Origin of the sequence: Nocardioides sp. Leaf307 (assembly GCF_001423135.1) — a bacterium.
Classification (GTDB): Bacteria; Actinomycetota; Actinomycetes; order Propionibacteriales; family Nocardioidaceae; genus Nocardioides; species Nocardioides kribbensis.
Genome location: NZ_LMNY01000003.1, coordinates 1 through 115343, shown reverse-complemented (window position 1 = coordinate 115343; position 115343 = coordinate 1). Strand labels below are relative to the sequence as shown.

The 115343-nt window shown below is 75.1% G+C and carries 98 protein-coding genes, 3 tRNA genes and 1 pseudogene; 61 read left to right on the top strand and 41 right to left on the bottom strand.

What is annotated here, in order from left to right:
- Positions 1–34: 34 nt before the first annotated feature.
- On the bottom strand, positions 35–1693 hold the full coding sequence (locus tag ASF50_RS15460; RefSeq protein ID WP_056905100.1) for an alpha/beta hydrolase: 1659 nt from the start codon (positions 1691–1693) through the stop codon (positions 35–37).
- Between the two features lie 139 nt (positions 1694–1832).
- On the bottom strand, positions 1833–2234 hold the full coding sequence (locus ASF50_RS15455) for a MarR family winged helix-turn-helix transcriptional regulator (protein ID WP_228941968.1): 402 nt from the start codon (positions 2232–2234) through the stop codon (positions 1833–1835).
- A 146-nt stretch (positions 2235–2380) separates the two neighbouring features.
- Here ASF50_RS15455 and ASF50_RS15450 point away from each other — a divergent pair, with 146 nt between their 5' ends.
- Genes ASF50_RS15450 through ASF50_RS15440 form a run of 3 tightly spaced genes read left to right on the top strand, consistent with a single transcriptional unit; the run spans position 2381 to position 7140 of the window.
- Positions 2381–4465, top strand: coding sequence for an MMPL family transporter (locus tag ASF50_RS15450; RefSeq protein WP_056905099.1), 2085 nt, complete (start codon positions 2381–2383; stop codon positions 4463–4465).
- 57 nt (positions 4466–4522) lie between these two features.
- Complete coding sequence (locus tag ASF50_RS15445) at positions 4523–5863, top strand: AI-2E family transporter (RefSeq protein ID WP_200920216.1); 1341 nt, start codon at positions 4523–4525, stop codon at positions 5861–5863.
- 5 nt (positions 5864–5868) lie between these two features.
- Positions 5869–7140: an MFS transporter gene (locus tag ASF50_RS15440; protein ID WP_200920214.1), complete on the top strand. Its 1272-nt coding sequence runs from the start codon at positions 5869–5871 to the stop codon at positions 7138–7140.
- On the opposite strand, the gene tpx is transcribed toward ASF50_RS15440, so the two are convergent.
- On the bottom strand, positions 7110–7604 hold the full coding sequence (gene tpx, locus ASF50_RS15435; protein WP_200920212.1) for a thiol peroxidase: 495 nt from the start codon (positions 7602–7604) through the stop codon (positions 7110–7112). The two genes, ASF50_RS15440 and tpx, sit on opposite strands and share 31 nt — an antisense overlap.
- A gap of 160 nt (positions 7605–7764) precedes the next feature.
- Between tpx and ASF50_RS15430 the strand changes: the two genes are divergently transcribed.
- Positions 7765–8664, top strand: a complete 900-nt coding sequence (locus tag ASF50_RS15430) for a pyruvate, water dikinase regulatory protein (RefSeq protein ID WP_056865134.1) — start codon at positions 7765–7767, stop codon at positions 8662–8664.
- Positions 8661–11135 carry a phosphoenolpyruvate synthase gene (gene ppsA, locus ASF50_RS15425; protein WP_056905098.1) on the top strand — a complete coding sequence of 825 codons (2475 nt, stop codon included), beginning with the start codon at positions 8661–8663 and terminating at the stop codon, positions 11133–11135. Before ASF50_RS15430 ends, ppsA begins: the two co-directional genes overlap by 4 nt.
- A gap of 51 nt (positions 11136–11186) precedes the next feature.
- Here the strand turns inward: ppsA and ASF50_RS15420 are convergent, their stop codons facing one another.
- Entirely contained in the window at positions 11187–12497 is a 1311-nt protein-coding gene (locus ASF50_RS15420; protein ID WP_235557700.1) for an ROK family transcriptional regulator, read from the bottom strand.
- An 83-nt stretch (positions 12498–12580) separates the two neighbouring features.
- Between ASF50_RS15420 and zwf the strand changes: the two genes are divergently transcribed.
- Genes zwf through eda form a run of 3 tightly spaced genes read left to right on the top strand, consistent with a single transcriptional unit; the run spans position 12581 to position 16801 of the window.
- Entirely contained in the window at positions 12581–14155 is a 1575-nt protein-coding gene (zwf, locus tag ASF50_RS15415) for a glucose-6-phosphate dehydrogenase (protein ID WP_082503270.1), read from the top strand.
- A 50-nt stretch (positions 14156–14205) separates the two neighbouring features.
- Positions 14206–16137 (top strand): phosphogluconate dehydratase, encoded by a 1932-nt coding sequence (gene edd / locus ASF50_RS15410; protein WP_056905403.1) that lies wholly within the window; start codon positions 14206–14208, stop codon positions 16135–16137.
- A complete protein-coding gene (gene eda / locus ASF50_RS15405; RefSeq protein WP_082503269.1) occupies positions 16121–16801 on the top strand; it encodes a bifunctional 4-hydroxy-2-oxoglutarate aldolase/2-dehydro-3-deoxy-phosphogluconate aldolase in 681 nt (226 codons plus the stop codon). Before edd ends, eda begins: the two co-directional genes overlap by 17 nt.
- Here eda and ASF50_RS15400 read toward each other — a convergent pair.
- Positions 16758–17666 carry a hypothetical protein gene (locus ASF50_RS15400; protein WP_056865136.1) on the bottom strand — a complete coding sequence of 303 codons (909 nt, stop codon included), beginning with the start codon at positions 17664–17666 and terminating at the stop codon, positions 16758–16760. The two genes, eda and ASF50_RS15400, sit on opposite strands and share 44 nt — an antisense overlap.
- Positions 17667–18327: 661 nt before the next feature.
- Between ASF50_RS15400 and ASF50_RS15395 the strand changes: the two genes are divergently transcribed.
- From ASF50_RS15395 to ASF50_RS15385, 3 genes are all read left to right on the top strand, one after another.
- Positions 18328–19302 carry an SDR family NAD(P)-dependent oxidoreductase gene (locus ASF50_RS15395; protein ID WP_056905097.1) on the top strand — a complete coding sequence of 325 codons (975 nt, stop codon included), beginning with the start codon at positions 18328–18330 and terminating at the stop codon, positions 19300–19302.
- 85 nt (positions 19303–19387) lie between these two features.
- Complete coding sequence (locus ASF50_RS15390; protein WP_056865138.1) at positions 19388–19870, top strand: glutathione peroxidase; 483 nt, start codon at positions 19388–19390, stop codon at positions 19868–19870.
- The gene (locus ASF50_RS15385; protein WP_056905096.1) at positions 19867–20346 is read left to right on the top strand and encodes a CoxG family protein; all 480 of its coding nucleotides are present in this window, start codon (positions 19867–19869) and stop codon (positions 20344–20346) included. Before ASF50_RS15390 ends, ASF50_RS15385 begins: the two co-directional genes overlap by 4 nt.
- Before the next feature lie 98 nt (positions 20347–20444).
- Here the strand turns inward: ASF50_RS15385 and ASF50_RS15380 are convergent, their stop codons facing one another.
- Positions 20445–22886, bottom strand: coding sequence for an MMPL family transporter (locus ASF50_RS15380; RefSeq protein ID WP_082503267.1), 2442 nt, complete (start codon positions 22884–22886; stop codon positions 20445–20447).
- Positions 22887–22977: 91 nt separating this feature from the next.
- Positions 22978–23622: a TetR/AcrR family transcriptional regulator gene (locus tag ASF50_RS19510; protein WP_056905095.1), complete on the bottom strand. Its 645-nt coding sequence runs from the start codon at positions 23620–23622 to the stop codon at positions 22978–22980.
- Between the two features lie 158 nt (positions 23623–23780).
- Between ASF50_RS19510 and ASF50_RS15370 the strand changes: the two genes are divergently transcribed.
- On the top strand, positions 23781–25118 hold the full coding sequence (locus ASF50_RS15370) for an NAD-dependent malic enzyme (protein ID WP_056865314.1): 1338 nt from the start codon (positions 23781–23783) through the stop codon (positions 25116–25118).
- 52 nt (positions 25119–25170) lie between these two features.
- Here the strand turns inward: ASF50_RS15370 and ASF50_RS15365 are convergent, their stop codons facing one another.
- Positions 25171–26040 (bottom strand): hypothetical protein, encoded by an 870-nt coding sequence (locus ASF50_RS15365; RefSeq protein ID WP_056905094.1) that lies wholly within the window; start codon positions 26038–26040, stop codon positions 25171–25173.
- 143 nt (positions 26041–26183) lie between these two features.
- Here ASF50_RS15365 and ASF50_RS15360 point away from each other — a divergent pair, with 143 nt between their 5' ends.
- On the top strand, positions 26184–27314 hold the full coding sequence (locus ASF50_RS15360) for an alkaline phosphatase family protein (protein ID WP_056905093.1): 1131 nt from the start codon (positions 26184–26186) through the stop codon (positions 27312–27314).
- A 24-nt stretch (positions 27315–27338) separates the two neighbouring features.
- Here the strand turns inward: ASF50_RS15360 and ppgK are convergent, their stop codons facing one another.
- The gene (gene ppgK, locus ASF50_RS15355; RefSeq protein ID WP_414855744.1) at positions 27339–28091 is read right to left on the bottom strand and encodes a polyphosphate--glucose phosphotransferase; all 753 of its coding nucleotides are present in this window, start codon (positions 28089–28091) and stop codon (positions 27339–27341) included.
- A gap of 145 nt (positions 28092–28236) precedes the next feature.
- Between ppgK and ASF50_RS15350 the strand changes: the two genes are divergently transcribed.
- The 4 genes from ASF50_RS15350 to ASF50_RS15335 all read left to right on the top strand — a co-directional run bounded on the left by ASF50_RS15350 (position 28237) and on the right by ASF50_RS15335 (position 33896).
- A complete protein-coding gene (locus ASF50_RS15350) occupies positions 28237–29736 on the top strand; it encodes a fatty acid desaturase (protein WP_082503265.1) in 1500 nt (499 codons plus the stop codon).
- A gap of 190 nt (positions 29737–29926) precedes the next feature.
- Positions 29927–30547, top strand: a complete 621-nt coding sequence (locus tag ASF50_RS15345) for a TetR/AcrR family transcriptional regulator (protein WP_082503348.1) — start codon at positions 29927–29929, stop codon at positions 30545–30547.
- 258 nt (positions 30548–30805) lie between these two features.
- Positions 30806–32209 (top strand): MFS transporter, encoded by a 1404-nt coding sequence (locus tag ASF50_RS15340; protein ID WP_056905092.1) that lies wholly within the window; start codon positions 30806–30808, stop codon positions 32207–32209.
- A 355-nt stretch (positions 32210–32564) separates the two neighbouring features.
- A complete protein-coding gene (locus ASF50_RS15335; RefSeq protein ID WP_235557698.1) occupies positions 32565–33896 on the top strand; it encodes a M15 family metallopeptidase in 1332 nt (443 codons plus the stop codon).
- Positions 33897–33929: 33 nt separating this feature from the next.
- Here ASF50_RS15335 and ASF50_RS15330 read toward each other — a convergent pair whose 3' ends face one another.
- Complete coding sequence (locus ASF50_RS15330; protein WP_082503264.1) at positions 33930–34787, bottom strand: alpha/beta fold hydrolase; 858 nt, start codon at positions 34785–34787, stop codon at positions 33930–33932.
- A 92-nt stretch (positions 34788–34879) separates the two neighbouring features.
- Between ASF50_RS15330 and ASF50_RS15325 the strand changes: the two genes are divergently transcribed.
- Positions 34880–35845, top strand: a complete 966-nt coding sequence (locus ASF50_RS15325) for an NADPH:quinone oxidoreductase family protein (protein WP_056905397.1) — start codon at positions 34880–34882, stop codon at positions 35843–35845.
- A 64-nt stretch (positions 35846–35909) separates the two neighbouring features.
- Here the strand turns inward: ASF50_RS15325 and ASF50_RS15320 are convergent, their stop codons facing one another.
- On the bottom strand, positions 35910–36206 hold the full coding sequence (locus ASF50_RS15320) for a putative quinol monooxygenase (protein WP_056865145.1): 297 nt from the start codon (positions 36204–36206) through the stop codon (positions 35910–35912).
- Positions 36207–36779: 573 nt separating this feature from the next.
- Here ASF50_RS15320 and ASF50_RS15315 point away from each other — a divergent pair.
- From ASF50_RS15315 to ASF50_RS15305, 3 genes are all read left to right on the top strand, one after another.
- Complete coding sequence (locus ASF50_RS15315) at positions 36780–37184, top strand: hypothetical protein (RefSeq protein WP_056905091.1); 405 nt, start codon at positions 36780–36782, stop codon at positions 37182–37184.
- 100 nt (positions 37185–37284) lie between these two features.
- Entirely contained in the window at positions 37285–39234 is a 1950-nt protein-coding gene (locus ASF50_RS15310) for a M13 family metallopeptidase (RefSeq protein ID WP_056865147.1), read from the top strand.
- 7 nt (positions 39235–39241) lie between these two features.
- The gene (locus tag ASF50_RS15305; RefSeq protein ID WP_235557697.1) at positions 39242–39550 is read left to right on the top strand and encodes a DUF2470 domain-containing protein; all 309 of its coding nucleotides are present in this window, start codon (positions 39242–39244) and stop codon (positions 39548–39550) included.
- Between the two features lie 58 nt (positions 39551–39608).
- Here ASF50_RS15305 and ASF50_RS15300 read toward each other — a convergent pair whose 3' ends face one another.
- A complete protein-coding gene (locus ASF50_RS15300) occupies positions 39609–40118 on the bottom strand; it encodes a hypothetical protein (RefSeq protein ID WP_056905090.1) in 510 nt (169 codons plus the stop codon).
- Between the two features lie 44 nt (positions 40119–40162).
- On the opposite strand from ASF50_RS15300, the gene ASF50_RS15295 reads away from it, so the two are divergent.
- From ASF50_RS15295 to ASF50_RS15270, 6 genes are all read left to right on the top strand, one after another.
- Positions 40163–40351, top strand: a complete 189-nt coding sequence (locus ASF50_RS15295) for a hypothetical protein (RefSeq protein ID WP_056865149.1) — start codon at positions 40163–40165, stop codon at positions 40349–40351.
- Between the two features lie 91 nt (positions 40352–40442).
- Positions 40443–42548: a RecQ family ATP-dependent DNA helicase gene (locus ASF50_RS15290; RefSeq protein ID WP_056905089.1), complete on the top strand. Its 2106-nt coding sequence runs from the start codon at positions 40443–40445 to the stop codon at positions 42546–42548.
- Between the two features lie 329 nt (positions 42549–42877).
- Positions 42878–43528 carry a hypothetical protein gene (locus ASF50_RS15285; protein ID WP_156718339.1) on the top strand — a complete coding sequence of 217 codons (651 nt, stop codon included), beginning with the start codon at positions 42878–42880 and terminating at the stop codon, positions 43526–43528.
- 130 nt (positions 43529–43658) lie between these two features.
- Positions 43659–44207, top strand: coding sequence for a hypothetical protein (locus ASF50_RS15280; RefSeq protein WP_056865152.1), 549 nt, complete (start codon positions 43659–43661; stop codon positions 44205–44207).
- Positions 44208–44259: 52 nt separating this feature from the next.
- Positions 44260–45126 (top strand): LLM class flavin-dependent oxidoreductase, encoded by an 867-nt coding sequence (locus tag ASF50_RS15275; protein ID WP_056905087.1) that lies wholly within the window; start codon positions 44260–44262, stop codon positions 45124–45126.
- A gap of 862 nt (positions 45127–45988) precedes the next feature.
- Positions 45989–47449: a hypothetical protein gene (locus ASF50_RS15270; RefSeq protein WP_056905086.1), complete on the top strand. Its 1461-nt coding sequence runs from the start codon at positions 45989–45991 to the stop codon at positions 47447–47449.
- A gap of 66 nt (positions 47450–47515) precedes the next feature.
- On the opposite strand, the gene ASF50_RS15265 is transcribed toward ASF50_RS15270, so the two are convergent.
- The 3 genes from ASF50_RS15265 to ASF50_RS15255 form a co-directional block, all read right to left on the bottom strand.
- The gene (locus ASF50_RS15265; RefSeq protein WP_056905085.1) at positions 47516–48832 is read right to left on the bottom strand and encodes an acyltransferase family protein; all 1317 of its coding nucleotides are present in this window, start codon (positions 48830–48832) and stop codon (positions 47516–47518) included.
- Complete coding sequence (locus tag ASF50_RS15260) at positions 48829–50820, bottom strand: glycosyltransferase (RefSeq protein WP_056905084.1); 1992 nt, start codon at positions 50818–50820, stop codon at positions 48829–48831. Before ASF50_RS15260 ends, ASF50_RS15265 begins: the two co-directional genes overlap by 4 nt.
- Before the next feature lie 428 nt (positions 50821–51248).
- A complete protein-coding gene (locus ASF50_RS15255; protein WP_056865157.1) occupies positions 51249–51737 on the bottom strand; it encodes a glutathione peroxidase in 489 nt (162 codons plus the stop codon).
- A 169-nt stretch (positions 51738–51906) separates the two neighbouring features.
- Here ASF50_RS15255 and ASF50_RS15250 point away from each other — a divergent pair, with 169 nt between their 5' ends.
- From ASF50_RS15250 to ASF50_RS15240, 3 genes are all read left to right on the top strand, one after another.
- Entirely contained in the window at positions 51907–54813 is a 2907-nt protein-coding gene (locus ASF50_RS15250) for a DEAD/DEAH box helicase (protein WP_056905083.1), read from the top strand.
- Positions 54810–55571, top strand: coding sequence for an SWIM zinc finger family protein (locus ASF50_RS15245; RefSeq protein ID WP_082503262.1), 762 nt, complete (start codon positions 54810–54812; stop codon positions 55569–55571). Before ASF50_RS15250 ends, ASF50_RS15245 begins: the two co-directional genes overlap by 4 nt.
- Before the next feature lie 159 nt (positions 55572–55730).
- On the top strand, positions 55731–56981 hold the full coding sequence (locus ASF50_RS15240) for an MFS transporter (RefSeq protein ID WP_056865159.1): 1251 nt from the start codon (positions 55731–55733) through the stop codon (positions 56979–56981).
- Positions 56982–57015: 34 nt separating this feature from the next.
- Here the strand turns inward: ASF50_RS15240 and ASF50_RS15235 are convergent, their stop codons facing one another.
- Positions 57016–57591 (bottom strand): TetR/AcrR family transcriptional regulator, encoded by a 576-nt coding sequence (locus ASF50_RS15235; RefSeq protein ID WP_056905395.1) that lies wholly within the window; start codon positions 57589–57591, stop codon positions 57016–57018.
- A gap of 111 nt (positions 57592–57702) precedes the next feature.
- On the opposite strand from ASF50_RS15235, the gene ASF50_RS15230 reads away from it, so the two are divergent.
- The 6 genes from ASF50_RS15230 (at position 57703) to ASF50_RS15205 (ending at position 66048) form a co-directional block, all read left to right on the top strand.
- A complete protein-coding gene (locus ASF50_RS15230; protein WP_056905082.1) occupies positions 57703–59307 on the top strand; it encodes a carboxyl transferase domain-containing protein in 1605 nt (534 codons plus the stop codon).
- A gap of 5 nt (positions 59308–59312) precedes the next feature.
- Positions 59313–61376, top strand: coding sequence for a biotin carboxylase N-terminal domain-containing protein (locus tag ASF50_RS15225; RefSeq protein ID WP_082503261.1), 2064 nt, complete (start codon positions 59313–59315; stop codon positions 61374–61376).
- Positions 61377–61519: 143 nt separating this feature from the next.
- Positions 61520–62452 carry a hydroxymethylglutaryl-CoA lyase gene (locus tag ASF50_RS15220; RefSeq protein WP_056905394.1) on the top strand — a complete coding sequence of 311 codons (933 nt, stop codon included), beginning with the start codon at positions 61520–61522 and terminating at the stop codon, positions 62450–62452.
- Complete coding sequence (locus tag ASF50_RS15215; protein WP_056905081.1) at positions 62449–63591, top strand: hypothetical protein; 1143 nt, start codon at positions 62449–62451, stop codon at positions 63589–63591. Before ASF50_RS15220 ends, ASF50_RS15215 begins: the two co-directional genes overlap by 4 nt.
- Positions 63588–64769: a hypothetical protein gene (locus tag ASF50_RS15210; protein WP_056905080.1), complete on the top strand. Its 1182-nt coding sequence runs from the start codon at positions 63588–63590 to the stop codon at positions 64767–64769. Before ASF50_RS15215 ends, ASF50_RS15210 begins: the two co-directional genes overlap by 4 nt.
- Positions 64770–64824: 55 nt before the next feature.
- Entirely contained in the window at positions 64825–66048 is a 1224-nt protein-coding gene (locus ASF50_RS15205) for a hypothetical protein (protein WP_056905079.1), read from the top strand.
- Here ASF50_RS15205 and ASF50_RS15200 read toward each other — a convergent pair.
- Positions 66009–66701, bottom strand: a complete 693-nt coding sequence (locus ASF50_RS15200) for an EcsC family protein (RefSeq protein ID WP_082500454.1) — start codon at positions 66699–66701, stop codon at positions 66009–66011. The genes ASF50_RS15205 and ASF50_RS15200 overlap by 40 nt on opposite strands.
- A 32-nt stretch (positions 66702–66733) precedes the next feature.
- On the opposite strand from ASF50_RS15200, the gene aat reads away from it, so the two are divergent.
- From aat to ASF50_RS15185, 3 genes are all read left to right on the top strand, one after another.
- Complete coding sequence (aat, locus tag ASF50_RS15195; RefSeq protein WP_056865164.1) at positions 66734–67438, top strand: leucyl/phenylalanyl-tRNA--protein transferase; 705 nt, start codon at positions 66734–66736, stop codon at positions 67436–67438.
- Positions 67439–67590: 152 nt separating this feature from the next.
- Entirely contained in the window at positions 67591–68070 is a 480-nt protein-coding gene (locus ASF50_RS15190) for a hypothetical protein (RefSeq protein WP_056865165.1), read from the top strand.
- 157 nt (positions 68071–68227) lie between these two features.
- Entirely contained in the window at positions 68228–68773 is a 546-nt protein-coding gene (locus tag ASF50_RS15185; RefSeq protein ID WP_056905078.1) for a hypothetical protein, read from the top strand.
- A 57-nt stretch (positions 68774–68830) separates the two neighbouring features.
- Here the strand turns inward: ASF50_RS15185 and ASF50_RS15180 are convergent, their stop codons facing one another.
- Positions 68831–69166 (bottom strand): rhodanese-like domain-containing protein, encoded by a 336-nt coding sequence (locus tag ASF50_RS15180; RefSeq protein WP_056865167.1) that lies wholly within the window; start codon positions 69164–69166, stop codon positions 68831–68833.
- Between the two features lie 81 nt (positions 69167–69247).
- Positions 69248–70114 carry an Fpg/Nei family DNA glycosylase gene (locus ASF50_RS15175; protein WP_056865178.1) on the bottom strand — a complete coding sequence of 289 codons (867 nt, stop codon included), beginning with the start codon at positions 70112–70114 and terminating at the stop codon, positions 69248–69250.
- A 198-nt stretch (positions 70115–70312) separates the two neighbouring features.
- On the opposite strand from ASF50_RS15175, the gene ASF50_RS15170 reads away from it, so the two are divergent.
- On the top strand, positions 70313–70573 hold the full coding sequence (locus tag ASF50_RS15170; RefSeq protein WP_056905077.1) for a hypothetical protein: 261 nt from the start codon (positions 70313–70315) through the stop codon (positions 70571–70573).
- A 75-nt stretch (positions 70574–70648) separates the two neighbouring features.
- Here ASF50_RS15170 and ASF50_RS15165 read toward each other — a convergent pair whose 3' ends face one another.
- Entirely contained in the window at positions 70649–73030 is a 2382-nt protein-coding gene (locus tag ASF50_RS15165) for a SulP family inorganic anion transporter (RefSeq protein WP_082503260.1), read from the bottom strand.
- A 387-nt stretch (positions 73031–73417) separates the two neighbouring features.
- Between ASF50_RS15165 and ASF50_RS15160 the strand changes: the two genes are divergently transcribed.
- Positions 73418–74671, top strand: a complete 1254-nt coding sequence (locus ASF50_RS15160) for an ATP-binding protein (RefSeq protein WP_056905076.1) — start codon at positions 73418–73420, stop codon at positions 74669–74671.
- A gap of 74 nt (positions 74672–74745) precedes the next feature.
- Here ASF50_RS15160 and ASF50_RS19945 read toward each other — a convergent pair whose 3' ends face one another.
- Complete coding sequence (locus ASF50_RS19945; RefSeq protein WP_082503259.1) at positions 74746–75354, bottom strand: OsmC family protein; 609 nt, start codon at positions 75352–75354, stop codon at positions 74746–74748.
- 113 nt (positions 75355–75467) lie between these two features.
- Between ASF50_RS19945 and ASF50_RS15150 the strand changes: the two genes are divergently transcribed.
- Positions 75468–76358 carry a glycerophosphodiester phosphodiesterase family protein gene (locus ASF50_RS15150; protein WP_082503258.1) on the top strand — a complete coding sequence of 297 codons (891 nt, stop codon included), beginning with the start codon at positions 75468–75470 and terminating at the stop codon, positions 76356–76358.
- A 10-nt stretch (positions 76359–76368) separates the two neighbouring features.
- Positions 76369–77319, top strand: coding sequence for a DUF5926 family protein (locus ASF50_RS15145; protein ID WP_056865182.1), 951 nt, complete (start codon positions 76369–76371; stop codon positions 77317–77319).
- A gap of 246 nt (positions 77320–77565) precedes the next feature.
- On the opposite strand, the gene ASF50_RS15140 is transcribed toward ASF50_RS15145, so the two are convergent.
- From ASF50_RS15140 to ASF50_RS15115, 6 genes are all read right to left on the bottom strand, one after another.
- Positions 77566–78975, bottom strand: a complete 1410-nt coding sequence (locus tag ASF50_RS15140) for an adenylate/guanylate cyclase domain-containing protein (RefSeq protein WP_235557694.1) — start codon at positions 78973–78975, stop codon at positions 77566–77568.
- A gap of 13 nt (positions 78976–78988) precedes the next feature.
- Entirely contained in the window at positions 78989–79366 is a 378-nt protein-coding gene (locus ASF50_RS15135; protein WP_056865183.1) for a Crp/Fnr family transcriptional regulator, read from the bottom strand.
- A gap of 319 nt (positions 79367–79685) precedes the next feature.
- Positions 79686–80924: an arginine deiminase gene (locus tag ASF50_RS15130; RefSeq protein WP_056865184.1), complete on the bottom strand. Its 1239-nt coding sequence runs from the start codon at positions 80922–80924 to the stop codon at positions 79686–79688.
- Positions 80925–81114: 190 nt separating this feature from the next.
- Complete coding sequence (larC, locus tag ASF50_RS15125) at positions 81115–82497, bottom strand: nickel pincer cofactor biosynthesis protein LarC (protein WP_268778360.1); 1383 nt, start codon at positions 82495–82497, stop codon at positions 81115–81117.
- Positions 82494–83234 (bottom strand): nickel pincer cofactor biosynthesis protein LarB, encoded by a 741-nt coding sequence (larB, locus tag ASF50_RS15120; protein ID WP_082503257.1) that lies wholly within the window; start codon positions 83232–83234, stop codon positions 82494–82496. Before larB ends, larC begins: the two co-directional genes overlap by 4 nt.
- Complete coding sequence (locus ASF50_RS15115; RefSeq protein WP_056865186.1) at positions 83231–84070, bottom strand: prephenate dehydratase; 840 nt, start codon at positions 84068–84070, stop codon at positions 83231–83233. Before ASF50_RS15115 ends, larB begins: the two co-directional genes overlap by 4 nt.
- A gap of 23 nt (positions 84071–84093) precedes the next feature.
- Here ASF50_RS15115 and ASF50_RS15110 point away from each other — a divergent pair, with 23 nt between their 5' ends.
- Both ASF50_RS15110 and ASF50_RS15105 read left to right on the top strand, forming a co-directional pair.
- On the top strand, positions 84094–84498 hold the full coding sequence (locus tag ASF50_RS15110; RefSeq protein WP_082500459.1) for a DUF4446 family protein: 405 nt from the start codon (positions 84094–84096) through the stop codon (positions 84496–84498).
- Positions 84499–84827: 329 nt separating this feature from the next.
- The gene (locus ASF50_RS15105) at positions 84828–86462 is read left to right on the top strand and encodes an MFS transporter (RefSeq protein WP_056905075.1); all 1635 of its coding nucleotides are present in this window, start codon (positions 84828–84830) and stop codon (positions 86460–86462) included.
- Here the strand turns inward: ASF50_RS15105 and ASF50_RS15100 are convergent.
- From ASF50_RS15100 to ASF50_RS15090, 3 genes are all read right to left on the bottom strand, one after another.
- Positions 86444–87115 carry a response regulator gene (locus tag ASF50_RS15100; protein ID WP_056865327.1) on the bottom strand — a complete coding sequence of 224 codons (672 nt, stop codon included), beginning with the start codon at positions 87113–87115 and terminating at the stop codon, positions 86444–86446. The two genes, ASF50_RS15105 and ASF50_RS15100, sit on opposite strands and share 19 nt — an antisense overlap.
- Positions 87116–87189: 74 nt before the next feature.
- A complete protein-coding gene (locus ASF50_RS15095) occupies positions 87190–89973 on the bottom strand; it encodes a DUF4118 domain-containing protein (RefSeq protein ID WP_082503256.1) in 2784 nt (927 codons plus the stop codon).
- A 137-nt stretch (positions 89974–90110) separates the two neighbouring features.
- A complete protein-coding gene (locus ASF50_RS15090) occupies positions 90111–91685 on the bottom strand; it encodes a diacylglycerol kinase family protein (protein WP_056865189.1) in 1575 nt (524 codons plus the stop codon).
- 78 nt (positions 91686–91763) lie between these two features.
- On the opposite strand from ASF50_RS15090, the gene serS reads away from it, so the two are divergent.
- From serS to ASF50_RS15060, 6 genes are all read left to right on the top strand, one after another.
- Positions 91764–93098 carry a serine--tRNA ligase gene (serS, locus tag ASF50_RS15085; protein WP_056905074.1) on the top strand — a complete coding sequence of 445 codons (1335 nt, stop codon included), beginning with the start codon at positions 91764–91766 and terminating at the stop codon, positions 93096–93098.
- A complete protein-coding gene (locus tag ASF50_RS15080; protein ID WP_321163142.1) occupies positions 93091–93975 on the top strand; it encodes an HAD family hydrolase in 885 nt (294 codons plus the stop codon). The genes serS and ASF50_RS15080 overlap by 8 nt, the downstream gene beginning before the upstream one ends.
- Positions 93972–94676: a GNAT family N-acetyltransferase gene (locus ASF50_RS15075; protein WP_235557693.1), complete on the top strand. Its 705-nt coding sequence runs from the start codon at positions 93972–93974 to the stop codon at positions 94674–94676. The genes ASF50_RS15080 and ASF50_RS15075 overlap by 4 nt, the downstream gene beginning before the upstream one ends.
- Positions 94673–95467 carry an HAD-IIB family hydrolase gene (locus tag ASF50_RS15070; protein WP_056905073.1) on the top strand — a complete coding sequence of 265 codons (795 nt, stop codon included), beginning with the start codon at positions 94673–94675 and terminating at the stop codon, positions 95465–95467. The genes ASF50_RS15075 and ASF50_RS15070 overlap by 4 nt, the downstream gene beginning before the upstream one ends.
- A gap of 17 nt (positions 95468–95484) precedes the next feature.
- Positions 95485–96189, top strand: a complete 705-nt coding sequence (locus ASF50_RS15065) for a hypothetical protein (RefSeq protein ID WP_056905072.1) — start codon at positions 95485–95487, stop codon at positions 96187–96189.
- Between the two features lie 349 nt (positions 96190–96538).
- The gene (locus ASF50_RS15060) at positions 96539–96997 is read left to right on the top strand and encodes a YkvA family protein (protein WP_056905071.1); all 459 of its coding nucleotides are present in this window, start codon (positions 96539–96541) and stop codon (positions 96995–96997) included.
- 766 nt (positions 96998–97763) lie between these two features.
- On the opposite strand, the gene ASF50_RS15055 is transcribed toward ASF50_RS15060, so the two are convergent.
- From ASF50_RS15055 to ASF50_RS15040, 4 genes are all read right to left on the bottom strand, one after another.
- On the bottom strand, positions 97764–98399 hold the full coding sequence (locus ASF50_RS15055) for a bacterial proteasome activator family protein (RefSeq protein WP_056905070.1): 636 nt from the start codon (positions 98397–98399) through the stop codon (positions 97764–97766).
- Between the two features lie 116 nt (positions 98400–98515).
- The gene (locus ASF50_RS15050; RefSeq protein WP_056905069.1) at positions 98516–99493 is read right to left on the bottom strand and encodes an NAD(P)H-quinone oxidoreductase; all 978 of its coding nucleotides are present in this window, start codon (positions 99491–99493) and stop codon (positions 98516–98518) included.
- Positions 99494–99654: 161 nt separating this feature from the next.
- Positions 99655–99951: a DUF6457 domain-containing protein gene (locus ASF50_RS15045; RefSeq protein ID WP_056905068.1), complete on the bottom strand. Its 297-nt coding sequence runs from the start codon at positions 99949–99951 to the stop codon at positions 99655–99657.
- Between the two features lie 617 nt (positions 99952–100568).
- Positions 100569–101198, bottom strand: a complete 630-nt coding sequence (locus ASF50_RS15040) for a molybdenum cofactor guanylyltransferase (RefSeq protein WP_056905067.1) — start codon at positions 101196–101198, stop codon at positions 100569–100571.
- 45 nt (positions 101199–101243) lie between these two features.
- Between ASF50_RS15040 and ASF50_RS15035 the strand changes: the two genes are divergently transcribed.
- Genes ASF50_RS15035 through ASF50_RS15025 form a run of 3 tightly spaced genes read left to right on the top strand, consistent with a single transcriptional unit; the run spans position 101244 to position 103386 of the window.
- A complete protein-coding gene (locus ASF50_RS15035) occupies positions 101244–102026 on the top strand; it encodes a carbon-nitrogen hydrolase family protein (RefSeq protein WP_056905066.1) in 783 nt (260 codons plus the stop codon).
- An 11-nt stretch (positions 102027–102037) separates the two neighbouring features.
- Positions 102038–103123: a hypothetical protein gene (locus tag ASF50_RS15030; protein WP_156718338.1), complete on the top strand. Its 1086-nt coding sequence runs from the start codon at positions 102038–102040 to the stop codon at positions 103121–103123.
- Positions 103124–103152: 29 nt separating this feature from the next.
- Positions 103153–103386 carry a biotin/lipoyl-binding carrier protein gene (locus tag ASF50_RS15025; RefSeq protein ID WP_156697971.1) on the top strand — a complete coding sequence of 78 codons (234 nt, stop codon included), beginning with the start codon at positions 103153–103155 and terminating at the stop codon, positions 103384–103386.
- Positions 103387–103485: 99 nt separating this feature from the next.
- On the opposite strand, the gene ASF50_RS15020 is transcribed toward ASF50_RS15025, so the two are convergent.
- Positions 103486–103573 (bottom strand) — tRNA-Ser (locus tag ASF50_RS15020).
- A gap of 75 nt (positions 103574–103648) precedes the next feature.
- Between ASF50_RS15020 and ASF50_RS15015 the strand changes: the two genes are divergently transcribed.
- The 3 genes from ASF50_RS15015 to ASF50_RS19940 all read left to right on the top strand — a co-directional run bounded on the left by ASF50_RS15015 (position 103649) and on the right by ASF50_RS19940 (position 104777).
- Entirely contained in the window at positions 103649–104125 is a 477-nt protein-coding gene (locus tag ASF50_RS15015) for a hypothetical protein (RefSeq protein WP_056905065.1), read from the top strand.
- 112 nt (positions 104126–104237) lie between these two features.
- Positions 104238–104328 (top strand) — tRNA-Ser (locus tag ASF50_RS15010).
- Between the two features lie 317 nt (positions 104329–104645).
- Positions 104646–104777 (top strand): hypothetical protein, encoded by a 132-nt coding sequence (locus ASF50_RS19940; RefSeq protein WP_267477223.1) that lies wholly within the window; start codon positions 104646–104648, stop codon positions 104775–104777.
- Positions 104778–105050: 273 nt separating this feature from the next.
- Here the strand turns inward: ASF50_RS19940 and ASF50_RS15005 are convergent, their stop codons facing one another.
- Complete coding sequence (locus ASF50_RS15005; protein ID WP_156718337.1) at positions 105051–106076, bottom strand: LuxR family transcriptional regulator; 1026 nt, start codon at positions 106074–106076, stop codon at positions 105051–105053.
- Between the two features lie 365 nt (positions 106077–106441).
- On the opposite strand from ASF50_RS15005, the gene ASF50_RS15000 reads away from it, so the two are divergent.
- Together ASF50_RS15000 and ASF50_RS14995 are read left to right on the top strand one after the other, a co-directional pair.
- Positions 106442–108280, top strand: coding sequence for a phosphoenolpyruvate carboxykinase (GTP) (locus ASF50_RS15000; RefSeq protein ID WP_056905064.1), 1839 nt, complete (start codon positions 106442–106444; stop codon positions 108278–108280).
- A gap of 99 nt (positions 108281–108379) precedes the next feature.
- Positions 108380–108452 (top strand) — tRNA-Arg (locus ASF50_RS14995).
- A 281-nt stretch (positions 108453–108733) separates the two neighbouring features.
- Here ASF50_RS14995 and ASF50_RS14990 read toward each other — a convergent pair.
- From ASF50_RS14990 to ASF50_RS14980, 3 genes are all read right to left on the bottom strand, one after another.
- Positions 108734–110446, bottom strand: a complete 1713-nt coding sequence (locus tag ASF50_RS14990) for a DUF2075 domain-containing protein (protein ID WP_056905063.1) — start codon at positions 110444–110446, stop codon at positions 108734–108736.
- Positions 110427–110753 carry a nucleotide pyrophosphohydrolase gene (locus ASF50_RS14985; protein WP_200920208.1) on the bottom strand — a complete coding sequence of 109 codons (327 nt, stop codon included), beginning with the start codon at positions 110751–110753 and terminating at the stop codon, positions 110427–110429. The genes ASF50_RS14990 and ASF50_RS14985 overlap by 20 nt, the downstream gene beginning before the upstream one ends.
- A 118-nt stretch (positions 110754–110871) precedes the next feature.
- Complete coding sequence (locus ASF50_RS14980) at positions 110872–111792, bottom strand: serine hydrolase domain-containing protein (RefSeq protein ID WP_056905061.1); 921 nt, start codon at positions 111790–111792, stop codon at positions 110872–110874.
- 167 nt (positions 111793–111959) lie between these two features.
- Here ASF50_RS14980 and ASF50_RS14975 point away from each other — a divergent pair, with 167 nt between their 5' ends.
- A complete protein-coding gene (locus ASF50_RS14975; RefSeq protein ID WP_056905060.1) occupies positions 111960–113462 on the top strand; it encodes a hypothetical protein in 1503 nt (500 codons plus the stop codon).
- 76 nt (positions 113463–113538) lie between these two features.
- Entirely contained in the window at positions 113539–114777 is a 1239-nt protein-coding gene (locus ASF50_RS14970; RefSeq protein ID WP_235557692.1) for an MFS transporter, read from the top strand.
- Between the two features lie 46 nt (positions 114778–114823).
- Here ASF50_RS14970 and ASF50_RS14965 read toward each other — a convergent pair whose 3' ends face one another.
- Positions 114824–115150: a hypothetical protein gene (locus ASF50_RS14965; RefSeq protein ID WP_056905058.1), complete on the bottom strand. Its 327-nt coding sequence runs from the start codon at positions 115148–115150 to the stop codon at positions 114824–114826.
- Positions 115151–115160: 10 nt separating this feature from the next.
- Positions 115161–115343: pseudogene (locus tag ASF50_RS19320) on the bottom strand (chemotaxis protein); the annotation flags it as partial.

Here is a 115343-nt window from a genome sequence, read left to right as displayed (position 1 = left end):
TGCAGACGTCCGGGGGTGCCCCTCGCCGGGAGGCTCACCCGAAGGGACCGACCCCCGAGCAGGTCCGGTCGGCCGCCGGGGCGACGCCGGAGACCAGGAAGTCCGACACCGCGCGGGTGGCGCAGCGGTTGGTGCCCGTGGCGACGTGGCCGTAGGCCTGGGCGGTGACCAGGCGGGCGCCCGTCTCCCCCTGCAGCGCCAGGGCGCCGGTGAGCGGGGTGGCGGGGTCGTAGCGGTTGTTGACGATGAGCATCCGGTCGGCGGCGTCGGTGGCGAAGGGGCCGCGGTAGGCGTCGTCGCCCGAGCCGGGCCAGCCCACGCACGCCGAGGAGGACCAGGTCCACAGCGGTCCGAAGTCCGGCGCGGCGGCGTCGGCGGTGTCGGCGGCGGTGGGCCAGACGTCGGTGGACGGCGGGTTGACGCTGTCGGAGCAGAGTACGCCGTGGAAGGCGCCGCTGATCGCGATCCGCGCCCGCGCCGAGGTGCCGGCGGCGGAGGGCGTCGAGCCGGCGCGGGCGAGCACGGTCTCGTCGGGGCCGGGGAAGGGCAGGGCCTCGACGGTGCGCGCGGCGGCGCGGCGTACGGCGGCGAGGTCGGCCACGGCCGCGCCGGTCCCGGCGCCGCGACCGCGGGCGTCCTGGGCGCGGATGGCGCGGCGGGCCTGGGCGGTCATCCGCGCGACGGTGGACAGGTCGCCGGCGTAGAGCAGGCCGAGGGTGGTGCCGACGAAGTCGTCGTAGCCCAGCCGGATCGCGCGGCCGAGGGCGCGGTCGTCCTGGAGCCGGTCGGCCACGGTGTCCCAGGCGCCGAGGGCGTCGCCGGCCACGGGGCAGGCGGGGCGCCCGGCCGCGTCGCACGCGGCGAGGCCCGCCACGAGGGCCTCGCGGGAGCCCTCGCCGCTGCCGAGGCGGGTGGTGACGGGCACGGTGGTGCCGGTGCCGTCGCGCCCGGTGGTCCACTCCACGGGGTCGAGGACGCCGTCGACGACGAGCGCGCGCACCGAGGAGGGGAAGAGCGCGGCGTAGGTGGAGCCGAGCATGCTGCCGTAGGAGGCACCGAAGTAGCTGACGGTGTCCTCGCGCAGGGCCTGGCGCACGTGGTCCATGTCGCGGGCGACGTCGGCGGTGCTCATGTGGTCGAGGATCCGGCGGCCCTCGCACAGCCGCCGCTCCTGGGCGTCGAAGGCCAGCCAGCGGTCGATCTGGGGCGACGTGCGGGGGTAGGCCTGGCGGGGGTACCCGACCTGGCCCCGGCCCTCGCAGAGCAGGTCGGCCGTGCCGCCCACGCCGCGCGGGTCGATGCCGACGATGTCGAAGCGGTTGCGGACCGTCGAGCCGAGGAACTGCCCGGCGTAGGTGGCGAACTCGGTGGCCGAGCCGCCGGGGCCGCCGGGGTTGACGAAGAGGGTGCCGAGGCGGCGCGAGGGCTTGCGGGCCGGGACCTTGAGCACGGCGAGGCTGACCGTGGCGCCGTCGGGGGCGTCGTAGTCGAGGGGAGCCGGCACGCGGGCGCAGCGGAAGCGGCCGCAGTCGCGGAAGCGCACGCGCGGCACGGCGCGGTCGGAGGCGGGGGTGTCGGCGACGCGCACGGACGGGGTCGTGGTCGCGGGGTCCGCGCTCGGGGCGGCGGCTGCGCCGCCGGGGGCGGAGGCGAGTCCGAGGGCCAGCACGGCGGCGAGGCCGGCGGCGAGCACCGCGGGGAGGGGTCGGGGGCCTGAGAGGTGTCTTGTCCTGCGCACCTCCGCCATCCTGCTGCCCGGCGACCGGCCTGGCAACAGGCGCCCGGGGTCGCGGGTGGGGCCGGGTGACGCTCGGCCGGTGGTCAGGCGGTGGTCACGTGGTGGGGCGCGGCGCGGGAGGAGGGCCGGTGACGGTCTCGAAGGCCGCGGCGGCGCCGCGCAGGTAGCGGGCGACGACGGCGCGCTCGGTGTCGTCGAGGTCGGCGTCGAGGGCCCGCAGCGCCTCGAACATCGGCATCAGGTGGCCCAGGATCTCGGCGCGCCCGGAGTCGGTGAGGGTGACGACCGTGCGCCGGCGGTCCTCGGCGTGGGGCTCGCGCTGCACGTGGCCCTTGGTCTGGAGCCGGTCGACGACGCCGGTGGACGCCGCGGTGCTGACCTCGAGGAGCCGGGCCAGCTCGGCCGGGCCCATCGGCTCGCGCACGAGGTGCTCGAGGGCCGACAGCTCGGAGTCGCTGACCCGCGAGCGGCGGGCCAGCTCGTGGCGCACCCGCACGGCGCGGTCGACGACGTCGCGCAGCAGCTGGGCCGAGAGGGGACCCTCGGGCGGGGTGGGGGCCTCGGAGATTTTGTTTCACCAACTTAGTGACTAAGGTTCCGAACCAACGCCCGCAAGCCTACGTCGAGCCCCAGGAGCCTGCCATGTCGTCCTCGCTGAGCGACCGCGTGACCGGGGTGGTCACCGGCCGTCGCACCGCCGCCCTGGTGGCCCTCGTGCCCCTCCTGCTCGCCGTGCTCGCGATCCTCTTCGTGGGCGAGGGCGAGCGCGAGGCCCGCAGCACCGACAGCGTGCCGGCCGGTCTCGACAGCACCCGGGGCACCGAGCTGCGCGACGCCCTGCCCGAGGACGACTCCAGCGCGGCCGTCGTCGTGCTGACCGCCGACGAGGGCACCTTCGACGACGCGACCGTGCGCGAGCTCGGCCGGCTGGGCGAGCAGGTCGGCGGCGTGGCCACCGGCCCCGACGGCCCGGTCACCGTGGCCGAGGACGGCACCGCGGCGATCGTGGTCGTGCCGGTGGCGGCGGGCTCGGCCACCGACACCGCCGACGCCGTGACCGAGCTGCGCGAGCGGCTCGACGAGGGCGTGCCCGCCGGGGTGACGGCCCAGGTCACCGGGCCCGCCGCGATCCAGGCCGACCTGGCCGCGGTCTTCGACGGCGCCGACTTCCGCCTGCTCGGCGCCACCGCCGCGGTCGTGGCGATCCTGCTGATCCTCACCTACCGCAGCCCCGTGCTGTGGCTGGTGCCGCTGACCGTCGTCGGCGTCGCCGACCGCCTGGCCGCGGTGGCCTCGACGCAGGGGATGGCCGGTCTGGGCGTGGCCTGGGACGAGTCGACCGTCGGCATCCTCTCGGTGCTGGTCTTCGGCGCCGGCACCGACTACGCACTGCTGCTGATCTCGCGCTACCGCGACGAGCTGCGCCACGAGGAGTCGCGGCACCGGGCGATGGCCACGGCGCTGCGGCGTACGGCGGAGGCCGTGCTGTCGAGCTCGGTGACGGTGGTGCTCGGCCTGCTGACCCTGCTGCTCTCCCTCGTGCCGACCACCCGGGGCCTCGGGCTGGCCTGCGCCATCGGCGTGGTGATCGCCGCAACCTTCGCGCTCGTGGTGCTGCCGGCCGCGCTGGTGTGCTTCGGGCGCTGGGTCTTCTGGCCGCGCGTGCCCCGCGTCGGCGAGGCCCCGCTGGCCGAGAGCGACTCGCTGTGGCACAAGGTCGGCGTGCAGGTGGCCCGCCGCCCCGCCGCCTTCGTGGCCGGGACCCTCGTGCTCCTCGCGGTGCTCGCCGTCGGGCTCTTCCGCATCGACACCGGCCTCGACCAGGCCGAGCAGTTCCTGGAGGAGCCCGAGGCCATCGCGGCCTCGACCCGGCTCGGGGAGTCCTTCCCCGCGGGTGTCTCCGACCCCACCCAGGTGCTGACCCGCGCCGACGGCGAGGAGGTGCTGACCGCCGTCGAGGGCAGCGCCGGCGTGGCCAGCGCCAGCATCGGTGCCAGCGGCGCCGGCATCACCCAGGTCGACGCCGTGCTCGACGCCGCCCCCGGCAGCACGCAGGCCGCCGACGCGATCGAGACCCTGCGCGAGGACCTCGAGGGCTTCGACGACACCCACGTGACCGGCAGCGAGGCCCAGGCCCTCGACGCCGGGGAGGGCGCCGCCCGCGACCGGCTGCTGATCCTGCCGATCATCCTGCTGCTCGTGCTCGGCGCGCTGCTGCTCCTGCTGCGCTCGGTGGTCGCGCCGCTGCTGCTGGTGGCCACCGTGGTCGCGACCTACGCCGCCAGCCTCGGCGCCTCGTGGTGGCTGTTCACCCAGGTGCTGGGCTTCAGCGCCCTCGACAGCGGCGTGCCGCTGCTGGCCTTCCTCTTCCTGGTGGCCCTGGGCGTGGACTACAACATCTTCCTCGTCACCCGCGCCCGCGAGGAGGCCGCGGCCCACGGCTCGCGCGAGGGCATGCTGCGGGCGCTGACCGCCACCGGCGGGGTGATCACCAGCGCGGGCATCCTGCTCGCCGCGGTCTTCGCGGTGCTCGGCGTGCTGCCGCTGGTGGTGCTCGCGCAGCTCGGCACGATCATCTGCGTCGGCGTGCTGCTCGACACCCTCGTCGTGCGCACCGTGCTCGTGCCGGCGCTGGCCGTGCTGCTGGGCGACCGCTTCTGGTGGCCGCGCCGGGTGGGCGGCGACGCGGGGCCGCAGCACGCGGCGCGGCCCGCCCGCACGGTCTAGACGCTCCCCCCACGCGGTGTAGGCCCGGGGGCCCGAGCGCTGACAGGATGGCCGATCGTGACCTCCTCCTCCGAGCAGACCCCCGCCGCGCGCCACCCGGGCGCGGCCACCCGCGAGCAGGAGATCGGGCGCGGCGTCCACTGGCTCTCGCGCTGGACGCTGCGCTGGCTGGTGATCGTGGTCGGCGCCTACGTGCTGGGCGAGGCCGTGCAGTACCTGTGGAGCATCCTGCTGCCGATCATCCTCGCGCTGATCGTCACCACCGTGCTCGCCCCGGCGGCGCACTGGCTGCAGCGGCGCACGCCGGTGCCGGGGGGCCTGGCCGCCGGCCTCGTCATCATCGGTGCCCTCGCGGTGGTGGCCGGCGTGGTCACCTTCATCGCCCCCTCGGTGGGCTCGCAGGTCGCCGACATCGCCGACAGCGCCTCGAAGGGCCTGCTCAAGCTGCGCGACCAGCTGCTGAGCAGCAGCCTGCCGGTGACCGAGGGCCAGCTCGACGACGCCGTGGCCGCCGCCCAGTCGCAGCTGCAGTCGAGCGCCAGCTCGATCGCCTCGGGCCTGCTGGTCGGGGTCAGCGCGGTCACCAACGCGCTGGTCAACCTCGTGCTGACCCTCGTGCTCACCTTCTTCTTCATCAAGGACGGCCACCGCTTCCTGCCGTGGCTGACCCACGTCTCCGGCGGCGGCGTCGGCTCCCACCTCTCCGAGGTGCTGCGCCGCGCCTGGTCGACCCTGGGCAGCTTCATCCGCACCCAGGCGCTGGTCGGCCTCATCGACGCCGTGCTCATCGGCCTCGGCCTGGTGATCGTGGGCGTGCCGCTGGCCGGGCCGCTGGCCGTGCTCACCTTCGTGGCCGCCTTCGCGCCCATCGTCGGCGCCATCACCATCGGCGCCGTCGCGGTGCTGGTCGCGCTGGTGGCCAACGGCTGGGTCGCCGCCGTGATCGTGCTGCTCATCGTGCTCGCCGTGCAGCAGCTCGAGGGCAACGTGCTGCTGCCGTGGCTGCAGGGCAAGAGCCTGCGCCTGCACGCCGGCGTCGTGCTGCTCTCCATCGTGCTCGGCTCGACCCTCTTCGGCGTCGCCGGCGCCTTCCTCTCCGTGCCGGTCGTGGCCGTGGTGGCCGTCGTGCTGCGCTACCTCGACGAGCTGCTGCTGGCCCGCACCGGCCAGGGCCCCGCGCCCCACCGCGGCTCCGACGCCGAGCTGGCCGAGCAGGGCGACGCCGAGCGGGCCGAGATGGACCGCCACGACGACGCGCTGCGCCGCGGCGAGGTCGACGCCGACGAGCTGCGCGCCCGCGCCCACGAGCGCGGCCCCGGCCAGGGTCCTGCCGACGACACGGGCGACGACACCGGCGACGACACCGGCGACGACACCCGGCCGCTGCGCGGCCACTGACCCGGGTGCCCCCCGCCACGACCACGGACGCCGGGCCGCGCAGCTCGCCGGCGTGGGCGCTGACGGTGGTGGCGGCGAGCACGCTGCTGACGATGGGCGTGTGGTTCTCCGCCACCGCCGTCGTGCCGCGCCTCGAGGTCGCCTGGGGGCTGAGCAGCGGGGGCGCCGCGGCGCTGACCATCGCGGTGCAGGTCGGTTTCGTGCTCGGCGCGGTCGGCTCGGCCGTGCTGGGGCTGGCCGACGCGCTGCCGGGGCGGGCCCTCATGGCCGCCGGGGCGCTCGGCGCGGCCGCCTGCACCGCAGGGCTGCTCCTCGCCGACGGCCTCGCGCTCGCCGTGCCGCTGCGGCTGCTCACCGGGGTCTGCCTGGCGCTCTTCTACCCCGTGGCGCTCAAGGAGGTCTCGGCGTGGTTCCTGCGCGGGCGGGGGGTCGCGCTGGGGCTGATGATCGGTGCGCTCACCCTCGGCTCGGCCCTGCCCCACCTGGTGGGCGGCCTCGCCGGAGGTGGTGGCGGCGCCGAGGCCGCGGGGCCAGACTGGCGGGTCGTCGTGGGCGTCACCAGCGTGCTGGCGGTGGCGGGCGGCCTGCTGCTCGCCGCGGTGCGGGGGGAGGGGCCGCACGCGGTGGCCCGCGGCCCGGTCAGTCTCGGCGCCGGCTTCCGGGCGCTGTCGCGCCGCGACGTGCTGCTGGCCGACCTGGGCTACGTCGGGCACATGTGGGAGCTCTACGCCATGTGGGCCGGCGTCGGCGCCTTCCTGCTGGCGCTGCCGCAGGTCGCCGCCCGCCCCGACGCGGCGGCGTACGCCGGGGTGCTGGCCTTCGCCTGCATCGGGGTCGGCGCGCTGGGCTGCCTGCTCGGCGGCGTGCTCGGCGACCGGTGGGGCCGCCCGCGCGCGGCGCTGCTGAGCCTGGTCTGCTCCGGTGGCGCCGCGCTGGTGCTGGCCGCGAGCTACCCGGTCGCGCCGCTGGGGGTGGTCGTGGCGCTCTGCGCCTTCTGGGGCTTCTGGGTGATCGCCGACTCCGCGCAGTTCTCCGCCATGGTCACCGAGAGCGCCCCGCCCGGCAGCGTGGGCGGCGCGCTCTCGGTGCAGCTCGCGCTGGGCTACGCCACCACCACGCTCACCCTGTGGCTGGTGCCGGCGCTGGTCGACGCGGTGTCGTGGCGCCTGGCGCTCGTGGTGCTGGCGCTGGGGCCCGCGGTCGGGGCGGCGGCCATGGTCGCGGCCGAGCGTGGCCGCGGGAGCGCTCAGCCCAGCGCGGCGACCGCGGCGTCGTAGTCGGGCTCCTGGCCGATCTCGGGCACCAGCTGCGAGTGCAGCACCGTGCCGTCGGCGTCGAGCACGACCACTGAGCGGGCCAGCAGGCCGGCGAAGCCGCCGTCGGCCAGCCGCACGCCGTAGTCGTCGCCGAAGGTGGAGCGGAAGCCCGAGGCCACGGTCACGGCCTCGAGGCCCTCGGCGCCGCAGAAGCGCTTGAGCGCGAAGGGCAGGTCCTGCGAGACGCACACGACCTCGGTGTCGGCCAGGTCGGCGGCCCGGGCGTTGAACTCGCGGACGCTGGCCGCGCACACGCCGGTGTCGACGCTGGGGAAGATGTTGAGCACCGTGCGCAGGCCCGGGGTGCGGGTCACCTCCGACAGGTCGGAGCCGACGAGGCGGACCTCGGGAGCGGTGGCGCCGACGGCGGGCAGGTCGCCGACGGTCGTGCAGGGGGTGCCGCCCAGGGCGGTGGTCATGGTCATGGCCAAGGTCTAGCAGGTACGTCGAGCCCGCGGCCCGCGAGGCCGGGTGGGGCCGCGCCGGCACCGTCCGTGGTGGCGGACGTCACCTGCGTCCGGGCGCGGTGCGCGGTAGCCTCCCGAGCACCGCGCCGCACGGGGCGGGAGCCGCTGGAGGGCCCACATGTCGCAGACCGACCCGATCCCGGAGGAGGCGCGTCCCGGGGCCGACGACGTGGTGCCGGTCTTCTTCCTCTCCGACTCCACCGGCATCAGCGCGGAGACGATGGGCAACGCCCTGCTGCTGCAGTTCCCCGACCGCACCTTCGACCGCACGGTCATCCCCTTCATCTCCACCGTCGCCGACGCGCAGGAGGTGGTGGCGGCCCTCGACACCCTGCTCGACCACGGCCAGGCCCCGCTGGCCTTCGTGACCGCGGCCAACGACGAGGTGCGCGCGGAGCTGCTGCGCACCCGTGCCCCGGTGATCGACTTCTTCGGCGTCCACATCGAGCAGGTCGAGGGGCTGCTGGGCCAGCGCGGCGTGCGCCAGCCGCTGCGCCTGCACGGGGTGGGCGACGTGCACCGCTACAACGAGCGGATGGCCGCGGTGGAGTTCACCATCGAGCACGACGACGGGCAGAGCCTGCGCGCGCTGGACAAGGCCGACGTGATCCTGCTGGCGCCCTCGCGGTGCGGCAAGACCCCCACCAGCATGTACCTCGCGCTCCAGCACGGCCTCTTCGTGGCCAACTACCCGCTGGTCGACGAGGACCTCGAGCGCAGCCACCTTCCCGAGCCGGTGCAGCAGTACCAGGAGCGGTGCTTCGGTCTCACCACCACCGTCGACCGGCTCAGCCGCGTGCGCAACGAGCGCCGGCCGGGGTCGCGCTACTCCTCGGCCGAGCAGTGCCGCTGGGAGCTGCGCCGCGCCACCGACCTCTTCAACGCCCACCGGGTCCCGACGATCGACTCCTCCGCGAAGTCGGTCGAGGAGATCTCGGCCCTCATCATCCAGTCCCTGCGCCGCGAGCAGTCCCGGCGAGGCGAGCAGACCCGTCGAGAGAGAGGCACCACCCCATGACCGAGACCTCCACCCCCAGCCCGGCCGGTGAGCAGCCGGCGGGCGGGTCCACCGTCAACGTGCGGTGGTTCTCCGACCTCGGCATGGGCGACATCGAGCAGGTCGGCGGCAAGAACGCCTCCCTCGGCGAGATGGTCTCCCACCTCACCGACCTCGGCGTGCGCGTGCCCGACGGCTTCGCCACCACCTCCGAGGCCTTCCACCACTTCATCGGCGACACCGGCCTCAAGGAGCGCATCAGCGGGCTGCTGCGCGACCTCGACACCGACGACGTGCGGCGCCTGGCCGAGGTCGGCCGCACCATCCGCGAGGAGGTCGTGGCCCAGCCCTTCCCGGCCGACCTCGAGGCCGACGTGCGCGCCGCCTACGACCAGCTCGTCGCCGGCGCCGGCGGCTCCGACGCGGGCGACGGGTCGGGGGAGCAGCCGTCGTTCGCCGTACGGTCCTCGGCGACCGCGGAGGACCTGCCCGACGCCTCCTTCGCCGGGCAGCAGGAGACCTTCCTCAACGTCCGCGGCATCGACGCGGTGCTGCTGTCGATCCGCGAGGTCTACGCCTCGCTCTACAACGACCGCGCCATCGCCTACCGCGTGCACCACGGCTTCGAGCACGACGCCGTGGCCCTCTCGGCCGGCGTGCAGCGCATGGTGCGCTCCGACATCGGCTCCTCGGGCGTCATGTTCACCATGGACACCGAGTCGGGCTTCGACGACGCCGTCTTCGTGACCTCGGCCTACGGGCTGGGCGAGGGCGTCGTGCAGGGCGCGGTCAACCCCGACGAGTTCTACGTCTACAAGCCCGCCCTGCGCGCGGGTCGGCCCGCGCTGCTCAAGCGCGGCATCGGCGGCAAGGCCACCAAGATGGTCTACACCGACGACCAGACCGTGGGCCGCACCACGGAGTTCGTCGAGGTCGACCCGGCCGAGAGCCGGCTCTTCAGCCTCACCGACGACGAGGTCGAGGAGCTGGCCCGTCACGCGCTGACCATCGAGGAGCACTACGGGCGCCCGATGGACATCGAGTGGGGCAAGGACGGACTCGACGGGCTGCTCTACGTGCTCCAGGCTCGCCCCGAGACCGTACAGTCGCGCCGCGGCGGCACGCTCGAGCGCTTCAAGATCGACGCCAAGGCCACCGCGGGCGCCGACGTCGTCGTCGAGGGCCGCGCCATCGGGCAGAAGATCGGCGCCGGCGCGGTGCGCGTGATGCGCTCCATCGACGACATGCACGAGTTCCACGAGGGCGAGGTGCTCGTCGCCGACATGACCGACCCCGACTGGGAGCCGATCATGAAGCGCGCCTCGGCCATCGTCACCAACCGCGGCGGGCGCACCTGCCACGCCGCGATCATCGCCCGCGAGCTCGGCATCCCCGCCGTCGTCGGCACCGGCAGCGGCACCCGCGACCTCGCCGACGGCCGCGAGGTCACCGTGTCGTGCGCCGAGGGCGACACCGGCCTGGTCTACGACGGCGTGCTCGACTTCAGCGTCGAGCGCACCGAGCTCGACTCGATGCCCGACGTGCCGGTGAAGATCATGATGAACGTCGGCACCCCCGAGCAGGCCTTCGCCTTCTCCCGGCTGCCACACAAGGGCGTGGGCCTGGCCCGCCTGGAGTTCGTGATCAACCGCCAGATCGGCATCCACCCCAAGGCGCTGCTCGACCTGGCCGCCGACCCCGACTCGCTGCCGGGCGACCTGCGCGCCGACATCGAGGAGACCATCGCGGCCTACGCCGGGCCGCGCGAGTTCTTCGTGCAGCGCGTCGCCGAGGGCATCGCCATGATCGCGGCGGCCTTCGCCCCCGAGCCGGTCATCGTGCGGATGAGCGACTTCAAGTCCAACGAGTACGCCAACCTCGTCGGCGGCACGCGCTACGAGCCGGAGGAGGAGAACCCGATGATCGGCTACCGCGGCGCGTCGCGGTACCTCTCGGCCGACTTCGCGGAGTGCTTCGCGATGGAGTGCGAGGCGCTGCGCCACGTGCGCGACGAGATGGGGCTGACCAACGTCAGGGTGATGATCCCCTTCGTGCGCACCGTCAAGGAGGCCGAGGGCGTGATCGCGCTGCTGGGCGAGCACGGCCTGCGCCGCGGCGAGAACGACCTGAAGGTCGTCATGATGTGCGAGGTGCCCTCCAACGCCGTGATCCCGGAGGCCTTCCTCGAGCACTTCGACGGCTTCTCGATCGGCTCCAACGACATGACCCAACTGACCCTGGGCCTGGACCGTGACTCCGCGCTGGTCGCCGACGGCTTCGACGAGCGCGACCCGGCGGTGCTGCACATGCTCTCGTCGGCCATCGAGGCCTGCAAGCGCCAGGGCAAGTACGTCGGCATCTGCGGCCAGGGCCCCTCCGACCACCCCGACCTCGCCGACTGGCTGGTCGAGCAGGGCATCGAGTCGATGTCGCTCAACCCCGACACCGTCGTCGACACCTGGCTGCGGCTGGGGGGCGTCAGCGCCGGCTGAGCCGCGGCGCGGCCGGCCTGCGTCGGCCCCCGGCCGGCGGCCCCTGTCTGCTCAGGCGCGCAGGTGCGCGTCGACGGCGGCGGGGGTGAGCGCGGCGTCGATGGCGAGGGCGGCGCAGCCGACCAGCCCGGCCGACTCGCCGTGGGTGGCGGGGGCGAAGCGGAGGTCGCGCACGACCGACGCGGCGGCGCGGGCGTAGACCGTCTCGCGGATGCCCGCGGTGTAGAGGTCGAAGGCCGCGCCCATGTCGCCGCCCACGACGACCAGGCCGGGGTGCAGGAGGTTGACCGCGGTGGCGAGCACCTCGCCGAGGTGGCGCCCGCTCTGGCGCAGCAGCTGCCGGGCGAGGGTGTCGCCGTCGAGGGCGAGCTGCACCAGGTCGCGCACGTGGCGCACGTCGTGGCCCTCGTCGACCATGGTGTTGACCAGCGCCCAGCCGCCGGCCAGCGACTCCAGGCAGCCGGTCGCTCCGCAGCGGCACAGCAGCCCGTCGGCGGCGTCGATGCGGGTGTGGCCCAGCTCGCCGGTGATGCCGCGGCGGGCGCCGAGCAGGCGGCCGTCGGCGACGACGCCGAGCCCGAGGCCGGTGGAGGCCTTGACGACCAGCACGTCGGCGGGCGGCACGACGCCGAAGAGCTCGGAGTGGGCGAGGGCGGCGGTGTCGTTGGCCAGGTGGAGCGGTGCGGGGCAGACCTCGGCGAGGTAGGGGTCCAGCGCGACGCCGTCCCAGCCGCCCATGACCGGGGCGTCGAGGCTCATCCGGGTCTCGGGGTCGACCGTGCCGGGCAGGCTCATCCCGATGCCGGCGACCGGCACCGTGGTGCCGGCGAGCAGCGCGGCGAGGCGGGCGGCGACGTCGGGCATCAGCACGCCGGGAGCGGTGCCGACGACGTGGTCGCGGGTGTCGCCGACGATCTCGCGCCCGGCGAGGTCGAAGAGCCCGAGCTGGCTGCGCGAGCGGCCCACGGCGATGCCGACGACCACCGCGGCGTCGACGTCGAGGCCGAGCGTGCCGGGCGGGCGGCCGCCGGTGGAGGTCGACCCGCCGCCCTCGACGAGCAGTCCGGCGTCGAGGAGGGCGTGCACGCGGGAGGTGACCGCGCTGCGCGAGAGCCCGGTGACGCGGGCGAGGTCGGAGCGGGTGGCGGCGCGACCGGTGCGCACGAGGTGGAGCAGCGCGCCGGCCGACGTACCGGTGCCGCTGGTGCCGCCGGGTCCCGTGTCGGGGAGGGCCGCCGAGCCGGGAAGGGCCGAGGTCGCGGGGGTCGTCGGAGCCGGAGCCTTCATGGCCGGGACCGGGCCGCGCGCGCCGTCGGGCGGGGCGGGCCGGGAGCCCGGGCGCGAGGCGGTGCTGTCGGTCACGACGAGGAGTCAAGCACAGACTTTGTTCACAAAAAAGCGTAAGAGCGCTTGTATCGATCCAAAAGTCCTGCGACCGTAGAGGCATGGACCAGAAGCACCCCCCGCTCGGCGGCCAGCCCAGCAGCCAGCCCGGCACCCCCGCCGGGGCCGCGGCCGCGCTGCCCGAGCACTGCGACTTCACCGTCTTCGGCGGCACGGGCGACCTCGCCTTCCGCAAGCTGCTGCCCGCGCTCTTCCACCGCGACCTCGAGGGCCAGCTGCCCGACGACTTCCGCATCATCGGCGTCTCGCGCAGCGACCTCGACACCGAGGGCTACCAGCAGCTCGTGCGCGAGGCCCTGCCCGGCCACGTCGACCCCGCCGGCCACGACCCGGCCACCTACGACGCCGCCCTCCAGCGCCTGGTCGGGCGCCTGCACCACCTCGTGCTCGACGCCGAGGAGCCCGACGACTGGCACCAGCTGCACGGCCTGCTCAAGGACCGCGGCCGCACCGAGGCCGTCGGCGGCCCCGACGAGGCCGTGCGCGTCTTCTACCTCGCGGTGGCACCGGCCCTCTTCGGGCCGATCTGCGCGCGCCTCGACGAGATCGGCGTGGTCGACCCGACGGCGCGCGTGGTGATGGAGAAGCCGATCGGGCGCGACCTGGCCTCGGCGCGCGCGGTCAACGACGCCGTCGGTGCGGTCTTCGACGAGTCGCAGATCTTCCGCATCGACCACTACCTGGGCAAGGAGAGCGTGCAGAACCTCCTGGTCACGCGCTTCGCCAACACCTTCCTCGAGCCGCTGTGGAACTCCCGGTGGGTCGACCACGTGCAGATCACCGTGGCCGAGTCACTCGGCGTCGGCGAGCGCGGGGGCTACTACGACGGCTCGGGCGCGCTGCGCGACATGGTGCAGAACCACCTGCTCCAGCTGCTCTGCCTCACCGCGATGGAGCCGCCGACCTACGTCGGGCGCGAGACCGTGCGCGACGAGAAGCTCAAGGTGCTCCAGGCGCTCAAGCCGATGGGTCCCCAGGACGTCGACCGCGACACCGTGCGCGGGCAGTACCGCCAGGGGCTCGTCGACGGCCAGGCGGTCGCGGCGTACTCCGACGACCTGGGGCGCGCCGGCTCCCCGACGGAGACCTTCGTGGCGCTCAAGGCCGAGGTGCAGAACTGGCGCTGGGCCGGCGTGCCGTTCTACCTGCGCACCGGCAAGCGGATGGACCGCCGCGTCTCGGAGATCGTCGTGGTCTTCAAGGAGCCGCCGCACGCGATGTTCCCCGGCAGCGAGGGCGCCACCACCGCCAACCGGCTCCACATCCTCGTGCAGCCCGACGAGGGCATGCGCCTGCACCTCACCGCGAAGGAGCCGGGCCCCGGCGGGATCCGGCTGCGGCCGGTGTCGCTGGACCTGTCGTACGCCACGACCTTCACGCAGCGCTCGCCCGACGCCTACGAGCGGCTGCTCATGGACGTCGTGCGCGGCAACCCCACCCACTTCATGCGCCGCGACGAGGTCGAGGCGGCCTGGTCGTGGGTGGAGCCGATCCTCGAGCGCTGGGACGAGCTCGGCGAGCGGCCCCTGCGCTACCCCGCCGGCACGACCGGCCCCACCGCCGCCGCGATGCTCCTCGAGCGCGACGGCCGAGCCTGGCAGGAGACCGACCAGTGAGCACCCCCGAGACGCCCGCCCCCTCCGGGGCGCCCGTGCTGCCGGAGCGGCTGCACCCCGTGCTCGAGGAGGTCACCGAGCGGATCGTCGCGCGCAGCGCCGGCTCCCGCGCGGCCTACCTGGCCCGGATCGCCCGCGCCGCCGAGACCGGCCCCGCGCGGGGCCGGCTGGCCTGCGCCAATCTCGCCCACGGCTTCGCCGCCTCCGACCCGGCCGAGAAGGCCGAGCTGCGCTCGGGGGTCAAGCCCAACCTTGCCGTCGTCACCAGCTACAACGACATGCTCTCGGCCCACCAGCCCTTCGAGACCTACCCGCGGCAGCTGAAGAAGGCCGTCATCGGCGCGGGCGGGCTGGCCCAGGTCGCCGGCGGCGTCCCCGCGATGTGCGACGGCGTGACCCAGGGCCGCGCCGGCATGCAGCTCTCCCTCTACAGCCGCGACGTCATCGCGATGTCGGCGGCGATCGCGCTCTCCCACGACATGTTCGACGGCGCCCTCATGCTCGGCGTCTGCGACAAGATCGTGCCCGGCCTGCTCATCGGTGCGCTGTCCTTCGGCCACCTGCCCACGGTCTTCGTGCCCGCCGGGCCGATGACCTCGGGGCTGCCCAACAAGGAGAAGGCCGCGGTGCGGCAGCGCTACGCCGAGGGCCTGGCCACCCGCGAGGAGCTCCTCGAGGCCGAGTCGGCCTCCTACCACTCCCGCGGCACGTGCACCTTCTACGGCACCGCCAACTCCAACCAGCTGCTCATGGAGGTGCTCGGGCTGCACCTGCCCGGGTCGTCCTTCGTCAACCCGGGCACCGAGCTGCGCGAGGCGCTCACCGACGCCGCGGCCGCCCGCTCGGTGGCCCTGGCCCGCGGCAGCGCCGGGCTCGCCGGCCTGCCGCTGGGCGAGTGGTCGCAGCGCACCGCCCAGCCCGACCGCGCGCCGGTCGGCGAGGTCGTCGACGAGAAGGCGATCGTCAACGCCTGCGTGGCCCTGCTGGCCAGCGGCGGGTCGACCAACCACACGATGCACCTCGTGGCCATGGCCCGCGCCGCCGGGATCGTGCTCACCTGGGCCGACCTCTCGGACCTCTCCGCGGTCGTGCCGTCGCTGTGCCGCATCTACCCCAACGGCTCCGCCGACGTGAACCACTTCCACGCCGCCGGCGGCATCGGCTTCCTCGTGCGCACCCTGCTCGAGGCCGGCCTGCTCCACGACGACGTGCAGACCGTCGCGGGGCCCGGCCTGTCGCGCTACACCCGCGAGCCGCGCCTGGTCGAGGGCCCCGAGGGCCCCGAGGGCCGCAGCAGCCTGGAGTGGGTGGAGGGCACGCCCGCCAGCCTCGACACCGACGTGCTGCGCCCCGCCAGCGACCCCTTCGCCCCCGACGGCGGCCTGCGGGTGCTCGGCGGACCGCTGGGCTCCGCGGTCATCAAGACCTCCGCGGTGAAGCCCGAGCACCGCGTGGTCACCGCGCCCGCCGTCGTCTTCGACGACCAGGCCGACTTCCTGGCCGCCTTCGCCGCGCACGAGCTCGACGACCGCGACTTCGTGGCCGTCATCCGCTACCAGGGCCCCGCCGCCAACGGCATGCCCGAGCTGCACAAGCTCACCCCGGCCCTCGGGGTGCTCCAGGACCGCGGTCACGCGGTCGCCATCGTCACCGACGGCCGCATGTCGGGCGCCTCGGGCAAGGTGCCCGCCGCGATCCACGTCACCCCCGAGGCCGCCCTCGGCGGTGCGCTCGCGCGGGTGCGCGACGGCGACGTCGTCACCGTCGACGCCGAGCGGGGCCTGCTCGGCCTCGCCGACGCCGAGACGGTCCTGGCCCGCCCCGCCACCGGCTCCGCGCCCCAGGGCGAGGACTGGGCCGGCACCGGCCGCGAGCTCTTCTCCGCCTTCCGCGCCACGGTCGGCCCCGCCGACGCGGGCGCCTCGGTGTTCCCGGCGTACGACGCCCCTCAGCAGGAGGTCCCCCTTGCCCAGCACGTCTGACACCCGCTCCTCGACCGGCTCGCCGCTGGCCGCCCCGGCGCCGCTGGCCTCGCTGCTCGACCTCGTGCCGGTCGTGCCGGTCGTGGTCGTCGACGAGCTCGACACCGCCGTGCCGATCGCCCGGGCGCTGGTCGAGGGCGGCCTGCCCGTCATCGAGCTCACCCTGCGCACCCCGGTGGCGCTCGACGCCATCCGCGCCATCGCCGCCGAGGTGCCCGAGATCGTGCTCGGCGCCGGCACCGTGGTGACGCCGGCCCAGGCCCGTGAGGCGCAGGACGCCGGCGCGCAGTTCCTCGTCTCGCCCGGCGCGACGCCGGCGCTGCTCGAGGCGATGCTCGCCACCGGGCTGCCCTTCCTGCCCGGCACGGCCACCGTCTCCGAGGTGCTGGCCGTGCTCGAGGCGGGGCTGAGCGAGATGAAGTTCTTCCCCGCCGAGGCCTCCGGGGGAGCGCCCTTCCTCCGGGCGATCTCCTCGCCGGTGCCCGCCGCCCGCTTCTGCCCCACGGGCGGCATCACCGCGGCGAGCGCGGCCTCCTACCTCGCCCTGCCCAACGTCGGCTGCGTCGGCGGCTCCTGGCTCACCCCGGCCGACGCCGTGAGGGCCGGCGACTGGGCCCGGGTCACGCAGCTGGCTCGCGCCGCCGCCGACCTCCGAGGCGCCTGAGCAGCAGCAGCACGACCAGCACCGCCGGTCCGGCCACGACGACCAGCAGCGCGAGCCGCTCGAGGTCGGCCACGAGCACGTCGTACATCGCGGCGAGCAGGTTGCGGTCGGCCGTCGGGGCCCGGTCGAGCAGCAGCGTGCGCGCCGCGCCCAGGCCGAGCCACACCACGACCGCCGCGAGGGCCGCGCCGACGAGCAGGATGCCGGCGGTGACCATGCGCCGGGCACTGACGAGCAGGGCCACGGCGGCGAGCAGCAGCACCGCCACCGGCAGGCCGAGGCCCGCGGCGTCGACGACCTGGTAGCCCGCGCGGGCCTGGTCGAGCTCGCCGCTCGAGGCCACCGAGAAGGCCGCGTCGAGCCCGGAGGCGTCGACGGTCACCGGCAGGCCCTGCTCGCTCAGCGAGTCGAGCACCGCCTGCAGCAGCGGGCCCAGGTCGACGCTCACCTCGGCGCCGCTGTCGGAGCGCAGCGCGCGCAGCAGCTGGGTGTGCGTGGCCCGCATCGCCTCCTCCCACGCCGGGGGGAAGACGTCGCTGGAGACCACCCGCACCACCACCTGGCGCACCGCCTCGCGCAGCGCCTGCTCGGTGCGCGCTCCCGCGCCGCCCAGGTCGGCTCCGAGGATGTCCTCCAGGGCGCGCTCGGCCCCGCCGACGTCGACCGTGCCGACCGCGAGGTCCTCCAGGCGCACCGCCACCGCGTTGACCACGTCGGGGTCGGTGGCCAGCGGCCCGACCGTCTCGACCCAGCGGTCCTCGTCGTTGACGACCGCGGAGGACCACGCCGAGGTCAGCGCCAGCGGCATCAGGAGCACGGCCACGACGGCGATCAGGTGGGCGAGGGCGGAGCGGACCCGGTTCATGGGCGCGATCGTCCCACGGCCCCGCGTCGGCGTCGGGGTCGGCGACGCGGCGCGGTGGGGCGGCGCGGTGGGGTGGCGCGGTGGGGTGGCGCGGGGCCGGGTGCGGACGTCATGCGGAGGGTGGATGCGCATCCTCGGAACGCATGACGTCCGATGTCGGGCGTCCGACGGCGGGTGNGGGGTGGCGCGGGGCCGGGTGCGGACGTCATGCGGAGGGTGGATGCGCATCCTCGGAACGCATGACGTCCGATGTCGGGCGTCCGACGGCGGGTGGCGGGTGGCGGGTGTGGGGTGACGGGGCGTGGTGGGGTGGCGCGGGGCCGGGTGCGGACGTCATGCGGAGGGTGGATGCGCATCCTCGGAACGCATGACGTCCGATGTCGGGCGTCCGACGGCGGGTGNGGGGTGGCGCGGGGCCGGGTGCGGACGTCATGCGGAGGGTGGATGCGCATCCTCGGAACGCATGACGTCCGATGTCGGGCGTCCGACGGCGGGTGGCGGGTGTGGGGTGACGGGGCGTGGTGGGGTGGCACGGCGCCGGGTGCGGACGTCATGCGGAGGGTGGATGCGCATCCTCGGATCGCATGACGTCCGACGTCGGGCCTCGCGACGGATGACGTCCGACGTCGGGCAGCGGGGGCGGTCTGGCTAGGTTGGGGCCATGAGTCTGACCCGGGTCCTCGACGCCGCGCTCGACCGCTCGGTGGTGCTGGGCTACACCAAGGTGGGCTCCTCGCTGCGCCGCCGCTGGTGGCCCGCCGACCCCGAGCCGGGGTCGATGACGGGGCGCCGCGTGCTGGTCACCGGGGCCACCTCGGGCATCGGCGAGGCGATGGCGGGCTCCTTCGCCGCGCTCGGCGCCACGGTCCACGTGCTGGGGCGCAACCCCGCCAAGACCGCCGACTCCGCGCGGCGCCTGCGGCTGGCCCACCCGACGGCCGAGGTCGTCGAGGAGCTGTGCGACCTCAGCGACCTCGACGCGGTGCGCGCCTGGGCCACCGACCTCACCTCCCGCGTGCCCTCCCTCGACGGGCTGGTGCACAACGCCGGCGTCATGACGACCGACCGGGAGGAGAGCGCGCAGGGCCACGAGATGTCGCTGGCCGCGCACGTGCTCGGCCCGCACCTCGCCACCGACCTGCTCGCCCCGCTCCTCGCGGCCGCCGACGGCTCGTCGGTGGTGTGGATGAGCTCGGGCGGCATGTACGGCGCACGCCTGCGCGCCGAGGACGACGACGCCATCGAGTACCGCACCGGCCGCTTCAGCGGCGTCCAGGCCTACGCGCGCACCAAGCGGATGCAGGTCGTGCTGGCCGACGCCTGGGCGCGCCGGCTCAGCGCCGACGACGTGCGGGTGGAGAGCATGCACCCCGGCTGGGTGGAGACGGCCGGCTTCGCCGAGAGCCTGCCGGGCTTCAACCGGCTCACCGGTCCGCTGCTGCGCGACGCCGAGGACGGCGCCGACACCGCGGTCTGGCTCGTCGCGACCCGACCGGAGTCGCGCCCGGGCCACTTCTGGCACGACCGCGCCCAGCGCCCCACCACCTACGGCTGGCAGCGCTCCGACGACCCCGCGCTGGTGGCGCGCCTGCTCGCCTACGTCGCCTCGGCGACCGGCACGCCCGTCCTCGACTGACCCACCCCGACCCGCACCCCGACCCGCACCCCGACCCGCCCGCCGGGCCGCCACGGCGGCTGGTCCGCGCTGGCAGACTGTCGGTATGACGACCCTCCAGGACTTCTCCGCGCGCAGCATCGACGGCCACGACGTCGACCTCTCGACGTACCAGGGCCAGGTGGTGCTGGTGGTCAACACGGCCTCGCAGTGCGGTTTCACCCCCCAGTACCAGGGCCTGCAGCAGCTCCAGGACAGCTACGCCGGCCAGGGCTTCGCCGTGCTGGGCTTCCCCTGCGACCAGTTCGGCAACCAGGAGCCCGGCGACGACGCGGAGATCGCCGGCTTCTGCGAGCGCAACTTCGGCGTCAGCTTCCCGCTCTTCTCCAAGATCGAGGTCAACGGCGACGGCGCCCACCCGCTCTTCCAGTGGCTCAAGGACGAGAAGTCGGGCCTGCTGGGCGGCAAGATCAAGTGGAACTTCACCAAGTTCCTCATCGGCAAGGACGGCCAGGTGCTCGGCCGCTACTCCCCGACCACCAAGCCGGAGAAGATCGCCAAGGACATCGAGAAGGCGCTCGCCCGGTGACGGTCTTCACCGCGAGGACCTCCGCCGAGGCCGTCGTGGCGGCGCCGCGCCAGGCGATCTGGGACGCGCTGACCGACCCCGACACGCTCGCCTCGCTCACGCCCTTCCTCAAGCGGATCACGCCCGAGGGCGACTCGCACTGGCGCTGGGAGATGACCGGCCTCGACGTGCTGCCGATCGAGGTCGCGCCGGTCTTCACCGAGAAGATGGAGTTCGTCGAGCTCGAGCGCATCGACTTCCACCACGACCCGCCCGCCGGTCGCACCGAGCGGACGGCGGTCACGGGGTGGTACGTCCTGAAGGAGGTCGAGGGGGGCACCCACCTGGCCACCAGCCTCGAGATCGCCCTCGACCTGCCGCTGCCCAAGCTCTCCTCCAAGGTCGTCACCTCCGCGATGCGCGGCGTCATCGACCAGATGGGCGACCGCTTCTCACGCAACCTGCTCGACCACCTCGGGATCGAGCCGAAGGCCTGACACCCGCGCTCCCGCGCCGGACCGCGGGAGGCGGGCACGCACAGGGGCCCCGGTGACCAGCAGGTCACCGGGGCCCGTCGTACGCCGGGGCGCTGCGGTCAGGAGCGGGTGCGCTCCTCCTCGGAGCGGTCCGCGGCGAGGTGGCCGCGGGCCGCGTGGGCGCCGCCGTGGTGGGCGGCGTCCTCGGTGTCGGCGACGGCGCCCGCGTGGGCCCCGCCGGCCCCGACGCCGGCCGGGCGGCCGAGCTTCTCGCCCTCGACGTCGACGTCGGGCAGGATCCGGTCGAGCCAGCGCGGCAGCCACCAGGCCTTCTCACCGAGCAGGTAGAGCAGGGCGGGCACGAGCACCATGCGCACGACGAAGGCGTCGAAGACGATGGCGATGGCCAGCGCGAAGCCCATGGACTTGATGATCGGGTCGTCCTCGAGCATGAAGCCGGCGAAGACGGCGGTCATGATCGTGGCGGCGGCGGTCACGACGCGGGCGCTGTTGCGGAAGCCGTCGACCACGGCCTCGCGGGTCGTCATGCCGTGCACGTGCGCCTCGCGCATGCGGGTCACCAGGAAGACCTGGTAGTCCATCGCCAGGCCGAAGACCACCCCGATGAGGAAGATCGGGATGAAGCTGACGATCGGCTGGCCCTCGAAGATGCCGAAGGCGCCCTCCTGGAAGATCGCGACGGTGGCGCCCAGGGTGGCCAGCACCGAGAGCAGGAAGCCCAGCGTGGCGGTGAGCGGCACGAGGATCGAGCGGAAGACGATCATCAGCAGGATGAAGGCCAGCCCGATCACGATGACCAGGTAGATCGGCAGGGCGTCGGCCAGCCGGTCGGAGACGTCGGTGGTGATGGCGGTCAGGCCGGTGACGCCGGTGGTGGTGCCGGTGGAGGCCTCGATGTCGGACTGCCCGTCGCGCAGGGCGGTGAGCAGGTCCTGGGTGTCGGGGTCGTCGGGGCCGGAGGCCGGGGTGATCTGCACGAGCGCGCCGGTGGGCGCCGACGCCGGGTCGGCGGGGTCGGCCGTCGGGTCGGCGTTGGTCGCGACGATCTGGGCGTTGACCACGTCGTCCTGGCCCGCGGCCCAGGCCGCGACCTCGCCGAAGGCGGCGTTGCGGTCGGATGCGGCCACGTCGCGCGCGTCGACCACGACGAGCAGCGGTCCCTCGCGGCCGGCGCCGAAGGCCTCGGCCATCAGGTCGGAGGCCTGGCGCTGGGTGGTGTCGGTGGAGGCCGTGGAGTCGGTGGGGAAGGCCAGGCGCAGGTCCTTGAGCGGGATCGCCAGGGCACCCAGGGCGACCACGACGAGCAGCACGAAGGCGACGGGGCGCTTGCCGAGCACGCGCGCCCAGCGCACGCCGTTGTTGAGCAGGCGCCCGTCGGCCTCGCGCTTCGGGGCGTAGCGGCGCACGCGGCCGCCGAAGGACTTCGACTTGAGCATGCCGAGCACGGCGGGGAGCAGGGTCAGCGCGATGAGCACGGCGATGAAGACCGTGGCGGCTGCGGCGACGCCCATGGCGGTGAGGAACGGGATCCGCACGACCGAGAGCGCCGAGAGCGCGATGAGCACGGTCAGGCCGGCGAAGACCACCGCGGAGCCCGCGGTGCCGACGGCGCGGCCGGCGGCCTCCTGCCGGTCGTCGGTGTGCTCGAGCTCGGTGCGGTAGCGGGCGAGGATGAAGAGCGTGTAGTCGATGCCGACGGCCAGGCCGATCATCACCGCGAGCACGGGGGTGAAGGAGCTGACGTCGACCAGGGCGGTGGCGGCGGTGATGCCGAGGCTGCCGATGGCCACGCCCACGAGGGCGATGAGGATGGGCAGGCCCGCGGCCACGAGCGAGCCGAAGGTCAGCAGCAGCACGACCAGGGCGATGCCGACGCCGATCAGCTCGGCGGTGCCGCCCGGGGCGGTCTGGGTCTGCGAGCCGGCGCCGTTGGCCTCGACCACCAGGCCGCCGTCACGGGCGTCGTCCATGACCGAGGTGAGGTCGTCGATGGTGGTGGGCTCGACGTCGGCGACGGTGTCGACGTCCCAGGCGAAGGTGATGAGTCCGACGCGGCCGTCGGAGGACAGCGGCGAGACGGCGGCGGCGTCGGCGCGCGCGGCGTCGACGTCGCCCCCGGACTGGCGCGCCTGCTGCACCAGCTGCTGCTCCTGGCCGGCGGCCACCTGCACCGGGTTGCCGAGGCCGGGGTTGGTGGCCTGCGGGTCCTCGGGCAGCTGCGGCAGCCCCGACAGCGCGGCGACGAGGTCGTCCACGGCGCCCGACCACTTCGGGTCGCTGAGGCTCTCGCCCTCGGGCGCGGCGACGACCACGGTGACGTTGGCCTGGTCGAAGGCGTCGGTGGCGTCGGGGAAGAGCTCGGCCTGCAGGTCGGCGGCCTGCTCCGAGGGGATCCCGGGGATCGAGAAGGAGTCGGAGGTGGGCTTGGCGAAGCCGGCCGCCAGCGCGCCGATGGCGAGCAGCACGGCGACCCAGCCGGCGATGAAGAGCGGCCAGCGGCGGAAGGCCGTCGTGCCGAGGCGGTGGAGCAGGGTGGCCATCGAGGTCTCCTGGTCGGGGTGGGGAAGCGGTGGGACGAGCGGATCAGGGGTACGCCGCAGGGGCGGGGACGCCGGCGGGCCGGCGCCGTGGTCAGGCGAGGAGCGCCCGCGCGGTCGCGAGGTGGTCGCTGAAGACGTCGGCCAGGGGCCGGTCGGGCACGTCGGGCACGCCGTCCCCGTCGGCCCCGTCGGCGCCACCGGCGCCACGGCCCTCGGCGGAGGGGTCGAGCAGGAGCGAGGAGTCGAAGACCGCGACGAGCAGGCGCATCAGCAGCCGGGCCCGCGCCCGGCCGAAGTCGGCGCCCTCGCGGGTCAGGATGTGCTCGACGAGGGCCTCGGAGAAGGCCTCGAAGCGCTCGTGGGCGGTGACGATCAGCCGCGGGTTGGCGAAGAAGACCCGCTGGCTCAGCTCAAGCTGCTCGCGGCTGAGGCCCTCGTCGGTGAAGATCACGCGGGCCAGCTCGCCGAGGTCGTCGACCAGGTCGCCGTGGGGCCCGCCGGCCTCGAAGGTGGCCAGCGCCGAGGCGGAGAGCACCGGCATGTTGCCGAGCACGGCGTCGAGCTTGCTCGGGAAGTAGTTGAAGAGCGTGCGGCGCGAGACCTCGGCGGCCTCGGCGAGGTCGTCCATGGTGAAGCCGTCGAGCCCGTGCGCCTCGGTCAGCTGCTGGGCGCAGTGGTTGATGTGGTGCTCGGTGCGTCGACGCTTCGACGCCCTCAGCGTTGCACTCTCGAACATGGAGTGCATTCTTGCACTATCTCCCAAGAAGTGCAGAAAGGTGACGGCGGTCACTTCTGGTCGTTGCGGCCGCAGGTGACTTGCTGGTAACCCCGTGCCGGGTCGACAGTGACCCCGTGACCTCCCGTGCCGCCACCACGTCGTCGTACTCGATCACCATGCGCCTGCACACGGCGCCCGACCACGGGGTGGTCGGAGCGGTCGCCACCGCGATCGCCCAGGCCGGCGGCATCGTCATGGCCGTCGACGTCGCCGAGTCGAGCCACGAGCGCCTGGTCGTCGACGTGACCTGCTCCGCGGGCGACGCCGACCACGCCAAGCTGCTCGAGCAGGCCGTCGACGCCGTCGACGGCGTCACGGTGCACAAGACCAGCGACCGCACCTTCCTGCTGCACATCGGCGGCAAGATCGAGGTCCGCTCGAAGGTCCCGATGCGCAACCGCGACGACCTCTCCATGGCCTACACCCCCGGGGTGGGCCGGGTCAGCATGGCCATCGCCGAGCACCCCGAGGACGTCTGGCGCCTGACCACCAAGGGCAACACCGTCGCCGTGGTCACCGACGGCTCGGCCGTGCTCGGTCTCGGCAACATCGGCCCCGGCGCCGCCATGCCGGTGATGGAGGGCAAGGCGGCGCTCTTCAAGCGCTTCGCCGACATCGACGCCTGGCCCATCTGCCTCGACACCCAGGACACCGACGAGATCGTGCGCGCGGTCGAGATGATCGCCCCCGGCTTCGGCGGCATCAACCTCGAGGACATCGCCGCCCCCCGCTGCTTCGAGATCGAGCGCCGCCTGCGCGCGAGCCTCGACATCCCCGTCTTCCACGACGACCAGCACGGCACCGCCATCGTGGTGCTCGCCGCCCTCACCAACGCGCTGCGCGTGGTGAAGAAGCAGCTGGCCGACGTGCGCATCGTCGTGTCGGGCGCCGGCGCCGCCGGCACGGCGATCGTCACGCTGCTGCTCGCCGCGGGCGCCGTCGACGTGGTCGTGTGGGACCGCGAGGGCTGCCTGTCGCGCGACGACGACGCGCTGCCGCCGGCCAAGCACGAGCTGGCCCAGGTCACCAACCCGCGCCTGGTGCGCGGCGACCTGCACGACGGGCTCACCGGCGCCGACGTGTTCATCGGCGTCAGCGGCCCCAACCTGCTCGACCCGCTGTGGATCAAGGACATGGCCGACGACGCCGTCGTCTTCGCCCTGGCCAACCCCGACCCCGAGGTCGACCCCGCCGAGGCGGAGAAGTACGCCGCCGTCGTCGCCTCGGGCCGCTCCGACTACCCCAACCAGATCAACAACGTGCTGGCCTTCCCCGGCGTCTTCCGCGGCCTGCTCGACGCACGCGCCTCCGACGTCACCCTCGACATGCTGCTGCGCGCCGCCGAGGCGATCGCGCTCGTGGTCAAGGACGAGGAGCTCAACCCGAACTTCATCATCCCCACCGTCTTCCACCCCGACGTGCCCAAGGCCGTCGCCGACGCGATCCGCGGCTGACCCCACGGCCGGCCCCACGGCTGGCCCGTGGCTGGCCCCGCGGCCGGGCGCCTCAGTCGGGGCGCACGGCCAGCTCGTCGACGGGGCGGATCTCCACGACCTCCTCGAAGGCGGCCTCCACCGCGGTGGTCGAGCCGCTCTCGACGGTGACGGCGTAGGGGTAGCCCTGCAGCATGAGCGTGCGTGAGCTGCGCCGGTCGCCGGCCTCGTCGAGCCAGACCCAGGCGGCGTCCTGGCCGTCGTAGCCCGGCACCTCGCTGCGGTTCTCCCGGCCGTGGCGCTGGTCGAAGAAGCGCAGGGCGGCGCGCTGGCCGGTCAGCTCGTTGTAGGTGACCACGACCGGGAGGTCGTCGACCACCACGTCGCACTGCCACATGGTGGGGCGGTTGAACTGCGGGTTGCGGAGCAGGAAGTCGCGGCAGGTCTGCTCGTCGGGGCGGAACGACGGGAACACCCACTTCAGGCCCTCGACGCCGGTGGGCAGCTCGCACCCGGCGTCGGTGACCCGGCCGTCCCAGCAGGTCTCGGTGGCGGCGGCGAGGGCCTCGTCGCGCTCGCCGGAGACCGCCCGCTGCACGACCAGGCCGGCGGCGACCAGCAGTACGACGAGCGGCACCACCACCGAGACCACCCCCCAGGCGCCCGTGGGGGAGGCCGCCAGCGGGGGCGGCTCGCCGACGAGCGGGTCCTCGCCGTCGGGTGCGGACCCGTCGCCCGCCACGTCGTGCCCGCCGGCCTCCGAGCCGCCGACGTCACCAGCGGCGCCTGCGGCGCCTGGGGCGCCCGGGGTGCCTGCGGTGCCGGCTAGCGGGCGGACGGTGCCGGGGCGGGGCGTGCCGCAGTTGAGGCAGTACCGCGAGGCGCCGAGCTCCTCGCCGCAGGTGGCGCACTCGGCGCCCGGCTGCGCCTGGGTCTGCGGCATGGGGCCTCCTGTCGTCTGCGCGCCATTGTGACCGACGACCCTGGCGCACGTCCGGGGAAGGTGCAGGTCGACCGTGGCCGGTGCTCGCGGCGTCTGCGCCGTCCCGGGGACCCGGGCGGCCGAGCGGGCGTAGGGTCGCCGGCATGACGCCCCGGCCCACCGCGCCGTCCCCCTCCGCCGCACCCCCCTCGGGTCGGCGTCGCAGCACGGCCGCGGCGCTCGCGGCGGCGCTCGCGGTCGGGACCCTGGCGTCCTGCGCCACCGGCGGCGCGCCCGACCGCGGGAGCGCCACGGCCCGTGTCGTCGCGGCCGGCACGGCCCCGACCGCCGACAGCACCGCCCCGACCGCCGACAGCACCGCCCCGGTGGCGGGTGACGGCACCGCGCGGGTGCTCGCGGTGTCCCTCGACGGCTTCAACGTCGCCGCCCTCGACCGGCTCGGTCGCGACCGGACGCCGGTGCTGCACCGGCTGCTGCGCGAGGGCGCGGCCACCACCCACGCCCGCACCGAGCGGGAGCTGACCGACACCCTGCCCAACCACACCGGCATGCTCACCGGGCTGAGGGTCGACGCCGGCCGCGGCGGCCACGGCGTGACGTGGAACGTCGAGCGCCCCGGCACGACCGTGCAGGAGGCGGCCGGGCGCCCGGTCGGCTCGGTCCTCAGCGCCGCCCACGACGCGGGCCTCACCACGGCGCTCTTCGCGGGCAAGGCGAAGTTCCGCCTGTTCGACGACTCCTGGCCCGGCGCGGTCGACACCTTCGTGCTCGACGAGCGGCCGCGCTCGCTCGTGGCGCGGGCGGCGGCCGACCTCGCCGAGACCGACCGCGACCTGACCTTCGTCCACGTCGCCCTGCCCGACCTGGTGGGCCACGCGGAGGGCTTCATGGGTCCGGCCTACCTCGACGCGGTGGCGCGCACCGACCGTCTCGTCGGGCGGCTCCTCGCCGCGCTGGCCGAGGACCCCGAGGACGCCGCCGAGGTGAGGGTCGTGCTCACCGCCGACCACGGCGGTCGCGGCCCGGGGCACTCCGACCCCACGAGGTTCGTCGACTACCGGGTGCCGTTCCTGGTGTGGGGCCCCGGCGTCGCCGCGGGCGACCTCTACGCGCTCAACCCCGACTACCGCGACCCCGGCCGCAGCCGTCCGTCGTACGACGGGGAGCAGCCGGTGCGCAACGGCGACCTGGCCAACGTCGCCCTCGACCTGCTGGGTCTGCCGGCGCTGGCCGACAGCCTCCTCGACGCCGACCAGGACCTCGACTGGGAGTGACCCGGCACCGCACGCGCGGGTCGCTCAGCGGGGGAGGGAGGCCCACCAGGCCGCGCCGACCACGCCGGCGCGGTTGCGCAGCCGGGCCGGGACGATCTCGGTGTCGAGGTCGAGCAGCGGTAGGAACTCCTCCGAGCGCTTGCTGATGCCGCCGCCGACGACGATGAGCTCGGGGGAGAAGAGCCTCTCCAGCGTGCGGTAGTAGCGGGTCAGGCGCTTCGCCCACTGCTCCATGCTGAGGTCCTCGGCCTCGCGCACGCTGTTGGCCGCGCGCGACTCGGCGTCGTGGCCGTCGACCTCGAGGTGGCCGAGCTCGGCGTTGGGCACGAGCACGCCGTCGTGGACCAGCGCGGAGCCGATGCCGGTGCCGAGGGTGGTGACGATGACCAGGCCGCTGCGGTCGCGGGCGGCGCCGTACCTCACCTCGGCGAGGCCGGCGGCGTCGGCGTCGTTGACCACGTGCACCTCGCGACCGGTGGCCGCGGTGAAGAGGGCGTCGGCGTCGGTGCCGATCCAGGAGTCGTGGATGTTGGCGGCCGAGCCGACCACGCCGCGCCGCACCACCCCGGGCACGGTGACCCCGATCGGGGCGTCGGAGGGCTCGAACCGGGCGAGCAGGTCGACGAAGACGGCGGCGACGGCCTCGGGGGTGGCGGGCTGGGGGGTCTTGATCCGCACGCGCTCGGCGGCGAACTCCCCGAGCGCGGTGTCGACGGGGGCGCCCTTGATGCCCGTGCCGCCGAAGTCGATGCCGAAGGGGTGCTGGTCGTGGCTCACCGGGCTCATTGTGCCGGGCACGGCCTCGCGAGCGCCGACGGACCCCGCCGGCTTTACATCGCCGACCCGCTTGTCAAGCGGCTTGACAATCCCTATGGTTCTGTCAACCCGATGTCGTGATCGGGGTCACCCCCTGGAGGACGCGATGCCCACGAACCCCCGCACGAGCCCGCCCGCACCCGGCACCCCCGAGTCGATCCCGCACAGCACGGTGTCGGCCACGTCGACCGAGCAGTGGAAGGACGGCAAGCGCTACCTGTGGCTGATCGGCCTCGTCGTGCCGTCGCTGGCCTTCGTCGCGCTCGGAGGATGGGCGGCGACCGGGTGGGGCGTGTGGCTGTGGATCGGCCCGATCATCGTGCTCGGACTCGTGCCGGCAATCGACCTCGTCGCCGGGCTCGACCGCACCAACCCGCCCGACGACGCGATCGAGGCGCTGGAGAAGGACCGCTACTACCGCTGGATCACCTACCTCTTCCTGCCCATCCAGTACCTCGGGTTCGTGGCGGCCTTCTACGTCATCGCCCGCGGCGCCCCCTTCGGCCTCGGCGAGCTCGGCACCGTCGGCGAGGTCGGGCTGGCGATCACCATCGGCACGATCGGCGGCATCGGCATCAACACCGCCCACGAGCTCGGGCACAAGCGCGAGGAGAACGAGCGCTGGCTCTCCAAGGTCGCGCTGGCCCAGAGCTTCTACGGCCACTTCTACATCGAGCACAACCGCGGCCACCACGTGCGCGTCGCGACCCCGGAGGACCCCGCCTCCTCGCGGCTCGGGGAGAGCTTCTACGCCTTCTGGCCGCGCACCGTCTCCGGCGGCGTGCGCAGCGCCTGGAGCCTGGAGCGCAAGCGCTACGCCCGCAAGCAGCAGCACCCCTTCCGGCCCGGCAACGACGTGCTCAACGCCTGGGTGATGTCGCTGGTGCTGTGGGGCGCCCTCGTCGCGTGGCTCGGGTGGTCGATCCTGCCCCTGCTCGTGCTCCAGGCCGTCGTCGGCTTCTCGCTGCTCGAGGTCGTCAACTACATGGAGCACTACGGCATGCTGCGCCAGAAGGTCGGCGCCCGGCAGCGCTACGAGCGCGTCGACCCCTCGCACTCGTGGAACTCCAACAACATCGCCACCAACGTGCTGCTCTACCACCTGCAGCGCCACAGCGACCACCACGCCAACCCGACGCGGCGCTACCAGACCCTGCGCGACTTCGAGGAGAGCCCGGTGCTGCCGACGGGCTACGCCGGGATGATCGTGCTCGCCCTCGTGCCGCCGCTCTTCCGCCGGGTCATGGACCCCCGCGTCCTGGCCCACTTCGACGGCGACGTCACCCGCGCCAACGTGCACCCCTCGAAGCGCGAGCGCTACCTGGCCCGCTACCCCTCCGCCGCCGCCCGCGCCGAGCAGGCGGCCACCGCGGCGGCGCTCACCGGCGGGGCGGTCGACGCGATGCCCGGCGCGGTCGCCGAGGAGGTGCTGGCCGCCCGCTGCCCCGGCTGCGGCCACACCTATGAGGTCGAGAAGGGCAACGAGCTGGAGGGCTTCGCCGCCGGCACGGCCTGGGCCGACATCCCCGACGACTGGTGCTGCCCCGACTGCGGCGTGCGCGAGAAGGTCGACTTCGTGCCGCTGTCCACCGCCGAGGCGGCCTGAGCCTGCCGGTCGGCGCGCCCGCCCCGGCCGACCCGGTCCCCCCGGTCGGGTCGGTCCGGGCGGGTGCGCCGGTCGGGACGTGCAGGCCGCCCGGTCGGTCGGGCTGGTCGGGCTGGTCGGGTCGGTCGGGTCGGTCGGGCTGGTCGGGTCGGTCCGGGGGCCGCTGGTGGACCTTCCTAGACTGACCGGCATGGAGTCCTCGGGCGCGCGGGTGGGGTCGGCGGGCGACGCGGGCCCGGTGCGGCGTACGGCGGGCAGCACGCGCGACCGCGTGGTCGAGGCCGCGGTCGAGCTCACCGCGGAGGTGGGCTGGTCGCGGGTCACCATGGCCCGGCTGGCCGACCGGGTGGGCGTGAGCCGGCAGACGGTCTACAACGAGGTCGGCACCAAGCCGGGCCTCGCCGAGGCGATGATCCTGCGCGAGCTCGAGCACTTCCTCGCGCTGGTGTCCTCCGCCTTCGACGACCATCCCGACGACCTGGTGGCCGCGATCCACGACTCGGCGCTGCTGGTGCTGCGCAACGCCCACGGCAACCCCCTGCTGCACGCGGTCGTCTCGGCCACCCACGGCGCCGACACCGAGCTGCTGCCGCTGCTCACCACCCACGCCGAGTCGCTGCTCGCCGTGGCCAAGACCGTGGTCGGCGAGCGGCTGCCGCCCTACGGCCTCGACCTGCCCGGCGAGCGCCTCGACGCCGCGATCGACATGGTCGTGCGGCTCGTGCTGAGCCACGTCATGCAGCCCACCGCGCCCCCCGAGGCCTCCGCCGACGCCATCGCCTGGGTCTCCGCCCGGGTGCTGCGGCCCTAGCCGCGCCGGGCGGGCGCGGGCCGCAGGGTCGGGCGGTGCGGCCGGGGCGGGACGTCATGCGTGGGGTGGATGCGCATCCACGGTGCGCATGACGTCCGACCCGCGGTGCGGCGGGCCGGACGGGGCGTCATGCGTGGGGTGGATGCGCATGCACGGTCCGCATGACGTCCGCGCAACGGTGGTCCGCGCCCCGGTGGTCCGCGCCCCGGCGGGTCGCACGCGCGGGTGACCCGGGGGCGCAGCCCCTACGGTGGGCCCATGACCGTCGAGCCCGCCGCGGGAGGCGTCGCGCGCACCAGCCCCGCCGGTCGCCGCGTGGTCGCGGCGGCGGTGCTCGGCTCGGGCCTGACGATGCTCGACGGCACCGTGGTCAACGTGGCGCTGCGCTCCATCGGGGAGGACCTCGACGCCAGCCTGGCCCAGCTGCAGTGGGTCACCAACGGCTACCTGCTCGCCCTGGCCAGCCTGATCCTGCTCGGCGGTTCGCTCGGTGACCGGCTGGGGCGGCGCCGCGTCTTCGTGGCCGGCACGGTGGGCTTCGCGCTGGCCAGCCTGCTGTGCGGCCTGGCGCCGACCCCCGAGGTGCTGGTCGCCGCCCGCGTCGCCCAGGGCGTCGCCGCGGCCGCGCTCGCCCCCGGCAGCCTGGCCATGATCCAGGGCGCGGTGCGCCCCGCCGACCGCGCGGCCGCCATCGGCACCTGGACCGGTCTCGGCGCGATCGCCGCCGCGGCCGGGCCCTTCGTCGGCGGTCTGCTGGTCGACCACGCCTCGTGGCGGTGGGTGTTCCTGGTCAACCTCCCGCTCGCCGCGGCCACCGTGTGGCTGGCCCGCGGCGTGCCCGAGACCCGCGACCCCCACGCCGCCCCGCGACTCGACTGGGCCGGGGCGGCCCTGGCCACGCTGGGGCTGGCGGGCGTGACGTACGCGCTGATCGAGTGGGGCCGGCCGCTGGCGCCCGTGGCGGCGGCGGTCGGGGTGGCGGGGCTGGTCGCCTTCGTCGTGGTCGAGCGGCGCGAGCGCTGGCCGATGCTCGAGCCCGGGCTCTTCGCCGACCGCACCTTCGCCGCGGCCAACGCGATGACGCTGCTCGTCTACGGCGCGCTGGGCGCCATGACCTTCTTCCTCACCCTGCAGCTGCAGGTCGTGGGCGGCTACACCGCGCTGCAGGCCGGTCTCGCGAGCCTGCCGCTCACCGTGTGCATGCTGCTGCTGGCCTCCCGCGGCGGGGCTCTCGGCGCCCGCACCGGGCCTCGGCTGCCGCTCAGCCTCGGTCCGCTCGTGATGGCCGCGGGCGTGCTGCTGCTGCTCGGCGCGGGGGAGCGGCCCTACGTCGTCGGCGTGCTGCCCGGCATCACCGTCTTCGGCCTCGGCCTCGCGCTGCTCGTCGCGCCGCTCACCGCCACCGTGCTGGCGGCCGCCCCCGACGAGCACGCGGGCGTCGCCAGCGGCGTCTCCAACGCCGTGGCCCGCGCCGGCACGCTGCTCGCAGTGGCCGCGCTGCCGATGGCGGTGGGCCTCGGCGGGGAGGAGTACGCCGACCCCGCCCTCCTCGACCCCGCCTTCGGCCGGGCCATGCTGGCCTGCGCCGGGCTGCTCGTCGCCGGCGGCGTGCTGTCGTGGCTCACCGTGCGCGCCGACGTGCTGCGCGACCCGGTGCGCTGACCCGGTGCGCTGACCCGGTGCGCTGACCCGGTGCGCTGACCCGGTGCGCCGACCCGGTGCGCCGACCCGGTGCGCTGGTGGCGCTGGGCGTGGCGCCGCTGCGTCTTACTGACCGTTGCGACCACTACCTGACCGTCAGGACGCCCGCCCAGAGGGTGCAACGGTCAGTAAGAGCGTCGGTCGGACCGCTCGCAGGCGGGTGGACGGGTCCGGGGCGCGAGCCCGCCGACGGCCGCGCGGGCGGCCCCCGTCCGGTCGGGCCGCGGCGACGAACACCCGTCGACGCGCACGACTTCCGGGGAGCGTGCCCGCCGTCACAGCGCGCCGCCTACGCTGGGCCAGGGGAGGGATCGACGTGAGGACGCTGCACCTGGGAGCACCGCTGCGCCACCGGCGCACGGCGGCCGGGCCCGCGCGCCGTCGGGCCGCCGCGGCCGCGCTCGCGGCCCTCGGGCTGCTGCTCGCGGCCTGCGGCCAGGACACCGGTGGCGACCCCGCCGCCGACCCGACGCCGGCCGGCGCCTCGACGACCGCCGAGCCCGGCGGGCCGGGCAGCGACGCGCCCGGCGACGACACCGACGACGGTGCGGATGACGGTGCGGGCGAGGGCTCCGGCGCAGCACCCGCGCTCGACCCGGCCTTCGCCGTGGAGGCGCCGGGCCCGCTGAAGGGCCCGCCGCAGTACGCCGACATCCTCGTCGTCGCCCAGGACACCATCGACCCCGAGACCGTGGCCGCGATCGACGCCCTCGACGACGTCTCGGTGGAGTCGATGTCCCTGGCCCAGGCCAGCATCGAGGGCAAGGTGCTCAACGTCGCGGTCGTCGACCCCGCCAGCTACCGCGCCTGGACCACCCAGCCCAGCCCGGAGGCGCAGGAGGTCTGGGACCGCGTGGCCGCCGGCGAGGTCGCCGTGGCCTCCGACCTGGAGAAGAAGCTGCCCACCGACGAGGACGGCTTCCTGCGGCTGGGCAGCGCGGAGGACTCCGAGGAGGTCCACGTCGGGGCCTTCGCGCCCCAGATCCCCAACGCCGTCGACGCGGTCGTCAACGAGAAGTGGGGGGCCGCGATCGGCGCCAAGCCGGCCAACGCCCTGCTCGTCTCGACCGGCACCACCGCCCCCGACCGGGTGGTGGGACCGCTGCAGCGGATGCTCCCGGGGCAGACGTCGATCCAGCGCCTCGACGTCGTGGCGACCCTGGGCCTCGACATCGACGCCGCCCAGACCGCCTTCGTGGTCGGCGCCGTCGCCGACGCGGTCGGCACCTTCAACTACACCGTCATCGGCGGCGGGCGCATCGCCCCCGAGCCGTCGTGGGTCTCCACCCACATCGTCACCGCCGACGTGCCGATCCTCGGCTCGGTGACCTGCAACAAGGCGATCATCCCGCAGCTCACCGCGGCCCTGCGCGAGGTCGTCGAGCGCGGCCTGGGCGACGCGATCATCCCGGGGCAGTACGGCGGCTGCTACTACCCCCGCTTCATCGCCGGGTCGACCACGCTGTCCAACCACTCCTTCGGCCTGGCCCTCGACTTCAACGTGCCGGGCAACCTGCGCGGCACCGTCGGCGAGATCGACCGCGGGGTCGTCGACATCTTCAAGAAGTGGGGCTTCGCCTGGGGCGGCGACTGGAGCTACACCGACCCCATGCACTTCGAGGCCAACCGGATCGTCGACCCGCGCTGAGCCCCGACCGGCGGGTGCCGCCGCTCAGCCCGCTCAGTGGCCGAGCAGGGCCTCGCGCACGGCGGTGGCGGCCATCGCCATCGTGGTGCGGGCCCGGGCGGGGTCCTCGGTGAGGAAGTAGTGGTCGACCCCGGGGGTGACGTCGTGCACGACCGGCACACCGGCCTCGCGCAGCCGCTGGGCGTAGCGGTCGCCGTCGCGGCGCAGCGTGTCGCGCTCGGCGGTCATCACCACCGCCGGGGGCAGCCCGGCCAGGTCAGGGGCCAGCAGGGGCGAGGCGTACGCCGCCGAGCGCGTGGCCGGGTCGGGGAAGTAGACGCGCCGCACCAGCGCGCGCAGCGAGGGCGAGATCATGCCCGCGCCGGAGGGCAGGTCGCCGGCCAGGTCGAGGGCCGGCACGCCGAGCAGCTGCAGGCGCGGGGTGAAGGAGCCGGTGTCGCGGGCCATCAGGCACACCGCCGCGGCCATGCCGCCGCCGGAGGAGAAGCCGCCGACCGACACGGGGTCGCCGCCGTCGGCGACCCAGGCGGCCACGTCGTGGCTCTCCTCCTGGGCCACGGGGTAGGTGACGTAGGGGCCGGTGCGGAAGTCGACGTTGAGCACGCGCACGCCGGCGGTGGCGGCGAGGTAGCGGCACCACCAGTCGTCCATCGCGGCGTGGCGCATCAGCCACGCCCCGCCGTGGAGGTGCACGTGCGCGGGGCCCGAGCCGTGCGTGGCCGCGGGCGCGACGTACTCCATGACGCGGACGTCGCCGTGACGCGTCGGCACGCGCAGGCGGGTCGGGGCGGGCAGGTCGGAGCCGGCGAAGCGCAGGTCCTCGCCGTAGCGCACCGTCCAGCGGGCCGTCGCGTGCATGAGCGTGGCCTGGACGCGGTCGGCGAGCCTCATGGGGGTGCTTCGACGCCGCGGGCGTGACGGATGGCACAGCGATGGGCGCGGCGATGGGCGCAGGGGTCGGCGCGGGTGGCTACGGTGCCCCCATGCGCGCAGTCCAGGTCGTCGACACCACCGGTCCCACCCACCTCGAGATCCGCGACGTCGCCGAGCCGACGCCCGGGCCCGACGACGTGCTGGTGGAGGTGCACACGGTCGGCATCTCCTTCCCCGACCTGCTGCTGAGCCGCGGGGAGTACCAGCTCAAGCCCGAGCCGCCCTTCACCCTCGGCGTCGACTTCGCCGGCGTCGTCGTCTCCGGGCCCGAGGGCTACGAGCCCGGCACCCGGGTGGCCGGCGTCGGACCTTATGGCGGCGCCGCCGAGCTGGTCGCCAGCCCCGCGATCTTCACCTTCCCCGTGCCCGACGAGGTCTCCTTCGACGAGGCCGCGGCGCTGCCGATGAACTACCTCACCGCCCAGTTCGCCCTCGACGAGCGCGGTGGCCTCCAGGCCGGGGAGACCGTGCTGGTCCACGGCGCCGCCGGCGGGGTCGGCACCGCGACCATCCAGGTGGCCAAGGGCATGGGCGCCCGCACCATCGCGGTGGTCTCGACCGAGGAGAAGGCCGTCGTCGCCCGCACCGCCGGCGCCGACGAGGTCGTGCTGCTCGACGGGTTCAAGGACGCCGTGCAGGAGCTCACCGGCGGCGCCGGGGTCGACGTGGTGGTGGACGTCGTCGGCGGCGACGTCTTCACCGACTCCCTGCGCCTGCTCGGCGCCCAGGGCCGCCTGCTCGTGGTCGGCTTCGCCGCCGGCCAGGGCATCCCCCAGGTCAAGGTCAACCGGCTGCTGCTCAACAACACCGACGTCCGCGGCGTCGGCTGGGGCGCCTACGCGATGAGCCGACCCGGTTACATGCACCAGCAGTGGGAGAAGCTCGCCCCGATGATGGCCTCGGGCGTGGTGAAGCCTCCCGTGGGCGCGACCTACGCCCTCGAGGACTTCGGCCGGGCGCTCGTCGACATGGACGAGCGCCGCACCCTCGGCAAGTCGGTCGTGCGGATGCGCTGAGGCCCGCCCGCCAGCCTGTCGGTGGCCGGTGACCGGTGGCCGGTGACCGGCCGTCGGCCGCGGGTCAGGCCAGCGGGGTCAGCGGGTGGATGGCCACCTCGCCGACGAGCGCCGCACCGAGCACCTCGAAGGCGCGCGCGATGTGGGCGGTCTGCATGTGCGCGTCGAGGTCGGCCTGACTGCGCCAGGTCTCGACGGTGACGAAGACACCGGGGGCGGTGGCCGACTCGTAGGCGGTGTAGGCCAGGCAGCCGTCCTCGGCGCGCGTGGCGGTGACCAGCTCGGCCAGCCCGGCCTGCACCGCCTCACGGTGGGCGGGGTCGGTGGGGATGGTGGCGACGACCTGCAGCTCGGAGCTCATGCCCGGACCGTACTCCCGCGCGGCACCGCTCCCGGCGCGTCGCGACCGCGCGTGCCGTCGGGGCGCCCGCGGACGCGGCCCGCGGTCCCGCTGCGGCGGCGTCGGCCCTTCCTCCGCCCGCTGCGGCCGTGCGGGTGTCGGGGTGGCGCAATGGCGCGGTTGGCGCAGCCTTCGGGGGTGGCGGGTCGCGTGGATCGCGCAGACCCCTGCGGTGGGGGTGCCGGGGGAGCGCAATTGCGTGGTTGCCGTCCTCGCCGGGCACGGCGGGTCGCGTGGGCGCCCCGCGTCGTGTGGATCGTGGTGATCCGCGGCCGTGCGGATGTGGGGGTGGCGCGATTGCGTGGTTGGGGCAGTCCTTGGGGGTGGCGGGTGGCGTGGATCGCGCAGACCGTTGCGGTGGGGGTTCCGAAGGAGCGCAATTGCGTGGTTGGGGCAGTCCTCGGGGGTGGCGGGTCGCGTGGATCGTGCAGACCGCTGCGGTGCTGGTGCCGGGGAGCGCAATTGCGTGGTCGGCGTGCTCCACCGGCGCGCGCCACCCGCCGGCACCGGACCGGCCCGCGAGATGATGGCGCCATGACCCACGACGACGGCCACGACCACGCCGCGGACCACCAGCACCACGACCAGCCCCACGACCACGACCACGACCAGCCCGGTCCCTTCGCCGACCTGGGCGACGAGGAGCGGATCCGCCGGGCGGGCCACATCATCCTCGACGGCGTCACCGCCGCCGACGCGCAGGGCGTCGACCCCGAGGTCGACCCGATGGAGCTGGCCTTCTCCCACCTGCTGGAGATCGAGGCGATCGCGCTGGCCTTCGACGAGGCGGCCGAGGAGGTCGAGCTCGACATCTCGCCGCTGATGGGCGGGGTGATGCTCGTCGTGCGCCGTCTCGTCGCCGAGCTCGCCGTGCGCGAGGGCGTGAGCCAGGAGAGCGTCGTGATGGCCGTGCGCGCCGCGATCGACGACGCGGTCTGACCCGGCCGAGCGCCCGCGGCGACCGCCCGGCGGCCCCCGGGCGGGCACGACCCGCGCCGGTCGCGTGCCCGCGGTCGGGGCGCCCGGCTAGGGTCGCTGCGTGAGCATCCTCGACGACGCCCGCGCGGGCATGGACCCTGCCACCCGCCCCCAGGACGACCTCTTCGGCCACGTCAACGGCCGGTGGCTGGAGGAGACCGAGATCCCCTCCGACCGCTCCAGCTGGGGGCCGTTCGTGCAGCTGGCCGACGCGGCCGAGCAGCACGTGCGCACGATCGTGGAAGAGCTGGCCGCGGGCGAGCCCCGCGACGACGACGCCCGCAAGATCGGCGCCCTCTACGCCTCCTTCATGGACACCGAGACCATCGCCGCCCGCGGCACCCGCCCGATCCAGCCGCTCGTCGACGCGGTCGCCGGCCTGCGCGACGTGCGCGACCTGGCGGCCTTCCTGGGCGAGTTCGAGCGGATCGGCGGCCACGGCCTCTTCGGGTCCTACGTCGACACCGACAGCCGCGACTCCGACCGCTACCTCTTCCACCTGGGCCAGGGCGGTCTCGGCCTGCCCGACGAGTCCTACTACCGCGACGAGAAGTTCGCCGAGACCCGCGAGAAGTACGTCGCCTACCTCACCCGCCTGCTCGGCCTGGTCGGTCACGCCGACCCCGCCGGCGCCGCGGCGACCGTGCTGGCGGTCGACACCCGCATCGCCGCCGGCCACTGGGAGCGCGCCGAGACCCGCGACGTGCAGAAGACCTACAACCTGCTCACCCACGACGACCTGCTGGCGCTGTGCCCGGCCTTCGACTGGGACGCCTACGTCACCAACCTCGCCGGCCCCGGCATCGACCAGGCCCTCGTGCTGGCCGAGGTCTGCGTGCGCCAGCCCTCGTTCTTCGAGCACCTCTCCTCGGTGCTGACCGAGGTCGACCTCGACGACTGGCGCCCGTGGCTGCTCACGCACGTGCTGCGCTCGGCCGCGCCGTACCTCACCGACGAGTTCGTGGAGGCCAACTTCGACTTCTACGGCCGCACCCTCAACGGCACGCCCGAGCTGCGGGCGCGCTGGAAGCGCGGCATCGCGCTGGTCGAGGGTGCGATCGGCGAGGCGGTGGGCAAGGAGTACGTCGCACGCCACTTCCCGCCGGCCTCCAAGGCGATGATGGACGACCTGGTCGCCAACCTGCTCGCGGCCTACCGCGAGTCGATCGCGGCGCTGGACTGGATGACCGAGGAGACCAAGGAGCGGGCCTACGAGAAGCTCGCGACCTTCCGGCCCAAGATCGGCTACCCCGACCGCTTCCGCGACTACTCCCGTCTCCAGGTCACCCCCGACGACCTCATGGGCAACGTCGCCGCCACGTCGGCCTTCCAGACCGACCGCGAGCTGGGCAAGCTCGGCGGGCCGGTCGACCGCGACGAGTGGTTCATGCTGCCGCAGACCGTCAACGCCTACTACAACCCCGGCACCAACGAGATCTGCTTCCCCGCGGGCATCCTGCAGAAGCCGTTCTTCAGCCCCGACGCCCACCCGGCGGAGAACTACGGCGGCATCGGCGCGGTCATCGGTCACGAGATCGGCCACGGCTTCGACGACCAGGGCGCGCAGTACGACGGCGCCGGCAACCTCAACGACTGGTGGACCGCCGACGACAAGGCCGCCTTCGAGGTCAAGTCGCAGGCCCTGGTCGAGCAGTACGCCGCCTTCGAGCCGCGCGCCCTGCCGGGTGAGAAGGTCAACGGCTCGCTCACCGTCGGCGAGAACATCGGCGACCTGGGCGGCCTGACCATCGGCCACAAGGCCTACGTCATCTCCACCGGCGGCGCGGCCAGCGTCGAGGACCGCGAGCGGCTCTTCCTCAACTGGGCCTTCGTCTGGCGCACCAAGCGTCGCGTGGAGCAGGAGCGGCAGTACCTCACCATCGACCCGCACTCCCCGCCGGAGTTCCGTGCCAACATCGTGCGCAACCTCGACGAGTTCCACGAGGTCTTCGGGACCCGCGAGGGCGACGGGCTGTGGCTCGACCCCGCCGACCGGGTCAGGATCTGGTGAGCCGGCCGTGACCGCCGGGCCCGGGGCCTCGGACGGCGGCCTCGGCGAGGAGGTCGTCGACGCCGTGCTCGCGCACATGAACGACGACCACGCCGAGGACTCGCTGCGGATCGTGCGCGCCCACGGCTACCCCGCGGCCACGTCGGCGGAGATGACCTCGGTCGACGCCCACGGCGGCACCTGGCACGTCGTCGACGCCACGGGGGAGGCCTCGCTGCGGGTGGCCTGGCCCGGCGGCCCGGTCACCGAGCGGGCGCAGCTGCGACGCGAGGTCGTCGCGCTGCACGAGGCCGCCCGGGCCGCGCTGGGCGGCTGAGCCGGCGCGCAGCGGCGTACGACGGTCCGCTGCGGCAGGGCGGCCGGCGGGCTGCGGCTCAGAACGTGCCGGCGCGGAACTCCTGCCACCAGCGGCGCTCGTGCTCGTCGGCGAAGAGCTGCGCGCCGCGGTGCTCGACCTCGGGGTCGAGTCGTCGGGCGAGCGGCTCGAGGTCGCCGACGTAGGACCGCGAGACCGGGAAGACCACCTCACGCCCCTCCGGGTCGGTGCCCCACAGCGTGATCGTCAGGGCGTAGGGCTCGCGCTTGACCCGCACCCGGGTGACGTCGGCGTAGGCGATCCGGTGGGCCACCCGACCACCGAGGGTGCGCGTGACCGCGTCGGGACCGACGTGGACCCGGACCCGCAGCAGTCCACGGGCCAGCAGCAGCGGTCCCGCGACGAGTACGAGAGCCATGCCGAGGCCCAGCACGGCCGATCCCACCGACCCGTCCACGGCGCGCAGCAGCACGAGTGCCGTGGGCACGGCCAGCACCACCGCCCCCGCCATGAGCGACAGGGCCAGGGCCGTGGACCGGGGCAGGGGCGTCCCGAGATCAGGGTTCATGCGGCCACCCTCGGGGCCAGGTAGCCACGGGGTGCCGGACGTTCATGAAGGGTCTCTCGGCTTCCCTCGACAGGTTCGCCGACCTCGTCGGAGAGATCAGTCCCGCGATGAAGTCGGCCACCACGGTGCTCTCGGAGTACGTCGTGAAGGGAGCCTCCCTCCCCGTCGACGCCGGCCTCACACTGAGCTTCTCGATGGGCAAGGGGGTCACCGGGGGCGACCACGACCTCTGAGTCGCGGGCCGCGGGCCCGGGGGTGCGCCGGGCGGACGGGCCTGTGGACGGCGGCCCCCGGGCCGTCGGCGGACGCTGGTAGACAGGCCGCATGAGCGCAGCAGCCACCGAGGCCACCCCCGCCGAGGTCCGTCGCGAGGCCGAGGCCCACCTGCGCGCCCTGGTCGGCCGCGATGACGCCGTCCTGCGCGAGGACCAGTGGTCGGCCATCGAGGCGCTCGCGGTCCACCGCCGGCGCGCGCTGGTGGTGCAGCGCACCGGTTGGGGCAAGTCGGCGGTCTACTTCGTGTCCACCCTGCTGCTGCGCTCGCGCGGCGCCGGGCCCACGGTGATCGTCAGCCCGCTGCTGGCCCTCATGCGCAACCAGATCGCCGCCGCCGAGCGCGCCGGCATCCGCGCGGTGACCATCAACTCCACCAACATCGGCGACTGGGAGCCGATCCACGACGCGATCAACGCCGGCGAGGTCGACGTCCTGCTCGTCAGCCCCGAGCGGCTCAACAACCCCGGCTTCCGCGACGAGGTGCTGCCCCGGCTGGCCGCCACCGCCGGCCTGCTGGTGGTCGACGAGGCCCACTGCATCTCCGACTGGGGCCACGACTTCCGCCCCGACTACCGCCGCATCCGCACGATGCTCGACGACCTGCCCGAGGGCATCCCGGTGCTCGCCACCACGGCGACGGCCAACGAGCGCGTCACCGAGGACGTCCAGCAGCAGCTGGGCCGCGACGTGCTCGTGCTGCGCGGCTCGCTCGACCGCGAGTCGCTGCGCCTGGGGGTCGTGCGGCTGCCGACCGCCGACCAGCGGCTGGCCTGGCTGGCCGACCACCTCGCCGAGCAGCCCGGGTCGGGCATCGTCTACTGCCTCACCGTGGCGGCCACCCAGGAGATCGCCGACTACCTGCGCTCGCGCGGCCACGAGGTCGCGGCGTACTCCGGGCAGACCGAGCCCACCGAGCGCCAGGCCCTCGAGGGCGACCTGATCGCCGGCAAGGTCAAGGCGCTCGTGGCCACCAGCGCGCTCGGCATGGGCTTCGACGCCACGCTCGGCTTCGTGGTCAACATGGGCGCGCCGTCCTCGCCGGTGTCGTACTACCAGCAGGTCGGCCGCGCCGGGCGCGGCACGAGCGAGGCCACCGTGGTGCTCCTGCCCGCCACCGAGGACCGCGACATCTGGGCCTACTTCGCCTCCCTCGCCTTCCCCCGCGAGGAGCTGGTGCGTCAGACCCTGGAGGTGCTGGCGCAGGAGGGCCGGCCGATCAGCACCGCCGCGCTCGAGCCGCGCGTGGAGCTCAACCGCACCCGCCTGGAGACGATGCTCAAGGTCCTCGACGTCGACGGCGCCGTGCGCCGGGTGCGCGGGGGCTGGGAGTCGACGGGGCAGGAGTGGAGCTACGACGAGGAGCGCTACGCCCGCGTGCGCGAGGCCCGCGAGCGCGAGCAGCGGGCGATGCTGGACTACCTCGACACCGATCGCTGCCGCATGTGGTTCCTGCGCGACCAGCTCGACGACCCGGCCGCCGAGCCCTGCGGTCGCTGCGACAACTGCGGCGGGCTGACCCTGTCGAGCGCGGTGTCGCAGGCCGCGGTGGAGGAGGCCCAGCAGCGCCTGGCCCGGCCCGGCGTGCCGATCGCGCCGCGCAAGATGTGGCCGGTGGGCATGGACCGCCTCGGCGTCGAGCTCAAGGGCAAGATCGCCGCCGCGGCCGAGGAGGGCCGCGCGGTCGCGCGGCTCACCGACCTCGGCTACGGCCAGGCCCTGCGCGAGCTGTTCCGCCCCGAGACCCCCGACGGGCCGGTGCCGGTGCCCCTGGTGCGCGCCGTGGTGGAGGTGCTGGGCGACTGGCGGCCCCCGGTGGACGGCATCGTCGTGGTCGAGTCGGCCACCCGCCCGACGCTGACCGCCGACCTCGCCGACGGCCTCTCGCGCTACCTGCAGGTGCCGGTGCTCGGGCGCTGGGCCGTCGTCGACCCCGAGGTCGCGCCGGGCAAGGGCTCCATGAACTCCGCCCAGCGCGTCGCCGCCGTCGGGCGCCGCAGCGCCCTGGAGGCCGAGCCCGGAGCGCTCGAGGGTCGCTCCGTCCTGCTCGTCGACGACCTCGTCGCCACCGGCTGGAGCCTCACCCTCGCCGCCCGGGCGATCCGCGGCGCCGGCGCCGCCGCCGTCCACCCGCTCACGCTGGCCGCACAGGCCTAGGCACACCCCGGGCCCGCCCAGCTCCCGATCCCGCCCGGGGCATGGCCCGCCCAGCCCCCGATCCCGCCCGGGCCGCTGCCCCGGGCGGCGAGCCCGCGTGGTCGTGACCCGCCGGTGACTGCGGGGCACTACCGTCACCGGGCATGACCCCGCGACCCACCGGCCCCCGCAGGACGAGCCGCGCTCGGCGTCGGGGCGAGGGATCGGTGGGCCACGGACCTCGGGAGGCCGCCGAGGCGACGCGACCGGGGCCGGCCCTCACCGGGCGTGACGGCGCTCCGCGGAGAGGCTGGTCCGTCGCGGTCGCGACGCTGTCCCTCACCCTGACCGTGTCGCTGGCGGCCTGCGCGGGCGGCGGCGCCGGCCCCGCCGACCGCTCCGACGACGAGCGCCCCACCTCCGAGTCGACGACCTCCCGCGCCCTCGCCGCTGCGGTCATCGACCACGTCGGCCAGTCGGCGTCGGCCGCGGCGCCGCTCTTCCGCCGCGACGGGGTGCCGAGCAGCGCCCTCGGGGTGGAGGTGGCCTTCCCCGACGACCGCGGGATCAGCACCCACGTCAGGGTCGTGGTCAGCCGGCGCACCGAGGCCTTCGAGCGTTTCACGTGCAACAGCCGGGCCACGCGGTTCGCCGCCGGCTGCGAGGAGTCGAGCCCCGGGGGAGTGCGCACCGCGCTCAGCTGGGAGGCGGGCTACCCCGAGGAGGACCCCGGCTACCTCAGCGTCGCGAGCCTGCACGACGGCTGGATCGTCACGGTGGGCACCTACGGACCGTTCCTCCAGGAGGACCTGGGCGACGAGCGGGCCCTGGCCGACCGGTTGGTCGCCCTCGCGGCCGACCCCGCGGTCGGCTACCGCACCAGCGCGTCCTACGTCGAGGCCGGCGCGGCGCTCGGCGACGACGTGTGGCTCGACTACTACGGGCAGGGCAACGGCTACCCGCCGCCGCCCGAGCTCGAGGACGCCGGCGCCACCGGCTGACCGGCCCCGTCGACCGGGCGAACCCGCGGCGAGCGGCCGACCCGGACGCCCGGCCCCGGCAGCGGGAGGCGGCGGGCCAGCCGTGCGGCGTGTCGCGTGACGCCGGGCCGTCGGTGTGGGAGCAAGGACCATGCGCCTCCTCCCCGCGGCTGCGGCCGCCGCCCTCGTCCTCGGGGTCGCCGCCCCGCTCGCCCTCACCTCCCCGGCGTCGGCCGCCACGGTGGTCGTCACCGACGCGACCGGTGACGCAGGCGGCGCCAAGCGGCTCGACGTGACCCGGGTCAAGGTCGCCAACGACGACCGCCGCGTCGTCGTGCGCACGACCTTCGCCGCCGACCGGTCCGGGGTGCTGGTCGTGAGCCTGGACCCCCGCGGCGACACCGGGCTGAGGCTGGTCGCCCGCAAGAACGGCAGCGGTGACGTGAGCGCCGAGGTCGTGGAGGGCGCCTTCACCGACCGCGAGCCCACCGAGGCGCCGCTGGAGTGCGACGGGCTGCGGCTGCGCTGGGCCGACGACGTCGCGCGGCTGACGATGCCCTCGACGTGCCTGCACGACGGCGACTACGGCGCCGTCCGGTTCTCCGTGCTCACCGAGGGTGCGGGCGGCGGCGACTCCGACGAGGCGCCGCAGACCGCGCAGGGCGAGATCGGGAGCTCGGTCTGGATCCCGCGCGGCTGACACGGGCCGCCGCCCCGACCGGGCGGGGGCTCCAGCCCCTAGAGTCGCGGGCATGCGCTTCGGACTGACGATCCTGCCCGAGCTGCCCTGGGCGCAGTTGCGCCCGCGGTGGGAGGCCGCCGAGGCCATGGGCTTCGACCACGCCTGGACCTACGACCACCTCGTGTGGGGCGGTCTGCCGGAGTCGCCGTGGTACGGCACGACCCCGACCCTCACCGCGGCCGCCCTGGTCACCGAGCGGATCGGCCTGGGCACCTTCGTCTCCTCGCCCAACTTCCGCCACCCGGTGGCCCTGCACCGCGACGTGCAGTCGCTCGACGACGTGTCGGGCGGCCGCTTCCTGCTCGGCGTCGGCACGGGGGGCGACCTCGACTCGCGCATCCTCGGCGGCGAGGAGCTCAGCACCCGGGAGCGGGTCGACCGGTTCCAGGAGTTCGTCGAGCTGCTGGTGCGGCTGCGCACCGAGGACCACGTCGACGCCGACGGCCGGTGGTTCTCCGCGCGCGACGCCCGCACGCTGCCACCCCTGCGCGACGTGCCCCTCGTGGTGGCCGCCAACGGCCCCCGCTCGCTGCGCTTCGCCGCCCGCACCGGCGACGCGTGGGTCACCACGGGTCCGCGCGTGGACACCCTCGACGCGTGGTTCGACGGCCTCGACCAGGCACGGCGGACCCTCGAGGAGGCGCTGGTCGAGCACGGTCGCAACCCCGCCGAGGTGCCGCGCTACCTCAACCTCGACTCGGCACCGCAGTTCTCGCTGGAGAGCGCCGGCGTCTTCACCGACATGACGGGGCGGGCCGCAGCGCTCGGCTTCACCGACGTCATCACGCACTGGCCCCGCCCCGACGGCCCCTACGCCGGCGACGAGGCGGTCCTCGAGCAGGTGGCCGCCGACGTGCTGCCGGCCCTGCGCGGCTGACCCTCGGCATGGGCGGTGCGGTCGGTGCGGTCGTCGCGCTCGTGGCCCGGGGCCCGGCCCACGGCCTGTCCTGCCCGGCCTGACCGGTCGCGCCCGGCGGTGCGGCGCAGCCGCGGACCCCGGGTCGTCCGCGCCGCGGTGTGGCCGACGCTGGAGGAAGTGCCGCGGGTTGGTCGAACGTTCGTTCAACCCGGGACGTGCGGGTCCCGGGGTCGTCCGCGCCACGGTGTCGCCGACGTTGGAGGAGTGCGTCGGGTTGGTCGAACGTTCGTCCGACCCGGGACGTGCGGGTCCCGGGGTCGTCCGCGCCACGGTGTGGCCGACGTTGGAGGAGTGCGTCGGGTTGGTCGAACGTTCGTTCAACCCGGGACGTGCGAACCCCGGGTCGTCCGCGCCACGGCGTCGCCGACGGTCGAGGAGTGCGTCGGGTTGATCGAACGTTCGTTCAACCTCAGGACCTGTCGCGGCCCGGCGGTGTCGGCGGGCAGGCCGAGGACTCGGGCGACGGTGCCGCCCGGGACACCTGCGGTCCACGGCGCCGCGCGGGAACCCCTGCGAGGGCGGCGCCGCGAGCGGGACGGCGGGGGCAGGGCCGCGAAGAACGCTGCGGGGGTAAAGAGTCGGCCCCTAGGCTGCCGGGATGACGCAGCCCCCCGACGCCGGGCCCCCCACCGGCCCCCCTCCCGCCAGTCCGCGCCCGTCCGGTCCGCCCGCCCCCGTGCCGCCTGACTCAGGGACGCCTGCCCCCGTGCCGCCTGCCCCCGTGCCGGTCCCGGCGGACCCGCCTCCGTCCGGGCCCCCGCCGGCGGGGTCCGCCGCCCCGGGGCCGACCGGGCCCCGGCCGAGCGCCCCGCTGCCGAGCGTGCCGCTGCCGAGCGCGCCGCCGAGCGCCCCGCCGAGCGCCCCGCCGAGCGCCCCGCCGGCGGCGGCGTACCCCGGTCCTGGCGCGGGTGGCGGACACCCGGGCGGACCCGCGCACCCGCCCGGCCCGTCGCTGCTCGACCGGCTGCACGCCGACGGGCCGCTGGACCCGGAGCGCGCGGCGGTCGGGCTCGGGGTGGCGTTGCTGTCGACCGCGGTGGCGCTGTCGACGCTCTACTCCCGCTTCGACGGGGAGCTCGACTGGTCCAACTACGTCGTCGGCCTGCTCGCGACGCTCGGTCTGCTGGGCGTCGCCGCCCTCGGCGTGGTGACCAGCCGCGCGGGTGCCGCCACGGCCGGCTCGGGCGCGGGCCTCCCCGGGGGGACCGGTGCGCCCGCGGCCCCGGGGTCCGCTCACGGCCGCCCGGTCGGCGCGAGCCCGACCGGCCCGGTGTCCGGCCCGGTGGCTGTCCCGGTGAGCGGCTCGGCCGGCGGCGGGACCGCCGGCGGCGCCGACGACCGGCGCGACCGCCACGACCTGGTCTCCTGGCCGGGTGCCTTCGGCGCCCTGGCGGCGGCCCTGATGGTGGGCGTCGCGCTCGACGACAGCGACGCGACGCTCTACCTCGCGGGTCTCGCCGCGGTGCTCCTCGCCGCCGGCGGCTACGTGCTGACCCGCCGGGCGCCCTTCGTGGTCGTGGCCGTGCTGGGGCTCTTCGTCGTCTACGGCCAGCTCGTCGACGACGTGCTCGGCACCTCCGACAGCGGCGACGACCTGGGCGCGGTCGGCCCCGCCGTCGCGCTGCTGCTCTTCGCCGTGCTGGTCACCGCCGGCGGCTGGCTGCTGCCCACGCGGGCGCTCAGCGGCGTGGTGGTCGGGGCGCTCACGGTCGTCGGCTACGCCACGCTCACCGGGGTGCTGGCCGTCACCGGGTTCTTCGAGCGCGCGCTGGCCGGCTTCAGCCTGGAGGACCCGGCCCAGCCCCTGCCCGAGGTCGACCGCTTCGACGACGACGCCTGGGTGGTCCTCGTGCTGGCCCTGCTGCTCATGCTCGGGTGGTCGGCCTGCGCCGCGCTCACCCGCCACGTGGGCTTCCGCGTGCTGGTGGTGGCCATGGCCGTGACCGTCACCCCGCTGGCGACGATCGTGCTGGCCGTCGAGCACCCCACCTGGTGGGGCGTCGTCCTGGGCGCGCTCGGCGGGGCGCTGCTGGTGCTGGTCGTGCTGCGCGCGCTCGGCGGACCGGGCGGCCTGGCCCGCGCCGGCGGCCGCGGTGGTGGGCCCGCGAGCCAGTCGCTGCCCCCGCTGCCCCCGTCGTACGCCGACCAGGCCCGCCCCGCCTGGGGCCCGGCCCCCGGCGAGCCTCCCAGCGGCGGCTGGGGTCCGCCCGGCACCGGTCCCGAGCCCGACGGCACGCGCATCCGGCCCTCGACCCCGCCGCCCGCGCCGCCCGCCCAGTAGCCACCCACGCAGAAGCCACCCGGCCCCGGCCGTCGGGCCGGGGCCGGGTGGCCGGGGCCGATCTCGTCAGGCGCGCCGGGACCCGGCGGTCGCCGGCTCCTCGAGGTGGGCGTAGAAGTCGCGCGGCGAGCCGTCGCGCTCCATGAGGCCGAGCATCCGCTGCCCGGCGGCCTCCACGGTGCGCGAGCTGACCCAGGCCAGCGCCACCGAGGGCACGGCCACCAGCACCGCGGTGACGAGGAAGCGCCAGCCGGGAGCGGGGTCGGGGAAGAGGCCGAGGGATCCCAGGAAGCGCATGACCGGCTCGTGGATGAGGTAGATGCCGTAGCCCAGGCCGCCGAGCCAGGCGAGCGGGCGCCACGACAGCCAGGACGGGTAGGGCCCGTCGTGCAGCACGATCGACGACAGCGCCACGCAGATGGCGAGGGCGTAGAGCGGGTGCCACCACTCGCCGGCCACCGAGAGCGGGCGGGTGATCACCAGGGCGAGCAGCGCACCCAGCCCGAGGGCGAGCAGTGCCCCGCGGGCGGCGCCGCCGAGGCGGACGCCGGCGACGGCGAGCAGGGCCAGGCCCATGCCGAGGCCGAAGTCGGTGGCCCGCGAGAGCGGGGAGAACCACGTCGACCAGTCGGTGTGGGGGACGCCCGCGAGCATCGCCCAGGCCAGGTAGACCGGGCTCACGACCACCAGGGCGGCGGGCAGCGCCGAGGCGACCGCCAGGCGGGCGCGGCGGGTGGTGGCACGGCGGACACCGGCGTTGACCAGCGGCACGCTCAGCGCGACGAGCACGTAGAAGTGGAACTCCACCGCGAGCGACCAGGCCGGGCCGTTGGTCCAGAAGATGTACTGGTCGCTGTAGATGTGGGTGAAGGTCAGGTGGGTGACCAGGTCGACCCAGTGACCGGGGAAGGTCGGGTTGGTCAGCGACCACACCAGCAGCACGAGCACGACGTAGAGCGGCAGCAGCCGGGCCATGCGCCGGTAGAGCAGGGTGCGCCCCGACCGGCTGGCCACGCCGCGCTCGGCGGCGCGGGCGATCGGCAGCCACAGCACCAGCCCCGAGAGCACGAAGAACATGTCGACGAAGAGGTCGGTGCCGCCCATGAGCTGGTGCCCGATCCCGCTGAAGGGCCAGGCGGAGTCGGGCCCCGAGCGGTTGTTCTGGTAGGCGTGGAAGGTCACGACCGACAGCGCCGCGAGGGCGCGCAGCCAGCCGAGCGGGTAGACCGGCGAGGACGGCGACGCGGTGGCCGCGACCGGGTCCTGCGACGGCGTGCGGCCGGTCGCGCCGGTCGCGAGGGTGGCGTCCTGGCCGGCGCCCTGGTTGGTGTCCTGCGTGGTGTCGGGGTGTGCGGTGGGACGTGAGGTCAGGGTCGAGCTCATGCGGCCACCTCCTCGGTCTCGGCGGACGTACGGTCGGTCGTGCGGTCGGACGGGGGGTGCTCGGCGGAGGCGGTGTCGTCGCCGCGCGAGCGGCGCGGGGTGACGACCCACTGGTGCTCGCCGCGCAGCTGCTTGAGCTGGGCCACGCGGTTCACGAGGTTCTTGGCCTCGGTGTAGAGCAGCAGGTTGGCCACCATCGCGCCCCAGAACCACGCCTTGTGGGCCCGGATCTCCGGAGCGGCGAGGCGGTAGGCCGCCAGCGTCTGCAGCGGGCCCGAGACGCTCACGAAGAGGGTGATGAGCAGGAAGAGCGGCGAGGTCATGTCGAGCCCGCCGTCGCGCCAGGCCAGGAACCCGAAGAGCGGCCAGGCGGTGATGGAGATCCACGGGTAGAGCTCGCGCCAGGCCAGCAGGTAGGACGCGCCGACCTTCTGGCGCAGGCTGAGGCTGCGCGAGCGCAGGATCGGGCCGAGGTGGCGCAGCGAGACCTGGAACCAGCCCTGGGCCCAGCGCATCCGCTGCTTCCACAGCGCGCGGGGGGTCTCGGGGGCCAGCTCGCGCGAGATCAGGCCCGGGTCGTTGACGATGCGACCGCCGGCCTCCAGCACCCGCATCGAGGCCTCGATGTCCTCGGTGAGGAAGGAGCCGCGCAGGCGGATCCGCTCGAGGGCGGAGGCGCGCCAGTAGCCGTTGGAGCCGCCGAAGATGCCGAAGCCGTGGAGGCGGGCGCGGCCGGGGTGGGAGACGGCGTAGATCTGCTCGAACTCCACCGCGACCAGCTTGGCCAGGGCCGACTCCGAGCCGTTGCGGATGACGCAGTGGCCCTGCACGACGTCGGCGGGGTCCTCGTCGGCGCCGATCCAGTGCCACGCGCGCTCGAAGGCGCCGGGCATGGGGTGGTGGTCGGCGTCGAAGATGCCGATCAGCTCGCCCTCGGCCACGCGCAGCGCGGCGTTGACGTTCTGCGCCTTGGAGGTCGAGTCCTCGACCTTGAGCAGGGTCAGGTCGGGGTGGGCCTCGGCCATCGCGCGCAGGTCGTCCTCGACCGGCAGGGCGAAGGGGGTGTTGTAGGCCAGCACGACCTGCAGGCCGCCGGAGTACTCCTGGGCCAGGAAGGTCTCGAGGGTCTCCACGATGGTGTCGGCCTCGTTGGGCAGGTACGCCGCGATGACGGCGCTCGCCCGCGGCGCCGGGGCGCTCGGGCGGGCCGGCAGCCGCGGCGGGTCGAGGGCGTAGGAGCTCTCGGCCCACAGCGTCAGGGCGGTCACGCCCAGCGAGCCGACGAGGACCCAGTAGAGGACGCTGGAGACGTCGAGGCCGAAGGAGTAGAGGCCGACCAGGGCGAGGAAGGGCAGGAAGACCGCGCCGACGGTGGCCATGGCGACCTGGTTGCCGGCCGACCACCAGTCGATGTGGGGGCGGCGCACGCGCAGGTGACGACCCAGCTGTCGCGGCTGCAGGTCGCGCTGCAGGACCGACTCGGCGGCGGCGGAGGCGGCGTACTCCTCGGCCTGGTGGGCGTCCTGCTTGCGGCTCACGGGGGCCCAGCCGACGCCGAGGTCGAGCACCGCGGGCCGGTCGCCCTCGCGGTGGTCGACCGACTCCAGCGCCTCGACGGCGTGGTAGGCCATGGCCTGCAGGCGCTCGGGGCGCGCGGCCTTGTCCTCGTGGCGCAGCCGCAGGCGCAGCTGGCCGTCGTCGGTGGGCGCGACGAGCTCGCCGGGCTGGAGGTGGCGGGTCAGCCGCTCGGCGGCGGCCGCCAGCACCTCCTCCTCGGTGCGCACCGAGGAGGTCGCGTCCTCGGGGTCGGCGCGCACGGGGTCGAGCACCGCGACGATCTCGCGCGGGCGCGGACCGGGCAGCGAGACCCGGCTGCGCACGGTGAGGTCGAGGACCTCGTCGGCGGAGACGACGCGGCCGGTCTGGCCGGCGGGCGCACCGGTGTGGTCGGTGTGGGGGTCGTTGAAGTGTCGTTCGAGCAAGGACATGGAGAAGCCTCTCGGTGGACGCGCTGATGCGCAGAACTGATGAGATGGGTCGGACGGCGCACGACGGGGTCGCGGGTCCTGACTGCCGGTGGGCGCTGCGTGAGGCCCGTCGACCGGTGCGGCTGCATGAGCCGCGAGGCAACGACCACCATGACGAGGCGGGTCTGGATCGTTCAAGTCGGCGGATCGTGCGCGCCGTCACTGAGAGAGGTCTTGTCGGCGCAGGCACGCTGGATCGCCCCTGCGTTACGTCGGCCCCGTCACACGGGTTTTACCCGGGGCCCACCCGTGGGGGTGAGGTCGAGCCGCGGCCGGGGGCCTGCGCACGACAGCGGACCCGCCTCCCGCCGGAGGGCGGGGGACGGGTCCGTCGGGTCGGGTCGGGTCGGGTCGGGGGCCGGCAGGTGTCGGCGGGTGCCGCCGGCGGGTCAGCCGACGAGGGCGGCCACGGCGTCGACGAGGCGGGGGTCGTGGGGCTCCACCCGGGGTCCGAAACGCGCGACGACGGTGCCGTCGGCGGCGAGGAGGAACTTCTCGAAGTTCCACGACACGTCGCCGGCCTCGCCCTGCTCGTCGGGGGTGCGGACCAGCTCGGCGTAGACCGGGTGGCGCCCCTCCCCGTTGACCTCGACCTTCTCGGTCATGGGGAAGGTCACGCCGTAGGTCGCGGAGCAGAACTCCTCGATCTCCTCGGCCGAGCCGGGCTCCTGGCCGGCGAACTGGTTGCACGGCAGGCCGACCACGGTGAAGCCCTGGGGGGCGACCTCCTCGTGGAGCCGCTCGAGGCCGGCGTACTGCGGGGTCAGGCCGCAGCGGCTGGCCACGTTGACCAGCAGCGCCGGGCGACCGCCGGTGATCTCGCGCAGGGTGCTCGGCGTGCCGTCGAGGCGGGCGATCGGGGCGTCGAGGATGCTCATGGCCCGACCCTACGGCGCGCCGGGGTGCCCCTCCGGCGGGCGGGCCCGGCCCCGGGTGCGGGCCGCGGCGCGCGGCCACCGGCGCCGGGGGAGGCCGGGCGGCGGGGCTGGTCGGCGGGGGCGGCTACGGTCGGTGTCCCCTCCCCGACCCGGCTGCGAAGGTGCTGCGTTGAGCTTCGTCCCCGTCACCGGCACGGCCTCCTTCCGGCCGGCCGACCCGCCCCGCGAGAGCGTGGTGGAGTTCGTCGACGAGCGACGCACGGTCGCGCTGCCGATGCGGGCGGCGCTGCCGGTGCTCACCCGGGCCCACACGCGCGACGACCTCCACCCGAGCGTGGCCCTGCTCTCCGGGGCGGCCCTGCTGGGGCTGCGGCTGGTGGCCGCGGGCCGGTTCGAGCCCGCGGTCGGGGCCGGTGACTCCGACGGCGGGACCGGCCCGGCCTCGTGGCGCGCCGCACCGCTCGACGACGCCGACGCCGACCGGGTGGCGATGCTGGCACGGGCCCGCCACCACGACGACCTGAGCGAGCAGGAGGCGGAGGCCGTCGTGCGGCAGGTGCTCGACGCCGTGTGCGACGCCATGCCCCGCGGCGCCCCCACCGGAGGGCGCGACGCGGCCCGGCCCGGCGGCGCGGACGCGCCGGGCGCGCGGCGGGCGGCGGGCGCTGCCCGGCGTACGGGGTCGGGCTCGGGCTCGGGCTCGGGCTCGGGCTCGGGGGAGACCTTCGCCGACCGGCTGCGCCGGCGCATCGAGGCCCACCGCGAGGAGCCGGCCGACGACCGCCCGCAGCTGGTGACGGTGTCGCTGCGGGTCGAGGCCGACGAGGAGGAGCTGGTCGCCGGTGCGGTGCGGCTGGTGCCCCAGGTGCACGACGAGCGCAACCCGCTCCACGTCTGCGACGCGGCGCTGCTGTGGACGCAGGACCCGGGCGAGCCCGGCGGCCACGGGTTCGGCGACCGGGCCCGCACGCACGCCCTCGTCGCGCTGCGCGCCGCCGCCGACACCTGGCCGGTGCTCGAGCGGCTGCTCGAGCTGCGCGTGCCCGACGAGATCACCCTCGACGCCGAGGAGCTGGTCAGCCTGCTCGAGGTCGGCGTGGGCGCGCTCGGGCAGCGCGGCGTCGACGTGCTGTGGCCCCGCTCGCTGGGCCGCGACCTCACCGCCACGGCGGTGCTCGACGCCCGGCCGGCGGCGCCGGGTCGGGCCGCGCCCGGCCCGCGGGAGGAGGCCCTCCAGGACAGCATCCTGGCCCCCGACCAGCTCTTCGCCTTCCGCTGGCAGGTCGCGCTGCACGGCGACCCGCTCACCGAGGAGGAGATGGAGCAGCTGGCCACCGCCGCGGCCCCGGTGCTGCGGCTGCGGGGCGGCTGGACCGTCGTCGACCCCGCGGTGGCCCGCAAGGCGCGCCAGCGGATGGTGCGCTCGCTCTCGGCGGTCGAGGCGCTGGCGACGGCGCTCACCGGCGTCGGGGTGGTCGAGCGGCGCCGCGCCGACGCCGAGCCAGCCGCCCTGGAGCAGGTGGTGGTCGGGGCGAGCCTGCTGAGGATGCGCGACCGGATCACGCAGGCCGCGGTCAGGCCCCCCGTCGAGACCCCCGCCGGGCTGCGCGCCACCCTGCGCGACTACCAGCGCCACGGCCTGACCTGGCTGGCCGAGCTGACCTCGCTCGGCCTGGGGGCCTGCCTGGCCGACGACATGGGCCTGGGCAAGACCGTCACCCTCATCGCGCTGCACCTGCACCGCCACGACGAGGGCGCCACCGGCCCGACCCTGGTGGTCTGCCCGACCTCGCTGCTGGGCAACTGGGAGGCCGAGATCGCGCGCTTCGCCCCCGGCGTGCCGGTGCGCCGCTTCCACGGCGGCCAGCGCTCCCTCGACGACCTCGAGGCGGGCCTGACCGGCGACCCCGGCTTCGTGCTGACGACCTACGGCACGATGCGGGTCTCCCACGAGCAGCTGGCCGGCGTGGCCTGGGACCTCGTGGTCGCCGACGAGGCCCAGCACGTCAAGAACCCCCGCTCGGCCACGGCCCGCCACCTGCGCCGCATCCCCAGCCGCGCCCGGGTCGCGCTCACCGGCACCCCGGTCGAGAACGACCTCACCGAGCTGTGGGCGATCCTCGACTGGGCCACCCCGGGGCTGCTGGGCAGCCGTAACGCCTTCCGCAAGGTGTGGGCCGCGCCGATCGAGTCGGGCCTCGAGCCGACCAAGGCCCGGCAGTTCGCCGACCTCGTCGAGCCCTTCCTGCTGCGCCGGCGCAAGTCCGACCCCGGCATCGCCCCGGAGCTGCCGGCCAAGACCGAGACCGACCACCCGCTCTCGCTGACCCGCGAGCAGACCGTGCTCTACGAGGCCTTCGTGCGCGACACGATGGAGCGCATCGAGCGGGCCGACGAGGAGACCCGCCGCGGTCTGGTGCTGGCCCTGCTCACCGGGCTCAAGCAGATCTGCAACCACCCCGCGCACTTCCTCAAGCAGTCCGGCGGCCGCGTCGCGGGACGCTCGGAGAAGATCGACCTGCTCGACGAGCTGCTCTCCACGGTGCTCGCCGAGGGCGGCGCCGCCCTGGTCTTCACGCAGTACGTCGCGATGGCGCGGCTGGTCGAGTCCCACCTCTCGGCCCAGGGGGTCGCCCACCAGTTCCTCCACGGCGGCACCCCCGTGCGCGAGCGCGAGGCGATGGTGCGGCGCTTCCAGGACGCTGCGCCCGACGAGCCCGCGCCGGTCTTCCTGCTCTCGCTCAAGGCCGGGGGCACGGGGCTCAACCTCACCCGTGCCGACCACGTCGTCCACCTCGACCGCTGGTGGAACCCCGCGGTCGAGGAGCAGGCCACCGACCGCGCCTACCGCATCGGCCAGACCCGCCCGGTGCAGGTGCACCGCATGACCACCCGCGGCACGATCGAGGAGAAGGTGGGCGAGCTGCTGGCGCGCAAGCGGGCGCTGGCCGACGCCGTGCTCGGGGGCGGGGAGGCCGCGCTCACCGAGCTGAGCGACGCGGAGCTGCGCGACCTCGTGACCCTGCGCCGCGACCCCGCCGGGGGCGCCGCGTCCGGCGGGCCGGACCTCCCGTGAGCGCCCTGCTCCACCCCCGCCTCGCCCCGCGCCGCTCGCGCACCCGGGCGAGCACGTGGTGGGGCAAGGCGTGGGTGCGCGCGGTCGAGGAGTCGGCCTACGCCGAGGCCGACCTGGCCGCCGGCCGCAGCCTGGCCCGTGGCGGCCGGGTGGGGCAGGTGAGCGTCGACGACGGGTCCTTCCTCGCCTCCGTCGAGGACGCCCACGGCCTGTGGACGGTCTCCGGGGAGGTCCCCGTGCTCGACCGGCCCGGCGCCGAGGCCCTGGTGGAGGCGGTGGCGGCGGCCTCGGGCCGGGTCGCCGCGCTGCTGGGCGGCGACCTGCCCCACGACCTGGTCGAGCACGCCGAGGAGGCCGGCGTCGAGCTGCTGCCCTACGGCGGCGAGCTCGCCACCACCTGCACCTGCCCCGCCTGGACCGACCCCTGCGCGCACGCCCTCGCGGTGCTCTACCAGCTGACCTGGCTGCTGGAGGCCGACCCCTTCGTGCTGCTGCACCTGCGGGGCGTGGGCCGCGAGGAGCTGCTGGCGCGGCTGCACGCCGACCACGCCGACCATGCCGGGGACCCCGGCCCGGCCGGTCGCGGGGACCACCCCGGCCAGGGCGACGCCGCCGGCGCGGGGGAGGACCTCGACGACCTGACCCTGGCGCTCGACGCGAGCGTGCGCGCCGCGCGGCTGCTCGACCTGCTCGAGCGCGGCGCCGGCGACCCGGGCTCCGACGGCGGCCCCGGGGACGCGCTTGACCGTCTGTTCTGAGCGACTCGGCCCGGGGCCGCGGCGCGCACGAGGACTTCCCGGCACGACGTAGCACTCGCTACGATGGCTGGAGCAGAGGGTTCCTGCGCGTCTCGGAGGTGGGTTCGACGCGCGCCGGACGTGTCGCGCCCCGACACCAGCAAGATTCGAGATCGATCCGTGTCACCCCTCGTCAGCTACCGCCGTCTCCTCGGCCTCACCGGTCCGCTCTACGTCGTCGTCGCCTTCGTCGGCCGCCTGCCCGCGGCGATGAGCCAGATGGGCGCCCTGCTCCTCGTCTCCTCCGTCACCGGCTCCTACGCCGCGGGCGGTCTGGCCGCCGGCAGCCTCGCCGTGGCCAACGCGGTCGGCTCGCCGGTCGCCGGCGCGCTCGCCGACCGTCTGGGCCAGCGCCCCGTCGTGGTCGTGCAGTCGCTCCTCGGCGGGGCGGGCCTGCTCGTGCTCGTCGCGCTGGCCCACCGGGGCGCCGCCACCGGCGTGCTCGTCGCCGCGGCCGGCGCGGCCGGCCTGCTCATCCCGCAGGTGGGCCCGCTCGCCCGGGTGCGCTGGCGCCCGATCACTCGCGGCACCGGTGCGGCCCGCTCGCGGCTGGTCGACGCCGCGTTCTCCTACGAGGGCGCGGCCGACGAGGCGTCGTACGTGCTGGGCCCGGCGCTGCTCGGCGTCGTCGTCGCGATCGCCAGCCCCGGCACCGCGGTCGTGGTGGCCGCCGCGCTCCTGCTGGCCTTCGGCACGTGGTTCGGCCTGCACCCGACGGCTCGTCTGGTCGACCCCGACCACGCCGGCGCCGCACGCGGCCGCCTGGTGACCGGCACCTTCGCGGCGCTCTTCGGGGCCCAGCTGCTGGTGGGCGTGCTCTTCGGGTCGGTGCAGACCGGCACGTCGGTGCTCGCCGAGGCTCAGGGCCAGCTCGGCCTGGCCGGCCTGGTGCACGCGACGCTGGGCATCGGCTCGGTGCTGGCCGGCCTCGCGATGGTGCTGCTGCCCGACTCCTTCCACCCCGCCCGCCGGCTGCTGGCCTTCGCCGTCGGCATGCTCGTGCTGTCCGCGCCGCTGCTGCTGGTCGACGGCCTCGGTCCGCTGGTCGCCGTCGTCATGGTGCTCGGCACGGTGATCGCGCCCTACATGATCACCACCTTCACCCTCGCCGAGCGGGTCGCCCCGCGCGCCCGCGTCGGCGCCGCGATGACGCTGATGGCCGGCGCCACCGGCATCGGCTACGCCCTGGGCTCCAGCACCGCCGGGCGCCTGGCCGACGCCTCGGGCCACACCGCGGCCTTCGCGGTCTCGGTGACCGGGGCCGGCCTCGCGGTCGTGCTCGCCCTCGTCGCCCAGCCGGCGCTGCGCCGCATCGAGCGGGTCGCCGACCCCGTCGCCACGCCCGAGCCCGCGGTCAGCCCCGTCGCCTGACCCCGCGGCCCCGCGCGCGGTCGCCCGGCCCGGGTCAGGCGTCGGCGCGCAGGGCGCGGACGGCCATGGCGCGCAGCAGGTCGCGCATGGCCGCGTCGTCGAGCAGGCCGCTGTGGGGCGTGGAGTTGATCAGCCCGAAGGCCGCGTGGGCGGTGGCGCGGGCGGCGCCGAGCCCGAGGTCGGGGTGCAGCAGCCGCAGCTGCTCGGCCCAGACCTCGACGTACTGCCGCTGCAGCAGCCTCACCTGCTCGCGCGCGGCGGGGGGCAAGGACTCCCAGTCGCGGTCCTGCACCACGATGAGCGCCCGGTGGCGCAGAGCGAAGTCGACGTGCCAGCCGACGAGGGCCTCGAGCGCGGCCGCCGGCGAGTCGGTCGCCGCGGCCCGCTTGCGCCCGACGGCCAGCAGCTGCTCGCTGATCGAGACCAGCATCTCGGCCAGCACGGCGTCCTTGCTGGCGAAGTGCTTGTAGAGCGCCGGGCCCGAGATGCCGCACGCCGCGCCGAGGTCGGCGACCGAGACACCGTGGAAGCCGCGCTGGGCGAAGAGCTCGGCCGCCGTGTCGAGGATCTGCTGCCGCCGGCTGGGCGGGGCGTCCTGCTCGGTCGTCACCGGCACAGGTTAGCGCTCGTTCACCGGCGCACCGGGCGACGTTCCAGCCCCCGGCCGCGCCGGCGGGGGCACCCCGTGGACGCTGCGGTTAACGATCGCTAACCTGGGCGCGTGACAGACCTCAGGGAGCTCACCGCCGACCTGCACGCGCGGCTGGCCGCGGCGCGGCGCGGCGGCACCGAGGCCGCGCGGGCCAAGCACACCGACCGCGGCAAGCTGCTGGTGCGCGACCGGGTCGACCGGCTGCTCGACCCCGGCAGCCCCTTCCTCGAGCTGAGCCCCCTCGCCGCCACGGGCATGTACGGCACCCCGGCCCAGGCCGGACCCGGGGTCGACGCCGGGGTCGACGCCGGGGTCGACGCCGTGCCCAGCGCCGGCATCGTCACCGGGGTCGGCCAGGTCAGCGGCCGGCTCTGCGTGGTGGTGGCCAACGACGCCACGGTCAAGGGCGGCACCTACTACCCGCTCACGGTCAAGAAGCACCTGCGCGCCCAGCAGGTCGCGGCGGAGAACCACCTGCCCTGCGTCTACCTCGTCGACTCCGGCGGGGCCTTCCTGCCGATGCAGGACGACGTCTTCCCCGACCGTGAGCACTTCGGGCGGATCTTCTTCAACCAGGCCACGATGTCGGCGCGGGGCATCGCGCAGATCGCCAGCGTCATGGGGTCCTGCACCGCCGGCGGCGCCTACGTGCCGGCGATGGCCGACGAGAGCGTCATCGTGCGTGAGCAGGGCACGATCTTCCTCGGCGGCCCGCCGCTGGTGAAGGCCGCGACCGGCGAGGTCGTCACGGCCGAGGAGCTCGGCGGCGGTGACGTCCACGCCCGCACGTCCGGGGTCGTCGACCACCTCGCCGACGACGACGACCACGCCCTCGCGGTGGTGCGCGGCATCGTCGACACGCTGCGACCGACCCCGCCGCCGCCGTGGGAGGTGCGCCCGGTGGAGGAGCCGCTGGAGGACCCCGCTGGCCTGCTCGACGTCGTGCCCGCGGAGGTCCGCACGCCCTACGACGTGCGCGAGGTGATCCGCCGCGTCGTCGACGGCAGCCGCTTCCAGGAGTTCAAGCAGCTCTACGGCGAGACCCTGGTGTGCGGCTTCGCCCACGTGTGGGGCCACCCGGTCGGCATCGTGGCCAACAACGGCATCCTCTTCAGCGAGTCGGCGCTCAAGGGCGCGCACTTCATCGAGCTGTGCAACCAGCGCGGCATCCCGCTGGTCTTCCTGCAGAACATCTCGGGCTTCATGGTCGGGCGCGAGTACGAGAACAACGGCATCGCGCGCGACGGCGCCAAGCTGGTCACCGCGGTCGCGTGCAGCGTCGTCCCGAAGTTCACCGTCGTCATCGGCGGCTCCTTCGGCGCGGGCAACTACGGCATGTGCGGGCGGGCCTACGACCCGCGCTTCCTGTGGATGTGGCCCAACGCGCGGATCTCGGTGATGGGCGGCGAGCAGGCCGCCTCGGTGCTGGCCACGGTGCGCCGCGACGGTCTCGAGGCCCGCGGCGAGGACTGGTCGGCCGAGGCGGAGGAGGACTTCCGCGCCCCGATCCGCGAGCAGTACGACGCGCAGGGCTCGCCGTACTACTCCACGGCCCGGCTGTGGGACGACGGCGTCATCGACCCCGTCGACACCCGCCGGGTGCTCGGCATGGGCCTGGCGGCCGCCGCGCACGCGCCGGTGCCCAGCCCCTCCTACGGCGTCTTCCGGATGTGAGCGAGATGACGATCCACACCCTGCTCGTCGCCAACCGCGGCGAGATCGCGCTGCGCGTCTTCCGCACCGCCGCCCGCCTGGGCCTGCGCACGGTCGCGATCCACACCGACCTCGACGCCACGGCGCCCCACGTGCGCGCCGCCGACGCCGCGGTGCGCGTGGAGAGCTACCTCGACGTCGACGCGGTGGTCGCCGCCGCGGTGGCCGCGGGCGCCGACGCGGTGCACCCCGGCTACGGCTTCCTCTCCGAGCGGGCGGCGTTCGCGCGGGCGCTGGAGGCCGCCGGCGTCGTCCTGGTCGGCCCGTCGGCCGAGGTGATGGACCGCATGGGCCGCAAGGACGCCGCGCGCGAGATCGCGGTGGCCGCCGGGGTGCCGGTGGTGCCGACCGGCGAGGACGCCGCCTACCCCGTGCTGGTCAAGGCCGCCGCGGGCGGCGGCGGCAAGGGCATGCGCGTGGTGCGCTCGGCCGCGGAGCTCGAGGAGGCCACGGCCGCCGCTCGCCGCGAGGCGCTGGCGGCCTTCGGCGACGACACCATGCTGGTGGAGAAGTACGTCGAGCGCGGTCGCCACGTCGAGGTCCAGGTCCTCGGCGACGCCCACGGCACCGTGCTGCACCTCTTCGAGCGCGACTGCTCCACCCAGCGCCGCCACCAGAAGGTGCTCGAGGAGGCGCCCGCGCCGACCCTCGACGAGGCCACGCGCGCCCGGGTGCGCCAGGCCGGCGTCGACCTGGCCGCCCACGTCGGCTACACCGGCGCCGGTACCGTGGAGTTCCTCCTCGACGCCGACACCGGGGAGTTCTACTTCCTGGAGATGAACACCCGCCTCCAGGTCGAGCACCCGGTCTCCGAGCTGGTCGCCCGCGTCGACGGCGCTCCGGTCGACCTGGTCGAGCTGCAGCTGCGCGTGGCGGCCGGCCAGCCGGTCGGCCTGGCCCAGGACGACCTGACCCTGGTGGGCCACGCCATCGAGGCGCGGGTCTACGCGGAGGACGCCTACGCCGGCTTCCTCCCGCAGGCCGGTCGGGCCAGCCTGGTGCGCTGGCCCACGGCTACCTCGGCCGCCCCTGCCGCTGGCCCTGCCGCGGACCCCCGGGGCGCCACGGTGGTCCGCGTCGACCACGCCCTCGCCGACGGCCAGGTGGTCTCGACCGCCTTCGACCCGATGCTCGGCAAGGTCGTCGTGCACGGGCCCGACCGCGAGAGCGCCCGCCGCGCCCTCGTGGCGGCCCTCGACCGCACCGCCATCCTCGGTCTCACCACCAACGCCGGCTTCCTGCGCGCGCTGGTGGCCTCCGAGGAGTTCCGCGACGCCACGATCGACACCGCCTGGCTCGACCGCCACGAGCTGCCCCGGCCCGAGGAGTCGCAGGCCCGGGTCGTCGCCGCGTGGACCCAGGCCATGCTCACCGCGACCAGCGGCACCGGCGAGGTCGGCGACACCGGCCGGGCCCGCTCCGGCGCCGGGCCCTTCCACGCCGACGGGTTCCGCCTCGGCGGACCGCCCGCCCCGCAGCGGGTGGGCCTCGACCGACCGGTGGTGGTCGAGCGGGCCGCCGACGGCCTCCGCGGCGCCGTCGACGGGGTGCGGGTCGTGCAGCTGCGCGCCGAGCACCACACGGTGCTGCTCGACGTCGACGGGGAGCGCCTCGAGGCCGTCGTCGACGCCCGGGCCCACGAGGTCGAGGTCGTCCTGCGCGGTCAGCGCCACGTCTTCCGACGACCCGACCCGGCCGCCGACCGCGGGCCCGCCGCGGGCGACGGCACGCTGGTCTCCCCGATGCCGGGCACCGTGCTCGACGTGCGCGTGGTGGTGGGCCAGGAGGTCGCCGAGGGCGACGTGCTCGGCGTGGTGGAGGCGATGAAGATGGAGCTGGCCCTGCGCGCGCCCTTCGCCGGCACCGTCACCGAGGTCGACGCCGTCGCCGGACGCCAGGTCGCGCTGGGAGCGACGCTCTTCGTCGTCGAGGCCGCGCCCGACGCGCCCGGCTCCGCCGGCACCGGGGCGGACAGCGCCGGCACGGGAGCACCCAGCGACGGAGCACACCGCGACGGAGGGGCCCGGTGACCGCCGGCGAGCAGCCCCGCACGGGCCGCCCCGGCGCTCCCGCCGCCGGCGACGCCGCGGCCCCGGCCGGTGCCGGCGACACGCCCGGCGCGGGCCCGACGGCGGCGACCCCGGCGGGCGAGCCTGCGGTGGGCGCCCTGCCGATGGTGGTGCGCGACCCCGCCCTGCCGCAGCGGGTGAGGATCTACGAGGTCGGGCCCCGCGACGGCCTGCAGAACGAGGCGTCGCTGGTGCCGGTCGAGGTGAAGGCGGAGTTCGTGCGCCGCCTGCTCGACGCAGGGCTCTCCACGGTCGAGGCGACCAGCTTCGTGCACCCGCGGTGGGTGCCGCAGCTGGCCGACGCCGCCGAGCTCATGGGCCGCCTGGCCGACGACCTCGGCGAGGCCTCGCGCGACCTGCCCGTGCTCGTGCCCAACGAGCGCGGCCTCGACCGCGCCCTCGAGCTGGGCCTGCGCCACGTCGCGATCTTCGGCTCGGCCACCGAGACCTTCGCCCGGCGCAACCTCAACCGCGGGCTGGAGAGCCAGCTGGAGATGTTCGCCCCCACCGTCGCCCGCGCCCGCGCGGCCGGCCTCGACGTGCGGGCCTACGTCAGCATGTGCTTCGGCGACCCCTGGGAGGGTCCGGTGCCGGTCGCGCAGGTCGTGGCCACCGGCCGCCGCCTGCTCGACCTGGGCGCCGGGCAGCTCAGCCTCGGCGACACCATCGGCGTCGGCACCGCCGCCCACGTCACCGCGCTGGTCGAGGCCTTCGCCGACGCCGGCATCGGCCCCGACCGGCTGGCCCTGCACTTCCACGACACCTACGGCCAGGCCCTCGCCAACGCCGCCGCGGGCCTGCGCGCCGGGGTGACGACGTTCGACGCCTCGGCCGGGGGGCTCGGCGGCTGCCCCTACGCCGCCAGCGCCACCGGCAACCTCGCCACCGAGGACCTCGTGTGGCTGCTCACCGGACTGGGGGTGGAGCACGGGGTCGACCTCGACGCCCTCGTGGGCACCAGCACCTGGATGGCCGAGCGGCTCGGACGGCCCAGCCCGTCGGCGGTCGTGAGGGCGCTGGCACAATCAGCACCGTGAGTGCCGCCGCCCGCCGCCGGGTCTACCTGCACATCGGTGCGCCGAAGACCGGCACGACCTACCTCCAGGACCGGCTGAGCCTCAACGCCAAGGCGCTGGCGGCCCACGACGTGCACTTCCCGACCCGCTCGGCGCTGGTCAGCCCCGCGCTCTTCCACTTCCGCGCCGCCCTCGACCTCCAGGGGCAGGACTGGGGCGGCGAGCCGGGCCACGCCGAGGGCAGCTGGGACGCGCTCGTACGCCGGGTCCGCCGCCGCACCGGCACCGTCGTGGTCAGCCACGAGATCCTCGCCCCCGCCGGCGCCGAGCACGTGGCCAAGGCCAAGCGCGACCTCGCCGGGCCCGGCGGCGACACCGAGATCCACGTCGTCTACAGCGCTCGCGACCTCGGTCGGCAGCTGCCCGCCGCGTGGCAGGAGAGCATCAAGCAGGGCCGCACGTGGAGCTACCGCCGCTTCCTCAAGCGCGCGCGTCGCGGCCGCACGTGGTTCGCCCGGTCCTTCGACCTGCCCGCCGTGCTCGGCACGTGGTCGGCCGGTCTCCCGCCCGAGCAGGTCCACGTGGTCACCGTGCCCCAGCGGGGCTCGGGGGTCTCGGTGGCCGGCCCCGGCGCGCCCGGCGGCGACGAGCTGTGGCTGCGCTTCTGCCGCGCCTTCTCCATCGACCCCGCCTGGGCGCCCGCCGAGAGCGAGCGCACCAACCCCTCGCTGGGTGCCGCGGAGAGCGCCCTGCTGCGCCGGCTCAACACCAGCCTCGGGCGACGCACCCGCGGTGGTCCCGACTTCGACGCCCTCGTGCGCGGCCTGCTGGCCGAGCAGGAGCTGGTGGGTCGCGAGTCGGGCCGCGTCGGTCTGCCGCCGCGCTTCCACGACTGGGCCGAGGAGCAGTCGGAGCGCTGGATCGAGTGGGCCGAGGCCAGCGGCGTGCACGTCGTCGGCGACGTCGCCGACCTGCGCCCCGTGCGCCCGGGCCCCGACGAGTCGTGGAACGACCCCGACCGGGTGCCCCCGCGCCGCCAGCTCGCCGCCGCCGTCGACGCCCTCGCCGCCATGACCCGCGAGGCCGCGCGCCGCGAGGACCCCGACCGTCAGATCGGCAGCCGCGTGCGCGACCAGGCCCGCCGCCTGCTCGACTCGTGAGCGGCACGCCCGGCGAGGGGCGCGCCTGGGCGTGGCTCGACCACCTGCAGGCCGGCGGCACCACCCCGTGGGCCCGGTGGTCGGCCGAGGTGCCGACGCGCGGCCGGGTCCTGCCCGGCGCCCAGCAGCTCGAGCTCCTGCGCCGCCTCAACCTCGCCGGCGGGGTCTCTCCGCGGCTCGCGCAGCGGGTGCTGGGCGCGAGCGCGCCGGGCCGCGGGCGACCCGACCTCGAGCTCGTCGGCGCCACCGAGGTGCGCGGCTTCGGCTGGGCCCCCGTCGACCCCGCCGACCTGCCCGACGACGAGCTCGTGCGCGTCGCCACCGGCCTGGTCGCCGAGGACGTCCGGGAGGCGGCCGCACGCGCGTCCGACCCGGCCGCGGCGGCCCCCCGCACCGCGCGCCCGGTCCTGCAGCGGGTGCGCACGGCGTGGCCGTGGGCCCGGCGCGCCCCGGCGTACCGTCTGGCCGGTGACCCGTGGCTGGGCTCGCTGTGGCGCCGCGAGCTCGCCGCCGCGGGCCGACCCCCGGGCGGGCGCGCGCCCGAGGTGCTGGTGCTCGCCGGTCGGCTCTCGGTGGGCCTGGCCCACACCTGGACCGCCCGCAGCGCCGGGGTCGACGGGGCCCCACCGTGGCCGCAGTGGCTCGCCGCCGCCACCGAGCGCCGCCACGTGCCGCGCCCCCTCGACGTCGCGGCCGTCGCCGACCGGTGGGCCGCGCGGGTGGGTCGCGAGCGCGTGCGTGTCGTGGTCGACCTCGACCGGCTGCCCGCCGTGGTCGACGCCCCGGTGCGCCTCCATGCGCCCCGGCTCTCCGGCGACGCCGTCGAGCTCGTACGCCGGGTCGGCGTGGGGCTCGGGCTGCTCGTGCTGCCGCGGGCGCGCCAGGAGCTGCTGCGCGGGGTGCTCGTGCCGATGCTCCACGACCTCCCGGCCGCCACTGCCGGGTCCCGCCTCGTGGTGCCGCCGGAGCACCACCGGTGGGTGGCGCGACGCTCCGTGCAGGTGCGCGCCGCGGTCCTGCGCGCTGGCTACCCTGTGCTCGGCGACCCCGACGCGCTCGTCGACGCCCCCGACGCGCTCGCCGAGGCCGAGGGCGCCCCGCCCTCGGACGCCGCCGTGCTCGACCTCGCCGTGGCCCTGCTGCGGCGTCACGACGACCGCGGCCCCGCCACCCCGTGACCCCCGGGACACCCCACATGACCACGACGACCCCCGCGACCCGAGAGGACGAGCGATGAGCCAGCGCGTCCTGCTCCACGTGGGCACCCCCAAGACCGGCACGTCGGGGCTGCAGGACGTGCTCTTCCGCAACCGCGAGCGGCTGCTGGAGCACGGCATCCTCTATCCCGCGGAGCGCTTCGACGCCCACTTCCTCGCCGCCCTCGACCTGATGCGGCTGCCGTGGGGCGGTCTGGAGACGGAGGCCTTCGGGGCCTGGGACGCCCTCGCCGCGCAGGTGCGCGCCCACGAGGGCACGGCGATCATCAGCCACGAGATCCTCGCCACCGCCTCGCGCTCGCAGGTCGGTCGTGCCCTGGAGTCGCTGGGCCACCGCGCCGACGGCACCGGCGCCGAGGTGCACGTCGTGCTCTCGGTGCGCGACCTGGTGCGCCAGGTGCCGGCGGAGTGGCAGGAGAACGTCAAGCACCGCAGCACGATCACCTTCGAGCGCTTCCTCGAGCAGCTGCGCGACCCGGCCCGCGAGAGCCGGATCGCCACCTGGTTCTGGGGCGTGCAGGAGATCCCCGACATCCTCGACCGCTGGGGCCACGCCCTGCCGCCCGAGCGGATCCACGTGGTCACCGTGCCGGCGCCCGGCGGCCCGCCCGACCTGCTGTGGCAGCGCTTCACCCGCGCCTTCGGCCTCGACGGCCTCGAGCTCGACCTCACCGTCGAGCGCGCCAACCCCTCGCTCGGCGCGCCCGAGACCGCGCTGGTGCGGCGCATCAACCAGGCCGTCAACCAGCGCCTCGAGCCGGCCGACTACCGGCCGCTGGTGCGCGAGCTGCTGGCCCACCGCACCCTGTCGCAGCGCTCGCGCTCTCCCCGCCTGGCGCTGCCGCCCGACGTGCACCCGTGGGCCGCCGACCTGTGCGCGCGCTGGGTCGGGGAGGTCCGCGCGCGCGGCTACGACGTCGTCGGCGACCTCGAGGACCTGCGCGGACCGTCGGCCAGCACCGCCTGGGCCGACCCCGACGCGCCGTCGGAGACCCAGGTCGCGGGCGCCGCGGTCGACGCGATCGCGGCGCTGCTGCTCGACAACGCGCGGCTCAGCCACGAGGAGCAGCGCCTGCACGCCGAGCTGGCCGAGACCCGCGACGCCCTGCAGCGGTCCTACCTGCGCCCGTCGTACCGGCTGCGCGAGCGGGTCGTGGGCCGGCTCCAGGGCGGGCGGGTCGGCCGCGCGGCGCTGGGGGCCTACCGCGCGGTGCGGGGCAGGAGCTCGCGCTCGGCGTAGCGCCCGATCTTCCAGGTGGAGTAGCCGTCGGCGCCCATGCCGACGACGCCGCCCACCACGGGCACGCGTCGGCCCACGGTGACGGCCAGGCGCTTGCCCATGACCCGGGTGACCAGGTCGGAGGCGACCTCGGTGGAGACCGCGCGGTCGGTGTCGGGCGAGCCCGACGGGGCCGTGGCCAGCGCCATCGGCGGGGCGGGCAGCTTCTTGGCCTTGACCAGGGAGTTGACGGTGTCCTCGCCCATGAGGCAGGCCAGGATCGCGTTGCGCACGCGGGCGTCGTCGAGGTCGTAGCCCCGGAGGTGGGCGATGCCGGCGATCATGCGGCACTGCACGAGCGCCAGCCCGGTGATGTTGGTGGGGATCGTGACCGCCGCGGTGACGACGCCGCCGATGTTGGTGAGGAAGCCCTGGGCGCCGGCGTAGCGCACGTGGTTCTCGATGACCTCGTGGATCGCCTTGTCGACGTCGCCCCCCTGCTCCTCCAGCTGCTTGTCGGCGGCCGCGGCGGCGGGCGGCAGCGGGCCGGCGCCGGCGATGGCGCGGGCCAGCGCCTCGCGCACGAAGGAGGTGGTCAGCCCGGGGGCCATGCCCGTCACCTTCGGGGCGATCTTGCGGGTCACGGTGCCGGTCAGGGTGCGTCGGGCGCTCATGACTTACAGCGTACGGGGGCTACGGTCGGCGGGTGCCCGTCGAGCCCCCGCCCAGCCCGTGGTCCTTCGGCGACCCGAGCCGCTTCCCCGACGACGACGACCTGGTCGGCATCGGCGCCGACCTCGAGCCCGGCACGCTGCTCGAGGCCTACCGCCAGGGTCTCTTCCCGATGCCCTCGGGCCACCGCGGCGACCCGATGTACTGGTTCTGCCCGCTCGAGCGGGGCGTGCTGCCGCTCGACGGACTGCGCGTCTCGCGCTCGCTGCGCCGCGCGACGCGCGACTTCGGGATCCGCGTCGACACCGCCTTCGCCGAGGTCCTCGACGCCTGCGCCGACCCCCGCCGCCCGGCGGGCTGGATCGACGGCGACATCCGCGCCGCCTACCTGCGCCTGCACGACCTGGGCTGGGCCCACTCGGTGGAGGCGTGGCAGGACGGGCGCCTCGTCGGAGGCCTGTACGGCGTGGCCAGCGGCGGGCTCTTCGCGGGGGAGTCGATGTTCCACCGCGTGCGCGACGCCTCCAAGGTCGCCCTGGTCGGTCTCGTCGACCTGCTCGCCGCCGACCTCGACGCCCACCCCGACCGGCTCCTCGACGTGCAGTGGAGCACCGAGCACCTGGCCAGCCTCGGCGTCGTCACCCTCAGCCGTGCCGACTACCTCGCCCGCCTCGCCCGCGCCCTGGAGTGCCCGCTGCCGGCGGCCTTCGGCGGCCCGGGCGCCCCCGGTCCGTCGTGACGCCGGTCGTGCCGGCGCGGCCGGGAAATCCTCGGGGTGGGAGGAGGCATGAACCGCGCGCGCTGGGGCAGGGTCAGCGTGCTCGGGCCCTCACGGGCGAGGACCACGCGGTCCCCGACGACCCCCTACCGACCCCCACGTCTGGAGATCGCATGTCCCTGACCCGCCTGCGCCGCGGCGCCGCTGCCGGCTCCCTCGTCCTCCTCGCCTCGATGGCCACCGCCTGCGGTGGCAGCGACGACGGGGCCTCGACCCCCGACGACGCCTCGTCGGACGACTTCTGCTCGACCTACTCCGAGATCATCAGCAGCACCGCCGACCAGGAGGAGCCCGACGCCGGCGCGATCAAGGACTTCGCCGACCAGCTGGCCGAGGTCGGCACCCCGGAGAACATCTCCGAGGACGGTCGCGAGGGCTTCGAGATCTTCATCGACACCATCAACGAGCTGCCCGACGACGCCTCCGCCGCCGAGATCGAGGACTTCGACCCCGACATCTCCGACGAGGACGACGCCAAGGTCGACGCCTTCTTCGAGTACACCGCGACCGAGTGCGCCGACGCCCTGGGCATCCCCTCCGACCTGCCCAGCGCCGAGGTGCCCGACGACTCCTCCAGCGAGTCCACCGAGTGACTCCCGCGGGTCGGGCCGCCGCGCCCCGACCCACCGCGGGCTCGTCCCGCACCGCTGCGCACCGGCGGGCGGTGACCCGACACGGGGTCGCCGCCCGCCGGTGCGGGGTCCGCACCCGCCCAGGCTGCTCTCAGGTGCGCGTGCCACGCTCGCACCCATGCTGCTCTCCCGCTCCGTCCGACCCGCCCGCCCCTCGGCCGCCCGCCCCGCACGCGGGCCCCGGCGTACGCCGCTGCTCGTGGCGGGCCTCGCGGTCTCGGCCCTCGCGCTCGTGGGCTGCGGGTCCGACGACTCCGAGTCGGCCTCCGACGCGGCCAGCCCGGCGGCGTCGAGCAGCGCCGCGGCGCCCGACCTCGGCGAGGCCCAGGGCCTCTGTGAGGCGCTGACCAGCGTCGACGGGCTCGACACCGGATCCGACGTCGCCACCTTCGCCGAGGCCCTGGGCTCCGCCGAGGTGCCCTCCGACGCCCCGTCCGACGCCGCCACCGGCTACGACGTCTACCTCGAGAAGCTCCAGGAGGTCGACCCCGACCTCACCGCCGAGGAGCTGGCCGCCGAGGGCGACTTCCAGCTGAGCAAGCAGGAGAAGACCCAGGTCGCGGCCTTCGTGGGCTACGTCAGCCAGGTCTGCGCCGGTGCCGCGGCCTCGGAGGCGCCGTCGGAGTCGCCGTCGGGGTCGCCGTCGGGGTCGCCCGCCGAGTGAGGCCGGGGGGCCTCACGACGACCGGCCTCACGACGACCGGGCTCACGACGACCGGGCTCAGACGACCTGGGGCGGCTGGCCGGTCTCGCTGACCATGGGCCGGCCGGCGGCCTCCCAGTCGAGCATGCCGCCGTCGAGGTTGACGACGTCGTGACCCTGCTGGGCGAGGTAGCCGGTGGCCTGGGCCGAGCGGCCGCCGACCTTGCACACCACGAGCACCTGGCCCTCGGGCACGTCGGCGAGGCGCTGGGGCAGGTCCATGAGCGGGATGTGGACCGCGCCCTCGATGTGGCCGTGCTCCCACTCGACGGGCTCGCGCACGTCGAGCACCGCCAGCCCCTCGGGCAGGGGCTGCGGGACGCCGTCGACGGAGACGGTGGGGATGGCGGTCATGAGGGCCTCGATCCTGGTGCGGGGGTGCGTCGGGTCCGTGCTGGGGCTCGCCGGTCGTGCCGGGGCTCGCCGGGTCCGACGCTACTTGAGCAGCCGGCTCATCCGGCGGTCGGCCAGCGGCTTGCCGCCGGTCTGGCAGGTGGGGCAGTACTGCAGGCTGGAGTCGGCGAAGGAGACCTCGCGCACCGTGTCGCCGCAGACCGGGCAGGCCTCGCCGGCGCGGCCGTGGACGGCGAGGTGGGACTTCTTCTCGCCCTTCAGCTCGCTGGCGGCCAGGCCGCGGGAGCGCTCGACGGCGTCGCCGACGGTGCGGCGCAGGGCGGCGTACAGGGTGGCGAGCTCGTCGTCGGTGAGGCTGTTGGCCGGCTTGTAGGGCGACATCCGCGCGGCGTGGAGGATCTCGTCGGAGTAGGCGTTGCCGATGCCGGCGATGGTGCCCTGGTGGCGCAGCACCCCCTTGACCTGCTTGCGGCCCTCGCGCTGCAGGATCGCGCCGAGGACGTCGACGGTGAAGCCGTCCTCGAGGGGGTCGGGGCCCAGGCTCGCGATGCCGGGCACGTCGTGGGGGTCGCGCACGACGTACATCGCCAGGCTCTTGCGGGTGCCGGCCTCGGTGACGTCGAGACCGGTGCCGTCGTCGAGCTCGATGCGCACCGCCAGCGTCGACTTGCTGCTCGGCTTCGGCGGCACCATCGGCAGCTCCTCACGCCAGCGCACCCAGCCCGCCCGGGCGAGGTGGAGCACGAGGTGGACCCCCGAGGCGTCGATGTCGAGGAACTTGCCGTGGCGGGTCACGTCGTCGACCAGCGTGCCCTCCAACGCCGACAGCGGCGGGTCGAAGGTCTTCAGGGCACTGAACGCCGCCACGTGGACCTTGACGATCGCACGTCCGTCGAGCCGGCCCCTGAGGTCCAGGGCCAGCGCCTCCACCTCGGGTAGCTCGGGCACGTCGCCGAGTCTAGGGGGGTGGGTGCGCCCGACCGGCGGGTTTCACCGGCCGGCTGGCGAAACCCGCACCTGTCGGCCGTCGCACGGGCCGACAGGTGCGGGTGCGGGCCGACAGGCTCGGGTACGCCGCAGTCCCGGGGTCGCAGGCGTGCGGACCGACCCGGTGACAGACGGGCGCGGGCGGAGCATCATGGGCAGATGTCACGCGTGCGCACGCTGCCCGAGACGGGGTCGATCCACCTCGACGCCCGCGGCGACGACCGCGCGCTGCGGGTCTCCTGGCACCCCGAGGCCGAGGTCGTCGTGCTGTCGCTGTGGCGCGACAACGTCTGCGCCGGGTCCTTCCGGCTCAGCGTCGACGAGGTGCCCGAGATGATCGAGGTGCTGCGCCGCGGCCTCGACCAGGCCTACGACGCAGCGCGCGCCCGCCGCCACGCGGCCCGGGCCGAGCCGGCCTGAGGGTGCTGGCCGGGCCGGGAGCCCGGGCCGCGCGGGTGCGGGTCGTCCGCGACCGAGGGCGGTCGCGGGGTGCGCTCAGCCGGCCAGGTGGGCCAACCGGTCGAGCTCGGCGTCGGTGAGGGCGACGAAGGCGTCGTCGCGCAGCACCGAGAGCGAGCCGTCGTCGATGCGGAAGAACAGCCCGACGAGCCGCACCCGCTCGAGCCGCTCGGCGCCGAGCACCTCGCGCAGCCGGTCGAGGGTGACCGCGACGTTGACCTGGGCGAGCTGGTCGACCTCACCGTCGCCGACGGCCGCGGCCGATGCGCCCACCGGGTGCTGGGCCCGCCAGGCCGACACCGAGGGTGCGGCGTGGCGCAGCCAGCGGTCGACCGGGTCGCTGGCGTCGGCGCCCGCAGCGCCCGCAGCCCCCGCAGCCCCCGCGTCCGGGCCGACGGCCTCGTCGGAGGCGACCGCGGCGGTCATCGCGCCGCAGCCGGAGTGACCGCAGACGACGACGACCTCGACGCCGAGCTGGTCGACGGCGTAGAGCACCGGCGCGGAGACCGCGCCGTCGTCGTCGCCGTCGGCGGGGGCGAGGTTGCCCATGGTGCGGATGGTGAAGAGGTCGCCGGGCCCGCTGCTGGTGAGCTGGTTGGGCACCAGCCGCGAGTCGACGCAGCCCAGGAAGGCGGCGCGGGGGGCCTGGCTCTCGCGCAGCTCGTCGTAGACCGGCTGGAGCGAGGCCGAGGTGCGGCGGTGGTACTCGCGCACGCCGACCGCCAGCGGGTGGGCCGGGGCGGTGGTGCCGAGGTCGGCGCCACCGTTCTGCCACGCGCCCCAGGGCAGCCAGGCGCGGGGCGAGACGGGCCGCGACTTGGCGGCGCGCTCGGCGGCCGCCTCCTCGCCGGCCGGGCCGGAGTGCTCGACGACGACCTGGCCGCCCTGCGCCTCGTAGCGGCTGCGCCAGTCGTCGATCTGGTCGCGGGCCGCGGGGTCGAGGTAGTCGACGAGCAGGTCGACCTCGACCACCTGGCCCTCGGGCACGGTGGCGAGCCGCCGGGCCAGCACGGGCAGGGCGAGGAACGACACGCTGCCGTGGACCTCGACGACCCACAGCGCCCGCCCGTCGGGGGCCGGGCCGGCCTCGCGCACGTCGACCTTGACCTGGGCGGTGCGCCACAGGGTGAGCAGCAGGGCGCCGACCAGGCCGATGAGCACGCCCTCGACCAGGTTGAGCGCGAGGACGCCGACCACGGTGGCGACGTAGATCCACAGCTCGCCGCGGGCGCGGGAGCGGCGTACGTCGGCCGGCTTGACCAGCCCGGTGCCCATGACCAGCAGCAGGCCGGCGAGCGCGGCCAGCGGGATCTGCTCGACCAGGCCGACCAGCAGCAGGGCGAAGACGAGCACCCACACGCCGTGCAGGATCGCGGAGGCGCGGGTGCGGGCGCCGGCGGCGACGTTGGTGGCGCTGCGCACGATGACGCCGGTGACGGGCAGGCCGCCCAGCGCGCCGGAGGCGGTGTTGGCGACGCCCTGGCCGACCAGCTCGCGGTCGAGGCGGGCGCGGGGCCCGTCGTGGAGCTTGTCGATGGCCACCGCCGAGAGCAGGCTCTCGACCGAGGCGATGAGGGCGACCGTGAGCACGGCGCCGGCCACGGCCAGGGGCGTGCCCTCGGGCATGGCGACGGTGCCGATCTGGTCGAGCAGCGCCCCGCCGAGGTCGACGCGCTCGGCGTCGGGCAGCCAGGCGGCGGCCATCAGGGTCAGCAGGGTGACGGCCACGAGCGGGCCGGGCACCGCCTTGACCCTGGCGGGCATCCGCGGCCAGAGCAGCAGGATCACCACGACGCCGGTGGCCGCGAGCAGGGCGTGGGAGTCGGGGGAGAGCAGCGACGAGCCGATGGACTGCAGGTTGGCCCAGGCCGAGGGCCGCGAGGTCGAGCCGAGGGCGACGTTGAGCTGGCCCAGCACGATCGAGATGCCGATGCCGGCCAGCATGGCGGCGACCACGGTGGGCGAGATGGCCAGGGCGTAGCGGCCCAGGCGGGTGGCGCCGAGCACGAGCTGGAGCAGGCCGGCCATGGCGGTGATCGCGCAGGTGGCCTCCCAGCCGAACTCGGCGACGACCTCGGCCACGACGACGGTCAGCCCGGCCGCCGGTCCGCTCACCTGGAGCGGGGCGCCGCCGACGATGCCGGCGAGGATCCCGCCGACGGCGGCGGCGATGAGGCCGGCGGCGACGGGGGCGCCGGAGGCCACGGCGATGCCGAGCGAGAGCGGTACGGCGACGAGGAAGACCACCAGCGAGGCCGGCACGTCGAAGCGGGCGTCGCGCCGGGCCCAGCCTGTCAGCGAGCGGCCCAGGTCGCGGGGGGAGGGCAGGCCTCCGGGTGGTCCGGACCCGGCGGGGGAGCCGGGGGAGCCGGGGGAGGAGGCGGAGTGGGCAGCGGGGGGTGCGTGCGTGTGGGTCACCGAGAATTCCCTGGGATCGACGGAGTGTGCGGTCTGTGGGGGAAGGGCGAGGGTAGGCAGACGCCTGGGCGCGACACCCGGTCGTGTGACCGGGATCCCGGTGGTCGTAAGAGGATTCTCATCCCCGTCTCAGACGGGGCTCGTGGGGCGGGTGTGGCCGCTGGGGCTCGCTCGCGCTCTCTGGAGGCGTCTAGGGCTGGCCCGAGACACCTCGATAGTCGGGTAGGGCGGCGCGCGGACGGGGCGCGGGCGGGGGCGGGCGGCGCACGGACAGCCGACGGCGGACGGAGGAGGAGGGGAGCGGACGAGGGCAGAGGCCGCGGAGCGCGTGGCTCGATCCCGCGCGTCGTCTACGACCGACACTAGAGAGGCGGATACGGTCCTGTCATCGACCCGATCCGCAACCCCTACGCGCCCGGCGCCGGCCAGCGCCCGCCCGAGCTGGCCGGTCGCGACGAGGAGCTGGCGACCTTCGAGGTGGTGCTCGAGCGCGTCGCACGCGGTCGGCCCGAGCGCTCGCTGGTGCTCACCGGGCTGCGCGGGGTGGGCAAGACGGTGCTGCTCAACGCGCTGCGCTCCGCGGCGGTGCGCCGCGGCTGGGGCACCGGCAAGCTCGAGGCCCGCCCCGACCAGCGGCTGCGCCGGCCGCTGTCGTCGGCGCTGCACCAGGCGGTGCGCGAGCTCGGCGTGCCGGGACCTGGCGGCGGACCCGGTGGTGGGCCCGGGCCGGGGTCGGGGGAGGAGCAGGTCGACCACGTGCTCGGCGTGCTGCGCTCCTTCGCCCAGCGCGACGCCGGCGCCGACGCGCGCCTCAAGGACCGGTGGAGCCCGGGCATCGACGCCCCGGCCGTGCGCGGGCGGGCCGACTCCGGCGACATCGAGATCGACCTGGTCGAGCTGCTCACCGACGTCGGCGGGCTGGCCGCCGACGCGGGCAAGGGGGTCGCGGTCTTCATCGACGAGATGCAGGACCTCGGCCCCGACGACGTCTCCGCGCTGTGCGCGGCGTGCCACGAGATCAGCCAGTCGGGCCTGCCGCTGATCGTGGTCGGCGCGGGGCTGCCGCACCTGCCCGCGGTGCTCTCGGCGAGCAAGTCCTACTCCGAGCGGCTCTTCCGCTACGCCCGCATCGACCGGCTCACCCGGGAGGCCGCCGACCGCGCGCTGAGCGCCCCGGCCACCGACGAGGACGCGGCGTTCACCGAGGCGGGGCTGGCGGCGATGTACGACGCGACCGGCGGCTACCCCTACTTCATCCAGGCCTACGGCAAGACCGTCTGGGACGTCGCGCCCCGCTCGCCGATCACCGAGGACGACGTGGCCGTGGCCGCCCCCGAGGCCGAGCGCGAGCTGGCCGTCGGCTTCTTCGGCAGTCGCTACGAGCGCGCGACCCCGGCGGAGCGGGAGTACCTGCGCGGCATGGCCGACGCCGCCGTCGCCCTGGCCGCCGGCGGCACCGACGTCGACGCGGTCGGCTCGGTGGCCACCGCCGACGTCGCCGCCACCCTGGGCAAGAAGCCGCAGTCGCTCTCCCCGGCGCGCGACGCGCTGATGAAGAAGGGCCTGGTCTACTCCGGCGAGCGGGGCCGGATCGCCTTCACCGTGCCCCACTTCGGGCGCTACCTGCGCGAGCAGGCCTGACCCGTGCGCCCCCGGTGGCGTGGCGGCGACGCGCGCGGGTCGGTGCGGGGTCGGGCGCGGGGTCAGGCGCGGGGTCAGGCGCGGCGTACGACGACCCGCGGCGGCTCGCGCAGCGACCGCCCCACGACGCAGTAGCGCTCGGTGGTCGCGGCCAACCGCGCCAGCTGCTCCTCGTCGACGCCTGAGTCCTCGGGCAGGGTGAGGTCGAAGGTCACGACGACGTCGGTGACCCCGACCGGGGCCTCGCGGTCGACGCCGAGGGTGCCCCGGGCGTCGAAGACGGCCTCCGCGGTGCCGGTGGCGGCGAGCACGTCGACCCCGCTGGCCAGCGCGACGCTGCGCAGGGTCACCCCGGCGCAGGCGAGCAGCGCCTCGAGCAGCATGTCGCCGGAGCAGGCGTCGCTGCCGTCGCCGCCGGTGGCCTCGTGCAGCCCGGCTCGCGCGGGGCCGGCCCAGGTGTCGACGGTCGCGGTGACCCCGGGGTCGGCGAAGCCGGCGCGGGCGCGGAGCGGGGTGCGGGCGCTGGCGGGGTCGTCGCGGTAGCGCTGCTTGAGCGGCGCCTGGGCCGCGCGCACCTGCGCGCGCAGGTCGGAGGGCCCTGGCCCGGTCGAGGGCCCGGTCGAGGGCCCGGTCGAGGGCCCGGCCGAGGGCCCGGTCGAGGGCGAGGTCGGGGGTGCGGTCATGGCGCCAGTCTGCGCGGCTCGACGGGCCCGCGGACCGTCCGGTCGGACGGGGCGAGACCGGCCCGACACGCGATCGTCACCCGCGCGGGCGCGGGCAGGAGCACACTGGGGCGATGAGGTCCGGCGCACGACGCCCCGACGCTCCGCACGGCCCCCGGGCCGCGCCGGCAGCGGCTGCGGCCGGCGCGCTCCCGCAGGTCGTGGCGCACCGGGGGGCCAGCCACGAGAACGCCGAGCACACGCTGGGGGCCTACGTCGCGGCGCTCGACGACGGTGCCGCCGCGCTGGAGTGCGACGTACGCCTGACCGCCGACGGGCACCTGGTCTGCGTGCACGACCGCACGCTGCGACGCACCGCGAGCGCCGAGGGGTCGGTCTCCACCATGGAGCTGGCTCAGCTCTCCCAGCTCGACTTCGCCTCCTGGAAGCACCCGTGGGCCGACCTCGACGACGAGGCGCCCGAGCGCGATCCCGCCCACGACACCGTGCTGACCCTGCGCCGGCTGTGCGAGGTGGCCGCCGACTACGACCGGCGGGTGGAGCTGGCGATCGAGACCAAGCACCCCACGAGGTACGGCGGGCTGGTGGAGCGCCGGCTCGTCGACGTGCTGCGCGACTTCGGGTGGGACCGCCCGGGCACCCCGGCGCGGGTGATGAGCTTCTCCCACACCGCCCTGCAGCGCGTGGAGCGGCTCGCACCCGCCGTGCCGCTGGTGATGCTGCTCGACAAGGCCGCGCTCTGGCTGATGGTGCACCGCGTGATCGGCCCCGACTGGCGGGTCGGGCCCGGCGTCGAGGTGCTCGCCGGGCACCCGCGGCTCGGCCCGCGGATCACGGCCTCGGGGCGGCGGATGCACGTGTGGACGGTCAACACCCGCGACCAGCTCGACCTGTGCGTGCGGCTCGGGGTGGAGGCGGTCATCACCGACCGGCCGGCCTACCTGCTCGACCTGCTCGAGGCGCGGGGACGCACCGGCGCCGACGGGTCGGGGGGCGGCGTATAGGTTCACGCCCATGGCGAAGAAGTCCCGCACCAAGGCCCGTGAGACCACCACCCCCGGCGAGGTCGGCCCGCGCCAGCCCTGCCCCTGCGGCTCCGGCAAGCGCTACAAGGCCTGCCACGGTGCTCCCGGCGGCCCCGCGGCGACCTTCGTCAACCGCCCCTTCGAGGGCCTGCCCTCGGAGTGCGACGTCATCGCGCTGCGCGAGCTCGTGCCCGCCGGCACCGCCCCGCTGACCCTCAAGGACGGCGTCACCGGCTCCGGGCGCGCCGTCACGCTCTGCTCGCTGCTGCCGATGGCCGCGCCCGCCATGGTGCGCGACTCCGGCGAGGTGTGGCTGGGCCTGCAGGTGCAGCACAACTTCGGCGACCCCGCCCGCGACCTCGGCGCCGTGCTCACCAAGGCCCTCGAGCAGGCCGAGCGCGGCGAGGCCGGCATCGTCGGGCTCACCGGCGACCCCGGCGAGGGCCCCCGCCTGCAGGACCTCGTCGAGGGCGGCACGCTCGACGTCACCGTGCACGAGGGCTTCGACTACTGGATCGCCGACGTCGACGACCGCGACGGCATGGCCGCCGCGCTGGAGCAGGCCAACGAGGCCGCCGCCCCGACGGCCAGGCTGACCTCGGTGGAGTCGGCGTACTGGACCAACGTCGGCACCAAGGAGCACCTGCGCTGGGTCATGCCCGAGCCCGAGGACCGGCTGCTCGACGCCCTCGCCCGCCTCCACGCCGCCGGCAAGGACGACATCGCCCCCGGCTCGCGCCTGGTCGGCATGTTCCGCGCCCACGGCCTGCTCGCCCCCGTCTGGGACCTCCCCGTCGGCACCGGCCCCGAGGCGCTCGAGGAGCCGGCCGCGCAGTACGCCGCCGACCTCGCCGCCGCCCTCGCCGACGACGCGCCCCTCACCCCCGAGGAGCGCTCGGCCCGCAACGGCCTGGCCAACCGGCAGCTGACCATCCGCTGAGGGCTGGGCCGGCTCGGCGGGTTTCACCAGCTGGCTGGTGAAACCCGCACCTGTCGGCCCACGCGTCGGCCGACAGGTGCGGGTCCGGGCCGACCGGTGTGACCGGTGGGGCCGGTGTGACCGGGCCGGGCTGGACGTCGGCCTCGTCCTCGGCGCAGCAGCCGACCGCCCGGCGTCGGCCCGAGGTACGCCGTGAGCGCCACGGCCCGCCGCGGCGTGGCGTCCAGCCACCGCGTGAGCCCGCGGTCAGCGGGGACGCAAGACGTAGGCGGGCAGGCGGGAGTAGCCCTTCACCGAGACCCGCCGCAGCCGCTTGAAGCGGTACGCCGCCGCCCCGTCGCCCGCCGGTCCGTCGCCCGCCGGTCCGGTGCCGGCGGGCCCGGTGCCCGCGCCGTCGTCGGCGTCAGGGTCGGCGTCGGGTCGCTCGCCGCGCCCGTGCTCGGCGCCGCCACCGCCGTCCCGGTCGTCGGGCTCGCTCCGGTCGGCGCCGGTGAGCACGTCGTGGGCGCCGCGGTCGACGAGCACGGCGCCGGGTCGGGCGACGGAGGTCAGCCGGGAGGCGACGTTGACGGTGGGCCCGAAGACGTCGCCGAGGCGGCTGACGACGTCGCCGTGGGCGACACCGGCCCGCACGGCGGGGAAGTCGTCGTGCTCGTCCTCGCCGCGGGCGGCCATGGCGAGGGCGACGTCGACGGTGGCGGCGACGTCGTCGGCGACGAAGAGCACCTCGTCGCCGATGTTCTTGATCACCCGGCCGCCGGCCTGCACGACGAGGTCGGAGACGGCGGCCTCGAAGCCCTCCAGCCACGCGACCAGCTCGGCGTCGCCGAGGGACTTGGAGCGCGAGGTGTAGCCGACGATGTCGACGAAGCAGACCGCCATCGCGGAGGTCTGGGTGCCGGCGGCGCCGGTGGTGTCGACGGCGAGCAGGCGGCTGGTGGCCGTGGCCAGGTGGCGGCGCCACACGTAGGACTGCAGGTGCTCGACCCGCTCGAGCGCCTCGGTGGCGAGCACGGCGAGGGTCTCGGCGGGGTCGCGCCCGCCGGGCCCGCCCTCACCGCCGACCGCCCGCGCCGACTCCAGGGTCACGTCGGCCAGCAGCGCGGCCTGCCACTCCGCGAGGCGGGCGTAGCTGCGGCCCCAGGTGCGCACCAGCGCCGACTGGCGCTCGGGGCTCAGCACCCCCAGGCGCACCAGGTCGCTGCTCCACCGCAGCGCCTGCACGTCGGCGGCGGTGAAGGCCACGTCGTCGTCACCGGCGGTCGGGAAGCCCAGCAGCCGCCACAGCTCCTCGGCCAGCTCCGAGGGCACACCGGCCCGCTCCGCGACCTGGCGCCGGGTCAGGCTCGGTGGCTCGCCGAGCAGGTAGGTCTCCAGGGGGGCCAGGGCCGCGGCCAGCACCGCCGGGTCGACGTCGCGTGCCTCTCCCGAGCCCTCGCCCGCTGCGCCGTCAGCCGGGCCGTCAGTCGGGTCGCCGGCCGCGTCGCTGCCGCCCGAGGCGGTCCGGTCGACCGGAGCCGCCGGGGCGCCCGCGGCTGCCCCGCCCGCCTCGCCTGCCGGGCCTGCCGGGCCTGCCGCGTCGGTCGCGCCGTCGACCGACGCGCGCTCCCCCGACCCGCGCCGGTCACCGGCGCGGTCGGCGTCGCGTCGGCTCACGGCGTACGCGGGATCAGGACTTGTCGCCGAAGCGCTCGCGCGCCACGGCCTCGAGCGCGTCGGAGAACTTCGGCATCTCCACGCGCAGCCTGGCGATCGCGTCGTCGGTGAAGTGGATCAGCTCGAGGGGGGTGAGCGCGACGACGCTGGCGGTGCGCAGCGAGTGGTTCATCAGGGCGGCCTCGCCCATGATGTCGCCCTCACCGAGCTGGGCGATCTCGGTGCCCTTGTGGCGCACCGAGACGGTGCCGGAGAGGATGACGTAGGCCTTGTCGGCGGGGGTGCGCTCCCAGATCGGCGACCAGCCCTCGGGCAGGGTCACCCGGGTGCCGGCGGAGCTGATCTTGGCGATCTCCGCCGGGCTGAAGGCGCTGAAGAACGAGTCGGCCATGGCTGGTGCCTCTTCCTGGTGCGTGCGTGTCGCGTGGTGCTCCCCGCGCGGGATCCTCCCGGAGTCGCTGCCGCGTGGCAAGCGGTCCGGGGGGCCCGACGGCGAGCGGGTCGGCCGCCGTGGCCGCGGCCGCCGCAGCGCACCGTGGTGACGCCCGGTGCGCGCGACTGCCGCCCCGTCACGACGGGTCGGGAGGAAGTGTAACTGCGCGTTACAGCAGGCGTACGCCGATGCGGCCGCGCCGCCCGGGTGGTCTGGTCGGGTGGCGCGGCCGGCTGGGCAGCTGGTCGGTCGGCTGGCCGGTGCGGTGCGGTGCGGGTCAGGCGGTCGGCAGCGGGTCGCGGGTGACGGGGCAGCTCATGCAGCGCGGGCCGCCGCGCCCGGAGCCGAGCTCGGAGCCGGCGATGCGCACGACCTCGATCCCGGCGTCCTCGAGGCGGGCGTTGGTCTCGTCGTTGCGCTCGTAGGCGACGGCGACCCGCGGGGCGAGGGCGAGGGTGTTGTTGCCGTCGTCCCACTGCTCGCGCTCGGCGGTGACCGGGTCGAGGCCGGTGTCGATCTGGTGCAGCTGGTCGATGCCCATGGCGTCGGCGGCGGCCTCCAGGAAGGGCCGCGGCTCGCCGACCCGCAGCACCAGCTCGTCCTCGCCGGCGGCGGGGTCGGCGGCGGTGACGGTGTAGGCCTGCAGGGTGTGCGCGACGTTGGGGTACATCACGATCTTGTCGACGTCGACCAGCGTGCAGATCGTGTCGAGGTGCATCGTCGCGCGCTCCTGCGCGATCGGCACGGCCAGCACGGTGTGGGCCAGGTCGGCGTGGAAGACCTGGCGCGCCAGCGACTCCACGCCGGCGGGGGTGGTGCGCTCCCCGACGCCGATGGCGATGACTCCGGGGGCCAGCAGCAGCACGTCACCGCCCTCGACGTGCTCGGCGTGCCAGCCGTGGATGCGCAGCGAGCCGGCGAAGCGCGGGTGCTCGGTGTAGATCAGCTCGGTCAGCTGGGTCTCGCGGCGCCGCGCGGGCATCGCCAGCGAGGTGATCGCGACCCGGTTGCGCACCCACACGCTGGAGTCGCGGGTGAAGAGCAGGTTGGGCAGCGGGTCGACCAGGAAGTCGTCGCTGGCCAGCAACGAGGTCACCAGGCCGTGGCCGCCGCGCACCTCGTCGTTGCGGATGCCGGCGGTGAGGTAGCCGGCCAGCTCGCTCGGCGTCGCGTCGCGCAGCGCGCGGGAGAGGTAGGTGCGCAGGGTGTCGCCCAGGTGCAGCCCCGACAGGCCGGTGGTGATGGCGTGGTTGCGCGCCGACTCGCTCTCGAGGGTCTCGGCGAGCAGCTCGGTGAGGTAGAGCACCTCCACGTCGCGCGCCCGCAGCGCCTCCGCGAAGGCGTCGTGCTCCTCCTGCGCGCGTGCCACCCAGGGCAGACCGTCGAAGAGGAGGCGGTCGTTGTTGCGCGGCGTGAGGCGCTTCAGCTCGTCGCCGGGGCGGTGCAGCATCACCGTGCGCAGCCGCCCGACCTCGCTGTCGGCGTAGTGCGTCGGGTTCTCGTGCGTCGAGGTCATGGGCCCAGCCTAGAGAGGTACGCCGGTCGCGCGCCGCTGGCCCGCCGCGTGGTGCGCGGAGGGGGCCGTCGGTGACGTCGCACGCGGTCACGTCCTACTGACCGTTGCGACCACTGGCCGGGCGTGGTGACTGTCAGGTGGTGGTCGCAACGGTCAGTAGGACGCGGCGCGGGGGCGGATCGGGCGGGGCTCAGCCGAGCAGGTCGCGGGCCAGGGCGGCGGCGCGGGCGAGCACGGTGCGGGCGGGCAGGCCGAGGGCGGCGGCGGCGCGGGCGACGTCGTCCCACTCGGGCTGGGCGGTGACGACGCGGCCGTCGAGGGTGGAGAGCTTGACCGCGACGCGGTGGCCGTCGAGGTCGACGCCGGCGAGGGTGCGGGGGAGCGCGTGCTTGGTGACGGGGTGCTCGCGCAGCCCGATCGCGGAGGTCTCGCGCAGCACCACGTCGCGCACGGCGGCGACGCGGGCCGGCACGACCAGCACTGACAGGGTGTGGGCGGGGCGGCCCTTCTTCATCAGCACCGGGGTCAGCCACGCGTCGGCCGCCCCGGCCGCGAGCAGCGCGTCGAGCACGCCCGGCCACACGCGGGGGTCGAGGTCGTCGACGTTGGTCTCCAGCACGACCTCGGTGGTGGTGTCGCCCGCGCCGGGCGCGCCCCCCGGGCCGCCCGCTCGGGGGGCGACGTCGACGGGGTCGCCGAGGAGCAGGCGGAGCACGTTGGCGTGGCCGGCCGGGTCGCGCCCGCCGGCGCCGACGCCGACCGCGCAGACGCGCAGCGGCGGCTGGGGTCCCCAGCCGGCGGCCAGCGTGGTGAGCAGGGCCGCCCCGGTGGGGGTGCACAGCTCCTGGGCGGGGGCGCCGGCCGGTCCGGCGTACGACGGGGCGCCGCGCAGCAGCTCCACGACCGCGGGCGGCGGCACCGGCAGCACGCCGTGGGCGCTGCGCACCGTGCCCGACCCCACCGCGACCGGGCTCACCGTCAGCCCGCCGGGCTGCGCTGCGGGCTGTGCTGCTGCGGCGGCTCCGGGGTGCAGGCCGAGGTGGACCACGCCGGCGCAGACGCCCACCACGTCGGCGATCGCGTCGAGGGCGCCGACCTCGTGGAAGTGCACCTCGTCGGCGGGGTGGCCGTGCACGGCGCCCTCGGCCGCCGCGAGGCGGGCGAAGACCGCCAGCGCGAGGTCGCGGACGGCGGGCGCGAGGTCGGCGGCGCCGAGGAGGGTGCGCACGTCGCGCCACGTGCGGTGGGTGGTGGAGTCGGCGACGACGACGTGGCAGCGCACGGCGGCGAACCCGCCGCGCCGCACCTGCTCGACCTCGAGGCGCACCGGCTCGGGGGAGACCGCGTCGACGGCCGCCTGGAGCACCGCCAGCGGCACCCCCGCGCCCAGCAGGGCGCCGAGGAGCATGTCGCCGCTCGCGCCGGAGGAGGCGTCGACCCAGGCCGACGCGCGTGCGGCGCCCTCGTGGTCCGCGCCGCCGGCCTCGCCCGCGCCGTCCGCCTCGCCCGCGCCGTCCGGGCGACCGGCGGGCCGCACCGGGTGGTCGCCGCTGGGGGCGTCGGGGTCGCTCACGGGCGCGGCGCTGCCCGCCGGGCCACGCGGGCGGCGAAGACGCCGGCGCCGTAGCCGTTGTCGACGTTGACCACGCTCACGCCGGGCGCGCAGGAGCTGAGCATCGCCAGCAGGGCGGTGACCCCGCCGAGCGAGGCGCCGTAGCCGACCGAGGTGGGGCAGGCCACCAGCGGCACCCCGACCAGCCCGCCGACCACCGAGGGCAGGGCGCCCTCCATGCCGGCCACCACGACCAGGCAGTCGGCCGCCTCGAGCCGCTCGCGCACGGCGAGCAGCCGGTGCAGGCCCGCGACGCCGACGTCGTCGATGCGCTCGACCCCGGCGCCGTGCACCCGCACGGTGAGCTCGGCCTCGGCCGCCACGGGGGCGTCGGAGGTGCCGGCGGCCACGACGAGCACCCGTCCGGCGGGTGTCGGGAGCGGACCGAGGGTGGCCGCGCGGGCCACCGGGTGCAGCGCCGCCTGCGGCAGCTCCTCGGCGAGCGCGGCGAGCGCCTCGGGGGCCAGTCGCGTGGCGAGCACCGCGCGGTCGGGGTGCTGGGCGTGCAGGCGGCGCAGGATGGCGACGACCTGCGCGGGGGTCTTGCCCTGCCCGAAGACGACCTCCGGGTCGCCGGTGCGCGCGGCCCGGTCGAGGTCGAGGCGGGCGAAGCCGAGGTCCGCCGTACGCCCGTCGGGAGCGTCGGTGGCGTCGGTCCCGTCCACGCCGTCCGGGTGCTGCTCCGAGGGCGAGGTCATGCGCGGAAGGGGTCGGCGGGGTAGACGCCGAGGATCTTGACGTCGGTGGTGAAGAAGGCCAGCTCCTCCAGGGCCCGCTTCAGGCCGGGGTCGTCGGGGTGGCCGTCGACCTCGGCGAGGAACTGGGTGGCGGTGAACTGCCCGCCGACCATGTAGCTCTCCAGCTTGGTCATGTTGACGCCGTTGGTGGCGAAGCCGCCGAGCGCCTTGTAGAGCGCGGAGGGCAGGTTGCGCACGTTGAAGATGAAGCTCGTGACCACCGGGCCCGAGCCGGGCGCGGCCTCGACGAGGTCGCGGGAGAGCACGACGAAGCGGGTGGTGTTGTGGTCCTCGTCCTCGACGTCCTCGGCCAGCACCTGCAGGCCGTAGATCTGCGCGGCCAGCGGCGGGGAGATCGAGGCCTGGGTCGGGTCGCCGGCCTCCGCGACCTCGCGCGCCGCTCCCGCGGTGTCGCCGGAGATGACCGGCGTGAGGCCGTGCTCCCGGATCACCTTGCGGCACTGGCCCAGCGCGTGCACGTGGCTGTGCACGGTGTCGATCGACTCCAGGGTCGCGCCCGGCACGCCCAGGAGGTGGAAGCGGATGCGCAGGAAGTGCTCGCCGATGATGTGCAGCCCCGAGTCGGGCAGGAAGTGGTGGATGTCGGCGACGCGCCCGGCCAGGGAGTTGTCGATCGGGATCATGGCCAGGTCGGCCTCCCCGGACTCCACGGCGGCGAAGACGTCCTCGAACGACGCGCACGCCAGCGCCTCCCAGGAGGGGTAGTGCTCCTGGCACACGATGTGGGAGTTGGCTCCCGGCTCGCCCTGGTAGGCGATGCGTCGCTGGTTCGGCACGCGGGCAGTTTAGGTTGAGCGGCGTGATCGCTGTCGTCGTGCTCTCCCTGGTGGTCGCCCTCGCCGCCGTCGCCCTCGCCGTCGTGGCGCTGCGTCGTACGGCGGCGCCCCCGGCCGGCGACGCCGAGGCGCTGCCCGCCGACGTCGAGGGACTGCGCCGCGAGGTCGCCGCCCTGCGCGCCGAGGCCCGCGACGCCCTGCGCCACCTCTCGGTCGTGCGCTACGACGCCTTCGGCGACATGGGCGGCCACCTCTCCTGGTCGCTGGCCCTGCTCGACGACTCCGGCCACGGCGTCGTGCTGACCTCCATCCACGGCCGCTCCGAGGCCCGCACCTACGCCAAGACGATCGTCGCCTGGCGCTGCGAGCAGCAGCTCTCCCCCGAGGAGCAGGAGGCCGTCACCGCGGCCCGCCCGGGCAAGGGCTGAGCGGCTCGGCGGGTCACAGGCTCGGCGGGTTTCAGGCTCGGCGGGTTTCACCAGCCGGCTGGCGAAACCCGCACTGGTCGGCCCACGCACGGGCCGACACGTGCGGGTCCGGGCCGACAGGTGGCCGCTCGGCCGGCGGGCGAGCACCGCGCCGACCTCGCTCGTCGCCGGCCGGGCTGCGGGTGAGGGCCCAGGGGCCGGAGGTCGCGTCGTCCTCCTCGCCGGCCCGCTCACCCCTCCGGCCACGATCGGTTGACCACTGCAACCGTCGGCGTACCGTTCACCGAGTCACCGTCAGCCACGTGAGCACCCAGCCGCAGGAGCACCCCATGTCCCACCAAGCCGTGGCCACCGACCACAGCGCCGCGACCCGCTCGAAGTGGTGGACCCTCGCCGCGGTCTGCACCGGGGTGTTCATGCTGCTGCTCGACATCACGATCGTGAACGTCGCGCTGCCCGACATCCAGCGCGAGCTCGACGCCTCGCTCTCCGACCTGCAGTGGGTCATCGACGCCTACGCCCTGAGCCTCGCCGCGCTGCTGCTGACCGCGGGCTCGCTGGCCGACCTCTTCGGGCGCCGCCTGGTCTTCACCCTCGGCCTGGTGCTGTTCACCATCGGCTCGGTGGCGTGCGGCGCCGCCCAGGACATCGTCCTGCTCACGCTGGCCCGCGCCTTCCAGGGCATCGGCGGCGCCGCGATGTTCGCGACCGCGCTCGCGCTGCTGGCCACGGCGTACGTCGGGCGCGACCGCGGCGTGGCCTTCGGCGCGTTCGGGGCCACCACCGGCGTCGCCGTCGCGATCGGCCCGGTGCTCGGCGGCGTGCTCACCAGCGGGCTGTCGTGGCGCTGGATCTTCTTCGTCAACATCCCGATCTGCGTGGTCGCGATCGCGATCACGCTGCTGCGGGTGCAGGAGTCGCGCAACCCCCACGCGGGCCGGCCGGACTGGTTCGGCTTCGTGACCTTCAGCCTCGCGCTGGGCTCGCTGGTCTACGGCCTCATCGAGGCCGGCCAGGACGGCTGGGGCGACCAGCGGGTGGTCGGCTTCCTGGTGGCCGCGGCGGTGCTGATGGCGGTCTTCCTGGTCAGCCAGGTGCGCCAGCGCTCCCCGATGCTCGACCTGAGCCTGCTGCGCAAGCCGACCTTCGTCGGCGGCCTCGTGGCGGCCTTCGGCGTCTCCGCCTCGATCTTCTCGCTGCTGACCTACCTGGTCATCTACGTCCAGAACGTCCTCGACTACTCCGCCGTCGGCACCGGCGTGCGCTTCCTCTTCCTCTCCGGCGCCTCCTTCGTGGCCGCCGCGGTGGCGGGCCGGCTGACCGAGAAGGTGCCGACCAAGTGGCTCATCGGCCCCGGCTTCCTCGTGCTGGGCGTGGGGCTGCTGCTGGTGCTCGGCATCGAGGACGACTCCACGTGGACCCACCTCATCCCGGGCCTGCTCGTCTCCGGTCTCGGCATCGGCCTGATCAACCCGCCGCTGGCCTCGACCGCGGTCGGCGTGGTCACCCCCGAGCGCTCGGGCATGGCCTCCGGGGTCAACTCGACCTTCCGCCAGGTCGGCATCGCCACCGGCATCGCCGCGCTCGGCTCGATCTTCGGCAACCAGGTCGCCGACGCCGTCACCTCCGACCTCACCGGCCAGGTGCCCGACCAGGCCCTGCCCGGCCTGGTCGCCGCGCTCTCCGGCGGTCAGGTCCAGGCTGCGGCGCAGGGCGCCCAGGCCGCCGCGGCCTCCGGGGCCGGGGGTGCCTCGGCCGGCCAGCAGGCCTACGACCTCGTCAACGGCGTCGGCACCTCCGCGGTCGTCGACGCCCTCAACCACATCACCGCCATCGGCGCCGGCATCGCCTTCGTCTCCGGGGTGCTGTGCCTGCTGCTCATCCGCCAGAAGGACTTCGTGGTCCACGGCGCCCCGCCCGCCGAGGCGTCGGCGCAGCAGCCGCCTCAGGGCTCCAGCGTGTAGCCCAGCCCCGCGGAGGTGATGAGGTGCCGCGGGTGGGCGGGGTCGTCCTCGAGCTTGCGCCGCAGCTGCGCGGCGTAGACCCGCAGGTAGTGGGTCTCGGAGTGGTAGGCCGGCCCCCACACCTCCCGCAGCACCTGCTCGCGGGTCACCAGCCGCCCCAGGTGGCGCGTGAGCAGCTCGAGGAAGGCCCACTCCGTGGGCGTGAGCCGTACGTCGTGCCCGCGCCTCGCGACGCGCTTGCGGGCCAGGTCGATGCGCAGCTCGCCCACGACCACCACGGGCTCGGCGGGGGCGGCGGTCTCGGCGGCGCGGCGCACCGCGGCCCGCAGCCGGGCCATGAGCTCGTTCATCGCGAAGGGCTTGGTGACGTAGTCGTCGGCGCCGAGGTCGAGCGCCTCGACCTTGTCCTCGCCGTGCTGGCGCGCGGAGAGCACCACGATCGGCACGCTGGTCCAGCCGCGCAGACCGGTGATCACCTCGGTGCCGTCGAGGTCGGGCAGGCCGAGGTCGAGCAGCACCACGTCGGGGCGCCCCCCGGCGGCGGCCTCGAGCGCCGTGCGGCCGTCGGGGGCGGTGGTGACCTCCCAGCCGGCGGCGCGCAGGTTGACCGCGAGGGCGTGGGCCAGCGGCGCCTCGTCCTCCACCACCAGCACCCGCGGGCGCGGCCGGGCGGCGGCGTCGTCGCCCGACCCGTGCGCGGGCGACCGGTCGGTGCGCTCCGGCCCGCTCACCGGGCCACCCCCTCGGGCCGGTCCTCGTCGGCCACCGGTCGGTCGGCCGCTCCGGTGGTGGGCCGGGTCGCGGGTCCGGCTGCGGGCTCCGCCGCGGGCCCAGCCGCGGGCCCAGCCGCGGGTCGGGTGGCGGGTCCGGCGGCCGTTGGGTCGGCGGGTCCGTCGGCCAGGGGGTCCCGGCCGGCGCCCGCCCGCGGCACCGACAGCACCATGGTCAGCCCGCCGCCGGGGGTGTCGTCGGCCTCGAGGGTCGCCCCCACCGCCTCGGCCAGCCCGCGGGCGACGGCCAGGCCGAGCCCGAGCCCGCCGGGGGAGCGGTCGCCGAGGCGCTGGAAGGGCTCGAACATCCGCGCCCGCTCCGCCGGCGGCACCCCGGGGCCGCGGTCGACCACCAGCACCTCGACGCTCGTGGGCTGCACGTGGGCGAGCACGCGCACGGCCACGCCGTCGGAGACCCGCACGGCGTTGGCGACCAGGTTGGCCACCACCCGCTCGAGCAGGCCCGCGTCGGTGCGCACCAGCGGGGTGTCCTCGGCGACCTCGAGGCTCACCGCCCCCGGGGCGTGGCCCGACACCGCCAGGGGCAGCACCTCCTCCAGGCTCCGGTCGGCGAGCACCGGGTGCACCAGCCCGGTGCGCAGCCGCGAGAGGTCGAGCAGGTTGTCGATGAGGCCCTCCAGCTGCTCGGTCGAGGCGCCCACGCTGCTCACCAGCGCGGCCCGGTCGGTCGGGTCGAGGTCGGCGCCGCCCGGTCCGCTGCCGATCAGCCCGTCGACCGAGGCGCGCATCGTGGCCAGCGGGGTGCGCAGGTCGTGGGAGACCGCCTGCAACAGGGCGGTCGAGGTGGCCTCGGCGCCCTCGAGGGCGACCGCGCGCTCCTCGCGCGCCCGCAGCCGGCGGTGCTCCAGCACGAGGGAGGCCTGCACCGCGAAGGCCTCCAGCACCCGCTGGTCGCTGGCGCGCAGCGTCTCGCCGCGCAGGCACAGCTCGTGCACGTCGTCGACGCGCACGCGGGTGTCGGCGGCCTCCGGCGTCGCGGCCGGGCCGTCGCCGGAGGCGGCCACGACCCGCCACCCGGTCGGCGCGGGCGCGGCGCCGGCCGACCCCGCGGTGCCCGGCGTACGGCCCGAGGAGGCGTCGGCCCGCCCGTCGGCCCCGCCGGCGTCGACGGAGGCGGCGGCACCGCGGGCCAGGAGGGCCACCGAGGTCTGCCCGAAGACCTCGCGCACCCGCTCGGTGACGGCCTCGGCGGTGTCCTGGCCGGTGAGCACCGAGCGCGACAGCGAGGCCAGCGTGGCCGCCTCGGTGCGGGCGCGCAGGGCGTCGGCGGCGCGGCGCGAGGCCCGGTCGACGACCGAGGCGACCCCGGCGGCGACGGCGACGTAGACCAGGAGGGCCACGACGTCGGAGGGCTGGGCGATGGTGAGCCGGCCGACGGGCTCGGTGAAGTACCAGTTGAGCAGCACGAAGCCGAGCAGCGCCGCCAGCAGCGCCGGCAGCAGCCCGCCGACGAGGGCGACCAGCACCGCCGCCGCGAGCAGCAGCATCTCGGCGAGCGGCAGCTGCCCCGGGCCCTCGACGCGGGTCAGCACGGCGGTGAGGAGCACAGGGAGCAGCAGGGCGCTGAGCCAGCCGGCGACCTGGCGCGAGCGCGAGAGCGGGGAGAGCAGCGGGCGGCCCTGCAGCCGCCGGCCGACCTGGTCGTGGGTGACCAGGTGCACGTCGATGGCGCCGGCCAGGGAGGCGATCCGGTCGCCGCTGGAGCCCACGAGCAGCCGCCGCAGCCGGCCGTGGCGGCTGACGCCGACCACGACCATGGTGGCGTTGGCGCCCGAGGCGAAGTCGACCACCGCCGCCGGCACGTCCTCGCCGACCACGGGGTGGAAGCTGCCGCCGAGGTCGGCCACCAGCTGCTGGACCCGCGCGATCGGCTCGCCGCCCTGCGGGCGCAGCCCGTCGGTGGCCAGCACGTGCACGGCCATCAGCTCCGAGCCGGCCGCCCGCTGGGCCAGCCGGGCCCCGCGGCGCAGCAGGGTCTCGCTCTCGGGCCCGCCGGTCACGGCCACGACGATCCGCTCCTTGGTCGGCCAGGTGTGGGCGATGCGGTGGGCGCGGCGGTAGTCACCGAGCGCGTCGTCGACGCGGTCGGCCAGCCACAGCAGCGCCAGCTCGCGCAGCGCGGTGAGGTTGCCGACGCGGAAGTAGGAGGCGAGCGAGGCGTCGACGTTCTCGGGGCGGTAGACGTTGCCGTGGGCCAGGCGCCGGCGCAGCGCGTCGGGGCTCATGTCGACCAGCTGGATCTGGTCGGCGGTGCGCACGACCTCGTCGGGCACGGTCTCGCGCTGGCGCACCCCGGTGATCCGCTCGACCTCGTCGTTGAGCGACTCCAGGTGCTGGATGTTGACGGTGGTGACGACGTCGATGCCGGCCGCGCGCAGCTCCTCGACGTCGCCGGCCCGCTTGTCGTGGCGCGAGCCCGGGGCGTTGGTGTGGGCCAGCTCGTCGACCAGCACCACCGCGGGCCGCCGGGCCAGCACGGCGTCGACGTCCATCTCGGTCAGGCGGGCGCCGCGGTGCTCGACCACCCGGCGCGGCAGCACCTCCAGCCCGGCCACCGCGGCCTCGGTGTGGCGCCGGCCGTGGGTCTCGACGTAGCCCACGACCACGTCGGTGCCCCGCTCCGCGCGCCGGCGGGCCTCGTCGAGCATCGCGTAGGTCTTGCCGACCCCGGGCGCCGCGCCGAGGTAGACCGTCAGCCGGCCCCGGCGCGCACCCTCCATGCCCCGATCCTCCCACCGGCCCGCGCGCGACCCCAGCGCCACGACGTCAAGGAAGCGTCAAGACCCGACCGCCCGCACCGGCCCGCAGCCACGGCCCGGGTCTGCGCCGCAGCCGCACGGCGGCGACGTACGTCGTGTCAGCGCGGCACGCGCACCAGCACGCGGCCGTGCACGCACTCCATGCGCAGCTCGCAGCCGGGGCCGATCGAGTCGCCGTCGAGCTGGCGGGGGGTCTCGGTGGCGGCGCGGACCACGACGGAGTGACCGGTCATCCGGTTGACCAGCTCGTCGGTGTGCTTGCGCTTGAGCAGTACCCGCCAGGCCAGCGGGATCCAGGAGAGGAAGTTGCGCGGGTGGAGGATGACGACGTCGAGGGTGCCGTCGTCGATGGCGGCGTCGGGCAGCAGCGGCATGCCGGCCTGGAGGAAGCCGACGTTGCCGACGACCACGGTGCGGGCGCGGTGGGTGGTGGGCTCGCCGCCGTCGACGGAGATCTCCACCTTCACCGCGGGGAACATGATCGACTTCAGCCCCGAGAGCACGTAGGCCAGCCAGCCCACGCGCTTCTTGATGTCCTCGTTGACGCCCTCCATGATCGCGGCGTCGAAGCCCATGCCGGCCATCACCATGAAGTGGCTGTCCTCGATGCCGTCGCCGCTGACGGCGACCATGTCGATCGCGCGGTCCTGGCCGGTGAGGGCGACGTCGATGGCGGCGCGGATGTAGAGCGGCACGGCAAGGTTGCGGGCCAGCAGGTTGCCGGTGCCGGCCGGGATGATCCCGATCGGGATGCCGGTGCCGGCGAGCTCGGCGCAGACCTCGCGCACGGTGCCGTCGCCGCCGCACACGATGACCAGGTCGGCGCCGGCGACCGCGGCGGCCTCGGCCATGCCGGTGCCGGGGTCCTCGACGGTGGTGAGGTGCCAGCGCGGCTCCGACCAGCCGGCCTCGGCGGCCATCGCGGAGACGGTGGCCTGGAAGGCCTCGACGCTCTCCACCTTGATGGGGTTCAGGACGACGTGCAGGCGCCGGGCCGAGGGGTAGGGGTCGGGCAGCGGGTCGGACTTGACCGCGTGGCTGCGCGGCAGCGGGGAGTAGAGGGCCAGCACGAGCAGCGCGACGCCGACGCCGAGGAGCACGCCCGCGGTGACGTCGGTGGTGTAGTGGCGCCCCAGCAGGACCCGGTCGGCGCAGACGACGACCACGAGGACGGCGACGGCGCCGAAGGCCAGCCGCCGCACCCCGGCGCGGCGTACGAGCATGACGACGAGCACGACGACCACCGCGCCCCAGGCGGCGATGGAGGAGGCGTGGCCCGACGGGAAGGCGTTGGAGGAGAGCACGGCGTCGGGGTTCTGCCACGGCGGGCGCTCCCGGCCCACGGTGAGCTTGAGCCCGGTGGTGGCCGCGGAGGTGATGGCCATGACGAGCACGGCGTAGAGCGCGGCGCGGCGGTGCCCGCGGGTGAACATGAGCACCGCCACGACCGCCGTGAGCACGGTCATGCCGACCGTGCCGAAGGCCGCCTCCACCAGGTGCAGCGGCGTGCGCAGCCAGCCGAGGTCCACGGCCCAGGCCTCGATCGGGTCCCCGCGCTCGTCGAGGCCGCTGAGCGGGCCCCAGGCCTGGGTGACGGCGAGCGTGAGCAGGGCGAAGGCCACGAAGCACGCGCCGGCCCAGCTCAGGAGGACGAGGCGGGGGCGGTCGAGCACCCGGACAGTATGCCGACGCCCCGGGGGGCCTGTGGAACTCGCGTGAGGCGGCGCCGCCCGCCCCGATAGCCTCTCACCATGATCGACCCCCGGATCCTGCGAGACGACCCCGACCGCGTGCGCGCCGCCCAGGCCAAGCGCGGCCTGTCCGACGCGGTGGTCGACACCGCCCTGGCCGCCGACGCCGCGCGCCGGGCCGCGATCGGCGAGTTCGAGGCCAAGCGCGCGCAGCAGAAGCAGCTGGGCAAGCAGATCCCGCAGGCCCAGGGCGAGGAGAAGCAGGCGCTGCTGGCGCAGACCAAGACCCTGGCCGCCGAGGTCAAGGCGGCCGAGGCCGCGCAGGGCGAGGCCGAGGAGGCCTGGCGCGCCGCGCTGCTCAGCATCCCGAACCTCGCCGACGAGCAGACCCCGGCCGGGGGTGAGGACGACTTCGTCGTGCTCGAGACCGTCGGCACGCCCCGCGACTTCGCCGCCGAGGGCTTCGAGCCGCGCGACCACGTGGAGCTGGGCCGCCTGCTCGGTGCGATCGACCTCGACCGCGGCGCCAAGGTGTCGGGCTCGCGGTTCTACTTCCTCACCGGCGTCGGCGCCGAGCTCGAGCTGGCCCTGGTCAACCTGGCCATGGAGCAGGCCCGCGAGGTCGGCTTCACCCAGGTCATCGCGCCTTCGATGGTCAAGCCCCGCGCCATGGACGGCACCGGCTTCCTCGGCCAGGCCGCCGACGACGTCTACCGCATCGAGGGCCAGGACATGTACCTCGTGGGCACCTCGGAGGTGCCCATGGCGGCCTACCACTCCGACGAGATCCTCGACGGCGCCGCGCTGCCGCTGCGCTACGCCGCCTTCAGCCCCTGCTTCCGCAAGGAGGCCGGCTCGCACGGCAAGGACACCAAGGGCATCATCCGGGTGCACTGGTTCGACAAGGTCGAGATGTTCGTCTACACCACGCCCGAGGAGGCCGTCGCCGAGCACCAGCGGCTGCTGGAGTGGGAGAAGATGTTCCTCGACAAGCTCGAGCTGGCCTACCAGGTCATCGACGTCGCCGCCGGCGACCTCGGCCTCTCGGCGATCCGCAAGTTCGACTGCGAGGCCTGGATCCCCACCCAGGGCAAGTACCGCGAGCTCACCTCGACCTCCAACTGCACCGAGTTCCAGACCCGCCGCCTCGACACGCGCGCCCGGTACGCCGCCGGCGCTGCGGCCGGCGAGGGGTCGGGCGGCAGCGGCGGCGGCAGCGGCACCGAGGTCGGCCCGGTCGCGACCCTCAACGGCACGCTGTGCGCGATGACGCGCACCATCGTGGCGATCCTCGAGACCCACCAGCAGGCCGACGGGTCGGTGCGGGTGCCGAAGGCGCTGCAGAAGTGGATGGGCCGCGAGGTCCTCGAGCCGCTGGGGCCCGCGCGTGGCTGAGCTGGTCACCGAGCCCGGCGGCTTGGACGGCGCCGACGGGCGCCCCGCCCCCGGCCCGGGCTGGCGCCCGCGGCTGGTGGCCCTCGACATCGACGGCACGCTGCTGCGCTGGGTCGACGGCGGAGGGGCGGCCCACGAGGAGATGTCGGAGGCGGTGCGCGAGGCCGTCCGGGCCGCCCGTGACGGGGGTGCCCACATCGTGCTCTCCAGCGGGCGCAGCCCCCACAGCATGACCGACGTGGCCGACCAGCTGGGCCTGGGCAGCGAGGACGAGCCGGTCTGGGTCGTGGCCTCCAACGGCGCGGTCGTCTTCCGCTACCCGCCGCTCGACGTCGTGCTGGAGGAGACCTTCGACGCCCGCGCCGCGGTCGCCGCCGTGCTCGCCGAGCACCCTGACGCCATCGTGGCGGTCGAGGAGCGCGGCGTGGGCTACCGGCTCAACAAGCCCTTCCCCGAGGGCGAGCTCACCGGGGAGATGATCCTGGCCGACGTCGAGGACATCGTGGCCGAGCCCGTCAGCCGCGTCATCATCCGCGACCCCGCCGCCACCGCCGACGACTTCGTGGCCCTCGCGGCCCGTCTGGGCCTCCAGGGCACCGACTACGTCGTGGGGTGGACGGCCTGGCTCGACCTCGCCGCCGCCGGGGTCTCCAAGGCCTCCGGCCTCGACCACGTGGCCGCCGAGCTCGGCGTGACCGCCGACGACGCGCTGGCCATCGGCGACGGGCGCAACGACCTCGAGATGCTCGCCTGGGCCCGGCGCGGGGTGGCCATGGGCCAGGCCGTGCCGGAGGTGCACGCGGTCGCCGACGCCACCACCGCCAGCGTCGACGACGACGGTGCCGCCGTCGAGATCCGCCGCTGGTTCCCCGCGTGAGCGGGCAGGCGGCCCTCGTGGTCGGGCCGCCGCGCGTGGTCTCCACCGAGCGGCTGGCGCTCGTGCTGTGGTCCCCCGAGGTCGCGGCCGATGTGCGGGCGCGCCGCCGACGTCCCGAGTTCCACCCCGACTTCCCGCGCCCCGACGACGCCGACGCCGCGACCCTGTGGGTCGACGGCGACGCCTGGGGGCCGCGCAGCATCGTGCGCGGTCGCACCGTGCTCGGCTCGATCGGCTTCTTCGGTCCGCCCGAGCCCGCGGCCGACGCGACCCCCGAGACCGAGGTCGGCTACGGCCTGGTGCAGGAGGCGTGGGGGTGGGGCTTCGCCACCGAGGCGCTGCAGGGGCTGCTCGCCCACACCGACCACGTGGGGGTGCGGGTGCGGGCCGGCGTACGCCCCGACAACCGGGCGAGCGTGCGCGTCCTCGCGAAGTGCGGCTTCACCGAGCTGCGGGGCTCCGACGAGGAGGGCCGGCTGATGATGGCGAGGCCCCTGCCGGGCACGGCCTCGCCGCTCGCGGGCACCGGCGCGCGGCGCGCCGCGGAGCGCGAGCAGGACCGGTTCGAGCGGCTCGAGCAGGAGCGGCTGGAGCAGGACCAGGCGGCGACCGACCCCGCGACCGACCTCGCGACCGACCCCGCGACCGGCCCGACGGCCGGCCCGACGGCCGGCGCGACGCCGGCGGAGGAGACACCGTGAGCCTGCCCCGTCTGGTCGCCACCGACCTCGACGGCACCCTGGTCCGCTCCGACGGCAGCGTGTCCGACTACACCCGCGAGGTGCTGCTGGGCGTCGAGCGCCTCGGCGTGCCCGTCGTCTTCGTGACCGGCCGCCCGCTGCGGTGGGCGCGCGACGTCTTCGACCACGTCGGCGACCACGGTCTGGCCGTGGTCTCCAACGGCGCCCTGCTGTGGGACGTCGCCGCCGACCGGGCCCGCCTCGAGCGCGCCATCTCCGCCGAGGACGCCCTGGCCTTCTGCCGCGACCTGCGTGCGGCCGTGCCGGGCACGGCGTTCGCGGTGGAGGACCTCGACGGCATCGCCCTCGAGCCGGGGTTCATGGAGCGCCACCCGATCCCCGATGCCAGTCGGCGCGCCCCTCTCGAGGAGCTCATGGACCGCCCGGCGCTCAAGCTGCTGGCGCGCCACGAGGAGCTCGACGCCCAGGACTTCTGGGACCGTGCCGAGGCCGCCACCGGCGGTCGGCTCACCATCACCTGGTCGTCGTCGAGCGCCCTGCTCGAGGTGAGTGCGGCCGAGGTGACCAAGGCCTCGACGCTGGCGATGCTCTGCGCCGACCTGGGGGTCGAGGCCGCCGACGTCGTGGCCTTCGGCGACATGCCCAACGACCTGCCGATGCTGGGCTGGGCGGGCACGGCCTACGCCATGGCCGACGCGCACCCCACCGTCACCGCCGCCGCCGACCACGTCGCGCCGGGTCACGACGAGGACGGTGTGGCCACCGTGCTGGCTGGTGTGTTCGGGCTGTGATCTGGTCTCATGGGCGCGTGCCCGCCCTCGGACAGACACCCGCCGCGTCGGCGACGCCGCCGGCCCCGGCCGCCACGCCCCTGCTGCGGTGGGCCACGGGTCTGCTCGTGGTGGCGCTGGTCGTCCTCGCGGTGCTGGTGGGTCAGGGAGCCTCCGGCGGCGCCGGCTCCGCGTCGGCCTCGCCGTCGCCCTCCCGCACGCCCAACACCTGCGCCGACGCCGACCTCGCCGAGCAGATCCGCACCGCCGACGCCGTCTTCACCGGTGTCGTGACCTCCTCGACGAGCTCGCAGGCCGAGGGCGGCGACGGCGCGGAGATCCTGCACGAGGTGCAGGTCGACCTGGTCTACAAGGGCCGCAGCAGCGTCACAACCCCCGAGGTGCAGGTGCGCAGCCTGCGCGGCACCGAGCAGGGCTGCGACCTGGGCGCGCTGGAGGACGGCGAGGAGTACGTCTTCGTCGTCGCCGCCGACGGCGACTCCTGGTTCGCCGGCGGCGACAGCGGCACCGCCCCGGCCACGGCCTCCTACGTCGAGCAGGTCGACGCCATCGTCATCGCCGAGCCCCGCCCGCCGGTCTCGCCGGAGCCCGAGCAGGCCTCCTTCGAGGCCCTCGACCCGGCCGAGCCGACCACGCTCACCCGCGCCGCCGCCCCCGGCGCGGCCCTGGTCATCGTCGGGCTGCTCGGCCTCGTCGTCGTCCGCCGCCTCAACCGGCGCTGACCCGCCCACCGTCGGTGCTCCGCCCACCGTCGGTGACCCGCCCCGCGACGCTGACCCGCCCCGCGACGCTGACCCGCCCCGCGACGCTGACCCGCCCACCCGCGGTGGTCCGCCCACCCTCAGTGCTCCGCCCACCGTCGGTGACCCGCTTCCCGACGCTGACCTACCCACCGTCGGTGCTCCGCCCACCGACGCTGACCCGCCCACCGTCGGTGCTCCGCCCACCGTCAGTGGTCCGCCCACCCGCGGTGCTGCGCTGCCGGCCGGCGGCTGGACCCGTGCTCGCACCCGCGGCCGGGCTCGCCACCGCCGTCGGACCCGCGCCTGCGTGCGACCGCGAGGCCGCGCGGTGAGCCGGCCCTGGTCGACCCTGGTCGCCGTCGGCGGTGGTCTCCTGCTGCTGTGGGCCGGGCTGGTCCTGGCGCTGTGGCTGCTGGCCCGCCGCGACCAGCGCACGGGCAGCCTGCGCGAGGCGCTGCGGCTGCTGCCCGACGTCGTGCGGCTGCTGCGCGCGCTGGCCGCCGATCCCGACCTCCCCCGTGGCGTGCGGCTGCGGCTCGTGCTGCTGCTGGCCTACCTGCTGATGCCGCTCGACCTGGTGCCCGACCTCATCCCCGTCGTCGGCTGGGCCGACGACGTCGTGGTCGTCGCCCTCGCGCTGCGCTCCGTGGTGCGTCGCGCCGGGCCCGACGCCCTCGACCGCCACTGGCCCGGCACTCCCGACGGGCTCACCGTCGTACGCCGCCTGGCCGGCCTGCCGACGCCTCCCGCGACCGGACGCCAGCCCGGCTCCGGCTCCGGGCTCTGACCCCGGCCCCGGCCCCGAGTCTGGGCCCGGCTCTGACCCCGACCCCGGCCTCGGCCCCGGATCTGGGCCCGGCTCCGGCTCTGGACCCGGCACCGGACCCGGGGCCGGGGCCCGCACCCCGCCCGGCTCCCCCTGAGGCGCTCTCGACCGGCACCCCCTGGGGGTGGCAGCGGCTGCGCGGCGCTCCACGACGCCGGCAACGTCTCCTGGGTTGAACGAACGTTCGATCAACCCGGACAGTCTGCCCGGAGGTCTCCAGCGTCGGTCGACCGTCCGACCACTCCGCACGGCCCGGCACCGGAAGAACCCTCCGACCGCGGCCCTCCTCAGACCGTCCCCAGCGCCGGCAACGTCTCCCGGGTTGAACGAACGTTCGATCAACCCGGACGGACTGCCCGGAGGGGTCTCCAGCGTCGGACGACCGTCCGACTACCCCGTACTCCCCGGCGCCGGAGGACAGCTCCGACCGCCGCCGCCCTCGGACCGTCTACAGCGGCGGGCACAGGCCGACCCCGGCCCACCTCGGGGGCCGCGGTCGCGCCGCCACGTCCCGCCCTGCGACGATCCGAGGAGCCGCCGTGCCGCGGCACCGCCTCCCGCCCGTCCCCGCTCACGTCGCCGGCGGGCGGGCGAACGCAGGCCGCGCCGTGCGCCTTCCCGTGGCGCTCACCGGTCTCGCGACCCTCGCGGCCGCCGCCCCCGCGGACGGCGCCGCGCCCTCCGCACCGCGCTGAGCCCCCCGCACTGCTGAGGGCGGGTCGGGCGCTCAGAGGTACATGCCCCCCGAGCCACCGGGCGACTCGGCGCCCGGCTGCCCCGGACCCGGCTGCCCCGGCTGGCCGGGCTGACCCGGCTGACCGGGGCCCGGGTGGCCCTGGCCCGCGGGCAGGCCGCGACGCATCTGCTCGAACTGCGCCCTCGCCTGCATCTGCTGGGCGTAGATCGCGGTCTGGATCCCGTGGAAGAGACCCTCGAGCCAGCCGACCAGCTGGGCCTGGGCGATGCGCAGCTCGCCCTCCGACGGGGTGGAGTCCTCGGTGAAGGGCAGGCTGAGGCGCTGCAGCTCCTCGACCAGCTCGGGGGCGAGGCCCTGCTCGAGCTCGGCGATGGAGGCCTGGTGGATGTCCTTGAGCCGGTTGCGGCTGGCCTCGTCGAGCGGCGCGGCCTTCACCTCCTCGAGCAGCTGACGGATCATGCTGCCGATCCGCATCACCTTCGCCGGCTGCTCGACCAGGTCGGTCACGGCGCGCTCGCCGTCGCCGTCGCCGTCCTCGTCGCCGCTCGCGGCCTGCGCGGCCACGGCCAGGGCCGAGGCGGGCACGCTGCCCATCGGCTGGCCGTCGGGGCCGACGATGACGATCTGCTGCTCCTGCTCGGGGCTCTCGCCCTGCTGCTCGGTCATGGGTTCCACCTTAGGTACGTCGAGAGATCGGTCGAGAGACCGGTCGGGAGGTCGGTCGGGGGCGCCCGGCAGCAGCGGCAGTGACCGGGAGTCGCAGCCGCTGCGGGCGGGGCCGGTCACGTCGTGAGCAGGATCTTTCCGGTGTGCGACCCCGAGGTCATCAGCTCGTGGGCGGCGACGACCTCGTCGAGCGGCATGGTGCCGTGCACGACCGGCGTGACCGACCCGTCGGCCAGCAGCGGCCACACGTGCTCGACGAGGGAGTGGCAGATGGCAGACTTGTTCTCCACCGAGCGCGCCCGCAGGGAGGTGGCGACCACGCTGCCGCGCTTGCGCAGCAGGGTGCCGAGGTCGAGCTCGGCCTTGGCACCGCCCTGCATGCCGATGACCACGAGCACGCCCTCGAGGGCGAGCGCGTCGACGTTGCGCATGAGGTACTTGGCGCCCATGTTGTCGAGGATGACGTCGACCCCGGCGCCGTCGGTGGCCTCCTTGACCACCTCGACGAAGTCCTGGTCGTGGTAGTCGATGGTCACGTCGGCGCCGAGGTCGCGGCAGAAGGCGAGCTTCTCGGCGGTGCCACCGGTGGTCATGACGCGGGCGCCGCGGGCGTGGGCCAGCTGGATAGCGAAGGTGCCGATGCCGCCGGCGCCGCCGTGCACCAGGAAGGTCTGCCCGGCCTCGAGACCGGCGATCATGAAGACGTTGGACCACACCGTGGCCGCCACCTCGGGCACGGCCGCGGCCGTGACCAGGTCGAGCCCGGCCGGCACGGGCATGACCTGGCCCTCGGGCACGGCGACCTTCGTCGCGTAGCCGCCACCGGCGAGCAGCGCGCAGACCTCGTCGCCCACGGCCCAGCGCGTCACGCCCTCGCCGACGGCGGAGACCGTGCCGGAGCACTCCATGCCGATCACGTCGGAGGCGCCGGGCGGGGGCGGGTAGTGGCCCTGGCGCTGCAGCAGGTCGGCGCGGTTGAGCCCCGCGGCCGCGACGTCGAGCACGACCTCGCCGGGCCCCGGCTCGGGGTCGGGCAGCTCGGTGACGGACAGGACCTCGGGACCACCGGTCCCCTGGGCGACGACAGCACGCATGCCTGCGACCCTAGGCCGCCGCGACGACGCCCGGACCACCCCTAGGTCCAGGCCCGCTGCCGACCGGCGCGCCGCCGTCGTACGCCGCAGCCCGAGCCCGCAGCCCGAGACCGCAGCCCGGAGGCCGGCGATTGGAGGCCTCAGTCCAGAGGCGGCAGCCCTCAGCCGGCGCTGTGGCGCGCGGCCCACTCCTCGGCCAGCCGCTCGGCGCGGGCCGACAGCTCCTCGACCACCGCGGGGTCGCCGCCGCGCAGGCCGGCGGCGAGCCCGACGAGGTAGGTGGTCACCGGCGCGGCCGGCCGCAGCACCCCGTGCGCGGCCACGCGGGCCAGGTCGAGCACGAGCGCCTCGTCGACCTCGTGACCCTCGAGCCCGAGCGCCGCCGTGGCCTCGTCGATCCAGTCGGCCAGCGTCGGCACGGCGGGGGCGGGGGTCTGGTCGTCCGCGGGGGAGGTCATGGCCCCAGCCTCTCAGGTGCCGGCCGCTCGGGTGCCGGCCCCGGTCTCCCGCTGACCCCCACTCGCGGCGCGGTCCTTCCCGCGCCATTGCGCTGCTTGCGCAGCTGAGACGTTCGCACCGGTGCGCCAACGGTGCAAACCTGGCTCAGCTGCCCGGTCTTGTCCGCGCAATTGCGCCGCTTGCGCAGCCGAGACGCCCGGACCGGTGCACCAGCCACGCAAACCTGGCTCGGCGGCTCGATCCTTCTCGCGCCATCGCGCCGTTTGCGCAGCCCCGCCGGCGTCGCGGTCCCCCAGCGCGATTGCGCCAGTTCCGCAGCGGAGCCGTCCGCACCGCTACTCCATCCGCGCACACCTGGCCCAGCGGCTCGCCGGGTCCCGCGCGATTGCGCCGTTTCCGCAGTCGAGGCGCCGGCGACCGTGCTCCAGCCACGCAAACCGGGCCAAGCCGCCTGGCCGGTTCCGCGCAATTGCGCCGCTTGCGCAGCCCCGACCACGGCCCCCGCCGGCGGCCCCCGACGGCCGCACCGAGCGCCGCCCCCGCCGGCGGCTCCCGACGGCCGCCCCGACGGCCGCCCCGACGGCCGCCCCACGACCGCCCCCTGGGGTCAGCCGCCTCAGCCCGGCGGCTCGGCGAGGTCGCGCAGGTCGGCCCAGGTGTCGACGTCGCGGTGCTCCTCGCCCAGGGCGGCGACCTCGGCGAGCCGCAGGTCGCGCAGCAGGTGCCTCATGGCCATGCCGTGCTGCCCCTCGTGGTCGGGGCGCACGGCGTCGAGCCGGTCGGTGCGGAGCACGAGGGCGAGCTGGTGGCGTCCGTCGGGGGCGACCAGGCGCGCCCCGTCGAGGTCCTCGGCGGGACCGTCCTCCCCGAGGAGCGCGTCGTGGAGGCGGCGGAAGGTGTGGGCGGTGACGCGGGGCATGTCGACGGCCAGTACGCCGAGGGTGCGCGGCGCCCGCACGAGGGCGTCGCGCCCGGTGAGCAGCGCCGCGACCGGGCCGCCGTGGCGCGGCGACTCGCGGCAGAAGGTGACCGGCCGCTCGGTCGGCACCGGGTCGCCGACCACCACGACCTCGGCGGCGTCGACGAGTGCGTCGAGGGCGTGGGTGAGCAGCGAGCGGCCGTGCAGCTCGACGCCGGCCTTGTCGACGCCGTCGAGGCGCACCGCGGTGCCGCCGGCGAGCACGACGGCGCAGAAGCCGCCGGTGTCGGGGTCGAGCAGGGGGCCGGTGGGGGAGGAGCCGGGCATGCCTGGAGTCTCGCACCGGTCGCGGCCGGCTGGCAGGCTGGAGCCATGACCGCCGACACGACGTGGACCACGGCACGGGTCGCCCTCGTGCAGGAGGCCTCGGGTCTCGAGCCCGCGGGCAACCGCGAGCGCCTGGCCGCGCTGGTGCCGACCGGCCACGACCTGGTCGTGCTGCCGGAGGCCTTCGCCCGCGACTTCGGCACCGCAGGCTCGCCGCTGGGCGAGCACGCCGAGCCGGTCGACGGGCCCTTCGCCTCCGAGGTGGCCCGGGTCGCGGCCGCCGCCGGCACCACGGTGGTCGCGGGGATGTTCGAGACCGGCCCCGACCCCGAGCGCCCGTGGAACACGCTGGTGGTGCGCGGGGCGGTGAGCGCGGAGTACCGCAAGATCCACCTCTACGACTCCTTCGGCTACCGCGAGTCCGACGTGCTGACGGCCGGCCCCACGACCCCCCGGGTGGTCGACCTCGCCGGCCTGCGGGTCGGTCTGATGACCTGCTACGACCTGCGCTTCCCCGAGCACGCCCGCGCCCTGGTCGACGCAGGCGCCGAGCTGCTCGTGGTGCCCGCGGCCTGGGTCGCGGGGGAGCGCAAGGTCGACCACTGGCGCACCCTCGTGCGGGCCCGCGCGATCGAGAACACCGTCTACGTCGCGGCCGCGGCCCAGCCGGCCCCGCGCTACTCCGGCCACTCGATGCTCGTCGACCCGCTCGGCGACGTGCTCGCCGAGGCCGGCGACGGCTCCGAGGTCGTCGGCGCCGAGATCAGCGCCGCGGTGCTGGCGCAGGCGCGTCGTACCAACCCCTCCCTGGCCAACCGGCGTCTGTAGCCTCTCCGCTCGTGCCCGCCCCCGACCCCGCGACCCCCGCGCCCTCGAGCACCGCGCCCTCCGGCACCCCCTCCGACGCTCGGCCCTACGCCTCCCCGGGTACGCCGACCCGCGCCGGATGGCGCCGCGTGGCCCCGCTGGCCGCCTGGTGGGTCGTGGTGCTCGGCGGGGTGGCGGCCCTCGTGGTGGCGCTGCTCGACGTCGTGCCCGCCGACGAGCGGCTGCTCTCGGGCATCGGGTCGGTGGCCGTCACCAGCGCCTACACCTGGGCGCTGGTGGCCCGCGCCGGCGGACGGCCGCTGCTCTTCGGCGCGCTCGCGCTGCTGCTCGGCGTGGGCGTCCTGGTGCTCGACGAGGACTGGCTGCGCACGGGCGCCGCGGTGATGACGTGCGCGGTCGCCTCGGTGCTCGGCGTGATGGTCACGGTGCCGGCGCAGCGCTTCGTGCAGGCCGCCCGCGAGTGCGCCCTGGCGGTGCTGGTGGCCGCGGGCGGGGCGCTGGCCATGCTGGGCTTCGAGCCGGTCATCGCCCAGGTGCGCTTCGAGTACACCGTCTTCGGGCTCTCCCTGCTCGCCGCCTTCGCCCTCGTCCACCGCCTCGGCGCCGGGCTCCACGGCCTGGGCCGCCGCGGTCTGGTCGGCGTGCTCGGCGGCGGGCTCCTGCTCGCCCTGACCCTGGCCTACGCCGAGCTGCTGCGCCGCTACGGTCCCGGCGACGCCGTGGACAGCGTGCTCGACGGCGTCCGGTGGACCCGGGAGACCCTCGGAGCGTTCCCCCGTCCGATCGAGACCGTCCTGGGCGTGCCCGCCCTCGCGTGGGGCTGCCACATGCGCGCCCGGCGCCGCCAGGGCTGGTGGATCTGCGCCTTCGGGGTGGCGGCCACGGCCCCGGTGACCACCGCGCTGATGAACCCCGCCACCTCGCTGCTCGAGGCGGGCCTCTCGGTGGGCTACGGCCTCGTGGTGGGCCTGGTGATCGGCTTCGTCGTCATCCGCGTCGACCTCGCCCTCACCGGCCCGCGCGGCTCGCGGGCCCGCCGCGCCGAGGCCGAGGCCGCGGTGCGCCCGGAGCCACCTCGGGCCTCGGCGCTGCAGTAGTACGCGCCGGTAACGGCTAGGTTCGAGACGTGGCTCGTGAACAGGTGACGGAGATCCTCGCGGAGATGGTGGCCAACGTGCTCACCATCGCGGTCGCGCCCGGCGAGCGCGTCGAGACCGGTGACACCGTGGTGCTGCTGGAGTCGATGAAGATGGAGATCCCGGTCATCGCCGAGGTCCCCGGCGTCGTGACCGAGGTGCGCGTCAGCCCCGGCGACGTCGTCCAGGAGGGCGACCTGCTCGTGGCCCTCACCCGCGCCTGACCCGCCCCACCGTCGGCCCTCGCCGACCGGGCCCGACCGACCGGGCCCGACCCGTCGGCGCCGTACGTCCGGGGCACCCGGCCGGCCAGGTACGGCACGTGGCAGAGGGGGCGGGATTCGAACCCGCGGTAGGTCTCCCTACGACCGCTTTCAAGGCGGTTCCGATCGGCCGCTCCGGCACCCCTCCTCGCCGCGCCCGCCCGCAGCGCGGGTGGTGCGACCCGCGCAGTCTACGAGGAGCGGGCGGGTGGACAATCGAGGCATGCCCGAGCCGCTGCCGACCCCGCACGACTACCGCATGCACCCCGCCCTGGCCGCCCGCTTCGTGGGCGCCGGCCTGGTGGCGCTGGCGCTGGTGATGTTCGGCGGCACCGCGCTGGTCGCGGTGGCGGGGTGGTCCGGCGACCTGCTGCTCGTGCCGCTGGTGCTCGGCGTCGTCGGCGTCATCACCCTCGGCTGGTGGCTGCGCTCACGGGCCTACGTGCTGCGCGCCGACGCCGAGGGCTACCACGTGCGGCTGGTGCGGGGCGCCGGCGTGCGCGACGCCGCCTGGCGCGACGTCGAGTCGGCGGCCACCTCCTCCCCGCGCGGCATCCCGTGCCTGGTGCTGCACCTGCGCGGTGGCGGCACGACGACGATCCCGGTGCAGGCCGTCGCGATCGACCGCGAGCAGCTGGTGCGCGAGGTGCAGCGGCGCCTCGACGCCGGGCGCGGCCTGCGCCGCCTCGGCGACTCCTGACCCCTGCTCGACCGGTGCCCCGATGGGGCACGCCCCCAGCGCGACGCGTCCGGTCCGCGCGCCTGATTGGTGCGCCGGGAGGGCCGCCTTGTAGCCTGTGCTCGCTGTTCTCGGAGGCGTCGCATAGTGGCCTAGTGCGCCCGCCTGCTAAGCGGGTTGAGGGTTGAACCCTCTCGCGGGTTCAAATCCCGCCGCCTCCGCCAGCCACGACCCCCGTCGGACTCCTCCGCCGGGGGTCGTCCTGTCCCTGCCGACGGGGCCCCTCGCGCCCGTCGCGTCGCCGGCGTGACCCGGGCGACACCGCTGGACCGGCGGGGTGCTTGCCAAGGCCCCGCGGCGCGCGCGACCCTCGTGGCAGTGCACGGGCCGCCCTCGGGGCCGGACCGCTATTCCGCGACGGCGGCTGCAACCTTCTGCAATGCAGGTTTCTGAGCCAACCCGCCGCGCCCGATCGCGACGCCGACGACGGAGGATGGGGCCACGGGCCATTCCGTGGGCCCCCGAGGACAAGGACTCCGCCATGAACGTCGCCCGCAAGCTCGCCGTCACCGTCGCCGCCACCGTCCTGAGCGTCGGCCTCGTCGGTCTCACCTCCGCCCCCGCCCAGGCCGACACCAGCTGGGGCTGCGGCGGCTGCGTCAGCAAGAAGTGACCTGAGCGCGGGCTGGCCCCGCGCCTCTCCCTTGTGAGACGGGGAGCGAACGTCCCCCCCGACTTGTTCGGTCCCAGTGCCGGTCCACGGCCCGTCTCCCCCCGAGGACAGCGACTCCGGTCGCTGTCCTCGCTGGTTCCGGACCCGTACGCCGCTGGCGTGCGGGTCCGGCCCACGTCCGGCCCCTCCACCTCCGGCCCGGTCACACCCAGCCCGGTCACACCCGGACCGGTCACGCCCGGCACCCTGCGCGCCGGGCCGTGCGGCGGAGCGTCACTCCTGGTCGGGCGCGCCCGCCTCGCCGTCGAGCGCCCGGTCGCCTTGCACCCCGCGCCGGCCCATCAGGTAGCCGAGCTGGAAGCGGGTGTCGGCGTCGTGCTCGGCCTTGAGGTCGGCGACGTAGCCGGCGTAGGTGCGGGGGCTGACCCCGAGCCGCTTGGCGCTGACCGGGTCGGCGTGGCCCTCGATGAGCATCCGGATCGTCATCGCCCGCTGCTCCTCGGCGATGTCCTTCATCGTCGTGGACTCGCGGTTGCCGAAGGGGCGGGCGCGCTCCCAGGCCCGCTCGAAGACGTCGACCAGGTAGGCCACCACCGAGGGCTCGCGCACGGCGATGGCCAGGGTGTTGTCGTCGGTGGCGGGGATGACCACGACGCGGCGGTCGACCACGATCATGCGGTTGAAGAACTCGTCGAGCGTGCGCACCTCGGCGCCGAGGCCGGTGACGGCCGCGACGTACTTGTGCGTGACCGCGCTGCGCCGGGCGCTGTGCTGGTAGAGCGTGCGCATCCTGACCCCGCGCGCGAGGGCGGCGGTGTCGCGCAGCGCGGCCTCGGCGAGGGTCTGCGGGTCGCGACCGGTCTGCGGCTGCGCGGTGAGCAGCTCGCTCTCGGTCTCCGCGGTGAGCCCACCGATGTAGGGGCCGATCGCGGCGCCGCGCAGGTAGGTGAAGGGGCCGCGGCCGCCGGTCTCCGGGGCGCGGCGCCACGCCTGGCGCAGCGGGCCGAAGGCGCGCGCCCACTGCGAGGACTCCTCCAGCAGGCGCCCGGCCTCCGTGCTCAGCGGGGTGACCACCCGTGACTGGACGGCGGCGGGGTCCTCGGGGAGCCAGGTCGCGCTGTCGGCGTCGAGGCTGACCAGCCCGAGCTGCACGAGCAGGTCGAAGGCGGGCCGGTCGTCGGCGCCCTCGGCCAGCCGCGGGTCGTCGGCGGCCATGCCGCCGGCCGCGACCATGTCCTCGTAGAGGGCGACGCAGTGCTCCTCGAAGGCCGCCCTGTCCTCGGGCCCGAACACCGCCACGCGTCCCCCTGACCTGGCCCCTGACCTGGCTCGTCGTCGTGCGCGAGCACCTGGTGTGCCGCGTTCCCCGAGTCTGCTGCGGATGATGACACACCCCCCGCAGGGGCCACCCGGGCGAGACCCCGGCGACCGCGCCGCGACCCCGCCACGGGCCCGCCACGAGCGCCCCGCGACCCGGCCGCGCCGCGCCCTGACTTGGATCGATCCACGATTCGTGGCCCACGTCACAGGCCGCGGAGGGCTCGCTGGGAGGTCCGAAAATCGCCTGTCCAGTCTGGATCGATCCAACGACCCTGGCGTGCGGAAGGGGGGTAAAGAGCGGCTAGCGTGCCTGTCAAGCAGCCCCGGGAAAGGCGAATCTGGACATGGTCGATGTGGAGAAGGTCCTCGACGAGGCGGGTCTCAAGAACCCGCACGTGCGGGAGTACGTCGCGTACTGGGCGGGGGTGACCGAGCCCGAGCGGATCGAGGTCGTCAACGCCTCCGACGACGCCCGCCTGGTGGCTGAGGCCCTCGAGGCCGGCGAGCTCCTGCCCGCCGGTGAGGGGCTGTACTACTCGCGCTCCTACTTCAAGGACACCGCGCGCTCGGAGGAGCGCACGATCGTGGCCACGAGCAAGCCCGAGGACAAGGGCGTCTACAACAACTGGCGCGACGCCGAGGAGATGACCTCCAGCCAGCTGGAGCGCATGCGCGGTCAGTCGCGCGGCAAGACGATGTACGTCATCCCCTACCTGATGGCGCCTCCCGGCTCCCCGCTCGAGGCCTACGCCGCGGGCGTCGAGCTCACCGACAACCGCCCGGTCGTGCTCCACATGATCCGGATGGCCCGCGTCGGCACCGCCCACGTCGACAACCTCGAGGACCCCAGCTCGTTCGTGCGCGCCGTGCACGTCACCGGCGACCTGGAGAACCTCGGCCAGGGCACCCCCGACGACCAGCGCTACTTCGTCACGGTCGCCGACCAGCGCACGATCCTGCACTTCGGCTCGTCGTACGGCGGCAACGCGCTGCTGGGCAAGATCGCCCACGGCCTGCGCCAGGCCTGCTACGACGGCCGCGCGTCGGGCAAGTTCCTCGCCGAGCAGTTCATGCTGCTGGGGATCACCGACCACGAGACCGGCAAGAAGTACCACGTGTGCGGCGGCTTCCCGTCGGCCTCGGGCAAGACCAACCTCGCCATGACGCTGGCGCCCGACGCCATGGGCAGCCGCTACCACGTGGAGTTCTACGGCGACGACATCGCCTGGCTCTGGGTTGGCGAGGACGGCAAGGTCTACGCGATGAACCCCGAGAACGGGGTCTTCGGCGTCGCCAAGGACACCAACGAGCTCACCAACCCCACCGCGCTGGACTCCATCAAGCCCGGCAGCGGCGCGATCTTCACCAACGTCGCCTACAACCCCGACACCCAGGAGGTGTGGTGGGAGGGCAAGACCCCCACCTACCCCGCCGACGTCACCGGGTGGGAGGACTGGAAGGGCGAGAAGATCTCCGACCGCGAGGCCGGCGACGACTCCCCGTGGGCCCACCCCAACAGCCGCTTCACCACGACGCTGGCCAACGTGCCCAACGTCGCGGGCGACTTCGAGGACCCCGCCGGCGTGCCGGTCGACGCGATCATCTTCGGCGGCCGCACCCGCGACCGCGAGCCGCTGGTGCGCGCGATCACCGACCTCGCCGAGGGCGTCTACGACGGCCTCACGCTCGGCGCCGAGGCGACCTTCGCCGCCGACGGCCTCGACGGCCAGCTGCGCTACGACCCGATGTCGATGCGGCCCTTCATGGCCTACGCCGAGGCCGACTACGCCGCGCACTGGCTGAAGATCATCGGCGCCGCCACGCAGCAGCCGATCTTCGCCCACGTCAACTGGTTCCAGCGCGACGCCGAGGACGGCCACTTCCTGTGGCCCGGCTACCGGGAGAACCTGCGCCCGCTGCTGTGGCTGGTCAAGTACGCCGCCGGCGAGGTCTCGGGCCGCCAGACCCCGGTCGGTGTCCTGCCCACCGAGGAGGAGCTCGACCTCACCGGCCTCGACCTGCCCGCCGACGAGCTGGCCCGCATCCTCGACATCGACGTCGAGCGCTGGCGCCAGGAGATGGGCTTCCGCGAGGAGCACCTCCAGCAGTTCGACGGCCTGCCCGAGGAGATCTGGGAGGCCCACCGCCGGGTCGCCCAGGCCCTCGCCGACGCCGACTCCTGACGGAGTAGCCGACCGGGCACGGGCCGATTTCGGCCCACGGTGCCCGGTCGGCTATCCTCGACCAGTCGTCGCACCGGCCCCGGCCGGATCGCCCGACATGCGCCTGTAGCTCAACGGATAGAGCATCTGACTACGGATCAGAAGGTTTGGGGTTCGAATCCCTACAGGCGCACCGCACACGAAGCCGCAGGTCATCTAGATGGCCTGCGGTTTCTGCGTTTATCGGGGGCTCGCCAGCGATGTCGACTGGCATCGTCTGAAGAGATCGCGCGGGCCGATCGACACGTTGGAACCGTCCGCGGTCAAGGTGATGTGTAGAACCGCCACCGCGGCCCGGGCGTGGTCCACCAGAACGCGCGCGATGAACACCGTCAATGACCGGCTCGCGGCATCCGCCAACGGGCATGATCTCGCTTATCGAGCGAAGCCCTCAGTCACTGAAGGGTGCTCGAGTTAGAAGAACCGTCGGAGGTGCGCCCGAAGTGCTGGGTCGCACACGTACACGTATGTACCGAGCATCCCTCGCGTCAGCAGCACCGAGTAAATGTTGCGAACGAAGACAAGGATGTCCTCGTCCGAGTAGGTGATGCCGTGAAACTTGTTATTGGTCATGCCGCGCGGATCGCGGTAGCTCTTTCGGTCGAGCACGATCCGCTCGGTGTCGGTGTCAAATCGTAGGTCCGGGCCGATGATCACCCCCGCGTAGTTGAGGTCGTAACCCTGGATGGTGTGGATCGAGCCAACTTCGTCCGCTGAACCCGGCGAACTGACCCAGTCCACGGCAGTCGAGTTCCAGCGAAGCTGTTCGCCGTCGATCACGAAGTCGACGACGGTCTTGTCGTTCTTGCTTGCCCATCCCCAGGCGTAGCCGGCAAGAAGGCGGGCCAGACCGTACTCGCGTTCGCGCGCGCTGATGGCGTTGCGCATCACGGAGAGGTTGTCGAAGAACCGCAGGTCGTATCCGTCGAAGCGCGCAGGGCCTCGTGCGGTACCGTCCAGAGTGGCTCGCACGTGGGCCACGTAGTCCTGACCCGCCCGAACGCGCATTTGTGATTGCAGCCGGTAAAAGCGTTGGCCTCGACGAGCTTCACCCAGCAGCGCCTCCAGAACTTGGGGGGACACGTCTGCTGGGCGGACTGCCTGACCGCCGTCGACCATGTAGAGCTGATGCCGGCTGACGGCGTTGATCCAGTCGAATTGGGTGTACCGCACGTCGTCGTGGCCGAAGAGCTTGATGTTGTTGCTCGGGAACATCGAGTTCAAAGGGCCGGCTGCTTGGGCCGCTCGCTGATTCAGCCGATGTGCCTCATCCACGACCAGAAGGTGGAACTGGTGCCCCGCAGACACCACTTCGAATGGGCTCAGTACCTGTTTGGGGTTGAGCCCCGGAGTCTTGCGAAAGACCATCTTCACCGACTTGCGGAGGGATTGTTGCGGCACCACGAGAGCCATGCGGAAGCCTGTCAGCAACTCCGGGAATCCCTGAACGAAGAAGTCGGCCAGGAGTGAGTCACCTTCCGGGGCCTCGCCACCGATGGCGTTCTGGATGTCGCTCAGGAGCTTCATTAGGTAGATCGCGACCACGGTCTTGCCGGTTCCAGGGTCGCCTTGGATGACGATGCGTGACGATCGGCCGTTCGCAAGGTCGTCGAAAAGGCCTTCTAGGATGTCCTCGACAATGACGGACTGCTCGGGACTCAACGCCTTAAAGGGCGACAACTTGAACAGGTCAGAGTTCTCGATCTCCTCGATCGATCGGCTGAAGACTCCCTCCTCGCGCAGGCGCTCGAAGATCTCGCGGAAAACGGTGTTGTACTTGCCTCGGTCGAAATAGTCGGCATTGGTGATGCCGTCGTTTCGATTGATCACTTCGAACTGACCATCGCCCGCGAGCAAGCGGATCAGGGTGGACTCCAGGTCCAAGCACACGGACTTGTTGAAGGTCGGATCGATCACCACTCTTGCAGTGCTGAGTACTCGGCGTTCTGCCGAGTCAAGGTGCTGGCGCAGTCGCGCCGACACGTTCAGCGACTCCCCGACGTAGACCTTCCGCGAATCGCCCAAGGTGTAGACGGCCGGCCAATTGGTGAACTTGGCGTCGAGCAGCCGTAGGTTGCGCACGGCTTCGCTCGTGAAGGGCACCCGCTCAATCCGGAAGCTGGTCATACTTCGCGCTCCGTCCCCGAGCCTTGTCTGCCGGATACTTGGCCCGCGTCCGATCCAGCTTGTCGAGCACGATCTGATCGGAGTCGACGCCTAGCTTCGCCGCCAGGAGATGGCAGTAGGTGAGGACATCGGCCAGTTCGCCGAGGACGTCACCGGTCGGCACGTCAGGCGACCATTGGAAGCACTCGAGCAGTTCCCCGGCCTCAATCACCACGCTCTTGGCAAGGTTCTCAGGCGAGTGGAACTGGTCCCAGTCGCGCTCAACGACCATTGCTCTTAGCTCATCCCGGACTCGTTCGTTCGACACACGGGTACGATATGGCGTCGGCGCGTCTCAGATGGGGCAATGCGCCGCGTCGAAGTACGTGAGACTCACGAGTGTCGGGCATGACGTCGGGGCTCCTTCTAGAGTCGAGCGGCTCCTATCACGCCGAATTGCAGCCCGTCATCGGTCCGCGACTTTGTGCATTCTCCGAGCCTCGTGAGGTGAGGATCGCCACGACGCGGTCGGCTGCGTGATCGGCGCCGGCGTGGTCGTGGGCCAGGATGGTCACGACCGCGTCGCCGAGGAACAGCACGAGCTGACCGTGGGCGCCGTGCAGGCGCCAGGCTTCGCCCGGTCCGCCCCACGCTCCCAGGGAGTAGCGCGCGTAGGCGGGGGAGGCCGCGTCCCGTTCGGTCCAGTCCGAGCGCAGGCCGGTGGTCCAGCGCGAGGAGACCAGTCGCCGTCCTTCCCAGACGCCGTCGTCGCGGATCAGCCGGCCCAGGCGCGCGAGCTCCTCTACCCGCAGGTGCAGCCCTCCGCCGGCGGCGACGTACCCGTGCGGGCACCGATCCCAGGGCGGAGCGTCGATGCCGAGCGGGGTGAAGAGAACCGGCTGCAGCCAGTCGGCGACGTCGCCGACGACGCTGCTGAGCGCGCGCATCGCGGTGTAGGTGCTGGCGTTGGAGTACTGGAAGACCCGCCCCGCGGACGGGCGCGACAGGAACTCCTGGGCCAGGTCGGGCCAGTCGGTCAGCATCGTGTCGCTCCACGCCAGGTCGATGCCGCTGGTCATCGAGAGCAGGTGCCGCGTCGTGACCGACTCGACGCCCTCGCCGACCACCGGGGGCCGCAGGTAGCGGGTGACCGGCGCGTCGACGTCGTAGAGGCCGGCGTCGCAGGCCAGCCCGACGGCGAGGGTGCAGACCGCCTTGGCGGCGGAGTGGACGTCGCGGCGTACGTCGGGGGACCAGTGGTGGACCGCGCTGTCGTCGGCGAGGAGCACGTGGACGGCGTCGGCGCCGAAACCGTCGGCCTCGAGGGCACGCACGACCTGCCGGAGGACGTCGCGCGCGCTGGTCACGGCCCCAGTCTGCCGGTCGGTGTCGGCGCCGGAGCGGGGCGTCGGCCGCGGGACGACGACCGGAGGGACGCCGGAGCGCGGCCGGGTGCCGGGGCCGGCGATGGCTGCCGACGTACCGCCCGTGAGAGCGCGCCACGGTAAAGACGTCCGACACTAGGATCGAGCCCATGCGTCTCGTGTCGACGGTCGTCGGCTTCTTCCTGCGGAAGCTCGGCCTGTTGGCGGCGCTGGTGCTCTCGCTGTTCCTCGGCTACCTGGTCATGCAGTCCCTGGTGCCGGCCCTGCGCGAGGCCGCGGCCGACCGGGACCGGCTGGAGCGGGTCGTCGAGGAGCGAGCCGCGCTGCAGGAGGACCTGGGCCGGCTCCAGGCGGCCGCCGCCGCGGCCCGGAGCGAGGCGACGGCCTCGCTGGAGGCCGAGCTCGGCGACGAGGTCGGCACGCTGCAGGGGGCCGTCACCGACAAGCGGGCCGAGGTCGAGCGGCTGCGCGACGGCCAGCAGGACGTCTGCGGCCTGGTGCGGGACCTCATCGACCTGGTGACGCCGGGCGATGCGTGCGACGCGGCCGAGGCGGCGGTGCGGGAGGCCGACGAGGCGCTCGACTCCCTGGAGGACGGCCTCGCCCGGGCCGAGGAGGGCGTGGCCGTGCTGCGCGACCCCGACCTCAGCGACCAGGAGAAGCTGGACCGGCTGGGTCGGGGCGACGACCCGGCGTTCCGCCAGGACGAGATCGACGCGCAGGAGTCGGCGCTCGCGGAGACGCGGAGCGAGGAGGACACCCTGGAGGAGGCGCAGGGCTCCGGCACGGGCTGGGTCGTGGACCAGTGGGCCCGGTCGTGGAAGTGGCTGGCCGTCATCGCGCTCACCGTCCTGCTCGCCCCGATCGTGCTGCGCGTCGTCAGCTACTTCGTGCTGATGCCGGTGGTGCGCCGTCTCCACACGCCGGTGCGGCTGGCCGATGAGGCGGAGGCCGCGGACGCCGAGATCCGCACCAGCGACGCGCAGCGCACGATGACCGTCCACGTCGGCGCCGGCGAGGTGCTGTCGACGCGGTCGGCGCACGTGCGCTCGGTGCAGGGCAGGGCCCGCAGCCGACTCCTCTACGACTGGTCCTCGCCGTTCATCAGCTACGCCGCCGGGCTGCACGAGATGAGCCGCCTGGTCGGGGAGGAGACGGGCAGCTCGGTGACGCTGGCCAACCCCGAGGACCCCAACGCCTACCTGATGCGCATCGACCTGCGCGACCACCCCGGCCTGGTGATGCACCCCAAGCATGTGGTCGGGGTCGTCGGGACGCCCGCGCTGGAGACGCGCTGGCGGTGGGGCGTGCACGCCCTCGCGACCTGGCAGGTGCGCTACATCCTCTTCGCCGGCACCGGAGGCCTCATCGTGGAGGGCTGCGGCGACGTGGTGGCGACCAACCCCGAGGGCAGGGCGACCAGGGTCAACCAGAACCTGGTGATGGGCTTCGACTCCCGCCTGAGCGTGGGCGTCAACCGCACCGAGGTCTTCTGGCCCTACCTGCGCGGCCGCGCGCCCCTCGTCGACGACGAGTTCACCGGCCACCACCCGCTCTTCGGGCAGCAGTCCGACACCGGCGAGGCGGCCAACCCGGTCACCCGGACCTTCAACGCGCTCTTCTCCGGCCTGGGCAAGCTCTTCGGCTTCTAGGCACGGGCTCGCGGAAGTGCGGGTCGCGTACGAACCCGGTTGACCCCGCGGGCCCGCGCAGGCTTGGGTGGTCGGCGTGACCGACCGGCTCGGGCCGCTGCGCCACCGCGACTTCCGGCTGCTCGTGGCCGGCACGGCGACCAGCTCGCTGGGCAACGCGATGGCGCCGGTGGCGCTGGCCTTCGCGGTGATCGACCTCGGCGGCTCGGCGCAGGAGCTGGGCCTGGTGGTGGCGGCCTTCGCGCTGGCCGAGGTGGTCACGGTGCTCTTCGGCGGGGTGCTCGGCGACCGGGTCTCGCGCAAGGTGCTGATGGAGGGCTCGGCGGGCGCGTGCGCGCTGGTGCAGGCGGTGCTCGCGGCGGTGCTCCTCACCGGCGCGGCCAGCATCGCGCTGCTGACGGCGATGGGGGTGGTCACCGGCTGCCTGGCCGCGCTCAGCGGCCCCTCGTCGCAGGCGATGACCCGCCTGACCGTGCCCGCGGCCGAGCTGGCCTCGGCGGTGTCCGTGCGCCGGATCGGGCAGACCGGGTCGCAGATCGTCGGCTTCTCGGTCGGCGGGGTGCTCGTCGCGGCCGCCGGGCCGGGGTGGGCGATCGCGGTCGACGCGGCGACGTACGCCGTGGCCGCGGGGTGCTACGCCGCGCTCCGGGTGCCGCACGTGCGGGGGGCCTCGGTGGGCGCGTCGGTGCTGGGCGACCTCGGGGTCGGGCTGCGGGAGGTGCTCAGCCGCACCTGGCTGTGGCTGCTCATCGGCCAGGCCCTGCTCTACCACCTCGTCTACGGCGGCGCCCAGGGCGTGCTCGGCCCGATCGTGGTCGGCGACGGGTTCGGCCGCGCGGCGTGGGGCTGGGCGCTGGCGAGCCTGATGGCCGGCTTCGTGGTCGGCGGCCTGGTGACCCTGCGCTGGCGACCGCGGCACGGGCTGCGCGTCGGTGTCGCGATGCTCTCGCTGACCGCGGCGTTCCCGCTGGCGATGGCCGTCTCCGACCAGCTCGTCGTGGTGCTCCTGGGCGCCTTCGTGCACGGTTTCGGGCTCGAGGTCTTCTCGGTGGCCTGGGACCTCTCGATCCAGCAGAACGTGCCCGAGGACCGGCTGGCCCGGGTGTACTCCTTCGACCAGGTCGGCTCCTTCGTCTCCCGCCCGGTCGGCCTCGCGCTGACCGGGCCGGTGGCCGAGGCGGTCGGCTACGACCGGTGGCTGCTCGTGGTCGGCGGCGTCATGGCCGCCTCGTCGCTGCTGGCCCTGCTCTCGCGCGACGTACGCCGGCTGGAGCGGCACGCGCCGCCGCCGCTGGGCGTGGACGCCCCCGCCTGAGCCCCGGGGCCCGGTCCCCGGGGCCGGGCCCCGGGACAGTGGGGCTTCAGGGCAGCTGCGGCTCGGCCAGGCGGGTGACGGTGCGCAGCAGCCAGAGCGACTCGGCGGCCGTCGGGTCGTCGGTGAGCACGACCGAGACCCGCCCCGGCGTGCCGGGCGGTCGGGGCGCGTCGAGCGCCGCGGCCACGCCGGTCTTGGAGGGCGCGTAGGCCCCCGAGGGACAGGCGAGCAGGTGGACCGACCGGTCGGGGTGCGGCTCGCCGTACCAGGACGCCCAGAGCCGGAAGGCCTCGGGCACGGCGTTCTCGAGGGCCTGCGGGCTCGACCAGACGTCGACGGTGACGGTCTGCGACTGCTGGGTGGATGCCTCCATGTCAGCCCCCTCAGACCTGGAAGCGGGCCACGAGGGCTTTGAGCTCGGTGGCCATGGTGGCCAGGGCGGTGGCGGACTCGAGGGTGTTGTGGGCTCCGTGGCGGGTGTCGTCGGCGGCGGAGGCGACTTGGGCGATGTCGTCGGCGATGCCGTTGGCGCCGCCGGCGGCTTCGGTGACGGAGCGGGCGATCTC

Bases quoted from the DNA above. Each gene is read 5' to 3' on its own strand.
- ASF50_RS14975 (WP_056905060.1), top strand. From the start codon at position 111,960: ATGCGTCTCGTGTCGACGGTCGTCGGCTTCTTCCTGCGGAAGCTCGGC.
- ASF50_RS15345 (WP_082503348.1), top strand. From the start codon at position 29,927: ATGGAGTCCTCGGGCGCGCGGGTGGGGTCGGCGGGCGACGCGGGCCCG.
- ASF50_RS15275 (WP_056905087.1), top strand. From the start codon at position 44,260: ATGCGCTTCGGACTGACGATCCTGCCCGAGCTGCCCTGGGCGCAGTTG.
- ASF50_RS15290 (WP_056905089.1), top strand. From the start codon at position 40,443: ATGAGCGCAGCAGCCACCGAGGCCACCCCCGCCGAGGTCCGTCGCGAG.
- ASF50_RS15050 (WP_056905069.1), bottom strand. From the start codon at position 99,493: ATGCGTGCTGTCGTCGCCCAGGGGACCGGTGGTCCCGAGGTCCTGTCC.
- tpx (WP_200920212.1), bottom strand. From the start codon at position 7,604: ATGACCATGACCACCGCCCTGGGCGGCACCCCCTGCACGACCGTCGGC.
- ASF50_RS15130 (WP_056865184.1), bottom strand. From the start codon at position 80,924: ATGACCTCGACGCACGAGAACCCGACGCACTACGCCGACAGCGAGGTC.
- ASF50_RS15095 (WP_082503256.1), bottom strand. From the start codon at position 89,973: ATGGAGGGTGCGCGCCGGGGCCGGCTGACGGTCTACCTCGGCGCGGCG.
- ppsA (WP_056905098.1), top strand. From the start codon at position 8,661: ATGACCGAGACCTCCACCCCCAGCCCGGCCGGTGAGCAGCCGGCGGGC.
- ASF50_RS15015 (WP_056905065.1), top strand. From the start codon at position 103,649: ATGCCCGAGCCGCTGCCGACCCCGCACGACTACCGCATGCACCCCGCC.
- ASF50_RS15205 (WP_056905079.1), top strand. From the start codon at position 64,825: ATGAGCCAGCGCGTCCTGCTCCACGTGGGCACCCCCAAGACCGGCACG.
- ASF50_RS15450 (WP_056905099.1), top strand. From the start codon at position 2,381: ATGTCGTCCTCGCTGAGCGACCGCGTGACCGGGGTGGTCACCGGCCGT.
- ASF50_RS15150 (WP_082503258.1), top strand. From the start codon at position 75,468: ATGAGGTCCGGCGCACGACGCCCCGACGCTCCGCACGGCCCCCGGGCC.
- ASF50_RS15430 (WP_056865134.1), top strand. From the start codon at position 7,765: ATGTCGCAGACCGACCCGATCCCGGAGGAGGCGCGTCCCGGGGCCGAC.
- ASF50_RS15200 (WP_082500454.1), bottom strand. From the start codon at position 66,701: ATGAGCGCCCGACGCACCCTGACCGGCACCGTGACCCGCAAGATCGCC.
- ASF50_RS15360 (WP_056905093.1), top strand. From the start codon at position 26,184: ATGACGCCCCGGCCCACCGCGCCGTCCCCCTCCGCCGCACCCCCCTCG.
- ASF50_RS14965 (WP_056905058.1), bottom strand. From the start codon at position 115,150: ATGGAGGCATCCACCCAGCAGTCGCAGACCGTCACCGTCGACGTCTGG.
- ASF50_RS15105 (WP_056905075.1), top strand. From the start codon at position 84,828: ATGTCCCACCAAGCCGTGGCCACCGACCACAGCGCCGCGACCCGCTCG.
- ASF50_RS15180 (WP_056865167.1), bottom strand. From the start codon at position 69,166: ATGACCGCCATCCCCACCGTCTCCGTCGACGGCGTCCCGCAGCCCCTG.
- ASF50_RS15370 (WP_056865314.1), top strand. From the start codon at position 23,781: ATGCGCCTGCACACGGCGCCCGACCACGGGGTGGTCGGAGCGGTCGCC.
- ASF50_RS15380 (WP_082503267.1), bottom strand. From the start codon at position 22,886: ATGGCCACCCTGCTCCACCGCCTCGGCACGACGGCCTTCCGCCGCTGG.
- ASF50_RS14990 (WP_056905063.1), bottom strand. From the start codon at position 110,446: ATGACCAGCTTCCGGATTGAGCGGGTGCCCTTCACGAGCGAAGCCGTG.
- ASF50_RS15135 (WP_056865183.1), bottom strand. From the start codon at position 79,366: ATGGCCGACTCGTTCTTCAGCGCCTTCAGCCCGGCGGAGATCGCCAAG.
- ASF50_RS15170 (WP_056905077.1), top strand. From the start codon at position 70,313: ATGTCACGCGTGCGCACGCTGCCCGAGACGGGGTCGATCCACCTCGAC.
- ASF50_RS15315 (WP_056905091.1), top strand. From the start codon at position 36,780: ATGACCCACGACGACGGCCACGACCACGCCGCGGACCACCAGCACCAC.
- zwf (WP_082503270.1), top strand. From the start codon at position 12,581: ATGGACCAGAAGCACCCCCCGCTCGGCGGCCAGCCCAGCAGCCAGCCC.
- larB (WP_082503257.1), bottom strand. From the start codon at position 83,234: ATGACCTCGCCCTCGGAGCAGCACCCGGACGGCGTGGACGGGACCGAC.
- ASF50_RS15300 (WP_056905090.1), bottom strand. From the start codon at position 40,118: ATGAACCCTGATCTCGGGACGCCCCTGCCCCGGTCCACGGCCCTGGCC.
- ASF50_RS19510 (WP_056905095.1), bottom strand. From the start codon at position 23,622: ATGTTCGAGAGTGCAACGCTGAGGGCGTCGAAGCGTCGACGCACCGAG.
- ASF50_RS15035 (WP_056905066.1), top strand. From the start codon at position 101,244: ATGACCGCCGACACGACGTGGACCACGGCACGGGTCGCCCTCGTGCAG.
- ASF50_RS15280 (WP_056865152.1), top strand. From the start codon at position 43,659: ATGCGCCTCCTCCCCGCGGCTGCGGCCGCCGCCCTCGTCCTCGGGGTC.
- ASF50_RS15225 (WP_082503261.1), top strand. From the start codon at position 59,313: ATGACGATCCACACCCTGCTCGTCGCCAACCGCGGCGAGATCGCGCTG.
- ASF50_RS19940 (WP_267477223.1), top strand. From the start codon at position 104,646: ATGAACGTCGCCCGCAAGCTCGCCGTCACCGTCGCCGCCACCGTCCTG.
- ASF50_RS15265 (WP_056905085.1), bottom strand. From the start codon at position 48,832: ATGAGCTCGACCCTGACCTCACGTCCCACCGCACACCCCGACACCACG.
- ASF50_RS15000 (WP_056905064.1), top strand. From the start codon at position 106,442: ATGGTCGATGTGGAGAAGGTCCTCGACGAGGCGGGTCTCAAGAACCCG.
- ASF50_RS19945 (WP_082503259.1), bottom strand. From the start codon at position 75,354: ATGACCGCACCCCCGACCTCGCCCTCGACCGGGCCCTCGGCCGGGCCC.
- ASF50_RS15395 (WP_056905097.1), top strand. From the start codon at position 18,328: ATGAGTCTGACCCGGGTCCTCGACGCCGCGCTCGACCGCTCGGTGGTG.
- ASF50_RS15330 (WP_082503264.1), bottom strand. From the start codon at position 34,787: ATGAGGCTCGCCGACCGCGTCCAGGCCACGCTCATGCACGCGACGGCC.
- ASF50_RS15040 (WP_056905067.1), bottom strand. From the start codon at position 101,198: ATGCCCGGCTCCTCCCCCACCGGCCCCCTGCTCGACCCCGACACCGGC.
- ASF50_RS15390 (WP_056865138.1), top strand. From the start codon at position 19,388: ATGACGACCCTCCAGGACTTCTCCGCGCGCAGCATCGACGGCCACGAC.
- ASF50_RS15400 (WP_056865136.1), bottom strand. From the start codon at position 17,666: ATGAACCGGGTCCGCTCCGCCCTCGCCCACCTGATCGCCGTCGTGGCC.
- ASF50_RS15255 (WP_056865157.1), bottom strand. From the start codon at position 51,737: ATGAGCATCCTCGACGCCCCGATCGCCCGCCTCGACGGCACGCCGAGC.
- serS (WP_056905074.1), top strand. From the start codon at position 91,764: ATGATCGACCCCCGGATCCTGCGAGACGACCCCGACCGCGTGCGCGCC.
- ASF50_RS15260 (WP_056905084.1), bottom strand. From the start codon at position 50,820: ATGTCCTTGCTCGAACGACACTTCAACGACCCCCACACCGACCACACC.
- ASF50_RS15055 (WP_056905070.1), bottom strand. From the start codon at position 98,399: ATGACCGAGCAGCAGGGCGAGAGCCCCGAGCAGGAGCAGCAGATCGTC.
- ASF50_RS15045 (WP_056905068.1), bottom strand. From the start codon at position 99,951: ATGACCTCCCCCGCGGACGACCAGACCCCCGCCCCCGCCGTGCCGACG.
- ASF50_RS15185 (WP_056905078.1), top strand. From the start codon at position 68,228: ATGCTGCTCTCCCGCTCCGTCCGACCCGCCCGCCCCTCGGCCGCCCGC.
- ASF50_RS15190 (WP_056865165.1), top strand. From the start codon at position 67,591: ATGTCCCTGACCCGCCTGCGCCGCGGCGCCGCTGCCGGCTCCCTCGTC.
- ASF50_RS15325 (WP_056905397.1), top strand. From the start codon at position 34,880: ATGCGCGCAGTCCAGGTCGTCGACACCACCGGTCCCACCCACCTCGAG.
- ASF50_RS15365 (WP_056905094.1), bottom strand. From the start codon at position 26,040: ATGCCGCAGACCCAGGCGCAGCCGGGCGCCGAGTGCGCCACCTGCGGC.
- ASF50_RS15220 (WP_056905394.1), top strand. From the start codon at position 61,520: ATGGTGGTGCGCGACCCCGCCCTGCCGCAGCGGGTGAGGATCTACGAG.
- ASF50_RS15350 (WP_082503265.1), top strand. From the start codon at position 28,237: ATGCCCACGAACCCCCGCACGAGCCCGCCCGCACCCGGCACCCCCGAG.
- ASF50_RS15145 (WP_056865182.1), top strand. From the start codon at position 76,369: ATGGCGAAGAAGTCCCGCACCAAGGCCCGTGAGACCACCACCCCCGGC.
- ASF50_RS15320 (WP_056865145.1), bottom strand. From the start codon at position 36,206: ATGAGCTCCGAGCTGCAGGTCGTCGCCACCATCCCCACCGACCCCGCC.
- ASF50_RS15295 (WP_056865149.1), top strand. From the start codon at position 40,163: ATGAAGGGTCTCTCGGCTTCCCTCGACAGGTTCGCCGACCTCGTCGGA.
- ASF50_RS15340 (WP_056905092.1), top strand. From the start codon at position 30,806: ATGACCGTCGAGCCCGCCGCGGGAGGCGTCGCGCGCACCAGCCCCGCC.